The sequence below is a fragment of the Microbacterium sp. CGR1 genome (assembly GCF_001266755.1).
In the GTDB taxonomy this organism is placed as follows: Bacteria; Actinomycetota; Actinomycetes; order Actinomycetales; family Microbacteriaceae; genus Microbacterium.
The window spans coordinates 1,186,103-1,300,703 of record NZ_CP012299.1 but is presented as its reverse complement, the minus strand read 5'-3'; the positions used below and the strand labels follow the sequence as shown (position 1 = coordinate 1,300,703).

Annotated in this window: 110 protein-coding genes, 2 tRNA genes and 1 pseudogene (2 of these 113 cut by a window edge); 88 read left to right on the top strand and 25 right to left on the bottom strand. The window is 67.2% G+C overall.

What is annotated here, in order from left to right:
• A protein-coding gene (locus AKG07_RS06240; protein WP_053096800.1) for a copper resistance CopC family protein crosses the window boundary here: on the bottom strand, positions 1-147 show its start. The gene continues 513 nt to the left of window position 1, outside the view; 147 of the gene's 660 nt are visible here — the first part of the coding sequence; it begins with the start codon at positions 145-147; its stop codon lies off the left edge, out of view.
• Positions 148-246: 99 nt separating this feature from the next.
• On the opposite strand from AKG07_RS06240, the gene AKG07_RS06235 reads away from it, so the two are divergent.
• From AKG07_RS06235 to AKG07_RS06225, 3 genes are all read left to right on the top strand, one after another.
• The gene (locus AKG07_RS06235; protein ID WP_150115087.1) at positions 247-732 is read left to right on the top strand and encodes an FHA domain-containing protein; all 486 of its coding nucleotides are present in this window, start codon (positions 247-249) and stop codon (positions 730-732) included.
• On the top strand, positions 732-1,418 hold the full coding sequence (gene ftsR, locus AKG07_RS06230) for a transcriptional regulator FtsR (protein WP_053096798.1): 687 nt from the start codon (positions 732-734) through the stop codon (positions 1,416-1,418). The genes AKG07_RS06235 and ftsR overlap by 1 nt, the downstream gene beginning before the upstream one ends.
• Positions 1,419-1,517: 99 nt before the next feature.
• Positions 1,518-2,063: a MerR family transcriptional regulator gene (locus AKG07_RS06225; protein ID WP_053096796.1), complete on the top strand. Its 546-nt coding sequence runs from the start codon at positions 1,518-1,520 to the stop codon at positions 2,061-2,063.
• A 93-nt stretch (positions 2,064-2,156) separates the two neighbouring features.
• Here AKG07_RS06225 and AKG07_RS06220 read toward each other — a convergent pair whose 3' ends face one another.
• Positions 2,157-2,969 (bottom strand): ParA family protein, encoded by an 813-nt coding sequence (locus tag AKG07_RS06220; RefSeq protein WP_053099164.1) that lies wholly within the window; start codon positions 2,967-2,969, stop codon positions 2,157-2,159.
• Positions 2,970-3,063: 94 nt separating this feature from the next.
• Here AKG07_RS06220 and AKG07_RS06215 point away from each other — a divergent pair, with 94 nt between their 5' ends.
• From AKG07_RS06215 to def, 3 genes are all read left to right on the top strand, one after another.
• A complete protein-coding gene (locus AKG07_RS06215; protein ID WP_053096794.1) occupies positions 3,064-6,471 on the top strand; it encodes a pyruvate carboxylase in 3,408 nt (1,135 codons plus the stop codon).
• Positions 6,472-6,537: 66 nt separating this feature from the next.
• On the top strand, positions 6,538-8,442 hold the full coding sequence (locus AKG07_RS06210) for a MinD/ParA family ATP-binding protein (protein ID WP_053096792.1): 1,905 nt from the start codon (positions 6,538-6,540) through the stop codon (positions 8,440-8,442).
• Positions 8,442-8,933 carry a peptide deformylase gene (gene def, locus AKG07_RS06205; protein ID WP_053096790.1) on the top strand — a complete coding sequence of 164 codons (492 nt, stop codon included), beginning with the start codon at positions 8,442-8,444 and terminating at the stop codon, positions 8,931-8,933. The genes AKG07_RS06210 and def overlap by 1 nt, the downstream gene beginning before the upstream one ends.
• Positions 8,934-8,991: 58 nt before the next feature.
• On the opposite strand, the gene AKG07_RS06200 is transcribed toward def, so the two are convergent.
• Positions 8,992-10,824, bottom strand: coding sequence for an AMP-dependent synthetase/ligase (locus AKG07_RS06200; protein ID WP_053096788.1), 1,833 nt, complete (start codon positions 10,822-10,824; stop codon positions 8,992-8,994).
• Positions 10,825-10,975: 151 nt separating this feature from the next.
• Between AKG07_RS06200 and AKG07_RS06195 the strand changes: the two genes are divergently transcribed.
• Together AKG07_RS06195 and AKG07_RS06190 are read left to right on the top strand one after the other, a co-directional pair.
• Positions 10,976-11,674 (top strand): lysophospholipid acyltransferase family protein, encoded by a 699-nt coding sequence (locus AKG07_RS06195; protein ID WP_053099163.1) that lies wholly within the window; start codon positions 10,976-10,978, stop codon positions 11,672-11,674.
• Between the two features lie 37 nt (positions 11,675-11,711).
• Positions 11,712-13,052 carry a class II 3-deoxy-7-phosphoheptulonate synthase gene (locus AKG07_RS06190; RefSeq protein WP_053096786.1) on the top strand — a complete coding sequence of 447 codons (1,341 nt, stop codon included), beginning with the start codon at positions 11,712-11,714 and terminating at the stop codon, positions 13,050-13,052.
• A gap of 122 nt (positions 13,053-13,174) precedes the next feature.
• Here the strand turns inward: AKG07_RS06190 and pknB are convergent, their stop codons facing one another.
• Positions 13,175-15,121 (bottom strand): Stk1 family PASTA domain-containing Ser/Thr kinase, encoded by a 1,947-nt coding sequence (gene pknB / locus AKG07_RS06185; protein ID WP_053096784.1) that lies wholly within the window; start codon positions 15,119-15,121, stop codon positions 13,175-13,177.
• A 79-nt stretch (positions 15,122-15,200) separates the two neighbouring features.
• Positions 15,201-16,391: a muramidase family protein gene (locus AKG07_RS06180; RefSeq protein ID WP_053096782.1), complete on the bottom strand. Its 1,191-nt coding sequence runs from the start codon at positions 16,389-16,391 to the stop codon at positions 15,201-15,203.
• Positions 16,392-16,606: 215 nt separating this feature from the next.
• On the opposite strand from AKG07_RS06180, the gene AKG07_RS06175 reads away from it, so the two are divergent.
• Positions 16,607-16,951, top strand: coding sequence for an Rv2175c family DNA-binding protein (locus AKG07_RS06175; protein WP_332257703.1), 345 nt, complete (start codon positions 16,607-16,609; stop codon positions 16,949-16,951).
• A 26-nt stretch (positions 16,952-16,977) separates the two neighbouring features.
• Here the strand turns inward: AKG07_RS06175 and AKG07_RS06170 are convergent, their stop codons facing one another.
• Positions 16,978-18,078: a polyprenyl synthetase family protein gene (locus AKG07_RS06170; protein ID WP_053096780.1), complete on the bottom strand. Its 1,101-nt coding sequence runs from the start codon at positions 18,076-18,078 to the stop codon at positions 16,978-16,980.
• A gap of 86 nt (positions 18,079-18,164) precedes the next feature.
• Between AKG07_RS06170 and AKG07_RS06165 the strand changes: the two genes are divergently transcribed.
• The 27 genes from AKG07_RS06165 (at position 18,165) to AKG07_RS06035 (ending at position 46,953) form a co-directional block, all read left to right on the top strand.
• Entirely contained in the window at positions 18,165-18,536 is a 372-nt protein-coding gene (locus AKG07_RS06165) for a DUF3040 domain-containing protein (RefSeq protein WP_053096778.1), read from the top strand.
• 279 nt (positions 18,537-18,815) lie between these two features.
• Positions 18,816-19,247 carry a division/cell wall cluster transcriptional repressor MraZ gene (gene mraZ / locus AKG07_RS06160; RefSeq protein ID WP_053096776.1) on the top strand — a complete coding sequence of 144 codons (432 nt, stop codon included), beginning with the start codon at positions 18,816-18,818 and terminating at the stop codon, positions 19,245-19,247.
• A 117-nt stretch (positions 19,248-19,364) separates the two neighbouring features.
• On the top strand, positions 19,365-20,303 hold the full coding sequence (gene rsmH / locus AKG07_RS06155; RefSeq protein ID WP_053096775.1) for a 16S rRNA (cytosine(1402)-N(4))-methyltransferase RsmH: 939 nt from the start codon (positions 19,365-19,367) through the stop codon (positions 20,301-20,303).
• On the top strand, positions 20,300-20,875 hold the full coding sequence (locus AKG07_RS06150; protein WP_053096773.1) for a hypothetical protein: 576 nt from the start codon (positions 20,300-20,302) through the stop codon (positions 20,873-20,875). Before rsmH ends, AKG07_RS06150 begins: the two co-directional genes overlap by 4 nt.
• A 39-nt stretch (positions 20,876-20,914) precedes the next feature.
• Positions 20,915-22,696, top strand: coding sequence for a peptidoglycan D,D-transpeptidase FtsI family protein (locus AKG07_RS06145; protein WP_053096771.1), 1,782 nt, complete (start codon positions 20,915-20,917; stop codon positions 22,694-22,696).
• 28 nt (positions 22,697-22,724) lie between these two features.
• Positions 22,725-24,137 (top strand): UDP-N-acetylmuramoyl-tripeptide--D-alanyl-D-alanine ligase, encoded by a 1,413-nt coding sequence (locus tag AKG07_RS06140; RefSeq protein WP_053096769.1) that lies wholly within the window; start codon positions 22,725-22,727, stop codon positions 24,135-24,137.
• Complete coding sequence (gene mraY, locus AKG07_RS06135; RefSeq protein ID WP_053096767.1) at positions 24,134-25,246, top strand: phospho-N-acetylmuramoyl-pentapeptide-transferase; 1,113 nt, start codon at positions 24,134-24,136, stop codon at positions 25,244-25,246. Before AKG07_RS06140 ends, mraY begins: the two co-directional genes overlap by 4 nt.
• The gene (gene murD / locus AKG07_RS06130) at positions 25,236-26,774 is read left to right on the top strand and encodes a UDP-N-acetylmuramoyl-L-alanine--D-glutamate ligase (RefSeq protein ID WP_053096765.1); all 1,539 of its coding nucleotides are present in this window, start codon (positions 25,236-25,238) and stop codon (positions 26,772-26,774) included. The genes mraY and murD overlap by 11 nt, the downstream gene beginning before the upstream one ends.
• Positions 26,743-27,981, top strand: a complete 1,239-nt coding sequence (gene ftsW, locus AKG07_RS06125) for a putative lipid II flippase FtsW (protein ID WP_053096763.1) — start codon at positions 26,743-26,745, stop codon at positions 27,979-27,981. The genes murD and ftsW overlap by 32 nt, the downstream gene beginning before the upstream one ends.
• Positions 27,978-29,054 carry a UDP-N-acetylglucosamine--N-acetylmuramyl-(pentapeptide) pyrophosphoryl-undecaprenol N-acetylglucosamine transferase gene (locus AKG07_RS06120; RefSeq protein ID WP_053096761.1) on the top strand — a complete coding sequence of 359 codons (1,077 nt, stop codon included), beginning with the start codon at positions 27,978-27,980 and terminating at the stop codon, positions 29,052-29,054. Before ftsW ends, AKG07_RS06120 begins: the two co-directional genes overlap by 4 nt.
• Positions 29,055-29,118: 64 nt before the next feature.
• Positions 29,119-30,516, top strand: a complete 1,398-nt coding sequence (murC, locus tag AKG07_RS06115; protein WP_053096759.1) for a UDP-N-acetylmuramate--L-alanine ligase — start codon at positions 29,119-29,121, stop codon at positions 30,514-30,516.
• Between the two features lie 3 nt (positions 30,517-30,519).
• A complete protein-coding gene (locus AKG07_RS06110) occupies positions 30,520-31,467 on the top strand; it encodes an FtsQ-type POTRA domain-containing protein (protein ID WP_053096757.1) in 948 nt (315 codons plus the stop codon).
• A gap of 175 nt (positions 31,468-31,642) precedes the next feature.
• Positions 31,643-32,794 carry a cell division protein FtsZ gene (ftsZ, locus tag AKG07_RS06105; protein ID WP_053096755.1) on the top strand — a complete coding sequence of 384 codons (1,152 nt, stop codon included), beginning with the start codon at positions 31,643-31,645 and terminating at the stop codon, positions 32,792-32,794.
• Positions 32,791-33,495: a YggS family pyridoxal phosphate-dependent enzyme gene (locus tag AKG07_RS06100; protein WP_053096753.1), complete on the top strand. Its 705-nt coding sequence runs from the start codon at positions 32,791-32,793 to the stop codon at positions 33,493-33,495. Before ftsZ ends, AKG07_RS06100 begins: the two co-directional genes overlap by 4 nt.
• 43 nt (positions 33,496-33,538) lie before the next feature.
• Entirely contained in the window at positions 33,539-34,003 is a 465-nt protein-coding gene (locus tag AKG07_RS06095; protein ID WP_053096751.1) for a cell division protein SepF, read from the top strand.
• A gap of 3 nt (positions 34,004-34,006) precedes the next feature.
• Positions 34,007-34,306, top strand: coding sequence for a YggT family protein (locus tag AKG07_RS06090; protein ID WP_053096749.1), 300 nt, complete (start codon positions 34,007-34,009; stop codon positions 34,304-34,306).
• A 152-nt stretch (positions 34,307-34,458) separates the two neighbouring features.
• A complete protein-coding gene (locus AKG07_RS06085; protein ID WP_053096747.1) occupies positions 34,459-35,067 on the top strand; it encodes a DivIVA domain-containing protein in 609 nt (202 codons plus the stop codon).
• A 51-nt stretch (positions 35,068-35,118) separates the two neighbouring features.
• Positions 35,119-35,709 carry a signal peptidase II gene (gene lspA, locus AKG07_RS06080; RefSeq protein WP_072592313.1) on the top strand — a complete coding sequence of 197 codons (591 nt, stop codon included), beginning with the start codon at positions 35,119-35,121 and terminating at the stop codon, positions 35,707-35,709.
• A 2-nt stretch (positions 35,710-35,711) separates the two neighbouring features.
• A complete protein-coding gene (locus tag AKG07_RS06075; RefSeq protein WP_053096743.1) occupies positions 35,712-36,632 on the top strand; it encodes an RluA family pseudouridine synthase in 921 nt (306 codons plus the stop codon).
• A 42-nt stretch (positions 36,633-36,674) separates the two neighbouring features.
• Positions 36,675-37,274 (top strand): GNAT family N-acetyltransferase, encoded by a 600-nt coding sequence (locus AKG07_RS06070; protein WP_053096741.1) that lies wholly within the window; start codon positions 36,675-36,677, stop codon positions 37,272-37,274.
• A gap of 31 nt (positions 37,275-37,305) precedes the next feature.
• A complete protein-coding gene (locus AKG07_RS06065) occupies positions 37,306-37,890 on the top strand; it encodes an RNA polymerase sigma factor (RefSeq protein ID WP_053096739.1) in 585 nt (194 codons plus the stop codon).
• Positions 37,877-38,998: a hypothetical protein gene (locus AKG07_RS06060; RefSeq protein ID WP_053096737.1), complete on the top strand. Its 1,122-nt coding sequence runs from the start codon at positions 37,877-37,879 to the stop codon at positions 38,996-38,998. The genes AKG07_RS06065 and AKG07_RS06060 overlap by 14 nt, the downstream gene beginning before the upstream one ends.
• 71 nt (positions 38,999-39,069) lie before the next feature.
• Entirely contained in the window at positions 39,070-42,588 is a 3,519-nt protein-coding gene (dnaE, locus tag AKG07_RS06055; RefSeq protein WP_053096735.1) for a DNA polymerase III subunit alpha, read from the top strand.
• A gap of 113 nt (positions 42,589-42,701) precedes the next feature.
• Positions 42,702-44,132, top strand: a complete 1,431-nt coding sequence (locus AKG07_RS06050; RefSeq protein ID WP_053096732.1) for a hypothetical protein — start codon at positions 42,702-42,704, stop codon at positions 44,130-44,132.
• Positions 44,132-45,439 carry a histidinol dehydrogenase gene (hisD, locus tag AKG07_RS06045; RefSeq protein WP_053099161.1) on the top strand — a complete coding sequence of 436 codons (1,308 nt, stop codon included), beginning with the start codon at positions 44,132-44,134 and terminating at the stop codon, positions 45,437-45,439. Before AKG07_RS06050 ends, hisD begins: the two co-directional genes overlap by 1 nt.
• Before the next feature lie 10 nt (positions 45,440-45,449).
• The gene (nrdR, locus tag AKG07_RS06040; protein ID WP_053096729.1) at positions 45,450-45,920 is read left to right on the top strand and encodes a transcriptional regulator NrdR; all 471 of its coding nucleotides are present in this window, start codon (positions 45,450-45,452) and stop codon (positions 45,918-45,920) included.
• 10 nt (positions 45,921-45,930) lie between these two features.
• Positions 45,931-46,953: a quinone-dependent dihydroorotate dehydrogenase gene (locus AKG07_RS06035; RefSeq protein WP_053096727.1), complete on the top strand. Its 1,023-nt coding sequence runs from the start codon at positions 45,931-45,933 to the stop codon at positions 46,951-46,953.
• A gap of 75 nt (positions 46,954-47,028) precedes the next feature.
• Here AKG07_RS06035 and AKG07_RS06030 read toward each other — a convergent pair whose 3' ends face one another.
• Positions 47,029-47,616 (bottom strand): DUF3043 domain-containing protein, encoded by a 588-nt coding sequence (locus tag AKG07_RS06030; RefSeq protein WP_053096724.1) that lies wholly within the window; start codon positions 47,614-47,616, stop codon positions 47,029-47,031.
• 46 nt (positions 47,617-47,662) lie between these two features.
• Here AKG07_RS06030 and AKG07_RS06025 point away from each other — a divergent pair, with 46 nt between their 5' ends.
• The 5 genes from AKG07_RS06025 to AKG07_RS06005 all read left to right on the top strand — a co-directional run bounded on the left by AKG07_RS06025 (position 47,663) and on the right by AKG07_RS06005 (position 52,692).
• Positions 47,663-49,084 (top strand): dipeptidase, encoded by a 1,422-nt coding sequence (locus tag AKG07_RS06025; protein ID WP_053096722.1) that lies wholly within the window; start codon positions 47,663-47,665, stop codon positions 49,082-49,084.
• 71 nt (positions 49,085-49,155) lie between these two features.
• Positions 49,156-49,521, top strand: coding sequence for an iron-sulfur cluster insertion protein ErpA (gene erpA / locus AKG07_RS06020; protein WP_053096720.1), 366 nt, complete (start codon positions 49,156-49,158; stop codon positions 49,519-49,521).
• A gap of 96 nt (positions 49,522-49,617) precedes the next feature.
• Positions 49,618-50,517, top strand: a complete 900-nt coding sequence (ctaC, locus tag AKG07_RS06015) for an aa3-type cytochrome oxidase subunit II (protein WP_053096718.1) — start codon at positions 49,618-49,620, stop codon at positions 50,515-50,517.
• Between the two features lie 3 nt (positions 50,518-50,520).
• Positions 50,521-52,254, top strand: a complete 1,734-nt coding sequence (ctaD, locus tag AKG07_RS06010) for an aa3-type cytochrome oxidase subunit I (protein ID WP_053096716.1) — start codon at positions 50,521-50,523, stop codon at positions 52,252-52,254.
• Between the two features lie 3 nt (positions 52,255-52,257).
• A complete protein-coding gene (locus tag AKG07_RS06005) occupies positions 52,258-52,692 on the top strand; it encodes a cytochrome c oxidase subunit 4 (protein WP_053096714.1) in 435 nt (144 codons plus the stop codon).
• Positions 52,693-52,750: 58 nt separating this feature from the next.
• Here AKG07_RS06005 and AKG07_RS06000 read toward each other — a convergent pair whose 3' ends face one another.
• From AKG07_RS06000 to ctaE, 7 genes are all read right to left on the bottom strand, one after another.
• Entirely contained in the window at positions 52,751-53,170 is a 420-nt protein-coding gene (locus tag AKG07_RS06000; RefSeq protein ID WP_053096712.1) for a rhodanese-like domain-containing protein, read from the bottom strand.
• An 85-nt stretch (positions 53,171-53,255) separates the two neighbouring features.
• On the bottom strand, positions 53,256-53,759 hold the full coding sequence (locus AKG07_RS05995) for a GNAT family N-acetyltransferase (protein WP_053096710.1): 504 nt from the start codon (positions 53,757-53,759) through the stop codon (positions 53,256-53,258).
• Positions 53,756-54,169, bottom strand: coding sequence for a RidA family protein (locus AKG07_RS05990; protein WP_053096708.1), 414 nt, complete (start codon positions 54,167-54,169; stop codon positions 53,756-53,758). Before AKG07_RS05990 ends, AKG07_RS05995 begins: the two co-directional genes overlap by 4 nt.
• 94 nt (positions 54,170-54,263) lie before the next feature.
• Entirely contained in the window at positions 54,264-56,078 is a 1,815-nt protein-coding gene (qcrB, locus tag AKG07_RS05985; protein WP_053096706.1) for a cytochrome bc1 complex cytochrome b subunit, read from the bottom strand.
• On the bottom strand, positions 56,075-57,151 hold the full coding sequence (gene qcrA / locus AKG07_RS05980; protein ID WP_053096704.1) for a cytochrome bc1 complex Rieske iron-sulfur subunit: 1,077 nt from the start codon (positions 57,149-57,151) through the stop codon (positions 56,075-56,077). Before qcrA ends, qcrB begins: the two co-directional genes overlap by 4 nt.
• Before the next feature lie 36 nt (positions 57,152-57,187).
• On the bottom strand, positions 57,188-57,991 hold the full coding sequence (gene qcrC, locus AKG07_RS05975; RefSeq protein WP_053096702.1) for a cytochrome bc1 complex diheme cytochrome c subunit: 804 nt from the start codon (positions 57,989-57,991) through the stop codon (positions 57,188-57,190).
• Positions 57,992-58,011: 20 nt separating this feature from the next.
• Positions 58,012-58,668: an aa3-type cytochrome oxidase subunit III gene (gene ctaE, locus AKG07_RS05970; RefSeq protein WP_053096700.1), complete on the bottom strand. Its 657-nt coding sequence runs from the start codon at positions 58,666-58,668 to the stop codon at positions 58,012-58,014.
• 189 nt (positions 58,669-58,857) lie between these two features.
• Here ctaE and trpD point away from each other — a divergent pair, with 189 nt between their 5' ends.
• Positions 58,858-59,922 carry an anthranilate phosphoribosyltransferase gene (gene trpD, locus AKG07_RS05965; RefSeq protein ID WP_053096699.1) on the top strand — a complete coding sequence of 355 codons (1,065 nt, stop codon included), beginning with the start codon at positions 58,858-58,860 and terminating at the stop codon, positions 59,920-59,922.
• Between the two features lie 8 nt (positions 59,923-59,930).
• A complete protein-coding gene (locus AKG07_RS05960) occupies positions 59,931-60,917 on the top strand; it encodes a PHP domain-containing protein (RefSeq protein WP_053096696.1) in 987 nt (328 codons plus the stop codon).
• A 1-nt stretch (position 60,918) separates the two neighbouring features.
• Here AKG07_RS05960 and AKG07_RS05955 read toward each other — a convergent pair whose 3' ends face one another.
• The gene (locus AKG07_RS05955; protein ID WP_053096694.1) at positions 60,919-61,854 is read right to left on the bottom strand and encodes a 5'-3' exonuclease; all 936 of its coding nucleotides are present in this window, start codon (positions 61,852-61,854) and stop codon (positions 60,919-60,921) included.
• A gap of 203 nt (positions 61,855-62,057) precedes the next feature.
• Here AKG07_RS05955 and rpsA point away from each other — a divergent pair, with 203 nt between their 5' ends.
• From rpsA to AKG07_RS05895, 12 genes are all read left to right on the top strand, one after another.
• Positions 62,058-63,512 carry a 30S ribosomal protein S1 gene (gene rpsA / locus AKG07_RS05950; protein ID WP_053096692.1) on the top strand — a complete coding sequence of 485 codons (1,455 nt, stop codon included), beginning with the start codon at positions 62,058-62,060 and terminating at the stop codon, positions 63,510-63,512.
• Between the two features lie 133 nt (positions 63,513-63,645).
• Entirely contained in the window at positions 63,646-64,497 is an 852-nt protein-coding gene (locus tag AKG07_RS05945) for an ABC transporter ATP-binding protein (protein WP_053096690.1), read from the top strand.
• A complete protein-coding gene (locus tag AKG07_RS05940; protein ID WP_053096688.1) occupies positions 64,494-65,540 on the top strand; it encodes an aliphatic sulfonate ABC transporter substrate-binding protein in 1,047 nt (348 codons plus the stop codon). The genes AKG07_RS05945 and AKG07_RS05940 overlap by 4 nt, the downstream gene beginning before the upstream one ends.
• On the top strand, positions 65,537-66,397 hold the full coding sequence (locus AKG07_RS05935; RefSeq protein WP_150115086.1) for an ABC transporter permease: 861 nt from the start codon (positions 65,537-65,539) through the stop codon (positions 66,395-66,397). Before AKG07_RS05940 ends, AKG07_RS05935 begins: the two co-directional genes overlap by 4 nt.
• A gap of 2 nt (positions 66,398-66,399) precedes the next feature.
• Positions 66,400-68,400, top strand: coding sequence for an acetate--CoA ligase (acs, locus tag AKG07_RS05930; protein WP_053096686.1), 2,001 nt, complete (start codon positions 66,400-66,402; stop codon positions 68,398-68,400).
• Positions 68,397-69,701 carry an O-acetylhomoserine aminocarboxypropyltransferase/cysteine synthase family protein gene (locus AKG07_RS05925; protein WP_053096684.1) on the top strand — a complete coding sequence of 435 codons (1,305 nt, stop codon included), beginning with the start codon at positions 68,397-68,399 and terminating at the stop codon, positions 69,699-69,701. The genes acs and AKG07_RS05925 overlap by 4 nt, the downstream gene beginning before the upstream one ends.
• Entirely contained in the window at positions 69,698-70,282 is a 585-nt protein-coding gene (locus AKG07_RS05920) for a CoA-binding protein (protein WP_082297841.1), read from the top strand. The genes AKG07_RS05925 and AKG07_RS05920 overlap by 4 nt, the downstream gene beginning before the upstream one ends.
• A 32-nt stretch (positions 70,283-70,314) precedes the next feature.
• Positions 70,315-70,914 (top strand): dephospho-CoA kinase, encoded by a 600-nt coding sequence (coaE, locus tag AKG07_RS05915; RefSeq protein ID WP_053096682.1) that lies wholly within the window; start codon positions 70,315-70,317, stop codon positions 70,912-70,914.
• Positions 70,911-72,122, top strand: a complete 1,212-nt coding sequence (locus tag AKG07_RS05910) for an MFS transporter (protein WP_082298029.1) — start codon at positions 70,911-70,913, stop codon at positions 72,120-72,122. Before coaE ends, AKG07_RS05910 begins: the two co-directional genes overlap by 4 nt.
• A gap of 67 nt (positions 72,123-72,189) precedes the next feature.
• Positions 72,190-72,975, top strand: coding sequence for a GNAT family N-acetyltransferase (locus AKG07_RS05905; protein WP_053099158.1), 786 nt, complete (start codon positions 72,190-72,192; stop codon positions 72,973-72,975).
• Positions 72,976-73,040: 65 nt separating this feature from the next.
• The gene (gene uvrB, locus AKG07_RS05900; protein WP_053096678.1) at positions 73,041-75,113 is read left to right on the top strand and encodes an excinuclease ABC subunit UvrB; all 2,073 of its coding nucleotides are present in this window, start codon (positions 73,041-73,043) and stop codon (positions 75,111-75,113) included.
• 19 nt (positions 75,114-75,132) lie between these two features.
• Positions 75,133-75,483, top strand: a complete 351-nt coding sequence (locus AKG07_RS05895) for a TfoX/Sxy family protein (RefSeq protein WP_233277336.1) — start codon at positions 75,133-75,135, stop codon at positions 75,481-75,483.
• Positions 75,484-75,523: 40 nt separating this feature from the next.
• Here the strand turns inward: AKG07_RS05895 and AKG07_RS05890 are convergent, their stop codons facing one another.
• Positions 75,524-75,766: a hypothetical protein gene (locus tag AKG07_RS05890; RefSeq protein WP_053096676.1), complete on the bottom strand. Its 243-nt coding sequence runs from the start codon at positions 75,764-75,766 to the stop codon at positions 75,524-75,526.
• 45 nt (positions 75,767-75,811) lie between these two features.
• Here AKG07_RS05890 and AKG07_RS05885 point away from each other — a divergent pair, with 45 nt between their 5' ends.
• From AKG07_RS05885 to AKG07_RS05810, 16 genes are all read left to right on the top strand, one after another.
• On the top strand, positions 75,812-76,255 hold the full coding sequence (locus AKG07_RS05885; protein WP_053096674.1) for a MarR family winged helix-turn-helix transcriptional regulator: 444 nt from the start codon (positions 75,812-75,814) through the stop codon (positions 76,253-76,255).
• Positions 76,256-76,275: 20 nt separating this feature from the next.
• The gene (locus tag AKG07_RS05880; protein WP_072591434.1) at positions 76,276-77,007 is read left to right on the top strand and encodes a DUF4129 domain-containing protein; all 732 of its coding nucleotides are present in this window, start codon (positions 76,276-76,278) and stop codon (positions 77,005-77,007) included.
• The gene (locus AKG07_RS05875) at positions 77,004-77,531 is read left to right on the top strand and encodes a hypothetical protein (protein WP_150115085.1); all 528 of its coding nucleotides are present in this window, start codon (positions 77,004-77,006) and stop codon (positions 77,529-77,531) included. The genes AKG07_RS05880 and AKG07_RS05875 overlap by 4 nt, the downstream gene beginning before the upstream one ends.
• Positions 77,532-77,541: 10 nt before the next feature.
• Complete coding sequence (locus AKG07_RS05870) at positions 77,542-78,507, top strand: AAA family ATPase (RefSeq protein ID WP_053096669.1); 966 nt, start codon at positions 77,542-77,544, stop codon at positions 78,505-78,507.
• Positions 78,504-79,763, top strand: a complete 1,260-nt coding sequence (locus AKG07_RS05865; RefSeq protein WP_053096666.1) for a DUF58 domain-containing protein — start codon at positions 78,504-78,506, stop codon at positions 79,761-79,763. Before AKG07_RS05870 ends, AKG07_RS05865 begins: the two co-directional genes overlap by 4 nt.
• Before the next feature lie 47 nt (positions 79,764-79,810).
• The gene (locus AKG07_RS05860) at positions 79,811-80,290 is read left to right on the top strand and encodes a hypothetical protein (RefSeq protein ID WP_233277335.1); all 480 of its coding nucleotides are present in this window, start codon (positions 79,811-79,813) and stop codon (positions 80,288-80,290) included.
• Between the two features lie 58 nt (positions 80,291-80,348).
• Positions 80,349-83,237, top strand: coding sequence for an excinuclease ABC subunit UvrA (gene uvrA, locus AKG07_RS05855; RefSeq protein ID WP_053096663.1), 2,889 nt, complete (start codon positions 80,349-80,351; stop codon positions 83,235-83,237).
• Positions 83,237-85,150, top strand: a complete 1,914-nt coding sequence (uvrC, locus tag AKG07_RS05850; protein ID WP_053096661.1) for an excinuclease ABC subunit UvrC — start codon at positions 83,237-83,239, stop codon at positions 85,148-85,150. Before uvrA ends, uvrC begins: the two co-directional genes overlap by 1 nt.
• 30 nt (positions 85,151-85,180) lie before the next feature.
• Positions 85,181-86,053, top strand: coding sequence for an RNase adapter RapZ (rapZ, locus tag AKG07_RS05845; protein ID WP_053096659.1), 873 nt, complete (start codon positions 85,181-85,183; stop codon positions 86,051-86,053).
• Between the two features lie 68 nt (positions 86,054-86,121).
• Positions 86,122-87,099: a DNA-binding protein WhiA gene (gene whiA, locus AKG07_RS05840; RefSeq protein WP_042540784.1), complete on the top strand. Its 978-nt coding sequence runs from the start codon at positions 86,122-86,124 to the stop codon at positions 87,097-87,099.
• Positions 87,100-87,286: 187 nt separating this feature from the next.
• Positions 87,287-87,913, top strand: coding sequence for a superoxide dismutase (locus AKG07_RS05835; protein ID WP_042540783.1), 627 nt, complete (start codon positions 87,287-87,289; stop codon positions 87,911-87,913).
• A 115-nt stretch (positions 87,914-88,028) separates the two neighbouring features.
• Positions 88,029-89,039 carry a type I glyceraldehyde-3-phosphate dehydrogenase gene (gene gap / locus AKG07_RS05830; RefSeq protein ID WP_053096657.1) on the top strand — a complete coding sequence of 337 codons (1,011 nt, stop codon included), beginning with the start codon at positions 88,029-88,031 and terminating at the stop codon, positions 89,037-89,039.
• A 10-nt stretch (positions 89,040-89,049) separates the two neighbouring features.
• Entirely contained in the window at positions 89,050-90,264 is a 1,215-nt protein-coding gene (locus AKG07_RS05825; protein WP_053096655.1) for a phosphoglycerate kinase, read from the top strand.
• On the top strand, positions 90,255-91,046 hold the full coding sequence (gene tpiA, locus AKG07_RS05820; RefSeq protein ID WP_053096653.1) for a triose-phosphate isomerase: 792 nt from the start codon (positions 90,255-90,257) through the stop codon (positions 91,044-91,046). Before AKG07_RS05825 ends, tpiA begins: the two co-directional genes overlap by 10 nt.
• Before the next feature lie 81 nt (positions 91,047-91,127).
• A complete protein-coding gene (gene secG / locus AKG07_RS05815) occupies positions 91,128-91,376 on the top strand; it encodes a preprotein translocase subunit SecG (RefSeq protein ID WP_053096652.1) in 249 nt (82 codons plus the stop codon).
• Entirely contained in the window at positions 91,376-91,729 is a 354-nt protein-coding gene (locus AKG07_RS05810) for an RNA polymerase-binding protein RbpA (protein ID WP_042540778.1), read from the top strand. The genes secG and AKG07_RS05810 overlap by 1 nt, the downstream gene beginning before the upstream one ends.
• 73 nt (positions 91,730-91,802) lie before the next feature.
• Here AKG07_RS05810 and AKG07_RS05805 read toward each other — a convergent pair whose 3' ends face one another.
• Together AKG07_RS05805 and AKG07_RS05800 are read right to left on the bottom strand one after the other, a co-directional pair.
• Complete coding sequence (locus AKG07_RS05805) at positions 91,803-93,005, bottom strand: hypothetical protein (protein ID WP_053096650.1); 1,203 nt, start codon at positions 93,003-93,005, stop codon at positions 91,803-91,805.
• 112 nt (positions 93,006-93,117) lie between these two features.
• Positions 93,118-93,191: transfer RNA gene (locus tag AKG07_RS05800), tRNA-Gly, on the bottom strand.
• Between the two features lie 109 nt (positions 93,192-93,300).
• Between AKG07_RS05800 and AKG07_RS05795 the strand changes: the two genes are divergently transcribed.
• From AKG07_RS05795 to AKG07_RS18030, 11 genes and pseudogenes are all read left to right on the top strand, one after another.
• A tRNA-Pro gene (locus AKG07_RS05795) sits at positions 93,301-93,374 on the top strand.
• Positions 93,375-93,436: 62 nt separating this feature from the next.
• On the top strand, positions 93,437-94,957 hold the full coding sequence (tig, locus tag AKG07_RS05790) for a trigger factor (protein ID WP_053096648.1): 1,521 nt from the start codon (positions 93,437-93,439) through the stop codon (positions 94,955-94,957).
• Between the two features lie 67 nt (positions 94,958-95,024).
• Positions 95,025-95,534, top strand: coding sequence for a tetratricopeptide repeat protein (locus tag AKG07_RS05785; protein WP_308418037.1), 510 nt, complete (start codon positions 95,025-95,027; stop codon positions 95,532-95,534).
• An 81-nt stretch (positions 95,535-95,615) separates the two neighbouring features.
• Positions 95,616-96,212, top strand: coding sequence for an ATP-dependent Clp protease proteolytic subunit (locus AKG07_RS05780; RefSeq protein WP_053096644.1), 597 nt, complete (start codon positions 95,616-95,618; stop codon positions 96,210-96,212).
• A 20-nt stretch (positions 96,213-96,232) separates the two neighbouring features.
• Positions 96,233-96,874: an ATP-dependent Clp protease proteolytic subunit gene (locus AKG07_RS05775; protein WP_042540774.1), complete on the top strand. Its 642-nt coding sequence runs from the start codon at positions 96,233-96,235 to the stop codon at positions 96,872-96,874.
• Positions 96,875-97,031: 157 nt separating this feature from the next.
• Positions 97,032-97,967, top strand: a complete 936-nt coding sequence (locus tag AKG07_RS05770) for a sugar-binding transcriptional regulator (protein ID WP_053096642.1) — start codon at positions 97,032-97,034, stop codon at positions 97,965-97,967.
• Positions 97,964-98,965: a deoxyribose-phosphate aldolase gene (gene deoC / locus AKG07_RS05765; protein ID WP_053096640.1), complete on the top strand. Its 1,002-nt coding sequence runs from the start codon at positions 97,964-97,966 to the stop codon at positions 98,963-98,965. The genes AKG07_RS05770 and deoC overlap by 4 nt, the downstream gene beginning before the upstream one ends.
• A 10-nt stretch (positions 98,966-98,975) precedes the next feature.
• Complete coding sequence (locus AKG07_RS05760; protein WP_053096638.1) at positions 98,976-100,418, top strand: aldehyde dehydrogenase family protein; 1,443 nt, start codon at positions 98,976-98,978, stop codon at positions 100,416-100,418.
• The gene (locus AKG07_RS05755) at positions 100,415-101,266 is read left to right on the top strand and encodes an aldehyde dehydrogenase family protein (protein ID WP_053096636.1); all 852 of its coding nucleotides are present in this window, start codon (positions 100,415-100,417) and stop codon (positions 101,264-101,266) included. The genes AKG07_RS05760 and AKG07_RS05755 overlap by 4 nt, the downstream gene beginning before the upstream one ends.
• A 20-nt stretch (positions 101,267-101,286) precedes the next feature.
• Positions 101,287-101,514, top strand: a pseudogene (locus AKG07_RS18230) (DUF4304 domain-containing protein); the annotation flags it as partial.
• 64 nt (positions 101,515-101,578) lie between these two features.
• Positions 101,579-101,752, top strand: coding sequence for a hypothetical protein (locus AKG07_RS18030; protein WP_233277334.1), 174 nt, complete (start codon positions 101,579-101,581; stop codon positions 101,750-101,752).
• A gap of 414 nt (positions 101,753-102,166) precedes the next feature.
• Here the strand turns inward: AKG07_RS18030 and AKG07_RS17435 are convergent, their stop codons facing one another.
• The 4 genes from AKG07_RS17435 to AKG07_RS05720 form a co-directional block, all read right to left on the bottom strand.
• On the bottom strand, positions 102,167-104,077 hold the full coding sequence (locus AKG07_RS17435; protein WP_082297838.1) for an ABC transporter ATP-binding protein/permease: 1,911 nt from the start codon (positions 104,075-104,077) through the stop codon (positions 102,167-102,169).
• A complete protein-coding gene (locus AKG07_RS05730; protein WP_053096626.1) occupies positions 104,077-105,300 on the bottom strand; it encodes a peptidoglycan-binding domain-containing protein in 1,224 nt (407 codons plus the stop codon). The genes AKG07_RS17435 and AKG07_RS05730 overlap by 1 nt, the downstream gene beginning before the upstream one ends.
• A 113-nt stretch (positions 105,301-105,413) precedes the next feature.
• Positions 105,414-106,160, bottom strand: coding sequence for a hypothetical protein (locus AKG07_RS05725; RefSeq protein WP_053096624.1), 747 nt, complete (start codon positions 106,158-106,160; stop codon positions 105,414-105,416).
• A gap of 167 nt (positions 106,161-106,327) precedes the next feature.
• Positions 106,328-106,729 (bottom strand): peptidase inhibitor family I36 protein, encoded by a 402-nt coding sequence (locus tag AKG07_RS05720; RefSeq protein ID WP_053096622.1) that lies wholly within the window; start codon positions 106,727-106,729, stop codon positions 106,328-106,330.
• Between the two features lie 227 nt (positions 106,730-106,956).
• Between AKG07_RS05720 and AKG07_RS05715 the strand changes: the two genes are divergently transcribed.
• From AKG07_RS05715 to AKG07_RS05700, 4 genes are all read left to right on the top strand, one after another.
• Positions 106,957-107,472, top strand: coding sequence for an RNA polymerase sigma factor (locus AKG07_RS05715; RefSeq protein WP_053096621.1), 516 nt, complete (start codon positions 106,957-106,959; stop codon positions 107,470-107,472).
• Between the two features lie 181 nt (positions 107,473-107,653).
• Positions 107,654-108,502 carry a hypothetical protein gene (locus AKG07_RS05710; protein ID WP_150115080.1) on the top strand — a complete coding sequence of 283 codons (849 nt, stop codon included), beginning with the start codon at positions 107,654-107,656 and terminating at the stop codon, positions 108,500-108,502.
• A 155-nt stretch (positions 108,503-108,657) separates the two neighbouring features.
• Positions 108,658-109,926: an ATP-dependent Clp protease ATP-binding subunit ClpX gene (clpX, locus tag AKG07_RS05705; RefSeq protein ID WP_053096617.1), complete on the top strand. Its 1,269-nt coding sequence runs from the start codon at positions 108,658-108,660 to the stop codon at positions 109,924-109,926.
• Entirely contained in the window at positions 109,923-110,459 is a 537-nt protein-coding gene (locus AKG07_RS05700; protein ID WP_082297836.1) for an NUDIX hydrolase, read from the top strand. The genes clpX and AKG07_RS05700 overlap by 4 nt, the downstream gene beginning before the upstream one ends.
• 22 nt (positions 110,460-110,481) lie before the next feature.
• Here the strand turns inward: AKG07_RS05700 and AKG07_RS05695 are convergent, their stop codons facing one another.
• Positions 110,482-112,533, bottom strand: coding sequence for a M3 family metallopeptidase (locus AKG07_RS05695; protein ID WP_053096613.1), 2,052 nt, complete (start codon positions 112,531-112,533; stop codon positions 110,482-110,484).
• Between the two features lie 156 nt (positions 112,534-112,689).
• Between AKG07_RS05695 and AKG07_RS05690 the strand changes: the two genes are divergently transcribed.
• Positions 112,690-113,313, top strand: a complete 624-nt coding sequence (locus AKG07_RS05690) for an ArsR/SmtB family transcription factor (protein ID WP_053096611.1) — start codon at positions 112,690-112,692, stop codon at positions 113,311-113,313.
• Positions 113,310-113,528, top strand: coding sequence for a hypothetical protein (locus AKG07_RS05685; protein WP_053096609.1), 219 nt, complete (start codon positions 113,310-113,312; stop codon positions 113,526-113,528). The genes AKG07_RS05690 and AKG07_RS05685 overlap by 4 nt, the downstream gene beginning before the upstream one ends.
• A 66-nt stretch (positions 113,529-113,594) precedes the next feature.
• Here the strand turns inward: AKG07_RS05685 and AKG07_RS05680 are convergent, their stop codons facing one another.
• On the bottom strand, positions 113,595-113,813 hold the full coding sequence (locus tag AKG07_RS05680) for a hypothetical protein (RefSeq protein ID WP_445928300.1): 219 nt from the start codon (positions 113,811-113,813) through the stop codon (positions 113,595-113,597).
• A protein-coding gene (gene valS, locus AKG07_RS05675) for a valine--tRNA ligase (RefSeq protein WP_053096608.1) crosses the window boundary here: on the bottom strand, positions 113,810-114,601 show its 3' portion. 1,803 nt of this gene lie beyond the right edge of the window; 792 of the gene's 2,595 nt are visible here — the last part of the coding sequence; the start codon falls outside the window, past its right edge; it ends in the stop codon at positions 113,810-113,812. The genes AKG07_RS05680 and valS overlap by 4 nt, the downstream gene beginning before the upstream one ends.

Sequence of the window (114,601 nt, the reverse complement as noted above, 5' to 3'; positions counted from 1 at the left end):
GACCGTGCTGTCGGCCTCGGGGGAGGAGGCGAGCAGGCTGTCGTGGGCTGAGGCGGAGAGAGGTGCGAACAGCACGAGGAATGCGGTCAGGAGGGCGGCCGCAAGGGCGATCGGAGCTGCGGGGAGGCGACGGGCTGTGGTTTTCACGTGCTCAGCCTATGAAGTGTCGGTATGCGGTGCCTGATAGTGACGCGAGCTCCCGCGACCGCCGTCCGATCAGTTAGTCTGGAGGACTAGGAGGGCATAGTGACAGACAGCCAGAATCGATCGGGCGGAGACGCCGCGATCCACCGTCCCGGCGAGCAGAGGCACGACGTGACGCAGACGTTCGGGCATGACTCGGACCTCTCCTTCGTGCCTTTCGGCGTGGAGCTCACCGACGTGGAGCAGGGCGCCATCGCGGCCCTTCCCTCCGGTTCCGCACTGCTTCTCGTGCGCTCCGGAGCTCTTGCGGGGGCCCGCTACCTTCTCGACACCGATGTGACGACCGTGGGTCGCCACCCCGAAGCCGACATCTTCTTCGACGACGTGACCGTCTCGCGCCGCCATGCGGAAGTGACTCGCAACGGATCGACGTTCGAGATCATCGACCAGCGTTCGCTCAACGGCACGTATGTGAACGGTGAGCGCGTCGACCGCAGTCCGCTGGTCGACGGCACCGAGCTTCGCGTCGGCAAGTTCCGGTTGAACTTCTTCGCCTCTCCCGTCGATCGCGTCGCGGCGATCGACTGATGGCGGCTTCCCCCGCCCGCGAACGCTCAGCGTCCGCGGGCCTTCTGAGCATCGGGCAGGTGCTGGCCCGGCTCACGCCCGAGTTTCCCGAGCTCACCTCCAGCAAGCTCCGTTTCCTCGAGGTGCAGGGGATCGTCAGCCCGTCGCGCACGGAGTCCGGCTACCGCAAGTTCTCGCAGGCCGACATCGAGCGACTGCGTCTCGGTCTCACGCTGCAGCGCGACCACTACCTGCCGCTCAGCATCATCCGCGAGCAGCTCGACGAGGCAGAGGCGAACGGTGAAGCCGCGACCCTGGCTCCGCCGCCCTCGATCACGCCCACTCCCCGGCGCTACCGCCGAGGAGAGCTGCTGTCGGCAGCAGGCGCGGGCCCCCAGCTTCTCAATGACGCGATCAGCACCGGCGTGATCGTCGCGCAGGAGAGCTATCCCGAGTCGACCGTCACGCTGCTTCGCGGCCTGGTCGCCCTCGATCGCCACGGTATCGAGCCCCGCCACCTGCGCTCGCTGAGGCAGGGTGCCGAGCGAGAGGTCGCACTGATCGAGTCTGCGATGTCCTCTCTGCTGCGTCGTACGGACGCCGCGTCGAGGGCGAAGGCGAGCGAGATGGCACCGAGCCTCGCCTCGAAGATCGACGAGGTGCGCTCGCTCTTCGTCAAGGACGCGCTCACCAGGTTGCTTTCGTAACGAACTGATTGCGACACACCTTCGGTGTCCCACGGATGTCATTGCCGGTGCCGGAGGCCTGCTCTAGCGTGGAGGTAACAGCTCCAGGGAGGATTTCAAATGAATGCGGATGAGCGTGCAGGCGACCCGCGGTTCGTGCCGGAACTCCTCTTCACCGACGGTCTGCCGGCGATGGACGACGAGGTCGGCTACCGCGGCGCGGTAGCGGCGCGGGCGGCCGGCATCACCTACCGGCAGCTGGACTACTGGGCTCGCACCGAGCTGGTGGAGCCCACGGTGCGCGGCGCCAGCGGTTCCGGGTCGCAGCGTCTCTACGGCTTCCGCGACATCCTCGTGCTCAAGCTCGTGAAGAGCCTTCTCGACACCGGCATCTCGCTGCAGCAGATCCGCACGGCGGTCGATGAACTCCGCCGCGCCGGCATCCGCGATCTCGCAGGAACGACGCTGATGAGCGACGGAGCCTCTGTCTACCTGTGCACCTCGAACGACGAGGTCATCGACCTGGTCAGTCGCGGTCAGGGAGTGTTCGGCATCGCTGTGGGCAAGGTCCTGCGCGAGGTCGAGTCGACGCTCGTCGAGTTCGATGCGACAGTGCCCGACCCGGTCGACGAGCTGTCGGCACGGCGCTCGAAGCGTTCCGCCTGAGCATTCGCCACCGAAGTCCCGCGAGCAGAGTCGCGCGACACGAAGAAACGGCCACCCTCGCGAGAGGATGGCCGTTCTGCTGTCCGGGGTGAGTCAGGCCTGCACGCCCGAGTCGGCGACCTGGATCCGGCCGGTGCGGATGATCCGGTCGAGCAGCTGATCGAAGTCGGAAGCGAGCTCCTGGGCCGAGTCGCCCGGCCAGATGTGGAGCGGCTTGGCTGCTCCCTGAGCCTGCTGCAGCGAGGTGCGCTCGGGCAGCTGGGGGGAGAGCACGAGCGGACCGAACATGTCGCGCAGCTCTTTGATGCGGAACTGGTGCTCGATCGACTGGGGACGCACCCGGTTCACGACGATGCCGAGAGGCTGCAGTCGAGGGGAGAGGCCGCGACGGATCTCTTCGATCGCGCGCAGCGCGCGGTCGGCCGCAGCCACGGAGAAGAGCCCGGGCTCTGTGACGACCATCACCCGATCGCTCGCTGCCCACGCGGTGCGGGTGAGGGCGTTCAGCGACGGGGCGCAGTCGATGAGGACGAGGTCGTAATCTGCCTCGACGGCAGCGAGCGCCTCTTCGAGCTTCCAGACGTCGCGCACGCTCGGGTGCGGGCCGTCGAAGTTGATCGCGGACGGACTGCCGATCAGCACGTCGATGGTCCCGGGGTGCACCTTCGCCCAGCCGCTCGAGGTGATCGCCTGACGGACGACCTTCTCCTTCGGGTTCGCCAGGACATCGGCGATGTTGAGCCGACCTGCCACCTGGATGTCCATCCCGGTGGACACATCGGACTGTGGGTCGAGGTCGACGACGAGCGTTCGGACACCACGGGCGAAGGCTGCTGAGGCCAGGCCGAGTGTCACGGTCGTCTTGCCGACGCCTCCCTTGAGAGAGCTGACGCTGAGTACGTGCACGAACACCACGTTACCTTCCCCTAGGCTGGGTGCACACTCAGCCCCGCCCCATGCGCGCCGTATCCCGATGCGTATCGAGCTCCCAGAGGTGTGCATGTTCCAGAAGATCCTTGTGGCGAACCGCGGCGAGATCGCGATCCGTGCCTTCCGTGCGGCTTTCGAAGTCGGGGCCAGGACTGTGGCGGTGTTCCCGCACGAGGACCGTGGTTCGGTCCATCGGCTAAAGGCCGACGAGGCCTACGAGATCGGCGAACGCGGTCATCCGGTGCGCGCCTACCTCGACGTCGATGAGATCATCCGCGTCGCGAAGGATGCCGGGGCAGATGCGATCTACCCCGGATACGGCTTCCTCTCGGAGAACCCGGAGCTGGCCGAGAAGGCCGCCGCCAACGGCATCGTCTTCATCGGGCCCCCTGCGAAGGTCCTCGAGATGGCGGGCAACAAGGTCGAGGCCAAGCGTCATGCCATCGAGGCCGGCGTTCCGGTGCTCCGTTCGACGGAGGCGTCCGATGACATCGATGCACTCGTCGCCCAGGCCGCTGAGATCGGCTTCCCGCTGTTCGCGAAGGCCGTCGCCGGCGGTGGCGGACGCGGCATGCGACGCGTCGAGTCCGCAGGTGAGCTCGCTCCGGCACTCGCAGAGGCCATGCGCGAGGCCGCCAGCGCGTTCGGCGATCCGAGGATGTTCCTCGAGCAGGCTGTCCTTCGTCCCCGGCACATCGAAGTCCAGATCCTCGCCGACAAGACGGGCGAGACCGTGCACCTCTTCGAGCGGGACTGCTCCGTGCAGCGCCGTCACCAGAAGGTGGTGGAGATCGCCCCGGCACCGAACCTCGACGACGGCATCCGCACCGCGCTGCACGGCTACGCCGTCGCGTTCGCCCGTTCCATCGGATACGAGAACGCGGGAACGGTCGAGTTCCTGCTCGAGACCGCGGGGGAGCGCACCGGCGAGGTCGTCTTCATCGAGATGAATCCGCGCATCCAGGTCGAGCACACGGTCACCGAGGAGGTGACCGACGTCGATCTCGTGCAGAGTCAGATGCGCATCGCGGCGGGACAGACGCTCGTGGAGCTCGGTCTCGAACAGAAGGATCTCCATGTGCGGGGAGCTGCGCTGCAGTGCCGCATCACGACGGAGGATCCCACTCAGGGGTTCCGTCCGGACACCGGCAAGATCACCACATACCGCTCACCGGGTGGCGCAGGGATCCGGCTCGACGGCGGCACCGTCCATCAGGGCGCGCAGATCAGCCCGCACTTCGACTCGATGCTCGCGAAGCTGACCTGCCGTGGTCGCGACTACCCTGCTGCGGTGGCGCGCGCGCGGCGCGCGTTGGCGGAGTTCCGCATCCGCGGCGTCTCGACGAACATCCCGTTCCTGCAGGCGCTGCTCGAGGATGACGCGTTCATCGCCGGCGACGTGAGCACGTCCTTCATCGACGAGCGTCCAGACCTGCTGCGCGGACGCGAGTCGAAGGATCGCGGTACCCGGATCCTGAACTGGCTGGTGGACGTGACGGTCAACAAGCCCCACGGCATCCACCCCGGCTCGTTGGATCCGCGGGCCAAGCTTCCGGCCGCGGACCTGTCCGCCACCCCGGCATCCGGTTCACGGCAGCGCCTGCTCGAGTTGGGACCGGAGGGCTTCGCGAAGAGCCTCCGCGCGCAGAGTGCCCTCGCCATCACGGACACGACCTTCCGTGATGCGCACCAGTCGCTCCTGGCCACCCGGGTGCGCACGAGGGATCTCGTCGCGGTCGCACCGCACATCGCCAGGCTGACGCCGGACCTGTTCTCGGTCGAGGCCTGGGGAGGTGCCACCTACGACGTCGCTCTGCGCTTCCTGGGCGAAGACCCCTGGGAGCGTCTCGACAAGCTGCGGGCCGCCCTTCCGAACGTCGCGATCCAGATGCTTCTCCGGGGACGCAACACCGTGGGCTACACGCCCTACCCGACGGCGGTCACCGAAGCGTTCGTAAAGGAGGCGGCGGCGAGCGGGGTCGACATCTTCCGGATCTTCGATGCCCTCAACGACATCGAGCAGATGCGCCCAGCGATCGACGCGGTGCGGAACACGGGTACGGCCATAGCCGAGGTGGCGCTCTGCTACACCGGCGACCTGCTGAACCCGGCCGAGGACCTGTACACCCTCGACTACTACCTGAATCTCGCCGAGCAGATCGTCGGGGCCGGGGCGCACATCCTGGCGATCAAGGACATGGCGGGCCTTCTGCGTCCCGCGGCGGCGGCGAAACTCGTCACCGCGCTGCGCGAGCGCTTCGATCTGCCCGTGCATCTGCACACGCACGACACCCCCGGCGGACAGCTCGCCACCCTGCTCGCCGCCAGCGCGGCGGGAGTGGATGCGGTCGACGCGGCATCCGCTCCGCTGTCCGGCACGACCAGCCAGCCCTCGCTCTCTTCTCTCGTCGCCGCGCTCGCGCACACGGATCGGGACAGCGGCATCTCGCTCGACAGCGTCTCGAACCTCGAGCCGTACTGGGAGGCGGTCCGTCGAATGTACGCGCCGTTCGAATCCGGACTTCCGGGCCCCACAGGCCGGGTCTACCACCACGAGATCCCGGGCGGTCAGCTGTCGAACCTGCGTCAGCAGGCGAAGGCGCTCGGCCTCGCAGAGGACTTCGAGCTGATCGAGGACATGTACGCCGCCGCCGATCGGATCCTCGGCCGGGTTCCCAAGGTGACCCCCTCGTCGAAGGTGGTCGGCGATCTCGCGCTGCACCTGGCAGCGGTGAAGGCGGATCCCGCCGATTTCGAGGCGAACCCCGAGAAGTACGACGTGCCCGACTCCGTCGTCGGGTTCATGGCGGGTGAACTCGGCGACCTCCCGGGCGGATGGCCCGAGCCCTTCCGCACCAAGGTTCTGGCGGGACGGTCGGTGCGCACAGGCATGACGGAGATCTCGGCCGACGATGAGGCGGCCCTCGCAGGTGACGGTGCGACCCGTCGGGCGAGACTGAACACGCTGCTGTTCCCCGCGCCGATGCGCGAGTTCACCGAGCGACGCGACGTGTTCGGCGATCTCTCGGTGCTCGACACGGCCGACTACCTCTACGGTCTCGTCCAGGGGCAGGAGCACGTCGTCGAGATCGATCGCGGCGTCCAGCTGTACGTGGGGCTCGAAGCCATCGGCGATGCGGACGACAAGGGCATGCGCACCGTCATGACGACGCTCAACGGTCAGCTGCGACCGGTGTTCGTGCGCGACAGATCGGTGGCAGTGGACGTGCACGAGATCGAGAAGGCCGACACCTCGGTGCCCGGTCAGGTGGCCGCACCGTTCTCGGGCGTCGTGACGCTCAAATCGGAAGTCGGTGACTCGGTGCGCGCCGGTGAACCGGTCGCATCCATCGAGGCGATGAAGATGGAGGCCGCCATCACGGCCCCCGTCGACGGTGTGGTCGAGCGCCTCGCGATCGGTGCGACGCAACAGGTCGAGGCCGGCGATCTTTTGGTCGTGATCCGCCCGGCGCACTAATCTTGTGCGGGCGAGGCCGCGTTCGACGCAACGCACCCGAGGCCCGCACAAGCTTGGAGTGACACAGTGACCCCGAAGAACGTGGCAGACAACCCGGACGATGAGTCCAGAGGGGTCCTCGACGACGCGACGTCGTTGGACACCTCGGCGATCGGGATCCTCGGCACCGCGCAGGTGAGCGTGGTGTTGCCGACGGACGATGACGACGACCTGGAAGACGACGGCGTCATCGAGGGCGAGGTCGTCGCGGATCTGATCGTCGACGAGCCCGTCGCCGCGGCTAAGGCTGCGGCGGAGATCGCACCGGCACCGCTCGGTGCGGCGCCGATGATCATCGAGCTGCCGCCGGAGCCCGCGAAGGAAGAGATCCAGCGCCCCGAAGTCGAGGCGGAAGCAGAGTCCCAGGCGGAGCCTGAGCCTGCGGTCGAGCCTGAGTCTGAGGTCGAGCCTGAGTCCGCAGTCGAGCTTGAGCCTGAGCCTGAGCTCGAAGTTGAGCCTGAGGTCGAGCCCGAGCCCGAGCCTGAGGTCGAGTCTGAGTCTGAGTCTGAGGTCGAGTCTGAGGTCGAGTCTGAGGTCGAGCCTGAGCCTGAGCCTGAGGTCGAGTCTGAGTCTGAGATCGAGCTTGAAATCGAGCCCGAGCCCGCGGTCGCTCCCGCGACCGAATCGCAGTCGGAGACCGAACCGGACGCTCAGCCCGAGCCCCCGCGCACACGTGAGCGCACTCCGGTGACTGCATCAGCCACGGATGCCGGCGCCATTCCGTCCGCGAAGCCGGCTGCAGCGCCTGCTGATGCCGTCGCCGCGGAGGAGGCCGCTGCCGCCGCGGCGTTCATCGCCAAGGCGAAGGCGGACTTCGACGCCGCGCCGACCTCGAGGAGAGCGTCGGCGGCATCATCTCTCGCCAAGAAGGAGACTTCGGCAATGGACGCACAGAAGCCCAGGACCGCCGTAGCACCCGCGACTCGATCAACCCGGGCCGACGTGCAGCTCTCGTCGAAGCGTCTGGACGACCTCGGCGACTCCTCTCGCGAGAGCGCCGACCTCCTCACCGCCGACCGACTGCTTGACCCGCACCGTCTCACCAAGCCCGAACCCGAAGGGGCGTGGAGCCACTTCCTCTACGCCATCTCGGGGCGCCGGATCAACATCGGTGACGGACGCCGCGCCCGCGAGCGGAAGGCTCTGAGCGCGCGGATCGCCGCTCCGATCGTCGGGGGAGCCCGGTTCGTCCCCGTGCTGTCGCGGAAGGGCGGAGTCGGCAAGACGACGATCACCGCTCTGCTGGGCATGGCCCTCGCCGACGCCAGGGACGATCGCGTCATCGCGGTCGACGCCAACCCCGACCGCGGCACCCTCGCCGAGCGGGTGGTGCGGCCGCACCACAACAAGTCGGTGCGCGACCTCGTCCGCATCCATGACGAGGTCAGGGGGTATCACGACATCTCTGCGATCGTCGCGCGAGACGCCACCCGCCTCGACGTGCTCGCGTCCGACTCGGATCCTCGGATCGCCGAGGCGTTCAGCGACAGCGACTATCGCGACGTGGCAGGCGTCGCCGCGCACTACTACTCGCTCGTGCTCACGGACACCGGAACGGGCATCGTGCACTCGGTCATGTCGGCCACGCTCGATCTGGCCGATCAGATCGTGATCGTGTCGGGGCTGAGCGTCGATGAGGCGCGGCTGGCGTCGGAGACGCTGACGTGGCTCGAGAGCAACGGGTACGCCGAGCAGGCCCGCGAGGCGGTCGTGGTGCTGAACCAGTCGACGCCCGGCGCCCCGCTGGTGCGCCTCAACGAGCTCGAAGCGCATTTCGGCACGAGGGCGAAGCATGTGGTGCGGATGCCGTACGACTCGCAGATCGCCGGGGGCGGGACCATCGTCTTCACCAATCTCCAGCCTGAGACACGGGTGGCGGCACGGGAACTGGCTGCGCTGCTCGTCGAAGGTCTGCGGGCGAAGGGCGCCTGATGGCGGTCCGTGAGATCCGGGTCTTCGGAGACCCCGTGCTTCGCACCGTCTGCGCACCGATCGACCCTATCGACGAGGGGGTGCGCGCGCTCGTCGCCGATCTGATCGACACCGTCGAGCTGCCTGGCCGTGCCGGTGTCGCGGCTCCGCAGATCGGCGTCGCGCTCCGCGCCTTCAGCTACAACATCGACGGTGACATCGGTTACGTGCTCAATCCCGTCCTGACCGAGGTTCGGGGTGAGCCGGTGCCCACGGGGGAGGGGTGCCTGTCGGTCCCCGGCCTGTGGCACGACGCCCTGCGACACCCGTGGGCCCGCGTCGAGGGCATCGACCTCGACGGTGAGCCGGTGGTGCTCGAAGGAAGCGGTCTGCTGGCGCAGGCGCTCCAGCACGAGACCGATCACCTCGATGGGAAGCTCTACCTCACGAGGCTGGATGCCGAGACCCGCAAGCGTGCGATGCGCGAGGTCAGAGAGAGCGCCTGGTTCTGATCCCCGGACACTGAGAAAGGCCCCGCCGGAGCGGGGCCTTTCTGCTGTCTCGCGAGCCTCAGCCGCCGATCGCGACGTTGGTCGTCGAGACGGGTTCGTCGTAGATGGCAGCGATCTCGTCGGCGAAGTCGCTCATGATCACGTTGCGCTTGATCGACAGCTTCGGAGTGAGGTGACCGGAGGCCTCGGTCCACTCGCTGTCGAGAACGGTGAACTTGCGGATGGACTCCGCGCGCGACACGCGGGCGTTGGCGGCATCGACCGCCTTCTGGATCTCGGCACGGACGGCATCGTTCGTGGCGGCCTCGGCGAGCGACATCTCCTTCGGGAGGCCTGCGTTGCCGAGCCAGGTCGGAAGCATCTCGGGATCCAGCGTGACGAGCGCGGAGATGAACGGACGCTGGTCGCCGACGACGACGACCTGTCCGATGATCGGATTCGCGCGGATCGGGTCTTCCAGCGCGGCCGGCGCGACGTTCTTTCCGCCGGCCGTGACGATGATCTCCTTCTTGCGACCGGTGATGGTCAGGAAGCCCTCGGAGTCGAAGCTGCCGATGTCGCCCGTGTGGAACCAGCCGCCGTCGCTGAACGCCTCTGCGGTCGCCTCGGGGTTGTTCCAGTACTCCTTGAAGACGTTGATGCCGCGGACCTGGATCTCACCGTCGTCCGCGAGTCGCACACCCACACCGGGGAGCGCGGGGCCGACGGTGCCGATCTTCGACTTGTCGGCCAGGTTCACGGTCGCCGGAGCAGTCGTCTCGGTGAGACCGTATCCCTCGAGGATCACGACGCCGAGGCTGTGGAAGAAGTGGCCCAGACGCGAACCGAGGGGAGCGGAGCCCGACACCGCGTAGACGACTCTGCCGCCCATGGCTTCACGCAGCTTGCTGTAGACGAGCTTGTTGAAGAGCGCGAACTTGAGCTTCGTCCCGATCGGGATGCTCTTGCCCTCCTCGACGAGCTTCGAGTGCTGGATGGCGACGTCGGCGGCGGCGCGGAAGATCTTCCCCTTCCCACCGGCCTCGGCCTTCTGCTCAGCAGAGTTGTAGACCTTCTCGAAGACGCGCGGCACGGCGAGGAGGTAGGTCGGCTTGAACGACCCGAGCGCCGGCAGCAGCTGTCGAGTGTCGGGCTGGTGTCCGGTGCGCACGCCGGCGTGGATGTTGAGGATCGAGATGAAGCGCGCGAACACGTGCGCTGTCGTGATGAAGAGCAGCGTGGAGGAACCCGGTGTCTGAACCACTGCGTCGAGTGCCGTCGCGGAATTGCGGCACAGCTCGACGAAGTTGCTGTGTGTGAGGACGCAGCCCTTGGGGCGGCCGGTCGACCCCGAGGTGTAGATGAGGGTGGCGATGTCAGAACCGACGGCGATGTTGCGGAGACGCTCGATCTCGGCATCGGTGACGGATGCCCCCTGGGCGGTCAGCGAATCGATCGCTCCGAGGTGCAGCTGCCATACCTCGCGGAGCAGCGGGAGGTCGCCGCGCACCTCGTCGAGCCGAGCGAAGTGCTCCGGCGACTCGACCACGAGGGCGATGGCACCGGAATCCTCGAGGATCCACTGGATCTGCGAAGGAGAGCTGGTCTCGTAGATCGGGACCATCACGGCGCCGGCGTAGAACAGCGCGAAGTCGACGAGAGTCCACTCGTAGGTCGTGCGTGCGAGGAAGCCCACCTTCTCACCCGGCTGGATGCCCGCGGCGACGAAGCCCTTGGCCAGCGCGATGACCGCAGTCTCGAAGTCGGCTGCGGTGATGTCGCGCCATCCGTCGCCATCGGGCACTGCGAAGAGGGGGCGATCGGGAGTCGCCTGGACGCGCTTCGCCAGCAGGTCGGCGATGTTCGCGTCTGGGTCGGCGGGGACGACGGCGGGGACTTCAAACTGGACCACGGCAGCTCCTTCGGTACCGGTCGGGCACTGGGTTGCACACGAGTCTAGAGCATGACACTCGGTCGCATATCAGGTGACACTCAGTCGCCGATCGGGTCTCGCGAGACCGCGGCTGTGGCGGATGCCGAGCACGACGCTAGACTTCACCTCGATGTTCTACTGGCTGATGAAGTACGTGGCGATCGGTCCCGTGGTCAAAGCGATATTCCGACCATGGGTGGTCGGGCGCGCGAACATCCCGGCGAACGGCGCGGCGATCCTCGCCAGCAACCACCTCTCCTTCGCCGATTCCATCTTCCTGCCGCTGATGATCGACCGACCGATGTCGTTCCTCGCCAAGAGCGACTACTTCACCGGGCGCGGGATCAAGGGCTGGGCAACCAAGTTCTTCATGAAGGCGACGGGGCAGATCCCGATCGACCGCTCCGGCGGCAAGGCGTCCGAAGCCTCTCTCAACACCGGCCTGCAGGTACTCGGACGCGGCGACCTGCTCGGCATCTATCCGGAGGGCACGCGGAGCCCCGACGGCCGGCTCTACCGTGGCCGCACGGGCATCGCCCGGATGGCGATGGAGGCGAAGGTCCCGGTGATCCCGGTGATCATGGTCGACACCGACACCGCGATGCCCATCGGGCAGCGCCTGCCGCGCGTGGTGCGGGTCGGGATCGTCATCGGAGAGCCCCTGGACTTCTCCCGCTACGCGGGCATGGAGAACGATCGCTACATCCTCCGCTCGGTCACTGACGAGATCATGGTCGCCCTCCAGCGACTGGGCGAGCAGCAGTACGACGACGTGTACGCGTCGACCGTGAAGGACCGGCTCCCGGCCCGCGTCACACAGCGCTCCTGAGGCGTCCCGGCTTCGTCGCGAGCACTAGGCTGGACACATGCTCCAGCACCACATCGACGCGCTTGATGCGTGGCGCTCGCTCCCGATCAAACAGCAGCCTCAGTGGCTCGACGCAGAGCGTGTCTCCGAGGTCTCCACGCAGATCTCGACGCTCCCGCCCCTGGTGTTCGCCGGCGAGGTCGACAACCTCCGCGATCGTCTTGCGCGAGCAGCGTCCGGCAAGGCGTTCCTGCTGCAGGGCGGCGACTGCGCAGAGACCTTCGCGGGTGCCACCGCCGACCAGATCCGCAACAGGATCAAGACGGTCCTGCAGATGGCCGTGGTGCTGACGTACGGCGCATCGATGCCCGTGGTGAAGATGGGTCGCATGGCCGGCCAGTTCGCCAAGCCGCGGTCGAGCGACACCGAGACCCGTGGCGATGTCACGCTTCCCGCCTACCGCGGCGACATCGTGAACGGCTACGACTTCACCGAGGCGTCCCGCCGCGCCGATCCCGGCCGCCTGCTGCAGGGATACCACACGGCCGCGTCGACGCTGAACCTCATCCGCGCGTTCACGCAAGGTGGCTTCGCCGATCTGCGCGAGGTGCACTCGTGGAACAAGGGCTTCGCGCAGAACCCGGCGAACCAGCGCTACGAGCGCATGGCGGCCGAGATCGACCGGGCCATCAAGTTCATGGAGGCGGCCGGCGCCGACTTCGACGAGCTCACCCGCGTCGAGTTCTTCACCGGGCACGAGGGCCTGCTGATGGACTACGAGCGCCCGATGACCCGCATCGACTCCCGCACGGACACGCCGTTCAACACCTCGGCGCACTTCCTGTGGATCGGGGAGCGCACGCGTGAACTCGACGGTGCGCACGTCGACTACTTCTCGAAGATCCGCAACCCCATCGGCGTGAAGCTCGGTCCGACCACGTCACCCGATACGGCGCTCGCGCTGATCGACAAGCTCGACCCCGACCGCGAGCCCGGCCGTCTGACGTTCATCACGCGCATGGGCGCGGGCAAGATCCGCGACGCGCTGCCGCCGCTGCTCGAGGCCGTCCGCGACTCGGGCGCGCAGCCGCTGTGGGTCACCGACCCCATGCACGGCAACGGCATCACGACGCCCACGGGGTACAAGACGCGTCGCTTCGATGACGTCGTCGACGAGGTCCGCGGCTTCTTCGAGGCACACCGGGCCGTGGGCACGTTCCCCGGCGGCATCCACGTCGAGCTCACCGGTGACGACGTCACCGAGTGCCTGGGCGGATCCGAGCACATCGACGAGGCCGCCCTCGCGACCCGCTACGAGAGCCTGTGCGACCCGCGTCTCAACCACATGCAGTCGCTCGAACTCGCCTTCCTCGTGGCCGAAGAGCTCGAGAAGCGCTGACCACGATCCATCAGACAGAAGGGTCCTCTCCGTAGTCGGAGAGGACCCTTTCTGTGTGGTGGCGGCGGCGACGGGCGGCCGGCGTGCAGCCGCGGGCGATAAGCGCGGGGACCGCCCGCCTCCTAGAACGCGCTGCTGCGGATCTGGAGGGTGATCTCGGTGCCCTTCGGGCGCTGCGCGCCGGCACCCGGATCGGACCCGCTGACCTCGGTGAAGTCGTTGGGGAAAGCGTTCCAGATGCCGTTCCAGGTCGGTTCGAAACCGGCATTCCGGATCACCTGGGCGGCCTCGTCGCGGCTCATCCCCTCGACCTCGGGCACGGGGAACAGTTCGGGTCCCTTCGAGACGATCAGCTGAACGGTATCGCCGGGGCGCCGATTGCCCTCTTCGGCGCGGTCGGTGACGCCGATGACGACATCCTTCGCGACCGAGTCGCTGAAGACGAACTGCGACTCCGGGTTGACCTCGACGCCCTTGTCGCGCAGCGTGTTCGTCGCCTGATCGACGCTCATTCCCGCGACATCGGGGAACGCGCCGGCGGAGACGTACAGCTCGACCGTGTCGTCCTCGCGCAGCTCGCAGCCCTCGGCGCACGCATAGACCTCGCCGCCGTCGCGAGGCGTCACGAAGGCGTTGATCACGCGCCCGGCCTCGGCGTCGGAGAAGAGCTGCAGGGAGGTCTCTGTGACGTTGATCCTGATGTCCGCGAGGTAGTCGCGAGCTTCCTGCTCGGTCTTGCCGTTGAGGGTCTCCACTGTGTGCGACGCCGGACCCGAGGACACGAAGACGGTGATCTCGGTGCCCTTGTCGAGGCGTTCGCCCTCGCCGGGGTCCGTACGGATCGTCTCACCGGCGGCGATGTCGATGGAGCTCTCCTCGCCGCGCACCGGCACGAAGCCCTCTGCGGTCAACGCCGATGCGGCGTCGTCGTACGACAGACCGGCCACCCCCGGGACGGCGACGAGTGAACCAGGACCGGACCCGAACCACCAGCCGACACCACCGGCGACGGTCGCGAGAAGCAGCACCAGCGTCAGAAGGAACGCTCCGCGCGCGCGACGTCGTGATGAGCGGCGACGCAGGAGCGTCGCGTTGTCGACGGCGGCCGTGACCGGGGCGGTCGGGTCGGCGATGACCATCGTGCTCGGCATGACCTTGGTGAGGTCCGCGGAGTCGGCCTGCGAGCGCTGCGATGTCGTCGCAGCGGCGACGGCGGGTGCGATCCCGAGTCCACGCTCGATCTCGCGCAGTCGCTCCAGCATCTGCTGCGCATCGTCGGGACGCTCATCCGGCGATTTCTCCGTGGCCCAGAGCACGAGTTCGTCGAGCTCCTCCGGCACGCCGGGATTGCGCACGCTCGGACGCGGCACGGACTCGGTGGCGTGCTGGAAGGCGATCTGCATGGGCTGCTCGCCCTTGTACGGCTGTTCGCCGACGAGCATCTCGTACAGCATGATGCCCAGCGCGTAGATGTCGCTTCTGGCGTCGGCAGTGCCGCGAGTGACGAGCTCGGGTGCGAGATAGGCGATGGTTCCGAGCAGCTGCTGTCCGGTGGCCGTGTTCGCGGTGGTCGCACGGGCGAGACCGAAGTCGCCGATCTTGATGCGTCCGTCTTCGGCCAGCAGCACGTTCTCGGGCTTCACGTCACGGTGCACGATCCCGGCGCGGTGCGCTGCGGAGAGGCCGGCGAGCACGGCATCCATGATGGTGATCGTCTGCGGGATCGTGAGCCGCTTCTGCTCGCGCAGCAGTTCGCGCAGCGTGATGCCGGGAAGGTACTCCATCACCAGGTATGCGAGTTCGCCGTCCTGGCCCTGGTCGAACACGTTGACGACGTGGGGATCGGCCAGCCGCGCGGCAGCTCGTGCCTCTTGGATGAACCGGCTCTGGAAGGCGGAGTCGTCGCTCAGGTGCGCGTGCATGACCTTCAGAGCGATGCGCCGCTCGAGGCGAAGATCGGTGGCGACATAGACGGTCGCCATGCCTCCACGGGCGATTCGGGCGCGCACGCGGTACCGACCGTCGACAAGCCGCCCGATGAGGGGGTCGGCCTGCTGATTGGTCGTCACGTCAAGATTCTATGGAGAACTGCCTGAAAGCCCCGGGAGCGGCTCGCCCCTTGCACCTGCGGGTTTGCCCGGAAGCGCGTCACCCGTGGACACCGAGCCACTGGTGGGCCTGGGTCTCCCACTGGCCGTAACGATCGGGATACGCGGAGATCTGGACGGCCTGCGCGGCATCCGTGAATGACATGCTCTCCCAGCCTGAGATGTCGAAGAGCCCCCGGGAGGCCTGCCCGTTCGGATCCGACGAGCCGCCGAAGAAGACACGGGTGCTCCGGTCGGCGTCGACCGCCTGCTCGGGCGAACCCCAGCCCATGCTGGGGCGCTGCTGGAAGAGGCCGAGGGAGTCGCGGTCACCCCACGACAGATTGCGCATGCTGGATTCGACCATGGCGGTGGCGAGAGCGATCGCGATGGCGCGGTCGGGCGCGCCGAGCTCGCGTCCGACGCGGATGATGAGCGAGGCGTTCGCGGCCTGTTCGGCGTCGAGGTTCGCGAACAGCTGGGGAGGGGGCGTGGCCGCCGCCGGGGCGGGCGTCGGAGCCGGAGCCGGCGCGACGGTCAGCGACTGGCCGGGGTAGATGATGGCTCCGGAACCCAGGCCGTTCAGCGCGAGGAGCTGCGCGACGGTCGTGCCGTACTTCTTCGCGATGGCGAACAGGGTGTCTCCTGCGGCGACAGCGTGCGCCTGGCCACCGGTCGCGGTCGGAACGGGGGCGGCTGTCTGCGCGGGGGATGCCGGTGGTGCGGCCGACGGAGCTGACGCGCCGCTGAGCGCGAGCTGCTGGCCGGGGTAGATCACGGACGACCGGTCGAGGCCGTTCGCGGCGAGAACAGCGTCGACGCTCGTCCCGTGCTTCTGCGCGATGCCGAACACGGTCTCGCCGGCGACGACGGTGTGCGTCGCCGTCGGTGCCGCCTGAACCGGGGCCGGGGCCGGCGAGGGGGCGCTCGCTCCTGCCAACGACAGCGTCTGCCCCGGGTAGATCACCGAACGCCAACTGAGTCCGTTCCAAGCGAGGACGTCGACGGTGCGCAGACCGAACCGGTTCGCGATCGACGAAATCGTGTCGCCCGGCCGCACCGTGTACACGGCAGGAGGCGCCTCGGTCGGCGCGATCCGCGTCGGCGTCGCCTGCAGTCGTTCGATCGGAGACGAGACCGCGTCGGCGGATGCGGGGGTGGCAGCGATCCCCGCAGACAGTGTGCCCAAGAGGGCGGCGGGCACCCCGAGCTGAAGAGTGCGCGTTCGTCGCGCGACGGCAGGCGTTCTCACGGGGATCCCCCTTGTTCGGCGTCCGCCCACGCTGACATGGATGTAAACGGATGTCAACAGGAGTGACGGATGGTGCGGATGGTGCCGATGTGAACCGAAGCCCCGATGCGGAAAGTGCGATCGGCGCTCAGAGGTGAGATAGTTGCAACGTGTCTGTGCCGTCTGGAAGCAACCCGTCTGAAACCTCGCAGCCCGAGGCTGCGTCCGCGAACGCCGTGAGCGCCGCCGGCGTCACCGCCACCGAGTGGCTCACGATGCCCGACCTCGTGGAGGTCCTCGACGAGGCCCTCGGTCGTGTGCGCAGGCTCATCGACGAGCACTACCTCGTCGGCTCGCGCCGCTCGGGCGTGTTCGCGGTTCCGTCGGTGTTCATCGTCGACAACCACCCGCTGCCCTCGCTGCGCGGCACGATCATCGTGCTTCAGGATGCAGGCTTCTCCGACGACGAGGTCATCGACTGGCTCCTCGCTCCCGAGGAGGAACTGGGTCGCTCGCCGATCGATGCGCTCCTGGCCGGACACAAGAGTGCTGTCCGCAGGGTCGCGCGCACCCTCGCCTGAACCGAGGTCTCTGAAGCGGTTCGCGCTCAGGCCGAGCGCACCGTCGCAGCGCGTGCGAGGTCGCGCAGGTCTCCGACAGCGGTGTTGTCGAGCCGCGCTCCGGAGAGAGCGCGATCTGCTTCCCGCGCATAGTCGTCGATCATCCGCTCCACGCGCTCCAGGGCGCCGGAGGCCGTGATCGTCGCCTGGAGGAATGCGACCTGCTCGCTGGTGAGGTCGGGATCGCCGAGCATCTCATCGAACAGGGTGCGAGCGGACGCGTCGAGAGTCTGCCTCGTCAGAGCGACCAGCACGGTGCGCTTGCCCTCGCGCAGGTCGTCACCGGCAGGTTTGCCGGTCACGGCGGCGTCGCCGTAGACGCCGAGCAGGTCGTCGCGCAGCTGGAAGGCCATCCCGACCGGATGGCCGAACTCGCGAAGCGCCAGAAGCTGGTCCTCGTCGGCATCCGCGATCGCTGCACCGAGCACGAGGGGCTGCTCGATGCTGTACCTCGCAGATTTGAGGGAGACGACGCGAAGCGCACGCTCGACGTGCGAGTCCGTGGCGTGGACGCTCCAGGCGGACTCCTCCGCGATGTCGAGGAATTGGCCCACGGTGACGTCCCGTCGCATCCGTCCGTATTCGCGGCGGACCGCCGAGGCATGGGGGAGCGGCTCGATCGCCTCCTCGAGGAGGTCGTCGCTCCAGGCCACCAGCAGGTCACCGAGCAGGATCGCCGACGAGCGGCCGAAGGCGGCGGGGTCGCCTCGCCATCCGGCTGCGACGTGCGCGCCTTCGAGTGCGCGGTGGGCCGCCGGACGTCCCCGCCTCGTGTCGGAGTTGTCGATCAGGTCGTCGTGCACCAGTGCGGCCGACTGGAAGATCTCCAGAGCCGCGCAGACGTCCCAGAGGCCCGTCGATTCTTCGGCGTCGCGGTCGCGGAAACGTGCGACCGACTGCCATCCCGCGTGGCAGAAACGGGCCCGCAGGCGCTTGCCACCCACCAGGGTGTCGGCTGCCGAGTCGATCAGGCCTTCGGCATCCGGGCCGTATTCGGCCGACTCGCCTCGCATCCGGTCGAGGAAGAGGCGCAGGCGTGCGGCGACGGCGTCGGAGACAAATGAGGGGGACGGCACGACTCCCAGCATACGTAAAGCCAACGGAGGCCCTTGAAGCTAGCCCGCAGCGGCATACCGCGCGTAGAATGGACGGACGAATACCCGAGGGGGACGAAATGCCACTCTCCGAACAGGAGCAGCGTCTGCTCGACGAGATGGAACGCCATCTCCTCCACAACGACGCCGATGTCGTCACTGCGCCGTCTGGTGACCGCGCTCTCAGCTACCGCAACCTCGTGTACGGAGCCCTTCTGCTCCTCGCCGGTGTGGGCGGGCTGATCGTCGGAGTCGTCCTCGGGGACGTCTGGGGAGTCGTGGTCGGAGTGATCGGATTCGCCGCCATGCTCGGCGGCGTCATGATCGCTGTGACCCCCGTCCGCAAGCCCCTCTCCGCTGCACCCCGCGAACGCGCGGCGAAGCAGCAGAGCTCAGCGTCCTTCATGGATCGCATGAACGATCGATGGGACCGCCGCCAAGACGGCAACTGACCCACACACCTTCACGAAGGCCCGGATGCTCTGAGCATCCGGGCCTTCGTGCGTTCGGACCCGTATGCCGGCCCGGGGCTGCGTCGTGATGCCGGGCTCCGTCCTCCACTCACGCTCCACCGTCCTCCACCGCCCTTGAGCCGCGGAATTCCGCGGCTCTTTGTCGTACGCGAACTCACAGGAGCGGTCTGGACAGGGATTGACCGTAGGTTTGTGGAGGAAAGTGGAGTAAAGTGGGGCTCACCTCGAGTTGGCCGGACGGAGAGGGGGTGATGGCTGATGTTGCTGGGAACGCATTCTCCGAAGTTGGACGACAAAGGACGGGTCATCCTTCCTGCGAAGTTCCGCGAAGACCTCGGTGGCGGCATCGTCGTCACCCGAGGGCAGGAACGCTGCCTCTACGTCTTCAGCACGGCCGAGTTCGAGACGATGCACGAGCGGATCCGCCAGGCGCCGCTCGCGAACAAGCAGGCGCGTGACTTCATGCGCCTGTTCCTCTCCGGTGCGAGTGCGGAGATGCCCGACAGTCAGAACCGCATCACCATCCCCGTGCACCTCCGTCAATACGCGGGGCTGCAGAAGGAGCTCATCGTCACCGGAGTCGGCGCCCACGCCGAGATCTGGGATGCGGAGAGCTGGAACACCTACCTCGCAGCAGGCGAGGAGACCTACGCAGATCTCGAGCAGGAGGTGATTCCGGGCCTCTTCTGACCACGGCTGTGATGCCCCGCCGCTCCTGCCCCGACACACTTCCCCGGTGCCGGGTCGTGAAGCGGAGGGGGATCAGGGCCCTGGTCACCGAGATACAGAGATCACCCGAGAAAGATCATGAACCTCCGCGACATCCACACCCCCGTACTCCTCGAACGCTGCGTCGAGCTTCTCGCCCCTGCGCTGCAGGCGGACGGAGCGGTGCTCGTCGATGCCACCCTCGGCATGGGCGGTCACTCCGAAGCGCTGCTCGAGCGGTTCCCGAACATCCGCCTCGTCGGCCTCGATCGCGACACCGACGCTCTGCGCATCGCGGGGGAGCGTCTCGCTCGTTTCCGTGATCGGGTGACGCTGGTGCACACGGTCTATGACGAGATCGGACTTCACGCTCAGGGCGCCTCGGGCATCCTCTTCGACCTGGGCGTCTCGTCGCTGCAGCTCGATGAAGCCGAGCGCGGCTTCGCCTACTCGAAGGATGCGCCGCTGGACATGCGGATGGATCAGACGAAGGGCGTGACGGCCGCCGAGGTGATCGCGACCTACACCGAAGGCAACCTGCGTCGCATCTTCGAGCGCTATGGCGAGGAGAAGCTCGCGGGACGCTATGCGCGCTTCATCATCGCCGCACGCGAGAAGAAGCCGATCACGCGCTCCGGCGAACTCGTCGAGATCCTCCAGGCGGCGACGCCCGCAGCTGCTCAGCGGGCCGGGCACCCGGCCAAGCGCGTCTTCCAGGCTCTGCGGATCGAAGTGAACACCGAGCTCAACGTACTCGCGGATGCGATTCCCGCAGCCATGGATGCGCTCGCGGTCGGCGGACGCATCGTGGTGATGTCGTACCAGTCTCTCGAGGACCGACTCGTGAAGCAGGCCTTCGCCGCCGGTGCGGCCTCCACCGCACCGCGGGGACTCCCCGTCGAGCTGCCGGAGCACGCGCCGCGTTTCCGCATCATCACCAAGGGTGCGGAGCTCGCCGACGACGCCGAACGGGCTCGCAACCCCCGCGCCATCCCCGTCCGACTGCGTGCCGCAGAGAAAGTGCGTGAGAGCTCATGAGTCTGAACGTCGCAGCGCCGAGACCGAGGGCGCTCCCCGAGGCACCCGAACGCGCACCTCGTCGGCGTCTCGAGCCGGTGACGGGAACCCCCGTCCGCCGCAAGCCGAAGCTCGCCTACGCGCTGGTGGCGCTCGCAGGAGCCATGGCCATCGGAGGCGTGCAAATCGGCCTCTCGCTGGCGATCACCCAGGACTCCTTCGTGCTGGCAGGGCTCACGTCGCAGCAGCACGAACTGGATCTGCGGACGAACGCCCTGCAGGAGGATCTCACCGGGATGAGCTCACCCCAGTCGCTCGCCGCCAGTGCCGCATCCCTGGGCATGGTCGTGGCAGGGGCCCCGTCCTACCTCCGCCTGAGCGATGGAGCCGTCTTCGGCCAGGGAACCGGCGCGACCGGCTCGTCGACCATCGATCCGAACGGCGCCGGCGCGGTGAGCAACTCCCTGCTGAACGACGTGCCGGTGAACGCCTCCACGGCAGACGACCCCGCGCCCGACGGAGCGGCCGGGCACTCTGCGCAGGAGCTTCCGCCGGCGATCACCGACGGACTCCCGAGCCCCAGCACTCGCTAGACGACCACACCCACCATCGAGACCTGACGGAGAGAGTCCATGACGACACGAGCCACCCGGACACCCCGGCGACGCACGGTCGTCGCTCTCGCGGTGATCCTGGCGATCCTGGCCGCCTTCGTCGTGCGGCTCGTCGACATCCAGGTGGTGAAGGCCGACGAGCACGTCGCACAGTCGCTCGAGTTCATCGCGCACCGCACCGCGATTCCCGGTGAACGCGGCTCGGTGGTCGACAGCGACGGATCCGTGCTGGCCGAGAGCGTCATGGTCTACGACGCGCAGCTCAGCCCCCAGGTCATCCGCCTTCTGGAGGAGGACGAGAAGAACCCGCCGCCACTGCCCTGGGTTGAGGCGTCGACGCGCATCGCCGAGATCATGGGGCTGGATGCGGACGAGCTGCGTGCCGATGTCGCCGCTGCCCTCGCCGAGAACCCCGATTCGCAGTACCTGCCGCTGGTCAAGGGCCTCAGCACCGAGAAGTACATCGAGCTGCGCGACCTCAAGGTCGGCTCGTATCTCGTGATGAAGCCGCGCGAGGTCAGGGTCTACCCGAACGGCGCCGTGGCGGGAAACCTGCTCGGATACCTCGACGGGACCGGCACTGCGCAGGCCGGCATCGAGAAGATGGACGAGAAGTGCCTCGCCCCCACGGACGGCGAGGAGTCGTACCGCACCGGCAAGAACTCGGTCGTCATCCCCGGCAGTGAGAGCAGGGTGGACGCGGTCGACGGCGGCACCGTGCAGCTCACGATCAACAGCGACCTGCAGTGGTACATGCAGCAGATGATCGCCGAAGAGGCGCAGGCCCAGGGCGCCAAGGGCGGCACCGTCACCGTCGTCGAGGTGGGCACCGGAAAGATCCGCGCCGCGGCCGAATGGCCGACCATGGACCCGAACGATCTCGACGCCTCAGCGCCCGAGACGTGGGTGAGCAAGCTCTTCACCTACCCGTTCGAGCCGGGATCGACGTTCAAGGCCGTGACGGCCGCTGCGGTGATGGAGAACGGCGGTGTGACGATGACGAGTCCCACGGTGTCGGCCTCCTCGCACGAGAAGTTCGACAACGGCGCCGTGATCAACGACGCGTTCGTGCACCCGACCTTCCAGTACACCCTCGCCGGCGCGCTCATCGATTCGTCGAACGTCGCGCTGTCGAAGTTCGGCACGATGGTGAGCCCGGACGTCCGTCACGACTACCTCGAGCGCTTCGGCGTCGGCGAGACGACGATCGGCTTCCCCAGTGAGACCTCGGGGGAGATCCACCCCACGAGCGAGTGGGACAACCAGTCGCTCTACACCACCACGTTCGGTCAGTACTTCACGGTCACGGCGCCGCAGCTCGCCGGTGCCTACCAGGCGATCGCCAACGGCGGCGAGAAGATCGGTCTCTCGCTGATCGAGTCCTGCACGGCCGCTGACGGCACGGTGGTCACACCGGGTGCTCCCGAGTCCGAGCAGATCATCAAGCCCCAGACCGCGGCCGACCTCACGCGGATGCTCGAGAACGTGGCCGTCCAGGGCGGCAACGCCGACCGCATCCAGGTTCCCGGCTACCGGGTGACCAGCAAGACGGGTACCGCGCAGATCCCGGACGGCAAGGGCGGCTACAAGTCGGGCGTCTACTACACGAGCATGGTGGGCTTCGCGCCGGTCGACGATCCGCAGTACGTCGTGGTGGTGACTCTCGACGAGCCGACTAGAGTTACATCGTCTGCTGCTACCGCTTCTGCCTTCCAGAAGGCGATGACCCAGACCATGAAGACCTACCGCGTGATGCCGTCCTCCAGCCCGATGGACGCACTGCTTCCGAAGTTCGAATAGACGGCGCCCCGCCGCGCCTGGAGACGTCATGATCGCCCTGTCGCTTGCTGAGATCGCCGCCGTCCTCGGGGGTGATCTCCGCCTCGCCGGTTCTGCCACCGCCGACACCGTCATCGACGGTGTCGTCGACACGGACTCGCGCACCATGGCCCCCGGCTCCGTGTTCGTCGCGAAGCCGGGCGCGGAGACGGACGGACACCGGTTCGTCGGCGCTGCGCTCGCTGCGGGGGCAGCGCTCGCGATCGTCGAGCACCCGGTCGACGAGGAGATCACCCAGATCGTCGTCCCTGACGTCATCGTCGCCCTCGCCGATCTCGCCCGCGAGGTCGTCGCCCGCGTTCGCGCAGCCGGAGACCTCAAGATCGTCGGGATCACGGGGTCGAACGGCAAGACGACGACGAAGAACTTCCTTGCCCGCATCCTCTCCGACGAAGGCGAGACGGTCGCCCCCATCAACTCGTACAACAACGAGGTGGGCGCGCCCGTCACCATGCTGCGCATCACGTACGGCACGCGGTTCCTGGTCAGCGAGTTCGGAGCCGACGGGCCCGGCAGCATCGCCCGCCTCGCCGGACTCGTCGAGCCGGACGTCGCTGTGGTGCTGATGGTCGGCATGGCGCACGCGGGCGGCTTCGGCGGCATCGAGGCGACGGCCAAGGCCAAGTCCGAGCTCGTCGCCGCCGCGAGGCCCACGGGTACGGCGGTGCTCAACGTCGACGACTCACGCGTCGCGGCGATGGGCGCGCTCGCGACGTCCCGCGGGATGCGGGTCGTCGGCTTCGGTCAGAGCGACGCGGCCGATGTCCAGGCGCACGACCTCGAGGTCACGGCATCCGGCACCTCGTGCATCATCGAAGCGGCGGGGGAGCGTCTTCCCCTCCGCCTGCAGGTGCTCGGCGCCCACCACGTCGGCAACGCCCTGGCGGCCATCGCCGCCGCAGGCGTTCTCGGGGTGTCGACGGCCGACGCGATCGACCGTCTCGAGACGGTCGAGATCGCGGAGCGCTGGCGTATGCAGCCCATGGGCAACGACCGCGTGCGCATCATCAACGACGCCTACAACGCCAGCCCGGACTCGATGGCCGCAGCGCTGCGGACTCTCGCGCAGATCACCGGTCCCGGCGAGCGGACGGTCGCCGTGCTCGGCGCCATGAGCGAGCTCGGCGAGACCGCGGGCGAGGAGCACGACCGGATCGGTCTGCTCGCCGTGCGTCTGAACATCCAGCGCATCGTCGTCGTCGGCCCCGAGGCCCGCCGCCTCTTCATCTCCGCGATCGGCGAAGGATCCTGGGACAGCGAGGCCGTGTTCTTCGCCGACCAGGATGCCGCGTTCGAGTACCTGCGCTCCGAACTCCGCGACGGCGACCGGGTGCTCGTGAAGTCCTCCAATTCCGTAGGGCTCCGGCACCTCGGCGATCGTCTGGGAGAATTGTTCTCGTGAGATCTCTCATCATGGCGGCGGCCATATCGCTCGCCTTCACTCTTTTTCTTACTCCCGTCTTCCTCCGGCTGTTCCGGAAGTGGGGCTGGGGCCAGGTCATCCGCACCCCGGAGGCCATCGAGAACCCGAACCACGAAGCCAAACGCGGCACGCCGACCATGGGCGGCGTCATCTTCATCGTCGGCACGATGGTCGGCTACTTCACGGCCACGTACGTCGGAGGCGGAACTCCCGCGCTGTCCGCGCTTCTCGTGATCTGGCTCATGGTCGGTTTCGGCGCAGTGGGCTTCATCGACGACTACATGAAGGTGCGCAGTCAGCGCAGCCTCGGGCTCTCGGGGTGGCGCAAGATCATCGGGCAGCTCGTCGTGATGATCCCGTTCGGCATCGTCGCGCTGAACTTCCCGAACGCCTTCGATCAGACTCCGGCATCCGGCTCGATCTCGCTCTTCCGCGACATCCCGTGGTTGAACCTGTTCGCGTTCACCGCGATCCTCGGCTGGGCGCTCTATCTGCTGTGGATCTCGATCATCGGCGTCGCGACCTCGAACAGCGTCAACCTCACCGACGGGCTCGACGGTCTCGCAGCCGGCGCCGGGGTCATCGTCGTGGGGGCGTACAGCCTGATCGCGTTCTGGCAGTTCAAGCAGTCGTGCGTGGGCGAGGGGGTCGAGACCGCCGCGCTCGGCGGATGCTACGAGGTCCGCGACCCGTTCAGCCTGGCGATCATCGCGGCCTCCTTCGCCTCGAGCCTGATCGGCTTCCTGTGGTGGAACGCTCCCAAGGCGAAGGTCTTCATGGGCGATGTCGGCTCGATGGCGATCGGAGGCGTCATCACCGCGATGGCGATCCTCACCCGCACCGAGCTGCTGCTGTTCGTGATCGCCGGCGTCTTCGTCCTGGCCTCCGGATCGGTGATCCTGCAGCGCGCCTACTTCAAGATCACGCGCGGAAAGCGACTCTTCCTGATGAGTCCGTTCCACCATCATCTCGAGATGCGCGGATGGTCCGAGGTCACGATCGTGGTCCGCATGTGGATCATCGCGGGCCTGCTCGCGATCTCGGCAGTCGGACTCTTCTACGTGGAGTGGCTGACTCGTGTCGACTGACGAGAGGCTCGCGACTCTGACGAGCTGGAACGCCGACTGGTCGGGCCTGCGCGTCGCCGTTCTCGGGCTGTCCATGACCGGCTTCTCGGTGGCGGACACGCTCACCGAACTCGGTGCGGACGTCCTGGTGTTGACCGAGTCGGCGGAGGAGGAGTATGCCAAGCTCCTGCCCGTGATCGGTGCTCGTCTGGAGCTGGGAACGCTGGACAGGGTCCCTGAAGCTCTGACCGAGTTCGCGCCGGAGGTCATCATCGCCTCGCCGGGATTCCCTCCCTCGCACACCGTGATCCGCTGGGCGCAAGATGCCGGCATCGCGCTCTGGGGCGATGTCGAACTCGCCTGGCGTCTGCGCGACAAGGTGACCCGCGCCGACGGCTCCCCGGCCGACTGGGTGCTCATCACGGGCACCAACGGCAAGACGACGACGACGCAGCTGACCGCGTCGCTCCTCGTCGAGGGAGGTCTGCGTGCGGCGCCGTGCGGCAACATCGGCGTGCCCGTTCTCGACGCGGTCCGCGACCCCGCCGGTTTCGACGTGCTCGTCGTCGAGCTCTCCAGCCACCAGCTCTGGTACCTCGGACTCTCCGAGACCGAAGGCGAGCTGTATCCGCACGCCTCGGTGTGCCTGAACCTCGCGGACGACCACCTGGTGTGGCACGGCAGTGCGCAGGCGTACCGCGATGCGAAGGCCCTGGTGTACCGCAACACGAGAGTCGCCTGCGTCTATAACAAGGCCGACGAGGCGACCAGGCTCATGGTCGAGGACGCCGAGGTGGTCGAGGGTGCCCGCGCGATCGGATTCGATCTCGGCATCCCCGGCCCCAGCGATGTCGGCGTGGTGGAGGGGCTGCTCGTCGATCGTGCGTTCTTGGACGACCGGGCCAGCAGCGCACTCGAGCTCACGACCGTCGCCGACCTGCGAGACGCCGGCCTGGCCGCCCCGCACATCGTGCAGAACATCCTGGCGGCGAGTGCGCTCGCTCGTTCTCTCGGCGTCGAGCCGCGCGCCATCCACTCGGCTCTGCAGTCGTTCCGTCTCGACGAGCATCGGATCCAGGTCATCGCCCGCCATCGCGGCATCACCTGGGTCGACGACTCCAAGGCCACCAACCCCCACGCTGCCGCGTCATCGCTCCGCGCATACCCCGGTGCGGTCTGGGTGGTCGGCGGCGACCTGAAGGGCGTCGACATCGGCGAGCTGGTCGCCACGGCCGGGACCACCGCCCGGGCGGCGGTCGTCATCGGAGTCCAGCGCTCAGCCGTCGTCGCCGCATTCGAGCGACACGCGCCGGGGGTTCCGGTGTTCGAGGTGGATGCTGGCGAGACTGGTCAGGTCATGAATCGCGTCGTGGAGATCGCCGCGGGAATCGTCGATGGCGAGGGAACAGTCCTGCTGGCCCCCGCCGCCGCGTCCTTCGATCAGTTCTCCAGTTACGCGGATCGAGGACACCGCTTCGCCGAAGCGGTGCGGGACTGGATAGACCGGGGGAGCACCGATGACGCAGGTCGAACGCCCCCCGCGCTCTGATCCCGGCAGCACCGGCTCCCGCGGTCTCGCGGCGAGAGTGTCGCTCGGGCGTCGTTTCACCCCCGTGTCGACCGAGTTCCTGATGATCGCATCGGCTGCGCTGATGCTGACGATCTTCGGCCTCGTGATGGTGCTCTCGGCGACGAGCGCGACCGCGGTCTCGAAGGGTGAGAATCCGATGGACGGCGCGCTTCGGCAGGGCATCTTCGCCGTGCTCGGCGTGCCGCTGATGTTCCTGATCTCCCGACTCCCGATCACGTTCCTCAAGCGCATGGCGTGGCCGGCACTGTTCGGATCCATCGCGCTCCAGCTGCTGGTCTTCACCCCGCTCGGCATCGAGGACGGCGGAAACCGCAACTGGATCATGATCGCCGGGTTCACCCTGCAGCCGTCGGAGTTCCTCAAGCTCGCCCTCGCGCTGTGGATCGGCTACGTCCTGATGCGCAAGCAGACCATGCTCGGCACCTGGCATCAGGTCTTCATCCCCGTGGTGCCCGTGGGAGCCCTGGCGATCGGGACGGTGATCGCCGGCAAGGACCTCGGCACCGCGATGGTGCTGGTCATCATCCTGCTCGGCTGCCTCTTCTTCTCGGGGGTGAAGCTCCGGCTGTTCATCCTGCCGGTGCTGCTCGGCGTCGTCGCCGTCATCGCGCTGGCCGTCACGAGCCCTGACCGCATGCGTCGCATCACGGCGACGTGCTCCGACATGTCGGCGTACACCGGCGACTGCTACCAGTCGATCCACGGGATCTGGGGAATGGCGTCGGGAGGAATCTTCGGCGTGGGGCTGGGCAACTCGCAGGAGAAGTACGGCTGGCTGCCCGCCGCCGGCAACGACTTCATCTTCGCCATCGTCGGCGAAGAGCTCGGCCTGATCGGCTGCATCGTCGTGCTGGCCCTCTTCACGCTGTTCACCATCGGTGCCTTCCACATCATCCGCAAGACCGCCGATCCGTTCATCCGGGTCGCAGCCGGCGGGATCACCGTCTGGATCACCGGTCAGGCCGTGTTCAACATCGGCGTCGTGATCGGACTGTTCCCCGTCATGGGAGTGCCGCTGCCGTTCATGTCGCAGGGAGGCACGGCTCTCCTCGCCGTCCTCATCGCGTGCGGAGTGCTGCTGTCGTTCGCGCGCACGATCCCCGTCGCCGAGGGTCGTTCGGCGGCACGGACCCCTTCAGCAGGGCGGGGTAAGGTCACACGGTGACCACGTACCTTCTCGCCGGCGGTGGAACCGCCGGTCACGTCAACCCTCTGCTCGCCGTCGCCGATGCGCTGCGCGCCAGGGACGCCGATGCCTCGATCCTGGTGCTCGGAACGGCCGAGGGGCTCGAGTCCCGACTCGTGCCGGCTCGAGGGTATGAGCTCCTCATCGTCGACAAGGTGCCGTTCCCGCGTCGGCCCGACAAGCAGGCCGCGTTGTTCCCCGCCAGGTTCCGCCGCGCCGTCGCCCAGGTGCGCGATCACATCCGCGCTCACCGCGTCGACGTCGTCGTGGGCTTCGGCGGCTATGCCTCCGCCCCGGCATACGTGGCAGCAGGCCGTGAGCGCGTGCCGTTCGTCGTGCACGAGGCCAACGCGAAGCCGGGCCTCGCGAACGTGCTGGGTGCTCGACGCGCCGCGGCCACGGGAGTCGCATTCGCCGGAACCCCCCTGCGCGGCGGCGAGGTGGTCGGCATGCCGCTGCGTCGAGAGGTCATCGAGCTCGACCGCGCGGCCTCCCGCGATGAGGCCGCCGCGCACTTCGGGCTCGACCCGGCGCGCCCGGTCCTTCTCGTCTTCGGCGGGTCGCTGGGGGCCCAGAGGCTGAACGAGGCCATCGCAGACTCCTGGGGCGACATCCTGGCCGCCGACTGGCAGCTGCTGCACGTCACGGGCGAACGCAGTGATCTGGCCGACCCCGAGGTGCCGGGATACACCATGCGCCGATACGTCGACCGGATGGACCTCGCCTTCGCGCTCGCCGACCTCATCGTGTCCCGTTCCGGCGCAGCCACCGTGAGCGAGATCAGCGCCCTGGGGATCCCCGCGCTGTACGTGCCGTACTCCGTCGGCAACGGGGAGCAGCGACTGAACGCGGCGTCCGCCGTGGCAGCCGGGGCCGCTCGTCTTCTCGACGACGCCACCTTCGACGGCGACGCGGTGCGCCGCCTCGTGATCCCCGTCATGAACGATCCGCAGCAGCTCACGGCCATGCAGTCCGCCGCCGAGCAGGTGGGCACCCGCACCGGCACGGAGAACGTCGTCGCACTCGTGGATCGCGCCCTCCGGTCCTCCTGATCTCACCGTCGACACGGCTCCTCGACGCCGAATCGTCCTCACCGAAAAGTAGACTGAAACCGACATGATCAGACCTGACCTCTCCCTCCCGATCCCCGAGTCGATCTCCTCCGCGCACTTCATCGGCATCGGCGGATCCGGCATGAGCGGCCTCGCCAAGATGTTCCTCGACGCGGGGATCCGCGTCTCGGGAAGCGATCGAGCCGACAGCGACAACCTGCGCGCACTCGCGGCCGCCGGAGCGGATGTGCACGTCGGGCACGACGCGGCGCATCTCGGCGATGCCGACACGGTCGTCCACACCGGAGCGATCTGGCCGGAGAACCCCGAGTTCGTCACGGCGAAGCAGCGCGGGCTGCACGTGATCCACCGCTCGCAGGCCTTGCACTGGCTGATCGGATCGCGTCGACTGGTCTCCGTGGCCGGCGCGCACGGCAAGACGACGTCGACGGGCATGATCGTGACCGCGCTGCAGCAGCTCGGAGCCGACCCGAACTTCGTCAACGGCGGCGTGATCGAGCAGCTCGGCGTCTCGAGCGCCACCGGATCGGGTGAGCTCTTCGTGATCGAGGCGGATGAGTCCGACGGCACGTTCCTGCTCTACGACACGGCTGTCGCGCTGATCACCAATGTCGACCCCGATCACCTCGACCACTACGGGTCCGACGACGCGTTCCACGACGCGTTCGTGCGGTTCGCCGACGCGGCCACGGAGGCGGTCGTGATCTCCAGCGACGACGCCGGCGCCCTGCGAGTGGGAGCGGGGCTCTCGCACCCGAACGTCGTGACGTTCGGGCAGGCGGAGGATGCCGATGTCAGGGTGACCGACATCGTGGCGGCCGGGCCCGTCTCGGCCACCGTCAGCTCCGGAGCCGAGAGCGTGCGCCTCCAGCTCGCCGTGCCCGGCGTGCACAACGCCATCAACGCGGCAGGCGCCATCGCGGTCCTCCTCTCGGTGGGCTTCGGCCTGACCGAGTCCGCCAAGGCCGTCGAGGGCTTCGCCGGCACGGTCCGCCGCCTCGAGCAGCACGGCGTCGAGCGCGGCGTCACCGTCTACGACGACTACTCCCACCACCCGACCGAGGTGCGGGCGGCTCTCGAGGCGATGCGATCGATCGCCGGCACGGGCAGGATCATCGCGATCCAGCAGCCCCACACCTACTCGCGAACGCAGCACATGTTCCGCGAGTTCGCGGACGTGCTGGAGACGTATGCAGACCACACGGTCGTGCTCGACGTCTACGGTGCTCGCGAGGATCCGGTCCCGGGCGTCACGGGAGAGCTCGTGAGCGGGGCGTTCCACGACCCGTCGCACGTCCATTTCGTCGCCGACTGGCAGCAGGCAGCCGATTACACGGCGTCCGTCGCTCGCGACGGCGATTTCGTCGTCACGCTCGGCTGCGGCAACGTCTACCAGATCATCCCGCAGGTGCTCGAGTCTCTGCGGACCACCGAGGTCTGACGCATGCGTCGTCCGCCTCCGCTTCCCACGCCTCCCGCGGGCACCGCGGAGGACACGCCCAGGCGACGGGAGGGTCCGGCGACGCGAGGGCGCGCGCGGGACGTCGAGCAGGACGAACGCACAGGTCCGCAGGCCGCGGCGGTCGGCCTCGACTCCGACGTCCGTGCGGACATCGACGGGGATGCCGGGGTGCGGCCGACATCGACGCGGGACGTCTGGCGGGCGGCGCGAGCGAGACGCAAGGCGCTGCGGGCCGAGATCCGACGGTTCACGCAGCGCTCCCGACGGCGTCGCATCGTCTGGCTGAGCGCGGTCGGTGCTGTCGTCCTGCTGATCGGTGGCACCACCGCCGCGGCGTACAGCCCGCTGTTCGCCGTGGAGAAGATCACGGTCGTGGGCGCGACGACGCTGGATGCCGCGGCGGTGGAGGCCGCCCTCGGCGAGCAGGTGGGCACCCCCTTGGCGCTGGTCGACTCGAGCGAGGTCAAGGCCGCGCTGCTGGGATTCCCGCTGATCGAGACCTATGCGCTCGAGGCGAAGCCGCCGCACGATCTCACGGTGCGGATCGTCGAGCGCACGCCGGTCGGCGTGATCCGCTCGGATGCGGGCTATACGCTCGTCGACGCCGCGGGCGTCGCGCTGGCGACGACCTCCGATCAGCCGGCGGGACAGCCGGTGCTCGACATCGACGGCGGCACCGACTCGGTCGCGTTCGAGAGTGCGGGTCTCGTGGTGCGCTCGGTGCCCGCTGATCTCCGAGCGCTGCTGACCGGAGTGCAGGCCACGACAGCTGATGACGTGACGTTGACGCTCAGCAGCGGGCTGACGGTCGTCTGGGGCAGCTCGGATGACTCCCCGATGAAGAGCGAAGTGCTCACGAAGACGCTGCTCAGCAATCCTGAGGCGTCGACGATCGATGTCACATCGCCGCATGCGGTGGTCGTGGGCTGAGGTTTCGACGGCAAACGGGCGACACGCCCGTGTCGCTGCGTGTGCGCGGGGACGTGACGCTTACCTTCGAACAAGAGAAACCAATACCGGGAAATACTTTACACCTCTAGTTGAGGTTTAAGGTTCGGCCCGCGGAATCTCACCCCAGACAGGCTCGACTATTCGGAGGCCGGCCATGAGCCAGAACCAGAACTACCTCGCCGTGATCAAGGTCGTCGGCGTCGGCGGTGGCGGCGTCAACGCCGTCAACCGCATGATCGATCTCGGGCTCCGCGGAGTCGAGTTCATCGCAGTGAACACCGACGCGCAGGCGCTGCTCATGAGCGATGCCGACGTCAAGCTCGATGTCGGTCGCGAGCTCACTCGCGGACTCGGCGCCGGCGCTGACCCCGAGGTCGGCCGTCGCGCCGCCGAGGATCACGCCGAGGAGATCGAGCAGGCGCTCACCGGTGCCGACATGGTCTTCGTGACCGCAGGCGAGGGCGGTGGAACGGGAACGGGTGGAGCCCCCGTCGTCGCGCGCATCGCGAAGTCGATCGGCGCACTGACCATCGGCGTCGTGACGAAGCCCTTCTCGTTCGAAGGCCGTCGTCGTCAGAGCCAGGCTGAAGCCGGTGTGGTGAAGCTGAAGGAAGAAGTCGACACCCTCATCGTGGTGCCGAACGACCGTCTGCTCGAGATCAGCGATCGCGGCATCTCGATGATCGAGGCCTTCGCGACCGCAGACCAGGTGCTCCTCGCCGGCGTCCAGGGCATCACCGACCTCATCACGACTCCCGGTCTCATCAACCTCGACTTCGCCGACGTCAAGTCGGTCATGCAGGGCGCCGGTTCGGCACTGATGGGAATCGGATCGGCACGCGGTGCCGACCGTGCCATCAAGGCCGCCGAACTCGCGGTCGAGTCGCCGCTCCTCGAGGCCAGCATCGAGGGTGCTCACGGAGTCCTGCTCTCGATCCAGGGTGGTTCGAACCTCGGCATCTTCGAGATCCACGACGCTGCGGACCTCGTGAAGGAAGCCGCGCACCCCGAGGCCAACATCATCTTCGGTACGGTCATCGACGACACGCTCGGCGACGAGGTGCGTGTCACCGTGATCGCGGCCGGCTTCGACAGCGGTGAGCCTTCGCTGCGCCTCGACCCCATGGTCGTCTCGCGGCCCGCCGCGGCCAGCACGCTGCCCGAGGTGGCGCTCTCGAACGACGAGGAGAGCAAGCCCGCTGCCGAGGCGCCCGCGCCCGAGAAGCCGCAGCAGCGCGTCCCGGCGACGAGCATCGAGCCTGCTTTCGCGGACGACGACATCGACATCCCCGAATTCCTGAAGTGACGCAGGCGCAGGGCCAGGCCGGGTCCGGTCTGGCAGCGCGGCTGTCGGCGATCGATCATCGGATCGCCGACGCCGCGCGCCTGGCCGGCAGGGACCCGGCGGAGATCTCCCGCATCGTCGTGACCAAGTTCCACCCGTCGTCGCTCGTTCGCGAGCTGCACGCGCTGGGTGTGCGCGACGTGGGGGAGAACCGCCAGCAGGAGCTCTCGTCGAAGACCGCCGAGCTGACGGACCTCGACCTCCGGTGGCACTTCATCGGGCAGGCTCAGACCAAAAAGGCCGGTGCGATCCGCCGCAGCGCGGATGCCGTGCACTCGGTAGACCGCGACCGGCTGGCCGACGCACTGCATCGGGCGGCCGACGGGGATGACCTTCTCGACGTGCTCGTGCAGGTCAATCTCACCGATGATCACGGACGCGGCGGCGTCGCGCCCGCCGAGGCGGCCTCTCTCGCCGAGCACATCATGACGCTGCCCTCGCTGCGGCTTCGCGGTGTGATGGCGGTCGCGCCGCTCGATGAGGAACCCGCTTCCGCGTTCGCGCGCCTGCACTCGATCGCAGAGAGCGTGCGCGCCGTCGAGCCGTCGGCGACCTGGATGTCCGCAGGGATGACGGGCGATTTCGTCGAGGCCATCGAGGCCGGCGCGACACACCTGCGGATCGGCTCCGCAATCACGGGACCCCGCCCCGACCGGGGTTAACCTGTGAACAGACCAACCCGACACGTTCGAACCGGAGGACACGATGGGTAACCCGCTGAAGAAGACCATGGTGTATCTCGGCCTCGCTGACGAGGAAGAGGTCTACGAGGAGGAGCCGACCCCGGCCCGCTCGCACCGCGAGCGCGAACGCGAGGAGCCCGCTCCCGCGCCCGTGACCCCGCTACGGCGCCCCGTCGCCGTGCGCCAGCCCGCAGGAGGGGCAGTGAACGAGATCCTCACCGTGCACCCGAAGCAGTATCGCGATGCTCAGCTCATCGCGGAGAGCTTCCGCGAGGGTGTGCCGGTCATCATCAATCTCTCGCAGATGAGCGACGCAGACGCCCGCCGTCTGATCGATTTCGCCTCCGGACTCTCGCTCGGCCTGTACGGCCGCATCGAGCGGGTCACGTCGAAGGTCTTCCTCCTGTCGCCGGAGAACATCGCGGTCTCGGGTCACGGGGGAATCGCGCACGCGGACGCCGAGTCCGCGGGCTTCGACCAGTCGTAGACCGTGGGGTTCGTCGTCTCCATCGTCGCCAGCATCGTACATCTGGCTTTGCTGCTGTACCTGCTGGTGCTCTTCGCCCGACTCATTCTCAGCTACATCCCGATGTTCAATCGGGAGTGGCGACCGAAGGGCGCCGGACTCGTCGCGGCTGAGCTCGTCTACACGGTGACCGATCCGCCCGTCCGGTTCTTCCGGCGGATCATCCCTCCTCTGCGAATCGGCTCGCTCTCCCTGGATTTCGGCTTCTCGATCACCATCCTGATCGTGCTGATCCTGATGAGTGTCGTCCGAAGCTTCATCTGAGACCCCTGGGACTTCGGCGCTCTGGAGTGTCGCGGGATCGCGACTGACAGGCTCGGGGACTATGCTTGGCTCCCAGGTGCGCGCCCCGGGTTCGCGCCGAATCTCGACCACGCCATTCCAAACTGGCAACCGAACTCATCGAAGGAGCCACCATGGCACTTACCCCGGATGACGTCGTCACCAAGCAGTTCCAGCACGTCCGCTTCAAGGACGGCTTCGACCCGGACGAGGTCGACGACTTCCTCGACGAGATCGTCATCGAGTGGCGCAAGGCCCTCGAAGAAAACGTCGAACTCAAGGCCAAGCTGGCCGCGTACGAGTCCGGCGATGCACCGGCCGCTCCCGCAGCCGCTGCAGAGGCACCCGCCGCCGTGGTCGAAGAGGCTCCTGCGCCTGCTGCTGCCGCTCCCGCGGAGCCCGCTCCGTCGGGTTCGGCGACTGCGACCGCCGGCATCATCGAGCTCGCTCAGCGCCTTCACGACGAGCACGTCGCCGAGGGTGAGGCCAAGCGCGCCCAGCTCATCGCCGAGGCCGAAGGCGAGGTCAACCGCATCCGCACGGAGGCCGAGGCCAAGCAGCGCGAAGAGTCGGCTCGTCTCGAGCGCGAGCGCAACGCCCTCGAGGCCCGGATCACCGAGCTCCGCAACTTCGAGCGCGATTACCGCTCGCAGCTGCGCGGCTACATCGAGGGTCAGCTCCGCGATCTCGACGAGAAGTCGGCGTCGACGGACTCGACTCCGGTTTCCGCGATCGGACTGTAGGTCGTCCTTTTGCCAGGACGCCGTCCCCTTCGTCGGTCGGCGGCCGGCGCGATAGTTGCGGTTCTCGCAGCGATCGTGCTGGCCGCCGATCAGTTTGTGAAGTACCTCACGACCGAGAACCTGCCGCTCCAGCAGCCGGTGCCGGTGCTCGGTGAGTTCCTTCAGCTGTACTACGTGCGCAACCCCGGCGCAGCGTTCTCGCTCGGATCCGATGTCACATGGATCTTCACCATCGCTCTGGCGGTGGTGGCCGGTGTGATCGTGTGGAAGGCCCTGGGTCTTCAGTCACGCCTCTGGGCCGTCGTCCTAGGCTGCCTGCTCGGTGGAGTGCTCGGAAACCTCACCGATCGTCTCTTCCGCGATCCTGGTTTCCCCATGGGGCACGTGGTCGACATGATCTCGATGCCGTGGATGATGCCGGCGATCTTCAACGTCGCCGACATCTTCATCGTCACCGGGATGATCTCGGTCGCGCTCCTCGTCGTGCTGGGACTCCGCTTCGACGGCACCCGGGAGCGTGACCACGCTCCTGTGGAGACCGATGACGAAGCCGAGGCTGCCGCGTTGGCCGAGGAGACCGGAGGCGAGACCTCTCGCCCGGGTACCGCCTCTCCGGATGCCGCCGCCGCGGACGGACGCTGAGCATGGAATTCCGCACCCTCCCCGTTCCTGACGGGCTGGACGGGACGCGCGTCGACGCGGCACTCGCGAAGATGCTGGGCTTCTCGCGCACCTTCGCCGCCGAGGTCGCCTCGGCGGGCGGCGTGCGCGTCGACGGGGTGACGCTCGACAAGTCCGATCGCCTGCGCGGCGGAGGGTGGCTCGAGGTGGAGTGGCAGCCGAAGGAGGAGCCGCGGATCATCCCGATCGCGGTTCCGGAGCTCGGAATCGTCTACGACGACGACGACATCGTCGTGGTCGACAAGCCCACGGGCGTCGCCGCTCATCCCTCGCTCGGATGGGAGGGGCCGACCGTCGTCGGCGCTCTCGCAGCGGCGGGGTTCCGGGTCGCCACGAGTGGCGCTCCGGAGCGGCAGGGGATCGTGCATCGTCTGGATGTCGGCACCAGCGGGCTCATGGTCGTCGCCAAGAGCGAGACGGCGTACTCGTCGCTGAAGCACGCGTTCAAGGAGCGCACGGTGGAGAAGATCTATCACGCCGTCGTCCAGGGGCACCCCGACCCGCTGACGGGGACGATCGATGCTCCGATCGGCCGGCATCCGAATCACTCCTGGAAGTTCGCCGTCGTTCCCGACGGCAAACCGTCGGTGACCCACTATGAGACCCTCGAGGCCTTCCCGGGAGCCTCGCTGCTCGAGATCCATCTCGAGACCGGACGCACGCACCAGATCCGCGTGCACATGGCGGCCCTACGGCACCCGTGCGCGGGCGACCCGCTCTACGGAGCGGATCCGACGCTGTCGGCACGGCTCGGACTCACCCGACAGTGGCTGCACGCGCACAAGCTCGCCTTCACCCACCCGGCGACGGGGGAGTGGGTGCAGTTCGAGTCGGGGTACCCCGCGGATTTCGAACGTGCCCTGGAGATCCTGCGCGGCGAGTGAATCGACGCCGTCGATGTCGGCGGTGTGGGTCAGACTGAGCCCATGAGCATCGAGGTGGGACCCGCTACCGACTTCGACGACGTGGCCGCTCTCGTCGGCCCCAAGAAGCCGACGTCGAACGTGTGCTTCTGCCTGAGCTACCGCATCGGCAGCGCCGAGAACAGGGCGCTGCGAGGCGATAAGCGAGCGGAGCGCGTGCGTGAGCTCTGCCACCAGGATCCGCCTCCAGGCGTGATCGCGTACCTCGACGATGAACCGGTGGGCTGGGCGGCGGTGCATCCGCGCAGGGAGACGAGCTTCGCGCGCAACAGACTGATCCCGCATGTCGACGATCTCGATGTGTGGTCGCTCTGGTGCATCCGCGTCCGTCCAGGCCATCGGAAACAGGGCATCTCGCACGCTCTGATCGACGGAGCGGTGGCTCATGCGAAGAAGAGCGGCGCCCCCGCGATCGAGGGGTATCCGGTCGACAACCGTGGCGAGACGGTGAATCTCACAATGGCCTACGTCGGCACGATGGGGCTCTTCGAGAGTGCCGGATTCGCGAAGGCGGCCGATACCGGCTCGACGCTCGACGGCTTCCCGCGGGTGCTCATGCGACTCGATCTGCGAGATCCGCGGAAGAGAGCGAAGAAAGCGTGAACCCGACTGTACGTCAGAGGCAATACATAGTGTGAGCACAGACAGTGAGATCATCCGGCGGTCGCTGAGTCGGCCTGAGGCGTTCGCCGAGCTGTTCGACCGACATGCACGTGCGGTGAACGCGTTCGCGACATATCGGGTGGGTGCCCATGCCGCCGAGGACGTGCTCAGCGAGACCTTTCTCGTCGCCTTCCGCCGTCGAGGGGACTTCGACCTGAGCAAGCACTCAGCCTCTCCCTGGCTGCTCGGAATCGCCTCGCGGCTCATCCGTCGGCACAGAGCCGTCGAGGCACGGCATTGGCGCTCGTTCGCCGCGGTCGTCGGGGAAAACCATACGTCGCTCGGTGGACTCGATGACGCGATGCGGCGCGTGGACGCCGAGCGCGAAGTGCGTGCCCTGCGGCAGAAGATCGCGGCGTTGTCCCCGAAGGATCGGGAGACGCTTCTGCTCTACGCCTGGCAGGGGCTGAGCTACGAAGACATCGCGGAGACTCTCGGTGTGCCTGTGGGCACCGTGCGCTCCCGGTTGAATCGCGTTCGCACGCGACTCGATCCGGCGCGAAAGGCCCGTTCGTTCGAGATGCAGCAGGAAGGAGAAGTCCGTGGACGTGTTTGAGAAGGTTCAGAAGACCAAGCCGGATGTCGACGGTGTGGACTCGCATCTCGACTCGGCCCGCGCTCGACTGATGAGCGAGATCGCCGCGGGGAAGACCTCGGTGTCCGCTCGCCCTGCCGCACCGAAGCGGCTCGTGGCCGGCGTGCTCGTGGGCGCCGCACTGGCGGCCACGGCGGGCGTGCTGGTGATCACGGGACTCACCGAACAGCCGAAGCCCGTGATCGAGGCCGTTCCGACGCGGGAGCCAGGACAGACGCTGAAGCCGTCGCCGACGCCCGCGCCGACACAGGAGCCGATGACGGCTGCGGGGGCCTTCGGCGCCGCCGCGACTGCGGCTCGGTCCTTCACCGGCCTGACGCTGGCACCGGGACAGTACCTGCGCGTGCACACGCAGTCGGAGCAGATCGTCTATCACCAGCCCGATCCGAACGGCGGGCAGTATCAGGCTGATCGGTCGAACGCTCAGAACGCCTGGCGCGGAAGCTCCTCCTGGAACTCCTATGCGCCGGCCGACCCGACGCAGCAGTGGTTCTTCGCCACCGATCAGCCCTGGACGGTGAGCGACACCTTCGGGCCGGACGCCGCGGCGCTCGCCCAGGCGCACAAGGAGGCGATGGCCTCGGGCGGCGATCCGTACTTCTCGAACGGGCCGTCAGCACCCTGGGCCACCCCGGACGGGTACGGGCTCGTGGCGTTCTTCTCGGCGATGCCCACGGACCCGGCGGCGCTCATCGCGTGGATCCGAGAGAATCAGGGGATCGTCGCGGGCGATCAGGACTACAAGGTCGGGTGGGTCCTCATCGAGCTTCTGTCGTACAACATGGGGTCGGGGGCTGAGCGGGCGACGATGTACGACGCCCTCAGCATGCTTCCCGGGCCTGAGATCGTGTCCGCCGATGCGACCTCGGCGACGCTGCGGTTCTCGGCGTCGACAGAGGCTCTGTCGGGTCAGCCAGCGGTTCAGCGGCGCTCGATCACGATCGACATGACCACGGGGCTCGTCACGGAGACGACCGCGGTGCTCGACGTCGCCTCTTCGCTGATCCCCGCATCCCTGGCAGACGAGAGGCATGTCTTCACCGTGAGCGTCGTGGACTCGCTCCCCTGAAGCGACGCAGGACCCCGGAGCGGCAGGTGCGGCGACGCTCGATGTCGGATGCCGAAAGTAGACTCGAAGGCATGGCATCCGACTCCTTCGTCCACCTGCACGTGCACAGCGAGTACTCGATGCTCGACGGGGCGGCGAAGATCGCGGCGATGACGCAGGCGGCGGCAGATTACGACATGCCGGCCATCGCCGTGACCGATCACGGCAACACCTTCGCGGCGTTCGAGTTCTACAAGGCGGCGAACGCCGCGGGCGTCAAGCCGATCATCGGTCTCGAGGCCTATGTGACTCCCGGCACGCATCGCAGCGACAAGACGCGTGTGCAATGGGGCTCCCCGGATCAGAAGAGCGACGATGTCTCCGGCTCCGGTGCCTACACCCACATGACGATGTGGAGCGAGAGCACGCAGGGGATGCACAACCTGTTCCGTCTCAGCTCGCTGTCGAGCATGGAGGGCTACTACTTCAAGCCCCGCATGGACCGGGAGCTCCTGCAGACATACGGCAAGGGCCTGATCGCCACCACAGGATGCCCCTCGGGTGAGATCCAGACGCGACTGCGCCTCGGCCAGTACGACGCCGCACGTGCGGCGGCCGCCGAGTTCCAGGACCTGTTCGGCAAGGAGAACTACTTCGCCGAGATCATGGATCACGGTCTCTCCATCGAGCGCAGGGTCATGACCGATCTGATCCGGCTCGCCAAGGATCTGAACATCCCGCTCGTCGGCACCAACGACTCGCACTACACGCACCAGCATGAGGCCGATGCCCATGAGGCGCTGCTGTGCGTGCAGTCCGGTTCGACGCTCGACGATCCCAACCGGTTCAAGTTCGACGGCGACGGGTACTACATCAAGACCGCCGCAGAGATGCGTCAGCTGTTCCGCGACCACCCCGAGGCCTGCGACAACACGCTGCTCATCGCCGAGCGGTGCGAGGTCGAATTCAACACCGCGGCCAACTACATGCCGCGCTTCCCCGTGCCGGACGGCGAGACGGAGGACAGCTGGCTCATCAAGGAGGTCGAAGCGGGCCTCCACTACCGATACCCGAGCGGCATCCCCGACAAGGTGCGCAAGCAGGCCGAGTACGAGACCGGAATCATCCTGCAGATGGGGTTCCCCGGCTACTTCCTCGTCGTCGCCGACTTCATCAACTGGGCGAAGGACAACGGAATCCGCGTCGGTCCGGGCCGTGGCTCGGGCGCCGGGTCGATGGTCGCCTATGCCATGAAGATCACCGACCTCGACCCGCTCGAGCACGGTCTCATCTTCGAGCGCTTCCTCAACCCCGACCGCGTCTCGATGCCCGACTTCGACGTCGACTTCGATGACCGTCGCCGCGGCGAGGTCATCGACTACGTGACGAGGAAGTACGGCTCCGAGCGCGTCGCTCAGATCGTCACCTACGGCACGATCAAGTCGAAGCAGGCTCTGAAGGATGCGGGGCGTGTGCTGGGATTCCCGTTCAGCATGGGCGAGCGGCTGACGAAGGCGATGCCGCCGCCCGTCATGGGCAAGGACATGCCTCTCGACGGCATGTTCGACTCGGCGCACCCCCGCTACAAGGAGGCGAGCGAGTTCCGTGCGCTCATCGAGACCGATCCCGAGGCGAAGACGGTCTTCGACCGCGCCCTCGGTCTCGAAGGTCTGAAGCGCCAGTGGGGCGTGCACGCCGCCGGTGTGATCATGTCGTCCGAGCCCCTGCTCGACATCATCCCAATCATGCGCCGCGAGCAGGACGGCCAGATCGTCACCCAGTTCGACTACCCGTCCTGCGAGTCGCTCGGGCTGATCAAGATGGACTTCCTGGGGCTCCGCAACCTCACGATCATCTCGGACGCTCTCGACAACATCCGCACCAACCGCGGGGAGGAGCTCGACCTCGAACACCTCGCCCTGGATGACCGCGGCGCCTACGAGCTGCTCGGTCGCGGCGAATCGCTCGGCGTCTTCCAGCTCGACGGCGGGCCGATGCGATCGCTGATGCGCCTGATGCGTCCGGACAACTTCGGCGACATCTCCGCGCTCATCGCGCTGTACCGCCCGGGTCCGATGGGTGCGAACTCGCACACGAATTATGCGCTGCGCAAGAACGGCCAGCAGCCGATCACACCGATCCACCCGGAGTTCACCGAATCGCTCGCCGACATCCTCGACGAGTCCTACGGCCTGATCATCTACCAGGAGCAGGTGATGGCCATCGCCCAGCGCGTGGCCGGGTTCTCGCTCGGCCAGGCCGACATCCTGCGCCGAGCGATGGGCAAGAAGAAGAAGTCCGAGCTCGACAAGCAGTTCGAGGGCTTCCAAGCCGGCATGCACGCGAACGGGTACTCCGACGGTGCCGTCAACGCGATCTGGGAGATCCTCCTCCCGTTCTCGGACTACGCCTTCAACAAAGCGCACTCGGCGGCATATGGGGTCGTCTCGTACTGGACGGCCTACCTCAAGGCGCACTATCCCGCCGAGTACATGGCCGCGCTGCTCACCAGCGTCGGCGACTCGAAAGACAAGATGGCGCTCTATCTCAACGAGTGCCGTCGAATGGGCATCAAGGTGCTGCCGCCCGATGTCTCAGAGTCGATCAAGTATTTCGCCGCTGTCGGCGACGACATCCGATTCGGGCTCGGTGCCGTCCGCAACGTCGGCAGCAACGTGGTCGAGGGCATCATCGCGGCCCGCAAGGATGAGCGATTCTCCTCGTTCCATCACTTCCTCGAGAAGGTCCCGCTGCACGTCTCGAACAAGCGCACGGTCGAATCTCTGATCAAGGCCGGCGCGTTCGACTCGATGGGCGACTCGCGCCGTGCGCTGCTCGAAGTCCACGAGGATGCCGTCGAGGCGGCTGTGGATCGCAAGCGGAACGAAGCACAGGGTGCGATCGGCTTCGACTTCGACAGTCTGTACGACGGAATGGAAGAGGCGCCGCCTGCCAAGGTGCCCGCCCGCCCCGAATGGATCAAGAAGGACAAGCTCGCCTTCGAGCGCGAGATGCTCGGGCTCTACGTGTCGGACCACCCCCTGGCCGGGCTCGAGGTGCCTCTGGCGAAGCACGCGTCGATCTCGATCCACAACCTCATCAACTCGGAGGACATGCAGGACGGTGAGCAGGTCACCGTCGCCGGTCTCGTCACGAGCGTGCAGCATCGCGTCGCGAAGGCCAGTGGCAATCCGTACGGAATGATCACCGTCGAGGACTTCAACGGCGAGGTGACGGTCATGTTCATGGGCAAGACGTACACCGAGTTCCAGCACATCCTGCAGCAGGACTCGATCCTCGCCGTGCGCGGCCGGGTGTCGAAGCGTGATGACGGACTCAACCTGCATGCGCAGTCGGCGTTCGCGCCGGATGTCGGTTCCTTCGACGCCGCGGGTCCGCTCTCGCTCGTGCTCGCCGAGCAGAGGGCGACGGAGCGGGTGATGCACGAGCTCGCCGACGTGCTGCGCCGTCACAACGGGGACACCGAGGTCGTGCTGCGGGTGCACCGCGGCGGCACGGCGAAGGTCTTCGACGTGCCGATGCCGGTCAAGGTCTCGGCCGATCTGTTCGGAGATCTCAAATCGCTGCTCGGGCCGACCTGCCTGGGCTGAGCACCAGCGGACGCTGCCGCTCGATGGGTCCTCACGGACGCACCGGGTAGTATCGGGACGCGTTCGGGTGCACGACGACTAAGGCTCTGCACCGTGGCGAAAGGACCCTCCCCATGAGCACGGAATCACCCTTCCTGAACAGTGACGACTCAGCTGCAGACCGGTCGTCGGTGTCAGACGAGTCACCTCTCGACGAGGACTTCTCCGATGACGACGGCGTGCTCTATGACGATGAGGTGACGCCGGAGTACGGCATCCTCGGATTCACCCTGCGGGAGCTGCTCATCGTCGGCGTGTGGCTGATCGCCTTCATCGCGTCGTTCTTCCCGTACGTCGGAGACTCGTCCATCTGGGGTGCCGGAATCCAGTGGGTCCTCCCGATCGGCGTGCCGACGGTCGCCGTGTTCCTGCTGGTCCTCCGCCGTTTCTCACCCGACGGCATCCGCCGGGTCGGCTCGCTGGGGATCGACCAGTTCGCTTCCGTGGCGTTCTCCGTCTCAGCGGTCTTCTGGCTCGGCGCACTCTGGAACGCCGTCGCGTTCGCGATCCAGTTCGGTGTCTTCGGGCTGCCCTGGAACGGCGTCGTTCAGCTGCTCGCAGCGCTCGCGCTCGTCGTCCTCACGGTCTTCGCTCCGCTGGTGCCCGGCCTCAAGGAGGACTTCCAGGGCCGACTCGTCACGCTCGCGCACCGCAACGCCAATCCGGTCCGACCGGTCATCGCGCGTCCTCGCCCCGAGCCTGCCGCCCCGGGCGCCGACGCTCCCGTCGCCGTCGAGGCCGATGCTTCTGCCGACACGGACCTGCGACCTGCGTCGTACGCATCGCCCGCCTCGTCGAGCGATGTCGCTCCTGAGGCCCACACCGCCGCGACGGATGCCGCGCCGACGGCCTACGCGACGGACGCTGCACCGACGGCCTACGTGACGGACGCCTACGGGACGGACGCCGCGCCGACGGCCTACGGGACGGACGCCGCACCGACGGCCTACGCGACGGACGCTGCCCCGACCGCCTACACGACACCCTCGGCGGAGGGGATCGACGTCGAACTGTCCCGTGAGCAGGCGACCGATGAGGTCGCCCGTCTCGATATCGCCGAGCAGGTGCCACTGTCCTCCCACGCGTCGGGCGGGGGGACCGGGACCGAGGAGACGACCTCCGATGAGGAGTACACCCCGGCGTACTCGCGCCGGTCGCGCGGCCAGGAACCCGAGATCGTGTCCGACACCGGAAGCATCGAGTCGCTTCTCGGTGCGACCGCGCGCGATGTCTCGTCGCCCGAGACGACCGCGTTCCCCGCCGTCGAACACGACTCGGACTTCGCCGCGACGAGCCCTCAGGACGCCTACTCAACCCCGCAGCCCTTCTGGATCCTCGCGCCGACCGAGCGGGACGTGCATGACGAACGCGGCGAGGTCATCTTCCGAATCGGACCGAATGCGTGGGCGCTCGTCATCGAGGACCGCGGTGGCGCCTATGTCATCCGACACGACGACGGTCGCATCGGCTACCTGCACGACATCTCAGACATCACGAAGGGCTGATCTTGCGCACGATCGATCTGCGAGGGCGCACGCTCTCGCCGGCTGACATGCTCGCGGCCGTGCCGCGAGCCACCCAGGCACGGGCCGAGGCTCTCGACACCGCCACGCGCATCGTCGAGGACGTGCGCGAGCGCGGCGAAGAGGCGCTGCGCGAGCAGGCTGAACGCTTCGATCGTGTCACGGGTCATGAGATCCGCGTGCCCGCGCAGCACATCGCCGATGCTCTCGAGACCCTCGCGCCTGCTGTCCGCGATGCCCTCGACGAGGCGATTCGCCGGGTGCGCATCGCCTCCGAAGCCCAGGTTCCCGAACGTCGGATCACCCGGATCGGCGCCGGCGCGACGATCACCCAACGCTGGCAGCCTGTGCACCGCGCGGGCGTGTACATCCCCGGCGGCAAGGCGGTGTATCCCTCCAGCGTCATCATGAACGTCGTCCCCGCCCAGGTCGCGGGCGTCGAGCAGATCGCGCTCGCTTCACCGCCCCAGGCGGATCAGGGAGGTCGCGTCCACCCCACGATCCTCGCCGCGGCAGGCCTCCTCGGCATCACGGAGGTGTACGCCATCGGCGGCGCCGGCGCCATCGGTTCCTTCGCGCACGGCGTCGCCGGCATCGGACTCGACCCGGTCGACGTGCTGTCAGGGCCCGGCAACAACTACGTCGCCTCCGCCAAGCGGGCGGTGGCCGGGGTCGTCGGCACGGACTCCGAGGCGGGGGCCACCGAGATCCTCGTCGTCGCAGATGCCGCCGCCGACCCGCGTCTCATCGCCGCCGACCTCGTCAGTCAGGCCGAGCACGACGAGCAGGCTTCGGCCGTCCTCGTCACCGACTCGCCTCAGCTCGCCGATCGTGTCGCCGAAGAGGTGGCGCGGCAGGCCGGCGCGACCCGTCACGCGACCCGGGTGGCCGCAGCTCTCGACGGACCGCAGTCCGCGATCGTGCTCGTCGACGACCGTGCCATGGCCACGGCGTTCAGCAATGCGTACGCTCCCGAGCACCTCGAACTTCACCTCGAGGATGCCGAGGACGCCGCCGACAGCTTCACGAGCGCAGGTGCGGTGTTCGTCGGCGACCACACGCCGGTGAGTCTGGGCGACTACATGGCGGGCAGCAACCACGTTCTGCCGACCGGGGGACAGGCGCGCTATGCGCCGGGACTCGGCGCCTACACGTTCCTTCGTCCGCAGCAGGTGATCTCCTACGATCGGGCCGCCCTGGCCGAGGTCCGTGAGGGGGTCGTCGCCCTCGCCGAGACCGAAGTGCTCCCCGCGCACGGCGAGGCGATCGAGGCGCGTTTCACCGCGTAGGATCGGTCAAATGCACTGCCCCTTCTGCCGTCACTCGGACTCTCGCGTCATCGACTCCCGCACCAGCGACGACGGTCTCTCGATCAGGCGCCGTCGTCAGTGCCCTGAGTGCGGCGGGCGTTTCACGACCACCGAGACGGCCAGCCTCAACGTCATCAAGCGTTCGGGCGTCATGGAGCCGTTCAGTCGCGAGAAGGTGATCTCCGGCGTGCGCAAGGCGTGTCAGGGGCGCCCCGTGACCGAGGCCGATCTGGCGGTCCTCGCTCAGCGTGTCGAGGAGGCCGTGCGGCAGACAGGTGTCTCGCAGCTCGATACGAACGAGATCGGCTTGGCCATCCTCGGACCCCTCCGCGACCTCGATGAGGTCGCATACCTGCGGTTCGCGAGCGTGTACCAGGCTTTCGACTCGCTCGAGGATTTCGAGAGCGCCATCACGGATCTGCGTGCCGACCACGTCAAGCCGGAGCCTGCCGACCGGTAATCTGGCAGGGATGTATCCGCTGCTCTTTCGCGCTGTCCTGTCGCGCTTCGACCCCGAGTTCGCCCATCACGCCGGTATGGCGGTGATCCGCGTGCTCGGAGTGCCGCCGCTCTCCTGGGCGACGCGGGCACTGACGAAGCCGGATCCGTCGCTGCGTGTGGACGCACTCGGACTGAGCTTCTCCTCGCCCTTCGGCATCGCCGCCGGGTTCGACAAGAACGCGATCGGTGTCCGCGGTCTTGCAGCGCTCGGCTTCGGCCACGTCGAGGTCGGCACCGTCACCGCGATCCCGCAGGAGGGCAACCCGAAGCCCCGACTGTTCCGGCTGATCGCCGATCGTGCGGTCATCAACCGCATGGGATTCAACAACGAGGGCGCGGATGCTGCGGCCCGGCGCCTCGCGCGGTTGCGTCGCGGCGCCCCTGACACGGTCATCGGAGTCAACATCGGCAAGAGCCGTGTCGTCGACGTCGAGGACGCCACCGCCGACTACGTCGCTTCGGCGACGCGGCTGGCCCCGCTGGCCGACTACCTGGCCGTCAACGTCTCGTCCCCGAACACCCCGGGTCTTCGGGGACTGCAGGCGGTGGAGACGCTGGCTCCGCTGCTCAGGGCGGTGCGCGCGGCATCCGGAAAGACTCCGCTGCTCGTCAAGATCGCCCCCGATCTGGCTGACGACGAGATCGCCGCGATCGCGAAGCTCGCCGTCGGCGAGGGCCTCGCCGGCATCATCGCGCACAACACCACGATCAGCAGGGATGGACTCACGACGGACGCGGCGACGGTCGCGGGCATCGGAGCGGGCGGCCTCTCCGGCGCGCCCCTCAAGGAGCGCTCGCTTCAGGTGCTGCGTCTGGTTCGCTCGACCGTGCCCGCAGAGTTCTGCGTCATCGCCGTCGGGGGAGTGGAGACGCCCGCGGACGTTCAGGAGCGACTCGAAGCGGGCGCGACGCTCGTGCAGGGCTACACGGCGTTCCTGTACCGCGGTCCGTTCTGGGGACGCGAGATCAACCGGGGCCTGGTCGCACGCTGAGAAGCTGCGCGTGCGAACGAGAGAGGCGCCTCGTGCTCATAGAGCACGAGGCGCCTCTCTCGATGATTCAGGGGATCAGGCGGGGCGGTCGCCGCGCTTGACCTGCGGCTTGGGCAGACGCATGAACCGCATCTGCAGCGACCGCATCGCGGCGTACCAGCCGAGACCGCGCTCCATGCGGTCCTTGCCGAACTTCGCGGCGACCTTGCGCTTGACGCGCATCCCCAGCAGGATCATGCCGCCGATCGCGAGGATCAGGTACGCCATCATGACCAGGTACGCCCAGCCGGCGATCGCGAAGCCGCCGATGGCGAGGTTGGCCGGAAGGAGCGAGATGAGGATGACGAGCACCATGACGCCCATCACGAACTCGGCGGGGTGCCATCCGGCGTCCACGTAGTCGCGGACCCAGCGGCGCTGCGGGCCCTTGTCGCGAGCCGGGAGGTACTTCTCCTCGCCGGCCGCCAGACCGGCCTGCGCGCGGTTGCGTCGCTCGCTGAGCTCGGCGCGCGCTGCGGCCTTGGCCTCCTTGGTGTTCGCGACCAGAGGACGGCGGCGGGCCGCTTCCTGCTCGGCCCGGGTCGGCGTCGCGCGTCCCTTGCCCGACGCGGTCGTCTCGGCGGCGTCGTCGTTCGTCGAAGGGGGGACAGGGGTAGTGGCCACGAGGTTCCTCGGTTCAGTGAAGGCGGATCACCTTAAGATTACTCGCATGACATCTCCTGCCCAGCCCGGTGACCAGAATCTGTCCAGCGAACGCGAGCCGGCCGTCCTCGAGGCCGCAGCCACAGGGTTCCCGGCCGCGCTGAGCGACCTGGGCGCACTCGTCCGCATCCCCGGCATGGCCTGGCCCGCGTTCGACCAGACGCAACTCGAACGCAGCTCGGAGGCGGTCGCCGCGCTCGCGACGGCGACGGGGGTCTTCGACGACGTGCGAGTGCTGCGCGCCGCGATCCCCGGCACCGACGAGCACGGGCAGCCTGCCGTGCTCGCGACGCGTGCTGCGCGCAACGGCAAGCCGACGATCCTGCTCTACGCGCACCACGACGTGCAGCCTCCGGGAGACGACGCGCTGTGGGAGACGCCGCCGTTCGAACCAACGGTGCGCGACGGACGCCTGTACGGGCGCGGAGCCGCCGATGACAAAGCGGGCATCATGGCGCACATCGCCGCGATCCGCGCTGTGGCCGAGGTCGTCGGCGACGACCTCGAGCTCGGGATCGCGATGTTCATCGAGGGGGAGGAGGAGTACGGATCGCGCTCCTTCGCTCAGTTCCTCGCGGACAACAAGGAAGCGCTCCGGGCGGATGCGATCGTGGTCGCCGACTCGGGCAACTGGGATTCGGTCACCCCCGGCCTCACCGTCTCGCTCCGTGGCAATGCGCGCTTCACCGTGCGCGTGCGCACCCTCGACCACGCGTCCCACTCGGGCATGTTCGGCGGAGCGGTTCCGGACGCCATGATGGCCACGGTGAGGATGCTCGCCACGCTCTGGAACGAGGACGGCTCCGTCGCCGTCGAGGGGATGACCGAGCGCGACGCGCCGACGCCGGAGTACACCGAGGAGACGCTCCGCGATGAAGCGGGTCTTCTTCCTGGCACGTCTCCGGTCGGCGGCGGGAGCATTCTCAGCCGGATCTGGAACAAGCCGGCGGTCACGGTCATCGGGATCGATGCGACGAGCGTCGCCGCGGCGTCGAACACCCTCCTTCCCGAGGTGACGGTGGTCGTGAGCGCGCGCGTCGCGCCAGGGCAGACGGGGGAGGAGGCGTATGCCGCCCTCGAGGCGCATCTGCGCGCGAACGCGCCGTTCGGTGCGGAGCTGACCTTCACCGACGTCGACCTGGGAAACGGCTTCCTCGTCGACACCAGCGGCTGGGCGGTCGCCCTCACCCGCGATGCGATGCGCGACGGGTACGGTGTGCCGCCGGTCGACCTCGGCGTCGGCGGTTCGATCCCGTTCATCGCTGATCTGGTGCGGGAGTTCCCCGATGCGCAGATTCTCGTGACCGGCGTCGAGGACCCGCACTCGCGTGCCCACAGCCCGAATGAATCGCTGCACCTCGACACGTTCCGCCATGCGGTCGCGACCGAGGCTCTGCTGCTCTCGCGCATGAACGACATCATCATCTGAGCCGTATCCGCGAGCCTGAGGGTAAAATCGAGATACCAGCCGTGCGAGCGCGGCCCGTCACAAGGAGCGACATGAGCGACACCACACTGACTTCGGCAGAGACCACCCAGGCGCACGGCGTGAAGCTGACCGATGCCGCGGCCACGAAGGTCAAGAACCTTCTCGAGCAGGAGGGCCGCGATGACCTGCGTCTGCGCGTAGCCGTTCAGCCCGGCGGATGCTCCGGCCTGATCTACCAGCTGTACTTCGACGAGCGATTCCTCGAGGGCGACGAGACCGTCGACTTCGACGGCGTCGAGGTCATCATCGACAACATGAGCGTCCCGTACCTCGACGGCGCCTCCATCGACTTCAAGGACACGATCTCGGAGCAGGGCTTCACGATCGACAACCCCAACGCCGCAGGCAGCTGCGCCTGCGGAGACAGCTTCCACTGATCCGAACCCCTCCGCCAACCTGCGTGGTTGGCATGAATCAGGTGTGAGGTTGCCCTAGACTTGGGTGTGCCCTGTCCGCAATCTGAAAGGTGCATCGTGCCCTCGAAACGCCGCCTTCGTTGGGCCGCTCTCCCCCTGGGAGTAGCGGCAGCCGTGGCCCTGGCGGGATGTACTGCCACTGAGCTGAACGGTTACCTCCCGGGCTTCGTGGAGGGTGAGCCTGCGGCCACCAACCAGACCGAGCGCGTCTCGTCGCTCTGGGTCAACTCCTGGATCGTCCTCCTCGCCGTCGGCGTGATCACCTGGGGCCTGATGGCCTGGGCCGCGATCGCCTACCGTCGCCGGAAGGGTCAGACCGGACTGCCCGTGCAGATGCGGTACAACATGCCGATCGAGATCTTCTACACGGTCGTGCCGCTGATCCTCGTGCTGGGCATGTTCTTCTTCACCGCGCGTGACCAGTCGGCGATCGAGACGAAGTGGGACGAACCCGACGTCGAGATCACGGCCATCGCCAAGCAGTGGGCGTGGGACTTCCAGTATGACGGTGAAGAAGAGGACAACTCCGACGCCGTCTGGACGATGGGAATCCAGGCCCAGCCGGACGCGGACGGCACCATCGATCAGGCGCAGCTCCCGACGCTGGTGCTGCCGGTCGACCAGAAGGTCACGATCAACCTGCAGTCCCGCGATGTCATCCACTCGTTCTGGATCATCGACTTCCTGTACAAGAAGGACATGTACATCGGGAAGGACAACTCCTGGTCCTTCATCCCGACCCGAGTCGGCGAGTACGCCGGCAAGTGCGCCGAGCTCTGCGGCGAGTACCACTCGATGATGCTCTTCAACGTCAAGGTCGTCGAGCAGGACGAGTACGACGCCTACCTCCAGACTCTCGAGGAGGAAGGCAACACGGGAGACATCACGGACGCGTACGACCGTCTGTCGAACTACCCGGGGACCACCGCCCCGACCTCCGAGGAAGGAGAGGAGTAAGCCATGTCGACCACTGAAGCCCCCCGCACCGACGAGGCCCCTCGCTCTCGACCCACCACCCTGCCCGCACGTCAGGCTGCTCTCATGAGCTCGTCGCGTGTCGAGCAGAAGGGCAACATCGTCGTCAAGTGGATCACCTCCACCGACCACAAGACGATCGGGTACATGTACCTCATCGCCTCGGTGCTGTTCTTCCTCCTCGGCGGCGTGATGGCACTCGTCATCCGTGCTGAGCTCTTCGCTCCGGGAATGCAGATCATCCCGACCAAGGAGCAGTACAACCAGCTCTTCACGATGCACGGCACGATCATGCTGCTGATGTTCGCGACACCGCTGTTCGCCGGATTCGCCAACGCGATCCTGCCGCTGCAGCTCGGCGCCCCGGACGTCGCCTTCCCGCGTCTGAACGCGTTCGCGTTCTGGCTGTTCCTCTTCGGCTCGACGATCGCCGTCGCCGGCTTCCTCACCCCGCAGGGTGCGGCCTCGTTCGGATGGTTCGCCTATCAGCCGCTCGCCAGTGCGTCCTTCTCTCCGGGTGCCGGTGGAAACCTCTGGATGCTGGGTCTCGGCATCTCGGGCTTCGGAACCATCCTCGGCGCCGTGAACTTCATCACCACGGTGATCACGATGCGCGCACCGGGTATGACGATGTGGCGCATGCCGATCTTCTCGTGGAACACGCTCATCACGAGCCTCCTCATCCTGATGGCCTTCCCGGTGCTCGCCGCCGCGATCTTCGCCGCAGGTGCGGACCGCGTGCTCGGCGCTCACATCTACGACCCGGCCAACGGCGGTGTCCTGCTCTGGCAGCACCTGTTCTGGTTCTTCGGTCACCCTGAGGTCTACATCATCGCTCTGCCGTTCTTCGGCATCGTCTCCGAGATCTTCCCGGTCTTCAGCCGCAAGCCGATCTTCGGATACAAGACGCTCGTGTACGCGACGATCGCGATCGCCGCACTGTCCGTCGCCGTGTGGGCTCACCACATGTACGTGACCGGCTCTGTGCTGCTGCCGTTCTTCGCCCTCATGACGATGCTCATCGCAGTGCCGACGGGTGTGAAGATCTTCAACTGGATCGGCACGCTGTGGCGTGGATCGGTGACCTTCGAGACCCCGATGGTGTTCGCACTCGGCTTCCTGGTGTCGTTCGTCTTCGGTGGCCTGACCGGTGTCATCCTCGCGGCTCCGCCGCTGGACTTCCACCTGTCCGACTCGTACTTCGTGGTCGCGCACTTCCACTACGTCGTCTTCGGCACCGTCGTGTTCGCCATGTTCGCCGGGTTCTACTTCTGGTGGCCGAAGTGGACCGGACGCATGCTCAACGAACGCCTGGGCTACGTGCACTTCTGGATGCTGTTCATCGGCTTCCACATGACGTTCCTCATCCAGCACTGGCTGGGCGTCGACGGCATGGTGCGTCGCTACGCCGACTACTCGCCGGAAGACGGATGGACGTGGGGCAACCAGGTCTCGACCATCGGCGCGATCATCCTCGGCGCCTCGATGCTGCCCTTCTTCCTGAACGTGTGGATCACGGCTCGCAAGGCTCCGAAGGTCACGGTCAACGACCCGTGGGGCTACGGCGCTTCGCTCGAGTGGGCGACGTCCTGCCCGCCGCCGCGTCACAACTTCACGTCGATCCCGCGTATCCGCAGCGAGCGTCCCGCGTTCGACCTGAACCACCCCGAGGCTGCGGAGTTCACGCCCGCTGCGCCCGGCGAGCGAGAGGGCCACTGAGCCATGCGCGACAATGTCATCCTCTGGTGGGTCCTGACCGCCTTCTTCGCCCTGGTCGGCGTCGTCTACACCGGCTGGCACATCCTCGCCACGCCGTCGGACAACTTCGCCGCGCGGATCGAATGGGTCGGCACCGTGGCGCTGTTCTTCGCCGCGTTCATGGGCGCGATGATCGCGTTCTACCTCGACCGCACGCACAAGGCTCAGAACGGCGAATTGCCTGAGGACATCCTCACGAGCGACATCGACGACGGAGACCCCGAGCTCGGCGAGTTCAGCCCCTGGTCCTGGTGGCCGATCGTCCTCGCGGGTTCCGCTGCCGTCTTCGTCGTGGGACTGGCCGTCGGACACTTCCTGCTTCCGATCGGCCTGGCGATCTTCGTCGTCGCGATCGTCGGCTGGGTCTACGAGTACTACCGCGGGAACTTCGCCCGCTGATCTGCATGCAGAAAGCCCCTGGGATCTCCATCCCAGGGGCTTTCTGCATGTCCTGTCGCTACGCGCGGCTGCGGACACGGGAGATGCCCGTCAGCGGGTCGACAGGCCGACGGTGGACGCCGTCGGCGTCCTCCACGGGATAGCCCTCCCTGACCCAATACTCGAACCCGCCGATCATCTCGCGAACGGCGTAGCCGAGCTTCGCGAACTCCAGAGCGCCCTTCGCGCCGGCGTTGCACCCCGGGCTCCAGCAGTAGACGACGACGGCGGCGTCGAGGGGGATCTCGGCAGGAGCGCGGCTCGCGATCTCGCTGTAGTGCATCTGTGTCGCTCCAGCGACGCGTCCCTGCGCCCACGCTTCCTCTGAGCGGACATCGATGATGACGATGTCGTCTTCGGAGCGGAGAGCGGCATACACATCGCTCGCATCGGTCTCGTAGGCGAGCTTGGCGGCGTAGTAGTCAGCGCGATCGATCATGCGCTCAGCCTAGGCAACGGCGCGAGGTCCCGCCGTCATCATCCGGACGGCGGCGCACTGGAATCCGCCAATGTGGAGTGCAGGCTCAGAGCTCCACTGTCATCTGGACGCGGCGTCCGTATCGGTCGAGGCCGAGGGAGGCCTCGGTCTCCACCAGGCCGCGCTGGAACGGCGTCTCGGGGATGCTCTCGAGGAACCCGCACGACGCGTAGAAGGGCGCGTTCCACGGGATCTCGGCATAGGTCCGCAAGGTCATGCGCGTGTAGCCGCGATCCCGCGCCTCATCGAGTGCAGCGCTCACAAGGCGGCGTCCGAATCCCTGTCGTCCCACGGTGGGGAGGACAGACAGCTGTTCGAGGTGCGCATGACCGTCGGAGTCCAGGACATGGACGATACCCACAGGGGAGGAGCCCTCTGACTCTTCCAGAACGAGAACGAATCCCGGCTCGGCGAGGCGTTCGGCACCGTTCGCAGCGGGAGGCCATACTGGCGCCCCCAGACTGTCGATCAGGAGAGCGTCAGCCTGGGCCTCGATGGCGGTCAGGAGCTCCGCATCCTCGGACGTGGCGGGCCTGATCGCAGCGCTCATCGGTTCGTCTCCGCGATCGCAGCGACCGCTTCGATCTCCACCAGCTGGTCGTCGTACCCCAGCACGGTGACGCCCATGAGGGTGCTCGGTACGTCGTGCTCCGCGAAGGCCTCGTGAACGACGTTCCATGCCGTGACCAGATCAGCCTGAGACGACGACGCCACGAGGACCCGCGTGCTGATGACGTCGGCGATCGTGGCGCCACTGGCGCGAAGCGCGAGATCGAGGGTCTCCAGGCAACGTGACGCTTGCGCGGCGTAGTCGCCGGGGGCCGTGGTGGTTCCGTCGTCCTCGAGCGGGCAGGCGCCCGCGAGGAAGATGAGTCGGGAGCCCGCCGGAGCAGTGGCGGCGTAGGCATAGGGGGCGGCAGCGAGATCGGCGGATCGGATGAGTTGGACTGCGGAGCTCATGGCACGATCCTTCCACGTTCACTTGAGAGCCTCCCGGACATGAAGGAGGCCCTGTCCGAAACGGACAGGGCCTCCTTGCGGGGGAGCGGCGATGTTACTCGTCGTCCTCGGACTTCTTCTTGCGAGGCTTCTTCACCGGCTCGGTCGCGATGACCGTGCTGGGAGTGTTCGCCGTCTCGTCGACGTGCGTCTCGCTGACGGTGATCGGAGCGTCGGGGACGCCGGCGCGCTCATGGGCGCCCTGGATCTCCGCCGCCTCGGTCTCATCGTTCTGAGCCGTGACGTGGTGCTGGTGAGCGTCCGCAGCTTCGATCTCCGCCTGCGTGAGCGGCGCGAGCCGGTCCTCGAAGAACCACCGTGAGATGGAAGAACGGAGGTTCTCCGTCCACGAGATTCGTCCCTTCGCGTTCGGACGCACGACCAGAGGCTCGTAGTTGTCCACATCGATGAGCTTCCAGCGGTCGTACGTGTCGACCGGCTGGTGCACCTCGATGAACTCGCCGCCGGGAAGGCGGACGATGCGTCCGGACTCGAAACCGTGCAGCACGATCTCGCGGTCCTTCTTCTGCAGCGCGAGGGCGATCCGCTTGGCGATGAAGTAGCCGAGGACCGGTCCGACGAACAGCAGCGCCTGGAGCGCGTGGATCACGCCCTCCATGGTCAGCATGAAGTGCGTCGCGATGAGGTCGGAGGATGCTGCAGCCCACAGGACGGCGTAGAAGATCACGCCGGCGACGCCGATCGCGGTGCGGGTCGCCGCGTTGCGCGGACGCTGAGCGATGTGGTGCTCGCGCTTGTCTCCCGTGATCCACGCCTCGATGAAGGGGTAGATCGCGACGAGCACGATGAAGAGCCCGAGGACGACCAGCGGCAGCAGGATCCCGAACGACCAGGTGCGATCGAGGAAGACCACGTCGAGGTTGGACGGAGCGAGGCGCAGGGCGCCGTCCGCGAATCCGATGTACCAGTCAGGCTGAGTACCGGCGGAGACGGGGGAGGGGTCGTACGGGCCGTAGTTCCAGATCGGGTTGATCTGGAAGAACGTCGCGATCAGCACGATCGTGCCGAAGACGATGAACAGGTAGCCGCCCATCTTCGACATGTACACCGGCATCATCGGGTAGCCGACGACGTTGTCGTTCGTACGGCCGGGGCCGGCGAACTGCGTGTGCTTGTTGACGATCATCAGCATGAGGTGCACGGCGATGAGGCCGATCACCAGCAACGGCAGCAGCAGGATGTGCAGCGTGTACAGGCGACCGACGATGTCCGTACCCGGGAACTCGCCGCCGAAGAGGAGGAACGAGGTCCAGGTTCCGATCAGCGGGATGCCCTTGATCATGCCGTCGATGATGCGGAGACCGTTGCCCGAGAGCAGGTCGTCGGGAAGCGAGTATCCGGTGAAGCCCTCGGCCATCGCCAGGACGAACAGCACGAAGCCGATCACCCAGTTGAGCTCGCGGGGCTTGCGGAATGCGCCGGTGAAGAACACGCGCAGCATGTGCACGCCGATTCCCGCGACGAAGACGAGTGCGGCCCAGTGGTGGATCTGGCGAACCAGGAGACCACCGCGGAGGTCGAACGAGATGTGCAGCGACGACTCGAGTGCCGCCGACATCTCGATGCCGCGCATCGGAGCATAGGCGCCCGTGTAGTGCGTCTCGACCATGGAGGCCTGGAAGAAGAACGTCAGGAAGGTTCCGGACAGGAACACGACCACGAAGCTCCACAGCGCGATCTCACCGAGCATGAACGACCAGTGGTCGGGGAAGATCTTGCGTCCGAGCTCCTTGACGAAGCCGGAGATGCTGGTGCGCTCATCGATGTAGTTCGACGCGGCGCCGACGAATCGGCCGCCGAGAGGCGCCTTGTTGTCCTTGTCCTCTTTGGACAGCGTTGCGGTGCTCAATGGCGCTCCCAGAAGCTCGGGCCGACGGGCTCGGTGAAGTCACTGCGTGCGACGAGGTAGCCCTCGTCGTCGACGGTGATGGGCAGCTGCGGCAGCGGACGCGCGGCAGGTCCGAAGATGACCTTTGCGTGATCCGTGACGTCGAACTGCGACTGGTGGCAGGGGCAGAGGAGGTGGTGCGTCTGCTGCTCGTAGAGTGCCACCGGGCATCCGACGTGCGTGCAGACCTTCGAGTACGCGACGATGCCGTCGTACGACCAGTCCTTGCGGTCTTCGGCCTCGATGAGCTGCTCGGGGCGCAGGCGCATCATCAGCACGATGGCCTTGGCCTTCTCCTCGAGGTAGCCGTCGTGGTGGCTGAGCTCTGCGAGATCCTCGGGGATCACGTGGAATGCGGATCCGAGGGTCACATCCGCTGCGCGGATCGGGGTGCCGTCGGGGTCGCGCACGAGACGCTGGCCCTTCTCCCACATGGTGTGCTTCAGCAGCGTGACCGGATCGCCCGCGGTGGGGTCGTCGGGTGTGCTGTGCGGAGCGAGACCGCGGAAGAGCGTGACACCGGGGATGATCGAGGCCACGATCGCCGCGAACAGCGAGTTGCGGATCATCGTGCGTCGTCCGAAACCGGACTCCTCGTTGGCCGTGGCGAACGCCTCGACGACGGCCTCTCGCGTCGAGTCCTTGCCCCGGGTGGGGTGACGGTGCTCGATGTGCTCCTTGTCGCTCATCAGCGCCTTGGACCAGTGGATCGCGCCGATGCCGATCGAGAGCAGCGCGAGTGCGATGCCCAGACCGATGAAGAGGTTGTTCTGACGGATGTCGATGAGCGCGCCGCTCTCGATGGGGAAGAGCATGTAGGCGGCGACCGCCCAGATGCTTCCTGCCAGCGAGAGATAGAACAGCGTGTAGACCGTGCGCTCTGCAGCCTTCTCAGCGCGCGGGTCCTTGTCGGTCATCCGCGCGCGGTGCGGCGGCAGCCCCGGGTTCTGCACGGGATCGCTGACTGCGACACCCAGCCCCAGAGAGGGCTGGTAGGCCCTGTCAAGAGCCTGCGAGTCGTCGTCGTGTGCCATGGTGCTCCTCGTACGTTCCTCTTCGATGAATAAGCGTCAGTTGGACTTCGCCGTGATCCACACGGTGATGGCGACGAGCGCGCCGATGCCGAAGATCCAGACGAACAGGCCCTCGGAGACGGGACCGAGCGAACCGAGCGAGAAACCGCCGATCTGCACGGACTGCTGCTGGTAGAGCAGAGCCGAGATGATGTCGCGCTTGTCTTCGTCCGACAGGTTCATGTCGCCGAAGACGGGCATGTTCTGGGGGCCGGTGACCATGGCCGCGTACATGTGCAGCGCGCTGGTCTCGGTCAGTGCGGGGGCGTACTTGCCCTCGGTGAGTGCTCCTCCGGCGGCCGCCACGTTGTGGCACATCGCGCAGTTGACGCGGAACAGCTCCGCGCCGTTGGCGACGTCGCCTTCACCGTCGAGGATGTGGTCCTCGGGAAAGGTGGGGCCGGGAGCCGACTCCTGCACGAAGGAGGAGATCGCGAGGATCTGCTCCTCGGTGAACTGCGGCTCCTTCTGCGGAGCCTGGGGCCCCTGCATCTGCAGCGGCATGCGGCCGGTCGACATCTGGAACTCGACTGCGAGCTCGCCGACGCCGTAGAGGCTCGGTCCGTTCGCCGTGCCCTGCAGATCGAGACCGTGGCAGGTGGCGCAGTTGGCCGTGAACAGCTTCTCGCCGTCCTCGACGGTGAGCGTGCTCGCCGCGGTGGTCTGGGTGTCGGTCGCAGCGAAGGCTGCTGACGTTCCGGCGTACACGGCGCCGGTGATCATGAGGCCTGCTCCGATGAGGGCTGCCGCAGCCAGGGGACTGCGACGGCCATTCGAACGGCGCTTCTTCTCTCGTGCCATCTCGGGGATCAGCTCCGCTCTTATTTCAGGAAGTAAATGACGACGAACAGCACGATCCAGACGACGTCGACGAAGTGCCAGTAGTAGGACACCACGATCGAGGAGGTCGCCTCCTTGTGCCGGAAATTCTTGACGGCGTACGCACGGCCGATGACGAGGAGGAAGGCGATCAGACCGCCGGTGACGTGCAGGGCGTGGAAGCCGGTCGTCAGGTAGAACGCGGATGCGTAGGAGTCAGCGCTGATCGGCATGCCTTCTGCGACGAGCTGCGCGTACTCCCAGACCTGCCCGGAGACGAAGATCGCGCCGAGGGCGAAGGTGAGGAAGAACCACTCGACCATGCCCCAGCCGAACAGGCGACGGCGGCCGGCGCCGTTCTTCTGTCCCTTGGCGATGCGGTACGGCTGCAGGTCCTCGGCCGCGAACACGCCCATCTGGCACGTGAACGAGGAGAGCACGAGGATCGCCGTGTTCACGAACGCGAACGGGACGTTCAGCAGTTCGGTGCGGTCGGCCCAGAGCTCGGGGGAGGTGCTGCGGAGCGTGAAGTAGATCGCGAAGAGTCCCGCGAAGAACATCACCTCGCTGCCGAGCCACACAATGGTGCCGACAGCTACCGGGTTGGGGCGCTTGATCGTTCTTGCCGCCGGGGCATACGTCGCTGAGGTCGTCACCATTCCATTATGGCCGATCTCCGGGCGTGATTCTCGCACCGGAGGCCCTCGTTTCGCCCGCGAACGACTTAGGGGACCCTAAGAAAACGCTGCGAATCCTCGGTGAATACGCGGGAAACGAGGGATGATCGACGCCCGGCGCCCGTTCTGCAAGAGTCTGCACGTTTTCCCTGCGCCGATAGGATCGCACACATGGCTGATTCCCTGACCTGGTCCGACGTGCTCACCACTCTTCTGGAGCGTCGCGACCTCAGCGTCTGGGAATCGACGTGGGCGATGCGTCAGATCATGCGCGGCGACGTCACACAGGCGCAGCTCGCCGGTTTCCTCGTCGCCCTCCGCGCCAAGGGAGAGACGATCGATGAGATCGTCGGATTCCGTGATGCGATCCTCGAGGCGGCGGTCCCGCTGCCCGTGTCGCCCGACGTCCTCGACATCGTCGGCACCGGCGGTGACCGTGTCGGCACGGTCAACGTGTCGACCACCGCGGCGGTCATCATCGGGGCGACCGGCATCCCGGTGGTCAAGCACGGCAACCGCGCAGCCAGCTCCGCCTCCGGCTCATCCGACGTGCTGAGCGCGCTCGGGCTGGAGCTCACCCTCGATCCCGCGGCGGTGTCGTCGATCCTCGACCGCACGGGCATCACGTTCGCCTGGGCGGGCGCCTTCCACCCCGGGTTCAAGCACGCGGGCGCCGTCCGTGCCGAACTCGGCGTCCCCACCGTCTTCAACATGCTCGGCCCCCTCTGCAACCCGGCTCGGGCCGAGGCGAACGCCGTCGGGGTGGCGCAGCTCGAGCGCGTCCCCCTCATCACGGGAGTGTTCCGGACGCGGGGCGCCACGGCCCTGGTGTTCCGCGGAGACGACGGCCTCGACGAGCTGACGACCACGGGGCACAGCCGCATCTGGGAGGTCACGCGCGGTGACATCCACGAGCACGACCTCGATCCTCGAGATCTCGGGATCCCGATCGCGGACCTCGCGGATCTGATCGGCGGAACGCCCGACCACAACGCGGCGGTGCTGCGCCGGACGCTCGAGGGGGAGACGGGCGCGGTGCGAGACATCGTGCTCCTCAACGCGGCGGCCGGGATCGTCGCGTTCGAGCTGTCCCAGGACGCGACTCAGGTACAGCGACCGATCCTCGAGCGTCTCCGCGAGGGCTACGAGCGGGCAGCCGCGGCGGTCGACGACGGTCGCGCCATAGCGAAGCTCGACGAATGGATCGGCGTCAGCCGCGAGCTGGCATCCGCATAGGGGATGTGATGGACCCGATCGCCGCCCTGCTCGAGATCGCCTCGCTGCTGGAGCGGGAACGCGCGTCGCGGTACCGGGCGAAGGCCTTCCGTCAGGCAGCTGCGACCCTGCAGCAGCTGCCGGAGGACGTGCGCTCGGATCCGACGAGGCTGCGCGCGGCGAAAGGGATCGGCGAATCGACCTTCGGAGTCATCCGACAGGCGCAGAGCGGAGAGGTTCCCGACTATCTCGTGGAGCTCCGAGGCGACGTGGAGCCCGAGCGCGTGTCGGCCCTGAGAGCGAAGCTCCGAGGGGACCTGCACGCGCACACCGACTGGTCGGACGGAACCACGCCTATCGGCGTGATGGCGTCAGCGGCGCGGGCTCTCGGTCACGAGTATCAGGCGATCACAGATCATTCCCCGCGTCTGCGGGTCGCCCGCGGACTCTCCGCGGAGCGGCTGCGCGAGCAGATGCCGCTCGTGAGGGCGGAATCGGGTGACGGGTTCACGCTGCTGGCGGGGATCGAGGTCGACATCCTCGAAGACGGCGCGCTGGATCAGGAGGACGCCCTCCTCGGGGAGCTCGACATCGTGGTCGCATCCGTCCATTCGAAGCTGCGGATGGACGCCCGGCCCATGACCGCACGGATGATCGCCGCCGTGAGCCACCCGCGCGTGAACGTGCTCGGGCATTGCACCGGACGGCTGGTGCAGGGGGACCGAGGCACTCGTCCGGAATCGCAGTTCGATGCCCGTGCCGTCTTCTCCGCATGCGCCGAGAACGGCGTCGCGGTCGAGATCAACTCCCGGCCGGAGCGTCAGGACCCGCCCGACGATCTGATCGCGATCGCCCTCGAGGCCGGCTGCCTCTTCTCGATCAACTCGGATGCGCACGCACCGGGTCAGCTCTCGCTCCTCGATCACGGTGCGGAGCGTGCCGAGAAGGCGGGGGTGCCTGCCTCCCGCATCATCACGACCTGGGGTCTCGACCGACTGCTGGCCTGGGCGAGCTGAGTCAGGCGTCGATCGTCGCGATCGCGGCGACGGCCCTGGTCATCGAGCCGCCCAGGTTCCACCGCTCAGCCACTGCGGTCGCAGCATCAGCCTCGGACGGGTCGAGCGGACGCAGCGGGTCGCTCGGCGAGGTGATCGGGAGGTCGGTCGCGACGGCGACGACGGTGGGGGCGACCTCGAGGTACGTCGCGGCGGCGAGCACCTTCGCCCGGACCCCGGCGCTCATCCCCTCACCCGCCTCGGCAGCCGCGCGGATGCCGGCGAGATCGCCATGGGCCTGCAGGAGCGTGGCCGCGGTCTTCTCGCCGACGCCGGCCACGCCGGGAAGTCCGTCCGATGCGTCGCCGCGCATCGTCGCGAAGTCGGCGTACTGGCTCGGCAGCACGCCGTACTTCGCGACGACCACGGCATCCGTGACGATCTCGAGATTGCTCATGCCTCGTGCGGTATAGATGACGCGCACGTTCCTCGCGTCGTCGACGAGCTGGAACAGGTCTCGATCGCCCGTGACGATGTCGACCGGCATGGTGGCGTGCGTCGCCAGCGTGCCGATCACGTCGTCCGCTTCGTGCTCCGCGACGCCGATGATCGGGATGCCGAGCAGGGCGAGAGTCTCGCGGATGAGGGGGATCTGCGCCTCGAGGGGGTCGGGGACCTCCTCGACGTCGGGCCCCGCGGGCACGACCTCGACGACACGGTGCGCCTTGTAGCTGGGAATCAGGTCGACTCGCCACTGGGGTCGCCAGTCGTCGTCCCAGCACGCGACCACATGGGTCGGCTCGTACAGCGTCACCAGCTTCGCGATGATGTCGAGGAGTCCTCGTGCGGCGTTGATCGGGGAGCCATCCGGCGCCGTGACCTTGTCGGGCACCCCGTAGAACGCACGGAAGTAGAGGCTTGCGGTGTCGAGCAGGAGGAGCTTGTCGGCGCGGGGCATGCAGACAGTCTGTCAGCGCGCCGAACGCGGATGGTATCGAGTCCGTCATATCGTCTCGGGATCTGATAACCTTGACTGTCACTCGTGGCGTGCCTATGCATGCCCGGGAGGCAGAAACCAATCAATCGCTGCAGAGCTCATGATCGGCCGTGCGCGGCCGGAGCCCTCAGCCCGAGTCTCCATTCACAAGGACAACCCACTACATGACTACCGCAACGACCGCCCCGGCCACCAAGCAGGTCGCCATCAACGACATCGGATCTGCTGAGGACTTCCTGGCCGCGGTCGAGAAGACCCTGAAGTTCTTCAACGACGGCGACATCATCGAAGGCACGATCGTCAAGATCGACCGCGATGAGGTCCTCCTCGATGTCGGATACAAGACCGAGGGCGTCATCCCCTCGCGCGAGCTCTCGATCAAGCACGACGTCGACCCGAACGAGGTCGTCAAGGTCGGCGACGAGGTCGAGGCCCTGGTTCTCCAGAAGGAGGACAAGGAAGGCCGTCTGATCCTCTCCAAGAAGCGTGCTCAGTACGAGCGTGCCTGGGGAGACGTCGAGAAGATCAAGGAGAACGACGGCGTCGTCACCGGTACGGTCATCGAGGTCGTCAAGGGTGGACTCATCGTCGACATCGGCCTCCGCGGCTTCCTGCCGGCCTCGCTCATCGAGCTGCGCCGCGTCCGCGACCTCACGCCGTACCTCGGCCAGGAGATCGAGGCCAAGATCCTCGAGCTCGACAAGAACCGCAACAACGTCGTACTCAGCCGCCGTGCGCTGCTCGAGCAGACGCAGTCGGAGTCGCGCACCACGTTCCTGAACAACCTGCACAAGGGTCAGGTCCGCAAGGGTGTCGTGTCGTCGATCGTCAACTTCGGTGCATTCGTCGACCTGGGCGGCGTGGACGGCCTCGTGCACGTCTCCGAGCTGTCCTGGAAGCACATCGAGCACGCCTCCGAGGTCGTCGAGGTTGGCCAGGAGGTCACCGTCGAGATCCTCGAGGTCGACCTCGACCGCGAGCGCGTCTCCCTGTCGCTGAAGGCTACGCAGGAGGACCCGTGGCAGGTCTTCGCCCGTACCCACGCGATCGGACAGGTCACGCCGGGTAAGGTCACCAAGCTCGTTCCGTTCGGTGCGTTCGTTCGCGTCGCAGACGGCATCGAGGGCCTCGTCCACATCTCCGAGCTCTCCAGCAAGCACGTCGAGCTGGCCGAGCAGGTCGTGTCGGTCGGCGAAGAGGTCTTCGTCAAGGTCATCGACATCGACCTCGAGCGTCGTCGCATCTCGCTCTCGCTGAAGCAGGCGAACGAGGCAGTTGACGTCAACGGCACCGAGTTCGACCCGGCGCTCTACGGAATGCTCGCCGAGTACGACGAGGCCGGCGAGTACAAGTACCCGGAGGGCTTCGACCCCGAGACCGGTGCGTGGAAGGAAGGCTTCGACACCCAGCGCGAGGCATGGGAGCAGGAGTACGCTGCAGCCCAGGCTCGCTGGGAGGCGCACAAGGCTCAGGTTGCCAAGGCAGCCGAGGCCGAGGCGGCCGCTGGCGACGACTTCGGTGGTCAGGTCTTCTCGAGCGAGGCCGCAGGCGCGGGCACGCTCGCGGATGACGAGGCTCTCGCGGCTCTCCGCGAGAAGCTCTCGGGCGGCAACGCTTAAGCATCACGCTCTGAACGGGCCGTCATCCTTCGGGATGGCGGCCCGTTCTGCGTCTCGACGCGTCCTCGGATCTCCATGACCGATCATTACGCTCGCATTCGTCACATTCCGGCGGGTTGGACAGCATGGGGACATGACCTCTCTGCTCTCGGCGCCCTCGACGGCCGGCGCGTCGGCGATCGCCGGCACCGCACAGCCGGTGCGCCTGCAGGGGGTGGAGCGCAGCTTCACGCTCTCCCGCGGCCGGCGCGACGTCCTCCGCGCGGTCGACGTCGACGTCGCCGCCGGTGAGATCGTCGCCATCGTCGGTCCCTCCGGGTGCGGCAAGTCGACGTTGCTGCGGCTCGTCGGGGGACTGGATGCGCCGACCGGCGGCAGCATCCGCATCCAGGACACGCGCGTGGCCGACGTCGACGAGCGCACCGCCGTCGCGTTCCAGGAGCCCCGCCTGCTGCCATGGCGGACCATCGCCCAGAACATCGAGCTCGGTCTGCCCCGTGGCACCGCGCGCCGCGAAGGCAGGGAACGTGTTCGGGAGCTCATCGAGCTCGTCGGCCTCGAGAAGGCCGCTGATCAGCGGCCACGCGAAGTGTCGGGTGGCATGGCGCAGCGCGCCTCGCTCGCACGCGCCCTCGCTCGCAATCCCGGCGTGCTGCTGCTCGACGAGCCGTTCGGTGCGCTCGATGCGCTCACCCGGCTGCGGATGCATGATCTGCTCCTCAAGATCCATGCGGCTGAGCCGACCACCGTCCTCCTCGTCACGCACGATGTCGAAGAAGCCCTCTATCTCGCCGATCGTGTGCTGCTGCTGCGCACGCTCGGCGACGCCGACACGGAAGCGCCGTCCATCGTGCGCGCGATCACCGTCCCCGGCATCCGACCCCGGGACCGCGCCGATCGCGGTCTCGCCGACCTCCGCGCAGAGCTCCTCGAAGGACTCGGCGTGGACACCCACCACCGCACCGCCACCGAGGAGACCCGATGAGCACCATCACCCGACGAATCATCCCCGCGATCGCTATCGCAGGGACGATGATGCTCGTCGCCACCGGCTGCGTCGCCGGTGAGAACGCCACCGCCTCGGACTCGTCGTCCGACGACGCGGCAGCCTCGGGGGAGTGGTCGGCGGACACTCTGTCCATCGACTTCGCGACCTACAACCCGCTCAGCCTCGTGATCCGCGACCAGGGGATCCTCGAGGAGATCCTCGGCGACGACGTCGAGGTCGAGTGGGTGCAGTCCGCGGGATCCAACAAGGCGAACGAGCTGCTGCGCTCCGGCTCGATCGATGTCGGCTCCACGGCCGGCTCGGCGGCCCTGTTCGCCCGATCGAACGGCTCGCCGATCCAGGTCATCGACATCTTCTCGCAGCCCGAATGGTCGGCGATCGTCGTCGGCCCCGACAGCGACATCACCTCGGTCGAGGATCTCGCGGGCAAGTCGGTCGCCGCGACGAAGGGAACGGACCCCTATTTCTTCCTGCTCCAGTCTCTTGAGGAAGCAGGCCTCTCGGTCGACGACGTCGAGGTCCAGAACCTCCAGCACGCCGACGGCCGTGCCGCTCTCGACAGCGGCTCGGTAGACGCCTGGGCGGGCCTCGATCCCATCATGGCCGCGGCCGAGGTGGAATCGGGCGATGAGCTCATCTACCGCAACGTGGACTTCAACACCTACGGCTTCCTCAACGCCACCGAGGACTTCATCGAGAACCACGCGGACCTCGCGCAGGCGGTCGTCGACGCATACGAGCAGGCGCGCGAGTGGGCCCTCGAGAACCCCGACGAGACCGCGGCGCTGCTCGCCGAGGTCGCAGGGATCGACCCCGCGGTCGCGACGACCGTCATCGAGGAGCGGTCGAACCTCGACGTCAGCGGCATCCCCGGTGAGGCGCAGATCGCCGTGCTCGAGAAGATCGCGCCGGTGCTGGTCGAATCCGGAGATGTCCAGGGTGGCGAGGCTTCGGTCGAGAAGGCTCTCGACTCCCTCATCAACGCCACTTTCGCCGAGAAGGCGGTCGGCGGCGAGTGATCACTCCCGACCAGCGCGTGGTGGTGCCCGCGGATGCGCAGGACGCGATCGACGCGGCGCGCGGAGTCCGGCGTCGCGACGAGGCCGGTGCCCGTCACGCCTGGGATCGACCTGCGGTGCGACTCGTCGGCGGGCTGCTGCTTCCGCTCATCATCGTCGGTGCCTGGCAGCTGGTCACGACCACCGGGCTCGTCGCGCCCTACCTGCTCCCTTCGCCGGCATCCGTCTTCACCGCGGGGGTCGAGCTGGCCGAGCGCGGCACGCTGTGGACGCACGTCGCCATCTCGGTGCAACGGGTCCTGCTCGGGTTCGCGGTCGGTTCTGTCATCGGACTCGCGGTGGCCGGCATCGTCGGTCTGTCACGGGTCGGCGACGTGCTGCTCAGTCCGACGCTCTCCGCGATCCGAGCGGTGCCGTCGCTCGCCTGGGTGCCGCTGCTGATCCTGTGGATGCAGATCGGCGAGGAGTCCAAGGTGACGCTGATCGCCATCGGCGCCTTCTTCCCGGTCTACACGACTGTCGCGTCCGCACTCCGCCACGTCGACCCGCAGCTGGTAGAGGCGGGACGCTCGTTCAGTCTTCGCGGATGGTCTCTCTTCCGCACGGTGCAGCTGCCGGCCGTCGTGCCGTCGGTCGCCGCGGGGCTCCGGCTGGCGCTCGCGCAGGCGTGGCTGTTCCTCGTCGCCGCCGAGCTGATCGCGTCGTCGATGGGACTCGGCTTCCTGCTGACCGACTCGCAGAACAGCGGCCGCGTCGATCGGATCATCCTCTCGATCGTCCTGCTGGCGCTGCTCGGCACGATCACCAACGCGATCCTCGTGGTGGTCGAGAAGTACCTGCTCCGCCGGTGGATGTGACGATGGCCGAGGCGCGCCTGCACGAGACCCGTTCGTACCCGGCCCCTGCTGCGTTCGCCGCTCAGGCGAACGTCGCCGACGAGGCGTATGCGAGGGCCGCCGCGGATCCCACGGCCTTCTGGGAGCAGGCCGCGTCCCGACTCGACTGGGCAGAGCACTGGCACACGGCCCACGAGTGGGATCCGCCTGCGGGCGATGCCGTCCCGGCGGCGCGCTGGTTCGTGGGCGGGCGCCTCAACGTGGCATATAACTGCGTCGACCGTCATGTCGATGCCGGGCGCGGGGACAAGATCGCCCTCCACTTCGAAGGAGAGCCGGGGGACAGGGCTTCGGTCACGTACGCGGACCTCCAGCGTCGCGTCTCGCAGGCGGCGAACGCGCTGACCGCGCTCGGCATCGAACCGGGCGACCGGGTGGTCGTCTACCTGCCCGTGCTGATCGAGACGGTCGTGATCACGCTCGCATGCGCACGGATCGGCGCCGTGCACTCACTGGTGTTCGGCGGCTTCTCGGCCGAAGCGGTGCGCTTCCGTCTGATCGACACCGGCGCCAAACTGCTCGTCACGAGCGACGGGCAGTTCCGGCGCGGCACCGCGACCGAGGTGAAGTCGACGGCCGACATCGCCGCAGCAGATCTGCCGGACCTCGAGCATGTGCTGGTCCTGCGGCGCACCGGCCAGGACGTGCCGTGGACAGACGGCAGAGACGTCTGGTGGCACGACACGGTCGGCACAGCCTCGTCCGACCACATCGCGCAGGCGTTCGACTCCGAGCATCCGCTGTTCATCATCTACACATCGGGGACCACCGGAAAGCCCAAGGGCCTCGTGCACACCTCCGGTGGCTACCTGACGCATGCGAGCTGGGCACACTGGGCGCACTTCGACGCGAAGCCCGACGACGTGCACTGGTGCACGGCGGATCTCGCGTGGGTGACCGCTCACACCTACGAGATCTACGGGCCTCTCTCCAACGGGCTGACCCAGGTGATCTACGAGGGAACGCCGGACACCCCCGATCGCGAACGTCATCTCGAGATCATCGAGCGGTACGGCGTGACGGTGTACTACACGGCGCCGACGCTGATCCGCACCTTCATGACCTGGTTCGGGCCCGAACTCCCGTCGGGTCACGATCTCTCGACCCTCCGTCTGCTCGGGACCGTCGGCGAGGCGATCAATCCGGAGGCCTGGATCTGGTTCCGCCGGAACTTCGGGCGCGATGAGCTGCCGGTCATCGACACCTGGTGGCAATCCGAGACCGGGGCGGCGATGATCGCGCCGCTGCCCGGAGTCACGACCCTCAAGCCGGGGTCCGCGTCTGTGCCGCTGCCCGGCATCGATGCGACGGTCGTCGACGCGGACGGCCACGAGGTCGCTCCCGGCCGGTCGGGCACGCTCGTGGTGCGCCGCCCGTGGCCGGGTATGGCGAGGACGGTGTGGGGCGACCCTCAGCGCTACCGCGATGCGTATTGGTCCGCCTACGCCGGGCACGGCGAACACGGCGGCTACTACGTGGCGGGCGACGGTGCGACGAGAGACGCCGACGGCTACATCTGGATCCTGGGGCGGCTCGATGACGTGGTGAACGTGTCGGGCCACCGGCTGTCCACGATCGAGATCGAGTCGGCGCTGGTGGCGCACGAGACAGTGGGCGAAGCGGGAACGGCCGGCGTCGCAGACCTCATCACAGGCCAGGCGGTGGTCGCCTTCGTGACTCCCTCCGGACGATCCGAGGTGTCGGTCGCCGCGCTGCGGTCGCAGGTGGCGGCTGCCATCGGTCCTGTCGCCAAGCCGAAGCACATTGTCGTGGTCGCCGACCTGCCGAAGACCCGCTCGGGAAAGATCATGCGCCGACTTCTCGCCCAGCTGTGGGAGGCCGAGCAGGATCGTCGCTCGGGACGGGCCCCAGCTCCGCTGGGAGACACGACATCGCTGCAGAATCCGTGGGCCGTCGGCGAGATCGCCGCCGTGCTCGAGAACGCTGAACTGAGGACATCATGACGGAAGAACATCGCTTCGGGTTTCGCACGAGGGCGCTGCATGCCGGCGGGACTCCCGACGCAGCGACCGGCGCCAGGGCCGTGCCGATCTACCAGACGACGTCGTTCGTGTTCGACGACGCGGCGGACGCCGGCAACCTCTTCGCCCTCCAGAAGTACGGGAACATCTACTCGCGCATCGGCAACCCCACCGTCGCCGCGCTCGAGGAACGTCTGGCCTCGCTCGAGGGCGGCATCGGCGCGGTCGCGACCGCCTCGGGGATGAGCGCGGAGTTCATCACGTTCGCGGCGCTCGTCGGAGCGGGCGACCATGTGGTCGCCGCGGCGCAGCTGTACGGGGGCACGGTGACCCAGCTCGACGTGACCCTGCGTCGTTTCGGCGTGGAGACGACGTTCGTCGCGTCGACCGATCCCGCCGACTACGCCGCCGCCATCCGTCCGGAGACCAAGGTCGTCTACGTGGAGATGATCGGTAATCCCTCGGGTGAGATCGCCGACATCGAGGGGCTGGCCGAGGTCGCTCATGCCGCAGGTGTGCCGCTGGTCGTGGACGCCACGCTCGCCACCCCGTACCTCGCGCGCCCTCTGGAGCACGGCGCGGACATCGTCATCCATTCGGTCACCAAGTTCCTGGGCGGACACGGGACGACGCTCGGCGGCGTCGTCATCGAGAAGGGCACCTTCGACTGGGGCAATGGCCGCTTCCCGCAGATGACAGAGCCGGTCGAGTCGTACGGCGGCATCAAGTGGTGGGACAACTTCGGCGAGTACGGCTTCCTCACCAAGCTCCGCACCGAGCAGCTGCGTGACATCGGCCCGGCGCTGAGCGCGCAGTCGGCGTTCAACCTCCTGCAGGGAGTCGAGACGCTGCCGCAGCGGATCGATGCGCACCTTGCGAACGCGCGGATCGTGGCCGAATGGCTCGACTCCGACCCCCGGGTCGAGTATGTGACGTGGGCGGGTCTCGAGCATCACCCGCACCACGAGCGCGCAGCGAAGTATCTGCCGCTCGGTCCTGGTTCGGTGTTCGCGTTCGGGGTCAAGGCCGACGACGGTCGCTCGGCGGGCGAGACGCTCATCGAGAATCTTCAGCTGGCATCGCACCTCGCGAACATCGGGGACGCGCGCACGCTCGTCATCCACCCGGCATCGACGACCCACCGTCAGCTCACGGAATCGCAGCTCGTCGCGGCGGGCGTGCGACCTGACCTCATCCGCATCTCGGTGGGCCTCGAGGACACAGAAGACATCATCTGGGATCTTGACCAGGCCCTCACGACAGCGACAGGAGCCACTCGATGAGCGGAATCGAGACCACCGGCGCCGACGCCTGCGCGCTGCCGACCGCCCAGGATTCTGCGGCCTGCGCCCTGCCCGCACCCGCGCCGGCGCGCCCGGATCGGACCTGGGAAGGCCCCAGCCAGCAGCAGCGCTTCGGCATATTGCGACGCGCGAAGTCGGTCGCCATCGTCGGCGCGTCGAACAATCCCGCGCGCGCCTCGTATTTCGTCGCGACGTACCTGCTCTCCAGCACCGCATACGACGTCTATCTCGTCAACCCGCGGGAATCGGAGATCCTCGGTCAGCCGGTCTACGCCTCGCTGTCCGACCTGCCGGTGGTCCCGGACGTCGTCGACGTCTTCCGCCGCCATGACGACCTGCCCGGCGTCGCCCAGGAGGCGATCGAAGCCGGGGCGCAGACCCTGTGGCTGCAGCTGGGATCGTGGAACGAGGATGCCGCGGCGATCGCCGAGGGCGCGGGGCTCTCCGTGGTGATGGATCGGTGCATCAAGATCGAGCACGCCCGGTTCCACGGAGGCCTCCACCTGGCCGGTTTCGACACCGGCGTCATCAGCTCGCGACGGCAGCTGCTGGCCCGCTGATCCGCGATCTCAGCCCCGTTTAGACTGGCGAGATGCCTCTCATCGCGCTCACCGGCGGCATCGCCTCGGGCAAGTCGACCATCGCACGACGACTTGGAGAGCTCGGCGCCGTGGTCGTCGACGCCGATCAGATCGTCCGCGACGTGCAGTCGCCCGGCTCCGAGGTTCTGGCTCGGATCGAGGATGCCTTCGGCGCTGACGTCATCTCGGCGGACGGCGCACTCGACCGTGCCGCCCTGGGGGCCAAGGTCTTCGGCGATCCGGAGCAGCTGGCGCGGCTGAACGCGATCGTGCATCCGGCCGTCCGTGCCGAGTCGCAGCGACGATTCGAGGCGGCAGCGGCCGCCGATCCGGACGGTGTGGTCGTGTACGACGTGCCCCTTCTGGTCGAGGCGCGCGTCGATGACCCCTGGGACCTGATCGTCGTCGCCCATGCGCCTGCCCAGGAGCGCAGACGGAGGCTCGTGGAATTGCGCGGCATGGCGGAACAGGCTGCGCAGGAGCGGATCAATGCGCAGGTCTCGGACGAGCGTCGGCTGGCGATCGCCGACGAGGTCGTCGACACATCCGGATCCCTGGAGCAGACGATGCTGCAGACCGATGCCCTGTGGGAGCGGATCCGCTCGTCGTGACCTTCACCGGTCACGCACCCGGATCCCCTGCCTATCGGCGTCTCATCGTCGGGCTCTTCTTCGCCGGCATCGCGACATTCGCCCAGCTCTATTCGCCGCAGGCCGTTCTGCCGCAGCTCTCGTCCGATCTCGGGATCACGCCTGCCACCGCGGCACTCGCTGTATCGGCCGCGACGCTCGGTCTCGCGGCGGCGGTGATCCCGTGGTCGATGGTCGCGGATCGCATCGGCCGAGTGCCGGCGATGGGGACCGGCATCCTCGCCGCTACCGTTCTGGGGCTGGTCGCTCCGCTCAGCACCGGCATGGAGATGCTGCTGGCGCTGCGCCTGCTCGAGGGCATCGCACTGGGCGCCGTGCCGGCCGTAGCGCTCGCGTACCTCAGCGAGGAGGTGAGTGCGCGGCATGCCGCGGCGGCCGCGGGGAGCTACATCGCCGGGACGACCGTGGGTGGTCTGCTCGGTCGCGTCGTGTCCGGATTGGCGGGCGAGCAGTGGGGGTGGCGTGCGGGAATCTGGGTCGTGGCCGGTGTCTGCGCGATGGCGGCCGCTCTCTTCCTCTGGCTGACGCCGAAGGCCCGGGGGTTCGTGCCCGGTCGGCTTCGCCAGGGTGCGACAAGTGGGATGCTCGCGCGTCTCGTGTCGCCGATGCGCTCCGCACCGCAACTCGCCCTCTACGCGCAGGGCTTCCTTCTCATGGGGGCGTTCGTCGCGGTGTACAACTACCTCGGATTCCACCTCATCGACGCGCCGTTCTCTCTTCCGAGCTGGCTGGTGACCCTGCTCTTCCTCGCCTACCTCGCGGGCACCGTCTCGTCACCGACCGCCGGTGCTCTCGCATCTCGCTTCGGTCGGTACCCGGTGCTGCTGTGCTCGATCGCGGTGATGGGCATCGGAGCGCTCGCCATGCTCAGCCAGGCCGCGCTGCCGGTGGTCCTCGGACTGCTGCTCTTCACGGGCGGCTTCTTCGGCGCACATGCGGTTGCGTCGGGGTGGGCTCCGGCCGCTGCCACGCCGGACAGTCGTGCGCAGGCATCGTCGCTCTACTACTTCGGCTACTACGCGGGCTCGAGCCTGTTCGGATGGGCGCTGGGAATCGTGTTCGGCAGGGCGGACTGGGCGTGGTTCGTGGGCGCGATCATCACGATGTGCGCGGTGTCGGCGGCACTCGCGGCGCGCGCGCTCCGGTCGTCGCCGACAGGACGCATATGATCGCGAGGCGGCACCGCCGCGCAGCCGCTCGCCGGCGCGACCGACCCGAAGGACCAGCACCATGCGCATGAGGCATCTTGCAGCGTACGACCACGAGCTGCGCACGGATGCGGAAGTGGTGCATGCCCTCGATGTGGCGACGCACGGACCGCTGCGTCTCGCCGCCTTTCCGGGCGGGCGCGGGTTCGTGTCCTACGCCGATCTCGGCGGGGTCGATCAGGGCGGCATCGAGGCGCTCGTCGATGCCGCGCTCGCGCACTTCGGGAGGCGGAGCGAGATCGACTCGATCGAGTGGAAGACGCGCGGGCATGACCGGGCGCCGGGGCTCGGCGGGACTCTCGAAAGCCGAGGCTTCGTGCCGGAGGAGACGGAGTCGGTGATGATCGGCGAGGCGGAGCTGCTCGCCCAGCCGGTGTCGCTCCCCGCCGGAGTCGAGCTTCGGCGCGCGCGAACGGAGACCGAGGTGTTCGCGATGGAGGAGATGCAGGGCAGGGTGTTCGGCGATCCCCGGTGGCGGGTGCGGGTGGAGACGACGCTGCAGCGCATCCGCGAGGACGACACGGTGGAGCTGTGGACCGCCGTCGCCGGAGACGAGGTGATCAGCGCTGGACGGCTCGAACCGGTCACGGGCACGCGATTCGCCGGTCTGTGGGGAGGTGCGACGCTGCCCGAGTGGCGGGGCCGCGGCGTCTATCGGGCTCTGACGGCCCAGCGGGCGCGATCCGCCCTCGCCCTCGGCAAGGTGTATCTGCACTCGGATTCCACGGAGTTCTCGCGGCCGATCCTCGAGCGGGCCGGGCTCGTCACGGTCACGACCACCACTCCCTACGTGTGGACGCGGTCGACTGACTGACGGGCAGGGATTCCGCTGGGGGCTCTCGTGGCCCCGATGTCGGTGGCCCGGCATACGCTGGAGGTATGCAAACCACGCGCAGCGTCCGTCCTTTCGAGGTCATCAGCGAATACGCGCCCGCCGGCGACCAGCCGAAGGCCATCGCCGAGCTCGCGTCGCGCATCAATGCCGGCGAGACAGACATCGTCCTGCTCGGTGCCACGGGTACCGGAAAGTCCGCGACGACCGCCTGGCTGGTCGAGCAGGTGCAGCGTCCGACGCTCGTCCTCGCGCACAACAAGACTCTCGCCGCGCAGCTCGCCAACGAGTTCCGCGAGCTGATGCCGAACAACGCCGTCGAGTACTTCGTCTCCTACTACGACTACTACCAGCCGGAGGCGTACGTCCCGCAGACGGACACCTTCATCGAGAAGGACTCGTCGATCAACTCCGAGGTCGAGCGTCTCCGCCACTCGACGACCAACTCGCTGCTGAGCCGTCGGGATGTGATCGTGGTCTCGACGGTCTCCTGCATCTACGGTCTCGGTGCGCCGGAGGAGTACCTCCGGGCGATGGTCGCGCTCCAGGTGGGGGAGCGCTACGACCGGGACGCGCTGATCCGACAGTTCATCTCGATGCAGTACAACCGGAATGACGTCGACTTCTCCCGAGGCAACTTCCGCGTGCGGGGAGACACCATCGAGATCATCCCCGTATACGAGGAGCACGCGATCCGCATCGAGCTGTTCGGCGATGAGATCGAAGCGCTCTATTCGCTGCATCCGCTCACCGGAGAGGTGATCGAGAAGCTCGACTCCGTGCCGATCTTCCCCGCCTCGCACTACGTCGCCGGCACCGACGTGATCCAGCGCTCCATCGGCACGATCGAGCACGAGCTCGAAGAGCGGCTCAAGGAGTTCGAGCGTCAGGGAAAGCTCCTCGAGGCCCAGCGCCTGAGGATGCGCACCACGTTCGACCTCGAGATGCTGCAGCAGCTCGGGTTCTGCTCGGGCATCGAGAACTACTCCCGGCACATGGACGGGCGCCAGCCGGGCGAGCCGCCGCACACGCTGCTCGACTTCTTCCCTGACGATTTCATGCTCGTGATCGACGAGTCGCACGTGACGGTGCCGCAGATCGGTGCGATGTACGAGGGCGACGCCTCTCGCAAGCGCACGCTCGTCGAGCACGGCTTCCGGCTTCCGAGCGCGATGGACAACCGGCCGCTGCGCTGGGACGAGTTCAAGAACCGAATCGGACAGACCGTCTATCTCTCTGCGACACCGGGCAAGTACGAGATGGGGATCGCCGACGGCGTGGTCGAGCAGATCATCCGCCCGACCGGACTCGTCGACCCGCACATCATCGTGAAGCCGTCGAAGGGGCAGATCGACGACCTCCTCGAGGAGATCCGGCTTCGGGTCGAACGCGACGAGCGTGTGCTCGTCACGACACTCACGAAGAAGATGTCCGAGGAGCTCACGGACTTCCTCGGCGAGCACGGCGTACGCGTGCGATACCTGCACTCGGACGTGGACACTCTGCGACGGGTCGAGCTGCTCAGTGAACTGCGTGCCGGGGTGTACGACGTCCTCGTGGGAATCAACCTGCTCCGAGAGGGGCTCGACCTGCCTGAGGTGTCCCTCGTCGCGATCCTCGACGCCGACAAGGAAGGCTTCCTCCGGTCAGGCACCTCGCTCATCCAGACGATCGGTCGCGCGGCGCGAAACGTCTCCGGCGAAGTGCACATGTACGCCGACAAGATCACCGACTCGATGGCGAAGGCGATCGAAGAGACCGATCGCCGCCGCGAGAAGCAGGTCGCGTACAACCTCGAGAACGGTATCGACCCTCAGCCGCTGCGCAAACGGATCGCCGACATCACCGAGGTGCTCGCGCGTGAGGGCGCCGACACCGCTGAGATGATGTCCGGGCGCGGGAGAGCGACCGGCAAGGGCAAGTCGCCGACGCCGAACCTGCGGCGCACCGGCATCGCCGCAGAAGGAGCTCAGCAGCTCGAAGCGGTGATCCAGGACCTCTCGGATCAGATGCTCGCGGCTGCCGCCGAGCTCAAGTTCGAGCTCGCCGGGCGGTTGCGCGACGAGGTGCAGGACATGAAGAAGGAACTGCGCGCGATGGAGAAGGCCGGCCACGCCTGAGAAGCTCGGAGGCACCAGGATGGATGCAGCGGGCGAGGAGCTCGCCGATCGAGTGCGAGCGCTCCTCACACTCGATGAGAACGTCGAGGAGAAGCGCATGTTCGGCACGCGCGCCTTCCTCCTCGATGGACACATCCTCGTCGGAGCGCGCGCGGGCGGGGTTCTGCTCGTCCGGGTCGATGGCGAGCACGGTGACTCGCTGATCACCCGCCCCGGGGTGGCGGTCGCGGTCATGGGTGCGCGGACGATGGGCACCAGCTGGCTCGATGTGTCGCCGAGCGTCTCGTCGACGACGACGATCTCGCCTCGTGGCTCGACGTCGCACGCCAGGACGCGCAGCGCGACGACTGAGAGCGAGAGTCTCAGCTGACGCGCGAGAGCGAGTCTCAGCCGACGGGTGAGAGCCTGTGTCAGGGGCAGTGAACGAGGGTCTTCGGACCTGAACGGTCGATCTCGTGCTCGCTCATCGGTGCACCGCACAACGGGCAGGCGCGCTCTGCCCGCTCGGACGGGCTCGGCGGGGGAGTCTTCTCGTAGGGGCCGACGGAGGCGGGGCCCGCGAAGCGGATCAGATTCGAGTTGATCCACGCGTACAGTCCTCCGGCCTCGCGAATCCGAGTGCGGAGCGGAGGTCGATCGTCAGAACTGGCCATGTTGCTTAGTGTACTAACTATTAGGGTCAATGTATATTCGAAGCCGTGACCGCATCGGACGACCTGCTCAAACTCGACAATCAGCTCTGCTTCGCCCTGGTGACCGCAGCGCGCAACGTCGTGGCGATCTACCGGCCGATCCTCGAGCCGCTCGGGCTCACGCATCCGCAGTATCTCGTGATGCTGGCGCTCTGGGAGCGTGCTCCGCGTCCCTTGAACGATCTTGCGGCTGATCTCGCTCTCGAGCCGGCGACGGCGTCTCCCCTGGTGAAGCGTCTGGAAGCCGACGGGCTGGTCGCCAGACAACGCAGCGTCGAGGACGAGCGCCGTCTCGACATCACCCTCACGGACACGGGTCGAGCTCTGCGAGATCGCGCTCTCGACGTTCCTCGACAGGTGATGGCCGCCGTGGGGATGGATCTCGAGCAGGTAGCCACACTGCGCGACGGGTTGTCGGCATTCGCGGGTCGCCGCCCCGCCATGGAGTGACCGCACCGTAGGGTGTGGGCATGCCGAGCGAACCCCAGACGCGTCTTGCGCGCCGGAGCGTCGATCGCATGGTCCTCTCGACTCTCGTCGTGGGACTCTTCGTCGTGGCCATGATCGCTGCGGCGATCCAGGGCGCGCCGACGTTCCGCCCCGCCGCGCCGATTCCTCGGGGGACAGCGGAGCCGCTGCCGTCCAGTGATCCGGGTGCCACCGGGGTTCCCGAGCCGATGGAGATCGACTCCACCGCCGCCGCGGTCGTTCAGACGCTCGCCGTGATCCTCATGGCGCTGGTCGCTGCGGGGCTCATCGCGCTCCTCGTGATCGCCGCGAGAGCCCTGCTGCGAGCGTGGCGGGATCGCCCGCTGGGCCGTCGTGACGCGGCGGCGGTCGCATCCGAGGTCGATCACCTCACCTCGGCGCCGGAACCCGAGATCGCCGTCGCTGTGATGCAGCGCGGGATCGCCGGGGCGCTCATGCAGATAGACGAGCGCGCCCGAGCGTCTGATGCCATCGTCGCCGCGTGGATCGGCCTCGAAGAGAGTGCCGCAGACGCAGGGGTGAAGCGAGCGGCGACCGAGACTCCCGGCGAGTTCGTGGTGCGGATCATCACTCTGCGGCCCGGGGTGGCCGGGGACGCCGCGTCGCTGCTGCGTCTCTACGAGAGCGTCCGATTCGGAGCCGGGTCGGCCGACGAGGGCGACCGGGCCTCGGCGAGAGAGGCCCTGCGACGCATCGAGGAGGTGTGGCGGTGACTGTCCGCAGAACGCTGGTCGCAGCGGGGGCGGCGGTCCTCGTCGCTCTGGCGCTCCTCGGCTTCGGCTTCACCTGGCCGTTCGTGATCGCATGGGGTCTCCTGATCGGTGCGGTCGGTCTGCTCGCGCAGCTCGCGATGCCGCTCGAGCCGGGGTTCGACGCGCCGCGCATAGACGTGGAGCCGGATCGACGACCTACCGAGATCTCTCGCATGGCGTGGGCACTGAACACACACACCGGCATCGCGGGAGCGCAGATCACGCGCCGTGTCGGGGTGATCCTGCGTCAGCGGCTGATGCGCCACGGAGTGGATCCGGATGACCCTGCCCACCGCGACCGACTCCCGCGGCTGATCGACCCGGGAGTCTGGGAGCGCCTGACGGGACCGGAGACGACGATCGTCGACGTCGAGAGGGCGCTGGACGCGATCGATCGACTGGATCCCACCTCGCCGGACGAACCGTCACCCCGGTTGCACGTACCGACCCCCGACCACGGGCGGCCCTCGCCGCCGCGTCCATGAAGGAGATGCCATGACGAGCCCCGCAGAGATCGCCGCCACCGGAGCCCGGATCCTGGCCGCCGTGCGAACAGTCGTCGTGGGCATGGACGACCCGGTCGAGATCGCTCTCGCCTCGATCCTCGCCGGCGGTCACGTGCTGTTCGAGGATGTGCCGGGCCTGGGGAAGACGCTCGCCGCGCGCAGCCTCGCCTCGGCGCTGGGGCTGGGGTTCCGGCGCTTGCAGTGCACTCCGGACATGCTGCCCGGCGATGTCACGGGGTCGTACGTCTACGCACCGGACTCGGGGGACTTCGTCTTCCGGCCGGGGCCGATCTTCACCGGACTGCTGCTCGCCGACGAGATCAACAGAACCACGCCGAAGACGCAGTCCGCGATGCTCGAGGCGATGGCGGAGCGCCAGGTGACCGTCGAGGGCAACAGCTTCGCGCTGCCCGCGCCGTTCCATGTGATCGCGACGTCGAATCCGATCGAGTACGAGGGCACGTACGCGCTGCCCGAGGCACAGCTCGACAGGTTCATGGTGCGGCTGTCCGTCGGCTATCCGGCGGCGGAGAGCGAGGCCCGCATCCTGGAGAACCGCGTGAGCAGGCGCCAGGAGGCTGCTCACATCGCTCCGGTCATCGACGCCGCTCAGCTCATCTCCCTGCAGGAGGCCGTCGAGGCCATCCACGTCGACCCGGACATCTCGCGCTACTGCGTCGAGATCGCACGCGCCACCCGGACCGCGGCCAACGTCGAGGTCGGTGCGTCGCCGCGCGGTTCTCTGGGGCTGCTGCTGCTGGGACGAGCGCTCGCGGCTCTGGATGGCCGCGACTTCGTCCGTCCGGACGACATCAAGCGGATCGCCGTGCCCGTGCTGGCGCATCGTCTCACGCTCACACCCCAGGCGTGGGCTCAGGGCGCGTCGGCATCCGATGTGGTGCGCTCGGTCGTCGGACAGGTGGCTGTTCCGCCGACCGTCGGAGTGCTCGGATGACGGACGGACCCGACGCGGGGCGTCGCGGTCCTGTGTTGTCCGTGGCGATCGGAGGCGCTGCCCTGCTCGCCGCGGTCGGCCTTCTCGCGGGAAGACCCGACGTGGTGGCGATGGGGCTTCCTCTGGCCATCTGGAGCGGTCTCGCGATCGCGCGGGGCACATCCGGCGCGGTGGCGAAGATCGCGATCGACCCGGTGCCCGGGCGCGATGGCGAGCTGCTCACATCGATCGCGGTGGACAGCGGTGCGGATGCCGTCGAGGTGGTGGTCGTACAGTCGGAGCGTCGCAGCAGACGCGTGATCGTGCCCGGCGGTGGCTTCACATTCACTGCGCGGAGCAAGGTCCTGCACTCCGGTCCGACGATCCCGGTCCAGGCGGCAGCGAGGGGGTTCTCCTTCGAGGGAGCGGCGCTCTCGTCGACGTCGGACCTCGCCGCCATCAGGCGTCAGGTGGCCCCGCCCCGCCGATCACTCGACGCGCTCCCGCTGCCGCGACGACTGACGGAGTCGCACGGCGCGCACGAGGGGCGCCGGGCTGGTCAGGGCGGCGACTTCCGGGACATCCACCCCTTCGCGCCCGGCGACGAACTCCGCCGCGTGGACTGGCGGGCGACGGCGCGGATGTCCCGCCGGCCAGGTGATCTGCTGGTCCGTCGGACCAATACGCTCAGCGACTCGTCGGTCGTGGTCGCCATGGACACGTCTGAGGATCTGGGTGAGGTCGTCGCCTCGTGGGGGAGCGGCGACCGCGAACGCAGCGGCGTGACCTCCCTCGACCTCGCGAGGGAGGCTGCGCGAGCCATCGCCGACTCGGCCATAGGCGAGGGCGACCGCGTCGCACTTCACGTGCTCGTGCACGGCGGCCGGTCGTTGAGGAGCGGCGGCGGCTCGAGGCACCTGGCACGGGTCGTGGCGGCCATCGCCGCGACGGGCCAGGCGAGAGACGACGCGACTTTCCGTCGCACTCCTCCCGTGCCGCACGGCTCGGTGGTCTTCGTGCTGTCGACCTTCTTCGAGGGTGCCGCCGCTCGGACCGCGCTGATGTGGAGGGCCAGCGGCCACAGAGTCGTCGCCGTCGATGTCCTCCCTCCGCTCGACCGTGCTCGGCTCACCCGTGCGCAGCTGATCGGCTTGCGCACCGTGCTCGCAGAGAGGGGGAACGTGTTCGCGGATCTCCACGGCGCCGGAGTCGACGTGGTCTCGTGGGCCTCGGACCCGTCCTCGGCGATGCGTGCGATCGCGAGGGCCAGGCGATGAGAGCGAACGACACGCTACGGACGGGTCCTTCCGTCCCGGGACTCGTCGTGAGGGGCGCGCTCGTCGTCGCCGTCGCCGCGGGTGCTGCGATGCTGTGCCCGTTGCTCGGATGGCAGGTGGCGGCAGTCGTCCTGGCGATCATCGCCGCCGCTCTTCCGCAGACTTTCGCGGCCTGGGGGTCGATCGGATGCCTCGTGATCGGGATGCTGATCTCGGAGCCCGACGTCGGGCGCGCGATGATCGCTGTGCTCGCGGTGCAGGTGATCCATGTCCTCATGTCGCTCTCCCTCGTGATCCCGGCCGGCTCCCGCGTGATCGTGACCGCCCTCCGTCCGAGCCTGGTGAGGCTGATCGTCGTGCAGGTGATCGCCCAGCCGATCACCGTGGCCGTCATGGTGGTCATGCGCATCGACACCCCCGCGTCGCTGCCGACAGTGCCCTGGGCCGCTGTCGCCGGGGCCGGAGCCGTGGTCGCACTCGTCGCGACCCTGCTCACGCGGGCGAACCGCGGCACTCGAGAGCACTGATCGCTTCCCTGTGAGCCCTCACGGAGCCAATGTCGGTGGCCACTCGTAGACTTGATCAGTGCCTATCGTCCCGGTTGCAACCCCAGGAAAACTCAGTGTCCGCGGTGCCCGCGTACACAATCTCAAGAACGTCGACATCGACATCCCACGCGACTCCCTCGTCGTGTTCACCGGCCTGTCCGGATCGGGAAAGTCCAGTCTGGCCTTCGACACGATCTTCGCTGAAGGACAGCGTCGCTACGTCGAGTCGCTGAGCGCCTACGCGCGTCAGTTCCTCGGTCAGGTCGACCGACCGGACGTCGACTTCATCGAGGGCCTCAGCCCTGCGGTGTCGATCGACCAGAAGTCGACCAACCGCAACCCGCGGTCCACGGTCGGAACCATCACCGAGATCTACGATTACATGCGTCTGCTGTGGGCGCGGATCGGGATTCCGCACTGCCCCGAGTGCGGTGCGCGCATCCAACGTCAGACCGTCCAGCAGATCGCCGACCAGCTCATGGAGCTGCCCGAGCGCACCCGCTACCAGATCGTCGCGCCCATCGTCTCGCAGAAGAAGGGCGAGTTCGTCGACCTGTTCCGCGAGCTGGGGGCCAAGGGCTATTCGCGCGCGATCGTCGACGGCGACCTCATCCAGCTCGCCGAGCCGCCCACGCTCAAGAAGAGCTACAAGCATGACATCGCCGTCGTCGTCGACCGCCTCGTCGCGGCAGACGACATCCTCGGCCGAGTCACGGACTCGGTCGAGACCGCGCTCGGGCTCGCCGGCGGCGTGGTGCAGATCAACTACGTCGACGCAGAGGGCGACGACGCGTGGCAGTCCTTCTCCGAGAAGCTCGCCTGCCCGAACGGCCACGCGCTCACCCTCACCGAGATCGAACCACGCACGTTCTCGTTCAACGCGCCCTTCGGTGCCTGTCCGGCCTGCTCGGGTCTCGGCACCCGCATGTCCGTCGACATCGACCTGATGCTCGGCGACGAGGAGCTCTCCATCCGCGAGGGCGCGATCATCCCGTGGACCACTCAGGGCAAGGGACTCTTCCAGTACTACGAGCGGCTGCTCGAGGGATTGGCCGACGACCTCAACTTCTCTCTCGACACCCCGTGGCAGGATCTGCGCGTCGACGTTCAGGACGCGATCCTGCGCGGCGACAACTACAAGGTCACCGTCAAGTTCAAGAACCGCTATGGGCGCGAGATGCGCTATGCATCGGGGTTCGAAGGCGTCGTGCCGTACATCGAGCGGCAGTACGCCCAGGCCGAGTCCGACACGCAGCGCTCGCGCTGGGGCGAGTACCTCCGCGAGGTCCCCTGCCCGGTGTGCGACGGCAACCGACTCAAGCCCGAGGTGCTCGCGGTGCAGGTGCACGGGCATTCGATCGCCGAGGTGTCGCACCTGAGCCTTGCCGACGCGCGCTCGTTCATGGAGACCCTCACCCTCACCGATCGTGAGGCGAAGATCGCGGCTCAGGTGCTGCGTGAGATCCGCCTGCGACTCGACTTCCTCCTGCAGGTCGGGCTCTCCTACCTCAACCTCAGCCGGTCCGCCGGGTCGCTCTCCGGTGGAGAAGCGCAGCGCATCCGGCTGGCGACGCAGATCGGCTCCGGGCTCACCGGCGTCCTCTACGTCCTCGACGAGCCGTCGATCGGTCTGCACCAGCGTGACAACCGTCGTTTGATCGACACCCTTCTGAAACTTCGCGACCTCGGGAACACGCTCATCGTCGTCGAGCACGACGAAGAGACGATCGAAGCCGCTGACTGGGTCGTCGACATCGGACCGGGTGCCGGCGTGAACGGTGGAGAGGTCGTGCATTCCGGTCCGTATTCGGCTCTGTTGAACGAGCCGAACTCGATGACGGGCGAATACCTCTCGGGTGCGCGCGAGATCCCCACTCCGGCGAAGCGTCGCAAGCTCGACAAGAAACGCATGCTGAGCGTGGTCGGCGCCCGCGAGAACAACCTCAAGAACGTCAGCGTGAACTTCCCGCTGGGTGTTCTCACGGCGGTGACCGGCGTGTCGGGTTCGGGCAAGTCGTCGCTCGTCAACGACATCCTGTACCAGGTGCTGGCCTCGCGGCTCAACGGCGCCCGCACGGTTCCCGGAAAGCACACGCGTGTGTCAGGGCTCGACAACCTCGACAAGGTCGTGCACGTCGATCAGGCACCGATCGGCCGCACGCCGCGGTCCAACCCGGCCACCTACACCGGCGTGTTCGACCGCATCCGCTCGCTGTTCAGCGAGACCCCCGAGGCGAAGGTCCGTGGCTATCAGCCAGGGCGATTCAGCTTCAACGTCAAGGGCGGTCGCTGCGAGGCGTGCTCGGGCGACGGCACGATCAAGATCGAGATGAACTTCCTGCCCGACGTGTACGTCGACTGCGAGGTCTGCCACGGCAAGCGCTACAACCGCGACACGCTGTCGGTGCACTACAAGGGCAAGAACATCGCCGAGGTCCTCGAGATGCCGATCGCGGAAGCGGCCGAGTTCTTCGAGCCCATTCAGGCGATCCACCGCTACATGAAGACCCTCGTCGACGTCGGGCTCGGGTATGTGCGCCTCGGTCAGTCGGCGACGACTCTCTCCGGCGGCGAGGCGCAGCGCGTCAAGTTGGCCACCGAGCTCCAGCGGCGCAGCAACGGTCGCAGCATCTACGTCCTCGACGAGCCGACCACCGGTCTGCACTTCGAAGACGTGCGCAAGCTCCTCGAGGTCCTGAACGGACTCGTCGACAAGGGCAACACGGTGATCGTCATTGAGCACAACCTCGATGTGATCAAGTCCGCGGACTGGGTGATCGATCTCGGGCCCGAGGGCGGCTCGGGCGGCGGCGAGATCCTGGCGACCGGCACGCCCGAGCAGATCGCGCGAGTCGAGGACAGCCACACGGGTCAGTTCCTCGCCGAGATCCTGGGTGAGGGGCGCTCTGCGCGGAAGGCCAGCTGATGGCCGACGTCCTGCCGTACAAGCCGCGGGCTGGTGAGATCCCTACCAACCCCGGCGTGTACCGCTTCCGCGATGCTGATGGACGCGTGCTGTACGTCGGCAAGGCCAAGAACCTGCGCCAGCGACTGTCGAACTACTTCGCTCCGCTGCGCACGCTCCACGAACGCACGCGGCGGATGGTCACCACGGCGTCGTCCGTCGAGTGGACCGTCGTCTCGACGGACGTGGACTCGCTTCAGCTGGAGTACATGTGGATCAAGGAGTTCGATCCGCCCTTCAACGTCCGCTACAAGGACGACAAGTCCTACCCGTTCATGGCCGTGACCCTGGGTGATGAGGCGCCGCGCGTGATCGTGACCAGGAACCGCAAGATTCCCGGTGCCCGATACTTCGGTCCTTATCCCAAGGTCTGGGCGGTGCACGAGACGATCGACCTGATGGTCAAGGCATTCCCGATCCGCACCTGCAGCGACTCCAGCTACAAACGCGCGATGCAGACCGGCCGGCCGTGCTTTCCCGGGCAGATCGGCAAGTGCGGCGGGCCGTGCTCGATGACGGTGACGATCGAGGAGCACCGTGCCATGGTCGATGACTTCGTCGCCTTCATGGCGGGCGGCGATGAGCGCTTCACCCGAGAGCTGACCAAGCGGATGCTGGCGGCGTCGGCCGCGATGGATTACGAGGCCGCCGCCAGATACCGTGACAAGCTCACCGCGATCGAGGCCGTGCTCGGCAAGAGCGCGCTCGTGCTCGCGACCGACGAGGATGCCGACCTCTTCGGCATCGCGGAAGACGAGCTGGCTGCCGCCGTGCAGCACTTCGTGATCCGCGGCGGGCGCGTCCGCGGTGTTCGCGCGATGACGATCGAGAAGGAGATCGACATCTCGACAGCCGATCTCGTCGACCAGGTGCTGCAGCGCGCGTACGGCGATGCGCAGGATGTGCCCCGGCGGATCATCGTGCCGACCCTTCCCGACGACGCGGCCGAGCTCGAGGTCTGGCTGCGCGAGCGGCGAGGCAAGAAGGTCGAGATCGCCATCGCCCAACGGGGGCAACGCGCTGATCTCATGCGCACGGCGACCCTCAACGCGCAGCAGGCCCTGATCAGGTACAAGACCCGTCGTACGAGCGACTACGTCGCACGAACCCAGGCTCTGACCGATCTGCAGGAGGCGTTGGGGATGTCGGAGGCGCCGCTTCGCATCGAGTGCTTCGACATCTCGCACCTCGGTGGCACGAACGTCGTCGCCTCGATGGTGGTCTTCGAAGACGGACTTCCCCGCAAAGACCAGTACCGGTCGTTCAACATCGCCGAGACCACCGACGATACGGACTCGATGTACCAGGTGCTGCGTCGTCGACTCGCCTACCTCGATCGTCCGGAAGAGATCGATGAGCCCGCATCCGCAGCGGTCCCCGTGGAGGCGGGAGACGAGTCCGAGGACGTCGTCGTGGAGGTCAAGCGCAAACCGCGCTTCGCCTATCCGCCTCAGCTGCTGCTGGTCGACGGCGGACAGCCCCAGGTCGAAGCGGCGGCACGTGCACTGCGAGACGCCGGGCACACCGAGATCGCCGTGTGCGGCATCGCCAAACGGCTCGAGGAGATCTGGCTCCCGGGGGAGGACTTCCCGGTGATCCTGCCGCGCACCAGCGAGTCGCTCTACCTGCTGCAGCGGCTGAGAGACGAGGCCCACCGGTTCGCGATCACGCACCAGCGCAAACGACGCAAGAACGACATCACGTCGATCCTGGCCGAGGTGCCAGGCCTCGGCTCCTCGAGGATCAAGGTCCTCCTGAAGCACTTCGGCTCCGTCACCGCGCTGCGCTCCGCGCCTCTGGAGGCGATCCAGGAGGTGCAGGGGATCGGTCCTGTCCTCGCACAGAACATCCATACGCATCTCTCCACTCGCTAGGCTGGAGCCAGCGGGGGAGAAGGAGTAACCATGACTGACGGGGACAAAGGCGAGTTCCTCATCGTCACGGGCATGTCGGGCGCAGGGCGCACGACGGTAGCCAACGCACTCGAGGACCTCGGCTGGTACGTGGTCGACAACCTGCCGCCGCAGATCCTCCGACCGCTGCTCGACCTCACGGACATGGGCGGTGACGCTCTGCCGAAGGTCGCAGCGGTGGTCGACGTTCGCGGGCGCAACCTCTTCGACGACTTCCCGGGCGTCGCGAGGGCGCTGAGATCGCGTGGTTCCGTCCGCGTGCTGTTCCTGGACGCGTCGGACGATGTGCTCGTGCGTCGGTTCGAGGCGGTTCGCCGACCCCACCCGCTGCAGGGGGACGGCACTCTGCTCGACGGCATCCGCGTCGAGCGCCAGCGACTGGCGCCGATCCGCGAATCGGCCGATCTCGTGGTCGACACCTCCGCACTCAACATCCATCAGCTCGCCACCCAGGTCTCCGACCTTTTCTCGGAAGCGGGCGCAGCGAGGCATCGTGTGACGCTCATGAGCTTCGGTTTCAAGTACGGTCTCCCGACCGACGTCGACCTGGTCGCGGACATGCGCTTCCTCCCGAACCCGTTCTGGAACGAAGAGCTGCGGGGCCTGACCGGTCAGGACGAGTCCGTCAGGGACTACGTGCTGTCACGCGAGGGCGCCGCCGAGTTCCTCGATTCGTATTCGGCGGCACTCACTCCGGTGCTCGAGGGGTATCAGCGCGAGAACAAGAGCCATTCGACCGTCGCGATCGGCTGCACCGGCGGAAAGCACCGCTCCGTGGCCATGGCGGAGGAGCTGGCCCGTCGGCTCGCCTCCGTGCCGGGAGTGGCCGTCAACGTGCGCCACCGGGACCTCGGCAGGGAATAGCAAGAGCCTCCGTCAGAGTAGGCTGGAGGTTTGCGCCGCGATCCGGCGCGTGAGCGTAGAGGAGTGTCGTGGCACTAACGACCGACGTCAAGGCTGAGCTGGTCAGCATCCGTAATGCACCCCCGACGGTGCGTGTCGCGGAGGTCACCTCGATCCTCCGGTTCGCCGGCGGACTGCACTCCATCGCCGGGCGGGTCGCCGTCGAGGCGGAGGTGGATGCCGAGATCCTCGCGCAGCGTGTCGCGCGCGACCTTGCCGAGATCTACGGGGTCCGACCGGAGATAGCACAGGTGCAGTCGAGCACGGCGAATGACGGCGCGCGATGGGCTGTCCGGGTCATCGCCTCGGGGGAGACCCTCGCACGCCAGACCGGTCTGCTCGACCAGCGTCGGCGTCCGGTCCGCGGACTCCCCAACCGTCTCACCACTGGCTCTCGCGCTGAAGTGGCCGGTCTGTGGCGGGGTGCGTTCCTCGCCGCGGGAACGCTGAGCGAACCCGGCCGATCGGCCATGCTCGAGGTCGCCTGCCCGTCATCCGAGGCCGCCATGGCACTCGTGGGCGCGGCGCATCGCCTGGGTGTCGCCGCCAAGGCGCGCGAGGTGCGAGGCATGCCGCGCGTCGTCGTGCGTGAGGGCGAGGCGATCCGCACCATCCTCAGCGAGATGGGTGCTCAGAAGACCGCGGTCGCCTGGGAGGAGATGCGCCAGCGTCGCGAGGTGCGTGCGGGCGTCAACCGTCTCGTCAACTTCGACGATGCCAACCTCCGTCGCTCCGCGCAGGCCGCCGTCGCCGCCTGCGCGCGCGTCGAGCGGGCTCTGGAGATCCTCGCCGACGAGGTGCCCGACCACCTCAAGGTCGCGGGCGAGCTGCGTCTCGCGCACCGCGACGCGAGCCTCGACGAGCTGGGTCACCACGCCGATCCGCCCATGACCAAGGACGCCGTCGCCGGCCGCATCCGCCGTCTTCTGGCGATGGCGGATAAGCGTGCCCAGCAGGAGGGCATCCCGGGAACGGAAGCAGCCGTGCCCGCGGGTCTCGACGTCTGACCACAGCGAACGACATCAGCGAGGCGATCCCTGTCAAGGGGTCGCCTCGCTTCGTCATATGGGGGAAGGATCAGGGTCGGCGACGCGTTGTCGTCACTAGGATGAGTTACGTCCGCTCTACGTCGCACATCGGCGGCGCAGAGGATCGGCAAGCGCCGCGGCGCGGCGCGGATTGGATGAAAGCGACATGGCGACCTACACGCTCCCCGACCTTCCCTACGACTTCGCAGCCCTCGAGCCGCACATCAGCGGCAAGATCATGGAGCTGCACCATGACAAGCACCATGCGACCTACGTCGCCGGCGCCAACACCGCCCTCGAGCAGCTCGCCGAGGCGCGCGACAGCGGCAACCTGGCGAACGTGAACAAGCTCGAGAAGGACCTCGCGTTCAACCTCGGCGGTCACGTCAACCACTCCATCTTCTGGACCAACCTCTCGCCGACCGGCGGCGGACAGCCCGAGGGCGAGCTCAAGGCAGCCATCGACGAGTTCTTCGGTTCCTTCGAGAAGTTCCAGGCGCACTTCACCGCGAACGCCCTCGGAATCCAGGGCTCCGGATGGTCCGTCCTCAGCTGGGACTCGATCGGCCAGCGCCTGATCATCCAGCAGCTGTTCGACCAGCAGTCGAACACGGCACAGGGCACCGTGCCGCTGTTCCAGCTCGACATGTGGGAGCACGCCTTCTACCTCGACTACCTCAACGTCAAGGCCGACTACGTGAAGGCCGCGTGGAACATCGCCAACTGGGAGAACGTCGCCCAGCGCTTCGAGGTCGCCCGCGAGAAGACGAACGGCCTGCTGGTACTGTCGTAATCGGGTCGCGTCCCGACGGGCCAAGTCTCGTCGGGACGCCATCTCAGCCAAAAACCCCCGCGCACCGCGCACGCACGATTGCTGCGCACAGCGCACGAGAAACAGGGAGACCTGAGTGTCTGTCAAGATCGGTATCAACGGCTTCGGCCGTATCGGACGCAACTACTTCCGCGCGGCTCTCGCGCAGGGAGCGGACATCGAGATCGTCGCTGTCAACGACCTCACCGACAACAAGACCCTTGCCCACCTTCTGAAGTACGACTCCGTGGGCGGCGTCCTCGATGCTGACATCAGCTACGACGACGAGAGCATCACGGTCAACGGCAAGGCCATCAAGGCGTTCGCCGAGCGCGACCCCGCCGGCCTCCCGTGGGGCGAGCTGGGCGTCGACATCGTCATCGAGTCGACCGGCTTCTTCACCAAGGCCGAGCTGGCCAAGAAGCACATCGAGGCAGGGGCCAAGAAGGTCCTCATCTCGGCTCCCGGCACCGGCGTCGACGGCACGTTCGTCATGGGCGTGAACGAGGACACGTACAACCCGGAGACGGATCACATCATCTCCAACGCCTCCTGCACGACCAACTGCCTCGCCCCGCTGGCACAGGTCTTCAACGACGCCTTCGGCATCGACCGTGGCTTCATGATGACGGCTCACGCCTACACGGCAGACCAGAACCTGCAGGACGGTCCGCACAGCGACCTGCGTCGTGCACGCGCCGCAGCGATCAACATCACCCCGGCGTCGACCGGTGCCGCGAAGGCGATCGGCGAGGTTCTGCCCGAGCTCCAGGGCAAGCTGAGCGGCTCGTCGTACCGCGTTCCGGTTCCCACCGGCTCGATCGTCGACCTCACGCTGATCACCGACCGCGAGAACCTCACGGTCGAAGAGGTCAACGAGGCGTACAAGAAGGCTGCTGCCGACGGACGCCTCGCCGGTTTCCTGCAGTACAACGAAGACCAGATCGTGTCGAGCGACATCGTGCACAACCCGCACTCGTCGATCTTCGACGCCACGCTGACCAACGTCAGCGGCAACCTGGTCAAGGTCTCCAGCTGGTACGACAACGAGTGGGGCTACTCCAACCGTCTCGTCGACCTGACCGAGTACGTGGCAGAGCGTCTCTGAGACATCTCCCATGACTCTGCGCACCCTGGATTCACTGGGTTCGCTCGAGGGCAAGCGCGTCATCGTCCGTTGTGATCTCAACGTCCCCCTGCGGGATGGGATCATCACGGACGATGGCCGTGTCCGCGCCTCGTTGCCTACCCTCAACGCACTGATCAACGCGGGCGCCCGCGTCATCGTGTGCTCGCACCTCGGCCGCCCCGACGGTGCGCCCGACCCGCAGTACAGTCTCGCGCCGGTCGCCCAGCGGCTGTCCGAGCTGCTCGGCAAGCCGGTGGCGTTCGCTCGCGACACCGTCGGCGAGTCGGCGCAGGAGGCCGTGGCCTCGCTCGAGGACGGCGGCATCGTCGTCATCGAGAACCTGCGGTTCAACCCGGGGGAGACCTCGAAGGACGACGCCGAGCGCGGCGCCTTCGCGGCTCAGCTGGCAGAGCTCGGAGACGTCCTCGTCTCCGACGGCTTCGGTGTCGTGCACCGCAAGCAGGCGAGCGTCTACGACCTCGCCGAGCTGCTGCCGTCGGCCGCCGGTCTACTCATCGCAGCCGAGCTGGACGTGCTCGACCGTCTCACCGAGAACCCCGAGCGCCCGTACGCGGTCGTCCTCGGCGGGTCGAAGGTCAGCGACAAGCTCGGAGTCATCTCGCACCTGCTGCCGCGCGTGGATCGCATCCTCGTGGGCGGCGGCATGCTGTTCACCTTCCTGAAGGCGCAGGGCCACGCGGTGGCGTCCAGCCTCCTCGAAGAGGACCAGCTCGAGACGGTCCGCGGCTATATCGCCGAGGCCGAGAAGCGCGGTGTGGAGCTGGTGCTCCCGACCGATGTCGTCGTCGCATCCTCGTTCTCCGCTGATGCGGAGCACGAGGTCACGGCCGCCGACGCCATCGAGAGCACCGCGTTCGGCTCCTCCGGCATCGGCCTGGACATCGGCCCGGAGACGGCTGCGCGGTTCGCGGAGGTCATCCGTGGGTCGAAGACGGTGTTCTGGAACGGCCCGATGGGCGTGTTCGAGTTCCCGGCCTTCGCCGGCGGCACCAAGGCCGTTGCGCAGGCGCTCACCGAGGTCGACGGCCTCGGCGTCGTAGGCGGCGGAGACTCGGCCGCGGCCGTGCGTCAGCTCGGCTTCACCGACGACCAGTTCGGTCACATCTCGACCGGCGGCGGCGCAAGCCTCGAGTTCCTCGAGGGCAAGAAACTACCCGGCCTGGAGGTGCTCGGATGGGTGTGAACACCCGTACCCCGCTGATCGCGGGAAACTGGAAGATGAATCTCGACCACCTGCAGGCGGTCGCCTTCGTGCAGAAGCTGCACTGGACGCTCAAGGACGCCAAGCACGAGGACGGCTCGGTCGAGGTTGCGGTCTTCCCGCCCTTCACCGACATCCGCAGCGTGCAGACGCTCATCGACGCCGACAAGATCCCGTTCGCCCTCGGCGCGCAGGACCTCTCGGCTCACGACTCCGGCGCCTACACCGGGGAGATCTCGGGAGCCTTCCTGGCGAAGCTCGATGCGAAGTACGTGATCATCGGTCACTCGGAGCGCCGTGAATACCACGCGGAGTCCGATGACGTCGTCGCGGCCAAGACGAAGGCCGCGTTGAAGCACGGTCTGTCGCCCGTCATCTGCGTCGGGGAGACGGCTGAGGACCTCGAGAAGTTCGGGGCCAGCGCAGTGCCCGCGGGGCAGCTCGAGGCCGCTCTCCAGGGTCTGTCGAAGGATGCGGACATCGTCGTGGCGTACGAGCCGGTCTGGGCCATCGGCTCCGGGCAGGCAGCGACGCCGCAGCAGGCGCAGGATGTCTGCGCTGCGCTGCGCACGGTGATCGCCAAGGTTCTCGGTGACGACGCTGCGGCGCGCACCCGGATCCTGTACGGCGGATCGGTCAAGGCGGCCAACATCGCCAGCTTCATGCGCGAGCCTGATGTCGATGGCGCACTCGTCGGAGGCGCGAGCCTCGTGGTCGACGAGTTCGCGGCGATCATCCGCTTCGAGAAGCACGTCGGCGTGTGAGTGTGGCGGGGCTCCGGCCCCGCCGCACCGTATACTTGACCGTTACCGGGGCAATCCTGCCCCAGCGAAAGGCTCTTCCTCGTGGAAATTCTCGAGTTCGTCCTGCAGGTGGTGCTGGGCATAACCAGCGTCCTGCTGACTCTCCTCATCCTCCTCCACAAGGGTCGCGGTGGCGGCCTCTCCGACATGTTCGGTGGAGGCATGACGTCAGCTGTCGGCTCGTCGGGTCTCGCTGAGCGCAATCTCAATCGCTTCACGGTCATCCTCGCTCTGGCGTGGTTCGTGTCGATCGTGGCGCTCGGTCTCATCACGAAGTTCGAGGTGATCTGATGGCTACCGGCGGCAACGCGATCCGAGGGACCCGAGTGGGTTCCGGCCCCATGGGCGAGCAGGACCACGGCTACCACGCCGACCGCATCGCGGTCTCGTACTGGGACGGTCTCGGCAACGAGACGGTCCGCTACTTCGCCGCGGGGCTCCCTGAAGAGGAGATCCCCGAGACGATCGACCACCCGCAGTCCGGTCTTCCGGCGGGTCGCGACAAGGCCAACCCGCCTGCCCTCGCGAAGCCGGAGCCCTACAAGACGCATCTCGCGTATGTGAAGGAGCGTCGCACCGACGCAGAAGCCGTCCAGCTTCTCGAAGATGCGCTCACCCAGCTGCGTGAGCGTCGGGGTCAGTGACCTCGATCTGATCTCCTGACAGAAGCCGCCGCGATCCGATCGCGGCGGCTTCTCTCGTACCAGCCGGACATGCTCACCGGCACCCGTACGCGGCGTCGATGTAGGACTGAGGCGGGTAGCCGTACGCCCAGACGCCGTTGGCATCGTCGGTGAAGCCCATGCTGATCGCCCACGCCGTGGCCCACTTCTCGATGCTGTCCTGCGTCGACGAGTCGTACATGTCCTCGCACTTCACGCTGATCGCGTGGCCGACCTCGTGGGCGATCAGAGCCTTGCTCCGGTCTGCCGGCCACTGCTCGGCGACCGAGTTCGACAGCTCGATGACGGCGCGGTCGGGATCGTCCCACCACCAGGTCGTGAGGCCTCCCATGCTGCCGTTGGAACCGGCGTTGTTGACGATCTGGTTCCAGTCGAACTCGAGCAGCACCCCGGGTGCGAGCGACCGGGCGAACGCCTCGATCTCGAGGCGATCGCCCTGCAGCGGTCCCGACTTGTCGGCGAGTTCGGCCTGTTCGGTCGCCACGACCTGTCCTGCGGCGTCCTGCATGGACACCAGTGATTCGACCGCCGTCACATCGAGGAGCATGGTGTCGGGTACTCGCGACGCCGCATCGCGCAGGGCGATGACGGCGTCGTTCTTGGCCGAGAGGTGTGCCGACTCGAAAGCCGGGGCTGCGTCGGCCGCCGAGCGCAGGAGGGCCACGCCGGCCTCGGTCACTTCGGCACTGGCGGCGGTCATCGCAGGTGTCGCCGCGTCGAGGTCGGCAGCCAGCTCGTCCAGGTCGCCGGCGTCGACGGCGAGCTGATCGGATGCTGCGAAGAGCTCCCAGAACGCCGACGGCTTGGAATCCGCCGAAGGCAGCGGTTCGGTGAGCAGTTCCTCCGCCGGGCCGGCGGCTTCTTCGGCATCCGTCGACGCCGTCGTGAGCGCGTCCCTCGCGGAGGGCCCGGTGAGAACGCCGGTATCGGCCGTCTTCAGCAGATCAGCGACATCGATGACGGACGTGAGCGTGTCGAGCTCCTGCTGGACCGTCGTCGCGCTGTCGCGAGCCGAGGCCGCTGCTGCGTCGAACTCGGCGCGTGCTCCGTCGTATCCGAGGTTGGCGGTGACCTGGAGCACGCCGACGGCCGCCGCGACCAGGACTCCCGCAGCGCCCAGCATGAACCCGATGCGCCGTCCTCGGCGATTCGGTGCTGCGCCGTCGGTGCTGGCGAAGTGCGGGGGGAGTGCGTGGCCTCCGGCGGGGGAGGTGGCCACGTCGACGGATGCAGTCATGCGGGGGACCTCCGTGGGGAACCGGCTCATGATGACTCTAATCAGTGAGCCGTCCGGTGCGAGAACCCCCGGGGACGAGAAAGGCCCCCGCATCGCGGGGGCCTTTCTCGAGTGGAGGGGCTGACGAGAATCGAACTCGCATCATCTGTTTGGAAGACAGAGGCTTTACCACTAAGCTACAGCCCCGTTGTCAGCTGCATCCGGGAGGACTGTGCCGACTCATCGATCATAGCGGACTGACGGAGGTGCTCGTGTCCGTTAGACTCGGTGGGGCTGAATCTGCATGCGGATTCCCCGGGGCGTAGCTCAGTTTGGTAGAGCGCCCGCTTTGGGAGCGGGAGGTCGCAGGTTCAACTCCTGTCGCCCCGACATGGCTTCAACGGCCTGACAGCCGCGATTCAGCGCGGAAATCACAAGGAGAGCACACCAGAATGGCGAACAGCACCGTCGAGAAGCTGACCCCGACCCGGGTCAAGCTCAGCATCACGGTCACCCCTGACGACCTCAAGCCCAGCATCGCGCACGCCTACGAGCACATCGCTCAGGACGTCCAGATCCCCGGCTTCCGCAAGGGCAAGGTCCCCGCTCCGATCATCGATCAGCGCATCGGTCGTGGCGCGGTCATCGAGCACGCGGTCAACGAGGGCCTCGACAAGTTCTTCCGCGACGCGACCGTCGAGCACAAGCTCCGCGTCGTCGGACGTCCGGCCGCCGACATCACCCAGTGGCCGAACGAGAAGGACTTCTCGGGCGACCTCCTGGTCGACATCGAGGTGGACGTGCGTCCCGAGATCGAGGTCCCGGCATTCGACGGCATCACCCTGACGGTCGACGCCGTCGAGGCCGACGACGCCGCGCTCGACGCAGAGCTCGAGAACCTGCGCGCGCGCTTCGGAACGCTCGTTCCCGTCGACCGTCCCGCCGCGAAGGGCGACTTCGTCGAGCTCGACCTGGTCGCCACGATCGACGGTGCGGAGATCGACCGCGCCGAGGGCGTCTCCTACGAGGTCGGCTCGGGTGAGCTGCTCGAGGGCATCGACGACGCGATCGAATCCCTCACCGCCGGTGAGGACACCACGTTCCGCTCTGCGCTCGTGGGCGGCGACCACGCCGGGTCCGAGGCTGAGGTCTCCGTCACCGTCAAGGCGGTCAAGGAGCGCGAGCTCCCCGAGGCCGATGACGACTTCGCGCAGATCGCGAGCGAGTTCGACACGATCGCCGAGCTCCGCGCGAGCCTCGCCGAGCGCGTCTCGCAGCAGGGCGTCTTCACTCAGGGTTCCGCGGCTCGCGACAAGCTCGTCGAGACGCTGCTCGAGCAGATCGAGATCCCCGTGCCGCCGAAGCTCATCGAGGACGAGGTGCACAACCACCTCGAGGGTGAGAACCGCCTCGAGGACGACGTTCACCGCGCCGAGGTCACCGAGGCCAGCGAGAAGCAGTTCCGCACGCAGGTTCTGCTCGACACGATCGCCGAGCAGGCTGACGTGCAGGTCTCGCAGGAGGAGCTCTCGCAGTACCTCATCCAGTCCGCCTCGCAGTACGGCATGGCTCCCCAGGAGTTCGTCGAGGCTCTGCAGTCGTCGAACCAGCTTCCGGCGCTCGTCGGAGAGGTCGCCCGCAACAAGGCCCTCGCGATCGCCCTGGGCAAGGTCAAGGTCGTCGACACGAACGGCAAGCCCGTCGATCTGTCCGACTTCGTCGTGACCGACGACGAGGCCGAGTCCGAGACGGCTGCCGACGAGAAGCCGGCCAAGAAGGCTCCCGCGAAGAAGGCTGCCGCGAAGAAGGCCGACGACGCCGACGCCGCTGAGAAGCCGGCCGCGAAGAAGCCCGCTGCGAAGAAGGCGCCCGCGAAGAAGGCCGACGACGCGGAGGCCGCTGAGAAGCCCGTCGCGAAGAAGCCCGCAGCCAAGAAGGCTCCGGCCAAGAAGGCTGCCGACAAGGCGGAGTGATCGGACACGATCTCATGAGGGGCGGATGCTGCGGCATCCGCCCCTTTCGCGTCAGCGGGGAGAGCAGATGAACGAGGAGACCATGAAGACCTGGGACGAACGCATCGACGAGGTGTGGGACGACGCGTCCGGCGAAGAGGTCGGAGACCAGACGATCGCCCGGATCGACGCGCTGGCCGCCGAGCGCGGCGTCGATGACGCCCGCGCGGAGTTCGAGCGCGCCGGGGCACGTGATTCGGCCGGCCGCCCCGCCGAGGCAGTCGAACTCTACCTGCGTGCGCTCGCACTGGGTCTCGACGACGAGCACCGCCCGCAGTGCGTGATCCAGCTGGCGAGTTCACTGCGCAATCTGGGCGAGTACGACGATGCCCTCGCCGTCATCCGTGCGGAGGAGGAGCTCTCGGCGGACGGCCCCTACCGGGATGCCGTGGCGACGGTCCACGCGCTGATCCTGGCGAGTTCCGGACGCCCGGCGCGGGGCCTGTCGGTCGCTCTCCTCGCACTCGTGCCGCACCTGCCGCGGTACCACCGCTCGATGACCGCGTACGCACACGAGATCGCGGAACTCGACGCCTGATATGCCGACGGCGAACACGGCCTGAGCGCTGCGTTGTCGCCGGTAGATTCGAATCACTGAAACACGGAATCAGGAGCTGACATGGCTGCAGAACCCCTCCTCGCTACGAGCGTCTTCGACCGACTGTTGAAAGACCGCATCATCTGGCTGGGATCGGAGGTGCGCGACGACAATGCGAACGAGATCTGCGCGAAGATCCTCCTTCTCGCCGCAGAGGACTCCGAGAAGGACATCTACCTCTACATCAACTCGCCCGGTGGATCGATCACCGCGGGCATGGCGATCTACGACACGATGCAGTTCGTCCCGAACGACATCGTCACCGTCGGAATCGGCATGGCCGCATCGATGGGTCAGCTTCTGCTGACCGCGGGCACGAAGGGCAAGCGCTACATCACGCCCAACGCCCGCGTGCTGCTGCACCAGCCGCACGGTGGCTTCGGCGGAACGTCGAGCGACATCCAGACGCAGGCGCAGCTGATCACCTCGATGAAGAACCGCCTCGCCGAGATCACCGCGGCGCAGACCGGCAAGTCGGTCGAGCAGATCAACGAAGACGGTGACCGCGACCGCTGGTTCACCGCCGACGAGGCGCTCGAGTACGGCTTCGTCGATCACATCCGCGACTCGGCCACCGACGTCATCGGTGGCGGCGGAACCGACCAGGACATCAAGTAACGGAAAGCGAAAGGACTCTCATGTACGCACCCACCTTCCGCTCTGCCGGCGATCTGCCCTCCAGCCGCTACGTGCTTCCTCAGTTCGAGGAGCGCACGGCATACGGCTTCAAGCGCCAGGACCCCTACAACAAGCTGTTCGAAGATCGAGTGATCTTCCTCGGCGTCCAGGTCGACGATGCGTCGGCCGACGACGTGATGGCGCAGCTGCTCGTTCTCGAGAGCCAGGACTCCGAGCGTGACATCACCATGTACATCAACTCGCCCGGTGGTTCGTTCACCGCGATGACGGCGATCTACGACACGATGCAGTACGTCGCGCCGCAGATCCAGACCGTGGTGCTCGGCCAGGCGGCTTCGGCCGCATCGGTGCTGCTCGCAGGCGGTCACCCCGGCAAGCGCCTGGCTCTGCCCAACGCCCGTGTGCTCATGCACCAGCCGGCGATGGGCGAGGCGGGGCACGGCCAGGCATCCGACATCGAGATCCAGGCGGCCGAGATCCTGCGCATGCGCACCTGGCTCGAGGAGACCATGGCTCGTCACACGGGCAAGTCGGTCGAGCAGGTCAACCGCGACATCGACCGTGACAAGATCCTGTCCGCCGCTGAGGCGCTGGACTACGGCATCGTCGACCAGGTGCTCACCTCGCGCAAGCGCATGTGATGGCATATCCATGGTGAGAGGACGTCGGCCCTTCAGGGTCGGCGTCCTTTCGTCGTCTCCGGCGAATGTGCGACCACTGGAAGCGTCAATGCTCATATGAGCATCAAGGTGCGCGAACGGTGCTACGGACGTATGCTGGAGACGGAAGGAGGATGCCATGGAAGAAGAACTGATCATGGTCCGCGTCGCCGAGCTGTACTACGACGAGGACAAGACGCAGGACGAGATCGGCGCCCTCCTCAAGCTGTCCCGCTGGAAGGTGGGGCGCCTTCTCACACAGGCCAGAGAGCGTGGCATCGTCCGCATCGAGATCGTGCACCCGCGTGCGCGCCGACTCGGACTCGAGCGCCAGCTCGTCGAACGCCATGCCCTCACGGCTGCCGTCGTCGTTCCCTCCCCGGACGGCGATGACGGGACCCTCGAGCGGGTCGCCCAGGCCGCGGCCGACTACCTCACTGCGATGCGGCCGGTGCCCCGCACGCTCGGCGTCAGCTGGGGGCGTACGTTGCGCGCCGTCGCAGAGTCGCTGCCCGAAGGATGGGCGACCGGCGTCACCGTCGTGCAGCTCAACGGGGGAGTGAGCCTCAACCGCCGTTCGGGCGGAGCCGCGGGCCTCGCCGTCACCATCGCCCAGCGTGCATCCGGACACGTGTCCCTCCTGCCGAGCCCGGCGATCCTCGAACGCGTCGAGACCAAGCAGGCGATCGAAGCCGACCGCACCGTCGCGGCCGTCCTCGTCGAAGCGGCCGAAGCGCAGGCGTTCCTGTTCACCGCGGGGCCCTGCGATGCGACCTCCGCGCATGTCGAGAACGGCTACCTCTCGGCATCCGATGTCGAAGAGCTCGCGCGCCGTGGTGCCGTGGGCGACGTCCTCGGGCGGTACATCGACGCCGACGGCAACATCGTCGACCCGCAGCTCGACGCCCGGACGGTCGGAGTCGACCTCGGGCGCCTGCGCGCCGCGAAGCGCTCGATCTTCGTCACCGCCGGTGACGCCAAGCATGACATCGCGCGCACAGTCGTGACCAGCGGCCTGTGCAGCGTTCTGGTGACAGATGAGACCACAGCACGAGCATTGTTGGAGGAACGATGACGACCCAAGAACTCAGCCGCAGATCGGCGGTGGACGTTCTCGGCGGTGAGCCGGATGACGCCACGCTCCGCCGGTTCCTGCACGGACTCCCGGGTGTCGACGCCGTCGGCCTGGAGCAGCGCGCGGCCGCACTCGGCACGCGTTCGATCAAGACCACGTCGAAGGCCTGGGCACTCGACACGATCATCAAGCTGATCGACCTCACCACCCTCGAAGGCTCCGACACCCCGGGCAAGGTGCGCTCGTTGGTCGCCAAGGCGAAGAATCCGGATGCCGCCGACCCGACGAGCCCCCGGGTCGCCGCCGTCTGCGTGTACGGCGACATGGTCGGCGACGCCGTCGAGGCGCTCGGAGCTCTGCACGGCGATCCGGACGACGGACTCATCTCGGTCGCCGCGGTCGCCACCGCGTTCCCCAGCGGACGTTCTTCGCTGGCCATCAAGCTGGCCGACACCGCCGAAGCGGTCGCGGCCGGCGCCGACGAGATCGACATGGTCATCGACCGAGGAGCGTTCCTCTCGGGCCGATACGGACTCGTGTACGACCAGATCGCCCAGGTGAAAGAGGCATGCCGTCGTGCCGACGGTTCATACGCCTCGCTCAAGGTGATCCTCGAGACCGGCGAGCTCAACACCTACGACAACATCAAGCGCGCATCGTGGCTCGGCATCCTCGCCGGGGGCGACTTCATCAAGACCTCCACCGGGAAGGTGCAGCCGGCGGCGACGCTGCCGACGACGCTGCTCATGCTCGAAACGGTGCGCGACTGGCACCGGGGTACGGGAGAGCGCATCGGCGTCAAGCCCGCCGGCGGGATCCGCGCGTCGAAGGATGCGGTGAAGTACCTCGTGACGGTCGCCGAGACCGTGGGGGAGGAATGGCTCCAGCCGCACCTGTTCCGCTTCGGTGCCTCGAGCCTGCTGAACGACGTGCTGTTGCAGCGCCAGAAGCTCACCACCGGCCACTACTCCGGCCCCGACTACGTCACGATCGACTAGGAGCCCGCATATGTCATTCCTGGAATACGCTCCGGCACCGGAGTCGAAAGCAGTACTCAACCTCAAGGACAGCTACGGACTGTTCATCGACGGCGAGTTCGTCGACGGATCGGGCTCGAGCTTCGCGACGATCTCGCCGGCTGACGAGAGCCACATCGCCGAGATCGCCTCGGCGAGCGACGCGGACGTCGACCGGGCGGTCGCCGCCGCGCGTCGCGCCTACGAGAAGACCTGGTCGAAGATGAGCGGCCGCGATCGCGGCAAGTACCTCTTCCGCATCGCACGTCTCGTGCAGGAGCGGGCTCGCGAGCTCGCGGTCGCCGAGAGCCTCGACAACGGGAAGCCGATCAAGGAGAGCCGCGATGTCGACGTGCCTCTCGTCGCCTCCTGGTTCTTCTACTACGCGGGGTGGGCTGACAAGCTCGACTACGCCGGACTCGGCGCCAACCCGCGTGCGCTCGGCGTGGCCGGGCAGATCATCCCCTGGAACTTCCCGCTGCTGATGCTCGCGTGGAAGCTCGCTCCTGCTCTGGCGGCAGGCAACACCGTGGTGCTCAAGCCTGCGGAGACCACGCCGCTGACGGCGCTGATCTTCGCAGAGATCCTGCAGCAGGCGGATCTGCCGGCCGGTGTCGTCAACATCATCACGGGTGCCGGTTCCACGGGGGCCACGCTCGTGCGTCACCCCGACGTCGACAAGGTCGCCTTCACGGGTTCGACCGGTGTCGGCCGCGACATCGCACGGGCCGTCGCGGGGACCGACAAGAAGGTCACGCTCGAGCTCGGCGGCAAGGCCGCCAACATCGTGTTCGATGACGCGCCGATCGACCAGGCCGTCGAGGGCATCGTGAACGGCATCTTCTTCAATCAGGGGCATGTGTGCTGCGCCGGAAGCCGACTGCTCGTGCAGGAGTCGATCCATGACGAGGTCATCGATCGCCTGAAGAGCCGCCTGTCGACGCTGCGCCTCGGCGACCCGCTCGACAAGAACACCGACATCGGCGCGATCAACTCGGCGGCACAGCTCGCCCGCATCCGTGAGCTGAGCGACATCGGCGAGGCCGAGGGCGCAGAGCGCTGGACCGCGGACTGCGCGATCCCCGACAAGGGGTTCTGGTTCGCTCCGACGATCTTCACCGGTGTCGAGGCGTCGCATCGCATCGCCCGCGACGAGGTCTTCGGGCCCGTCCTGTCGGTGCTGACGTTCCGTACGCCGGCCGAGGCGATCGCCAAGGCGAACAACACGCCGTACGGCCTCTCCGCCGGCATCTGGTCGGACAAGGGCTCGCGCATCCTCGCGGTCGCCGACCGTCTGCGTGCCGGTGTCATCTGGGCGAACACGTTCAACCGATTCGACCCGTCGAGTCCGTTCGGCGGCTACAAGGAGTCCGGATACGGCCGTGAAGGCGGACGTCAGGGTCTCACCGCATACCTGAAGGGGGCCTCCGCATGAGCAAGCGATTGACCGTTCCGAAGACTTACAAGCTGGCGATCGGCGGCGCCTTCCCGCGCAGCGAGTCCGGCCGCACCTACGAGGTGCTGTCGGCGAAGGGGGCATTCCTCGCGAACGCCGCCCAGGGCTCGCGCAAGGACGCACGGGACGCCGTCGTGGCCGCACGTGCCGCCGTGAAGGGGTGGTCCGGCGCCACCGCATACAACCGCGGGCAGGTGCTGTACCGGGTCGCCGAGGTCCTCGAGGGTCGCCGCGCGCAGTTCATCGACGAGATCGCCGCGCAGGAGGGCGTCTCCACGTCCGCCGCCGCCGCGCAGGTCGACGAGGCGATCGACCTCTGGGTCTGGTACGCCGGCTGGTGCGACAAGTACGCGCAGGTCGCGGGCAACGCGAACCCGGTCTCGGGTCCGTACTTCAACATCTCGGTGCCGGAGCCGACCGGCGTGGTCGCGATCGTCGCACCGCAGGACTCCGCGCTGCTCGGTCTTGTCTCGGTCGTGGCTCCTGCGCTCGTCGCAGGCAACACGGTCGTCGTGATCGCGAGCGAGCGGTTCCCGCTGTCGGCCATCAGCCTCGCTGAGGTGCTCGCCACGAGCGATGTGCCCGGGGGCGTCGTCAACGTGCTCACCGGGTCTCCCGCCGAGATGGCGCCCTGGCTCGCCTCGCACCAGGACGTCAATGCGCTCGATCTGGCCGGTGCCGGCGATCTCGAGTGGATCGACATGCAGATCGCCGCCGCCGAGACGCTCAAGCGCGTGCTGACTCCCGGCGCGGTCACCGCGTCTCCGGAGCGCATCGGCGCCTTCACCGAGGTCAAGACCGTCTGGCACACCAAGAGCCTCGTCTGATTTGAGTCGTGACCTCAGCGATGGTTACTGCGCAAGAGCAGCTGCGTTCGATGCTGCGAGAAGATGTCGCGCCGATTCTGCGGGCGGCGGGATTTCGAGGTACGGAGCGGACGTTCGTGTTCCCCGATGCCGACTGGTTCGCTCAGGTCGGTATTCAGACATCGACTGCGAGTACGAGCAGTCGGTCGAGGTTGACGATCAACGCGCAGGTGATCCCGAAAGCCTTCTGGAACCAGGTGCGCGCGGAGCGACACTATCCGGCGAAGCCGTCGCCGAACGTCGGATACGGGCGCATAGGAGTGTTCTGGGGAGGTGCGAGCAGGGCAACTCATCGACGGCCAGGACCGTTGGTGGTCGCTCGATGCGAGCGGGAGGGGGCGCCGAGAGCTCGCGGTCGAGATCGCTGACCTGATCGTCGACGTCGTGCTTCCGGCGATGCAGCTCTGCATGGCCACGGGTGACCTGACCGAGCCTGGAAACACGTAGACCGTCTGGCACACCAAGAGCCTGGTCTAGCGTCGGCGGAATCCGCCCCCCGCGCGCACGAGAGCCCCGCAGCATCAGCTACGGGGCTCTCAGCATTCGGCATCGTTCGAGTGGACCGGCACTGCCGATCAGAGACCCGGCAACTCCTGATCGTGCGATGACGGCATGGTGCGGGAACCCCTGCGAGCTGGCCGCCAAGCCGCTGGCGACGTCGCGTTCTCTCTCGAGACCGATGATTTCGAGCAGCAGCACGCGCGCATGCTGGCCCACGGCATTCGGTTCCGGGAGGACCCGCGCCAACGAGGCCTACGGCACCGTCGCCATCTTCGAGGATCATTGAGGCGCCGTGGGATCTCATTCGACGGTCGGAGACGCCGATCGGATCGTTCACGTATGTCCAGCTCGCCGTCGCGATCACGACCGCAGTGCGTCTGCGGGAACAATGCGGTTGGCGCGAACTGCTCCAGCGATCGCGCCGAGAGCGGCGATGGCGATTCCAGCTCCGAGGGCGGCGAGAGCGAGGACGGGGTCGAAGACCGGTGTCCATCTCTGCGCGATCGTCACAGCGAGTACTGCGGCCATCCCAGTGACGATGCCGAGGAGACTGCCGAACAATCCGATAAGCAAGGATTCGAGCAGCAGCATCGTCGCGATGTGGCTCTTGCGCGCTCCGATCGCACGCCGTAGTCCGATCTCGTTGCGTCGTTCGGCGACGGCCGAGAGGGTGGCGATCGTCACTGAGGCCGCAGCAGCGAGTCCGGTCACGATCGTAAGCAACGCCAGACTCAGCGCGACGCTCGCCTCCACGTTCGCGCGCAGTGAGTCCGCTGGCGGGGGAGATGCGACATCGACGCGTTCCGGCTGAACAGGGTCGAGCACCAGCGGCGCTTCCTCCGCAATGCTTGCAGCGGCACCAAGTTCGGTGACGACATAGGCCGTAACCGTGCTCGTCGGAAGGTTCGCGCTCTCAGGGCTCTCGCCGCCTCCGATCACGGCCTTGCCGAGCAGATCGGGCGCGCGAGGAGAATCAGTGATAACTCCCACGACGACGAGGGTCCGGCCGGCGATCTCGATGGTCGGAGCCAGATCGACCGGGGCCATCCCGATGCCCTCGGCCAGATACTCACCGACGAGCACCTGGTTCGAAGCGAGCGACGCCACTGGCGCATCCGTCCAGTCGATGTCGAGGCGTAGCGCAGTCCTGATGTCTCCGTAGCTCGCGTATGTGGATGTGTCCACCGCATCGCGTGGGGCGCCCACGCGCACGCTCGCCGTGCCGAGATCCTCGAGGATGGCCACGGAGGCTGAGCCATTCAGTTCCGCCAAGGACCTAGCAGCATCCGGGATGCCGGTTTCGATCGTCGCTGAGACGCCATCGCCGGAGACGGTAGCGGTGACGTCGCGACTCTTGACGGCATCGAAGCTCTCGGAGACCTGCTGCTGTGCTGTGGCTGAAAGTCCCAGGGTCGCCACGAACAGGGTCGCAGCGACCGCGATCGCTGCGATGAGTCCGGCAGCGCGCCCGGGGCGGCTCAGCATGTTCGCAGCGGCGTCTCTGACTGCAGCTGCTGGCCGCACAGTGGACGCCTTCCCCGGCGTTTTGGGTTCTTCGCGGGGCCTGATGAGAGGAAGTCTCTCGGTGCAGCCATCTTCGGTGCGCTCCTGAACTTTGCCGTCCACGACATGGATCTGTCGGTCAGCATGCTGGGCGATCTGTTCCGAGTGGGTTACGAGGACCAGCGTCGCGCCATGATGACGGAGGTTCTCGAAGCTCGTCATGACCGCTTCAGTGGTGCTCGAGTCAAGGTTGCCTGTGGGCTCATCTGCCACGACGATGGGCGCCCCGGACGCGAGCGCCCGAGCGATCGCTACGCGTTGACGTTGTCCGCCGGACAGCTGGCGTGGCTTCGCATCGGCAAGGTCTGGGATTCCCACGTCAGCGAGCGCCGCAAGGGCTCGCGTCCTCATCCTGTTGGGGTCTACACCGCGATAGTGCATCGACAGTTCCACGTTCTCGACGACTGATCGGCGGTCGAGGAGGTGGAAGGCCTGGAAGACGAAAGCGAATGTCTCAGAGCGGTGGGCGCATGCTGCGCGTTCTTTCAGTGCGGCAACGTCCTGACTATCGATCAGGTAATTTCCTGTCGACGGAGCATCGAGCAGCCCAAGGATGTTGAGCAGTGTCGACTTGCCACTACCCGATTCACCCAGGATGGCGATGTAGCTGCCTTGAGGGATCTCCAGGTCGACGCCGCGCAGCGCGTCTACTGAGGACTGGCGGGTGCCGTAGCGCTTGGTGATATCTCGAAGGGTCAGCCCGGGCACTACTGGACTCTCACTTGTTCGCCTGGCTTCAGCTTCTCGTCGTTCAGGATCTCAATGGCGCTGAGGCCGTTCAGCTCGCCGATCTCCTTTACCGGCACCTCCTGGAAATCACCGTCGGAGTTTTGGCGCAGAACGTATCGACTCGAGCCGCGGGAGGCGACAGCACGACTCGGCACGAGGAGAGCATCCCTCGCGACCACGCTGCGGGTCACCACGAGTACGGGCTTCTCTCCGACGGACGAGTCCGGGATGGGTGCAGTGCCAGGGTCGCCAGAGTCGGCTGTCACGAAGGTGATCGGAACCAGACCTTCCTCGTCGGCCACTCCGATGTTCTGCAGGACGAGGTGGACTTCGGTCCCTGCGATCGTTGCTTTCGCCTCGAAGCCGACTTCGAGCTGGGCCGCGGTGGCTGCGATCACGGTAGCTGAGGCGATGGGAGATCCTTTGGCGAAGACGACCGCTGCATCATCGGGCAGCGAACCGACACCTGGCGCCGCGACGACAGCAGCTGGTAGAGCCGAGGTCACCACGAACGCGCTCGACCTGGCGACGGCTTGCATCTTCGGCACTGTTGGAGCGACAGGCACCGACGGGGCTACTGGGACCGGCTGGACTCCCGGGGTGGCGGAGTCCGAGGGAGTAGCGGGCTCTTGCGAGGGCGCCGGGGCTTCCTTGGCCACAACAGAGCTGTCCTCGGCTGCGATTGCCGCTTCTAGGGGGACCTTGTAGCCCTGGTCGGCGTAGAGGCTGGTGAGTGAACGCTCTGTTCCCGGGCCGAAGATCCCATCTGCCGTCGTGGAGTATCCGGCGGCGGTCAACGCGTGCTGCAGCTGCTCGACGTCGCGCCCGGTGTCGCCGGTGCGCAGATCTCGGAAGAACGGAAACGCGCCAGGTAGGGCGAAGGTCGGCTGGGCGTTGATCTCGAGGAGCACCTGGCCGGCCGAGACCTGAGAGCCGATCGCAACAGGCGCGTCGGTCACGACTGCAACACCGCCCTCTCCAGGGGCAGCCAGACTGGTCGACGTCTGATCACCTGCCCGCACCTCACCCTGCACCGTCAGGGTCTCGGCGAGGATTCCTTGTTCCACGGGCGCTGTGATCCCTGAAGGCGGCGGCGCTGCGGCGTCACTGGCGATCTGGCTGGGGGAGCGGAACGCCGACGCGACCGCCCATCCGCCAGCAAGCAGAGCCGCAATGGTAACCGCGACAACCATCACCAGCATCGCGCGTCGGCCAGGTGCCCTTCGACCAAGAGTGCGCCCACCTGGCCGAAGGGGGTCTGTGGGCCCGGCAGGGCTGAGGAGATCCTCCAAGGACGTACTCTCACCGACGCGCGTCATCGTGCTCGCGACTCCGCGATGATGTCGTCGATCTCCGACGTTATGCTCTCGATCTCGGCGCCGGCGTCCACGAGTGCCGCTTCGTTGTCTTCAAGCATCGAGCTCTCCCGGGTCCACAGAGCGTCGTAGAACGCTTTGGTGAAGCCCGACGAGTCTCGGCACTCGGCGTCGGTGGTCGCCAGGTCGATCTCTTCACCGGTGGGCTCCGTGATGGGGCCGTCGATGCTCGCGCCCAGCCCAAGGCGCTGACGAACGGACTCGCTGGGCATCTCGATCGGGGTCAACGGGAGGTCTTCGATGCCCACATCGGCCATGCAGGCGTTCCACGCGGCAGCGGACTCGAGAACAGCGGGGTCCTTGCTCGCTCCGGAATACGCCGCGGCGGCCAGACCCGATGTGAAGTTCATCAGGGTGTTGCTGTATCCAGGGCTGACGGTGGCAGGGTCGTCACGACACGCCAAGAACGCCTCGTCCTCGGACGGCGTCGACGCTTGACGCTGGAAGTCGTCCCACGCCTTGAGGCCGGCGGGGCGCTGCTGCGAAGGCTCGTGGTAGCCGTGCGTCTGAGCGATCTTCAGATCGAACCATTTCCGAACTGTGACGTCGGAGCCATACGCGGCGTCGATGTCCACGTATGGAACGGGATCGTCGATCCCTTTGTCGGCGAGGCAGTCATTGACGGTGAGCGCTGCGGCGTATGCCGCCTTCGTTAACTGCAGATCTGAGAGGAGATAGGGATCCAAGGGGAGCCTCCATCGAGCGATGTCCTTGCCCTCTGTATACAAGGCGTTTGGGTGCTGATCCGTGGCAGCGGGCGCACACGCGGCCGCCACGCTGACGGTGGCGGCCACGACGATGGTGCCGACGGCCCGGCGAGCGAGTATGACCTGCCTGGGTCGCCTCATGATGGTCAGACGAACTTTGCGGCGTTGGGGTCCCAGGCAAGACCCTGGACGATTCCGGAGCTGTTCTCAATGTTGCCGTCGCCCTGGTTCGTGTTGAGGCAGACCGAGGACCCGCCGTAACCGCCGGTGGCGGTGTCGTAGAAACACGCGACCGAGTACCGACCGTTGTTGAACCATGAGTCTGCTGTGTTGCCAGCGTTCACTGAGGTTCCGGCGTAGTTGTAGCTCGACATCGGCGTGACGTAGTACTCGAACCACAGCACGCCCGCATAGCTGCCGTTCGTGTTGAAGTCCGGATCGTCCCAGACGCAGGCCCTGCCGAGACTGCAGTAGCTCGGAGCGGCGCTGGCAGGCGCCGCGAACCCGAACAATGCGATCAGCGGAGCTGCCAGTGCGATCAGAGTCATGGCGATTCTTCTGCGACCTCTTCTGACTTCAAGTGATGTCTTCATTGTCATTCCTTCCGAACCAGAACGCGGAGTTCCCCGCTACATGGGTTGTTTCCGAAGTGATGGCGTTCGTTTCCAAGAAACGGATATATTCCACCCGCCCGAAGATCCGTAACAGAATGTGAAACACATCGGCCGTGTGCGGAAATAGATGGTTCAGGAGAGCTGCGGAAGGGGGCACGCGGTTGGATCAGTTCCCGGATTTCTATCGGAAGCACTATCGGTTGATCTTGACCGTGGCTCAGCAGCGTCTCGGCGGGACTGCCGACGCCGAAGACGTGACGGCCGAGGTGTTCCGCGTCGCTTGGGCTCGGCATGACGATGGCGCAGCGATAACCCTGCCGTGGTTGTATACGACTCTTCGCAACGTGATCGGCAACGAGTACCGGCGTCAAGGACGCCTCGGCTCTTTCGTCTCCGACGCCGGTCCGATCCTCACCGTGGATGACAGTTTCGGGTCAGCGGCGGACGACGCCATCGAGGTGCGACGAGCTCTTCGCAGGTTGCCGGAGGCCGACCGCGAGCTCTTGTACATGGCCTATTGGGAGGAACTCTCGCGAGTCGAGATCGCAGCGATTCTCGGCATCAGTGCGATCGCAGTGCGGATTCGTCTGATGCGTGCTCGCGAGCGATTCAGACATCTGCTTCCACGCGAACAAGACATTCATGACGAGGAGGCGATCAGCGATGGACGAGTTTGAACGAAGAATTCGTGCAGCGCGCCCCGAGAGCGGGCATCGAACTCTGCCGCTCACTGCTCGGGCGGAGAAAGAGCTGGCTGAGCTGCTTTCCGCAGGACAGCTCACCGCCCAGGATCTCCGCCGGACTAGACGCGCCAGGCACGCCAGACACGCCAGGCCAGCTAGACGTACGGCGCGACCAGTGAGCGGCAGGCTGATGTCGCTGTTGGCCGCCACTGCCGCGGCCGGGGCTGTCGTCGCCCTCGGGCTGACGCTGTTCTTTCCGACTGCTCCGACATATGCAGCGACTCCGCCTCTGCTCGATGTATCTCCGGTTCCCCAGCCGCGCGAGGAACTGCTCATGGACCTGAGTCAGAAGGTGATGCTCGGTGCCGAGAGTCCGACACCCGACCCCGAGGTCACGAAGATCTCGGCTCTGGCGTGGTCGCTCGTCGTGATGTCAGACGGCGAGCGCCAGAGCGCGAATGTGGTGAACCTGGATTACGACATCACCGTTCAGCCCGACGGCGCAGTGCACCAGGTCGTCAAGGCAGGTCCGTCCGTCGACGCCGACGGCCAACCGGTGACCGAGGGCGTCCCTGCTGTCGGTGAGCTCATGTCCGAGGAAGAGTGGCCAGCGGGCAGCCCGGAACTGCGGTTCACAGAACCACTGCCATCAGAGAGCGACCAGATCCCCGCATACTTCGCCAAGGCGTATGAGACCACCGAGCTTCCGGATGCTGCCCTGATCATCAACTCGGTCGCGGATCTCATGCGGCAGCGTCAGCTCTCGTCGGCAGAGGAAGCCACGGTGCTCGAGTACTTCGCGCATGAGGAGAATCTCAAAGTCGTCGGGGCCGTGACTGACCGACTGGGCCGTGATGCGATCGCGTTCTCGGCTGCACACGAAGAGGACCCCTCGTACGAGGAGTACCTGCTCGTCGCCACGGACAGTGGCCAGGTCCTTGCCGTCGAGACGCACTACATCGCACAGGGTCGCACTGATATCCCTTCGCCTTCGGTGACGGGCTATTTCGCCTGGCGCAGATAACGTGCCCTCCGATGCTCTGCGCGGAGTCTGGGCGGAGCAGACGCGGACGGGCGATACGGACTCGAGATGTACGACGCCGCGCCAATGCGTCCCGGTGTCGGATGCAGCGGTTAGGCTCAGTAGACGATCTCAGGATCCCCCCTAGGAGGACGCGCATGGCCCGTATCGGCGAAAGCGCTGACCTGTTCAAGTGCTCATTCTGCGGAAAGAGCCAGAAGCAGGTGCAGCAGCTCATCGCAGGACCCGGTGTGTACATCTGCGACGAGTGCGTCGAGCTGTGCAACGAGATCATCGAGGAGCGGATGGCCGAGTCCTCCGCCGACGGCACGGCGGACTTCGAACTCCCCAAGCCGCGCGAGATCTTCTCTTTCCTCGAGGAGTACGTCGTCGGACAGGAGCCAGCCAAGAAGGCACTGGCCGTCGCGGTGTACAACCACTACAAGCGGATCCGCGCGCACGGCACCCTCCAGACGGCCGAGCAGAAGGCCGAGAGCGTCGAGATCGCGAAGAGCAACATCCTGCTCATCGGGCCGACCGGATGCGGCAAGACCTACCTCGCCCAGACCCTCGCGAAGAAGCTCAACGTGCCGTTCGCTGTCGCGGACGCCACGGCGCTCACCGAGGCCGGCTACGTCGGCGAGGATGTCGAGAACATCCTGCTCAAGCTCATCCAGGCGGCGGACTACGACGTCAAGCGCGCAGAGCAGGGCATCATCTACATCGACGAAGTCGACAAGATCGCCCGCAAGGCGGAGAACCCCTCGATCACCCGCGATGTCTCAGGTGAGGGCGTCCAGCAGGCCCTGCTGAAGATCATCGAGGGAACGGTCGCATCGGTGCCCCCGCAGGGTGGGCGCAAGCACCCGCACCAGGAGTTCCTCCAAATCGACACGTCCAACGTGCTGTTCATCGTCGCGGGCGCGTTCGCGGGCCTCGAGGACATCGTGTCGGCACGCGTCGGCAAGCACGGAATCGGCTTCGGTGCTCCGCTGCACGACAAGGGCAAGGACCTCGACCTGTTCAGCGAGGTGCTTCCGGAGGACCTGCACAAGTTCGGTCTGATCCCCGAGTTCATCGGTCGTCTTCCGGTCGTGACATCGGTGTCTCCGCTCGACCAGGATGCGCTCATCGACATCCTCACTGGTCCGCGCAACGCACTCGTCAAGCAGTACCAGCGCATGTTCGAACTCGACGGCGTTCAGCTCGAATTCGAAGAGGGCGCGCTCCGTTCGATCGCCGACCTCGCCGTCGAGCGCAAGACCGGCGCTCGCGGACTGCGGGCCATCCTCGAAGACGTGCTCGGTCCGATCATGTTCGAGATCCCCTCGGCCGAAGACGTCGCCAAGGTCATCGTCACCCAGGCGGCCGTCGACGAGGGCGCTCCGCCGACGATCGTGATGGAGCGCAAGCGCAAGAGCGCGTGAGTTCCGCTCCCTCGCCCTGGCGGGTGGTCGACAGCAAGCTGGTGCATGCAGACCGCTGGATCCGCGTGCGCGCGGATGACTGCGTCGACGAGCGAGGACACTCGATCGCTCCGTACTACGTGCTCGAATACGGCGACTGGATCTCGGTGCTCGCCGTCGATCGGGATGGCCACGCGATCGTCGTCGACGAGTATCGCCATGGTGCAGGAATCGTCGCGGTCGGGACGATCGGTGGCGGTCTGGAGGCCGGCGAGTCACCGGAAGCGGCCGCCATCCGCGAGCTGCGCGAGGAGACCGGGTACGAGCCCGACGAGATGATCGACCTCGGTCCCACCTGGGCCAACTTCGGCAGCCACACCAACCGGGTGCATCACTTCCTCGCGCGGGGCTGCGTGCGAGTCGCCGAGCAGTCGCTCGATGAGAGCGAGGCGATCGCCGTGCACGTCGTGTCTCTCGACGGCCTCGGCGATCACCTCGCGCAGAGCTACCACCAGCTCACCTGGTACAAGGCGATGGAGCTGCTCGACCGCTGAGGTCACGCGGCGTGCGACCTGATCACGCCTCGAGTCCGCGCCGCTTCAGGAGCGGTGCGATCTCTGCATCGCGCCCGCGGAAATCGCGGTAGGCGTCGAGCGGATCCTTGGACCCTCCGACGCCGAGGAGACGGAAGCGGAACCGGTCGCCGTTCTCGCGGGTGAGTCCGCCGTTCTCACGGAACCACTCGACGGTGTCCGCGTCGAGAACCTCACTCCAGATGTAGGAGTAGTAGCCGGCGCTGTATCCGCCCGAGAAGACGTGTGCGAAATAGGTCGACGAGTAGCGGGTCGGCACGGCAGGATCGTCGAGTCCGATGTCGGCGAGGGCGGCGGCCTCGAAGCCGGCCACGTCGAGGATCTCCGTCTGCGTGCTCACGCGATGCCATGCCTGGTCAAGCCAGGCGGCTGCGAGGTATTCGCTCGTGTCGTGGCCCTGGTTGAACGTCTCCGTCGCGCGCAGTCGTTCGACGATCGCGGGGTCGAGCGGCTCTCCCGTCTCATGATGCCGGGCATAGTTGTCGAGGACCTCGGGCCACAGGATCCACATCTCGTTCACCTGACTCGGGAACTCCACGAAGTCGCGGAAGACGTTCGTTCCGGCGAAGTGCGGGTAGGTGACGACGGCGAAAAGGCCATGCAGAGCGTGGCCGAACTCGTGGAAGAGCGTCGTGACCTCGTCGAGGGTGAGCAGCGTGGGCTCTCCCTCTCCGGGGAGCGCCACGTTGAGGTTGTTGACCACCACGGGCAGCGTCCCGCGCAGGCGCGACTGGCTCACGATCGGATTCATCCAGGCGCCACCGCGCTTCGAGTCGCGGGTATAGAGATCGAGCACGTACAGTCCGACCGCGCTCCCGTCCGCGTCCCTCACCTCGAACACACGCGCACCCGGGTGGTAGGCCCGGAGGTCCCGGCGCTCTGCGAACGTCACCCCGTAGAGCTTCGTCGCAGCGAAGAACACGCCGTCCTTCAGGACCCGCTCGGCCTCGAACCACGGACGGAGCGCGCTCGTGTCGATCGCGTATCGGGCGGTCCGCACCTTCTCCGTGTAGAAAGCCCAGTCGTGCGCCTCGACCGCGAAGGGCGTCGCCTCGGTCTCGTCGACGATCGCCTGCAGGGCTTCCTTCTCGGTTCGTGCGTTGCGTGCAGATGGCGCCGCGAGATCGCGCAGCATCCGCTCGACCGCCTCCGGCGTGCCGGCCGTCTCATCTGCCGTCACGTACGCGGCGTGCGAGGCATAGCCGAGCAGTGCCGCGCGCTCGGCGCGGAGGCGCACGATCTCGGCGAGCACGGGACGATTGTCGTTCCCGTTGTTACGCGACGCGCGCGACTGCGAGGCCGCCAGGATGCGGCGACGCGACTCGCGATCGCGGAGCTGCGCCAGGTACGGATGCCCGGTGAACAGCGGGAGGGAGATGACGAAGCGTCCGTCGAGGCCGCGATCCGCCGCCGAGCGAGCCGCTGCGGAGAGCTCACCGCTGCTGAGGCCCGCGAGCTCCTCGGGCGAGTCGAACACCACCGCGAGGTCGTTCGTGTCGTTGAGGAGGTTGCGCTCGAAGGTGTTGTTCAGCGTCGACAGCTGCTGGTTCAGGGCGGTGAGTCTGCTCTTCGCCTCGTCGCCGAGGGCCGCGCCCGCGTGGGTCATCTCGCGGTGGTGCCGTTCGACGAGGTACCGCTGCTCATCATCGAGCTCGAGATCGTCGAGGTGCGAGTGCACCTGCTGGACGCGCCAGTACAGCGCAGCGTCGAGAGTGATGGCATCCTGATGGGCCGCCATGAGAGGAGCGAGCTGTTCGTCGATCTCCTGGATCTCCGGCGTCGCATCGGCCGAGGTTACGGTGTAGAACGCGTGCGCGACGCGGTCGAGCAGCTCTCCTGAGCGCTCCAGCGCCTCGATCGTGTTCTCGAAGGTGGGCATCGAGCGCACCATCGTGATCCGGGCGATCTCTCGGAGGTGCTCGTCGAACGCGGCCTGGAATGCCGGCAGGTAGTGCTCGGGCCCGATGGCAGCGAAGTCGGGAAGACCGTAGGGGAGCGTGGACGGCTGAAGCAGGGGATTCGCGACGTCGGTCATCCTCTGAGCCTAGCCATCACCCGCTACAGGGACTCGCTTCCCGGCGGCGGCGTCCGTGACGACACGGGCTCTGGCCGTGTGCCGTAGAACACGTGCAAAGGTTCATTTGCAAACGTTAGCTTGCAAAGAAGGCTTTGCAAGAGTATCGTCGACGGTATGGAAGACGAACTGCAGTTGCGACGCCTCGACGCGGGGGCGCTCAAAGCCCTCGCTCACCCGCTGCGTGTGAGGATCTTCGACCTGCTCAGCACTCACGGGCCGCAGACGGCGAGTTCGCTCGCCTCGATGCTGGGTGAGACGTCCGGGTCGACCAGCTATCACCTGCGAACGCTCTCGGCGCACGACCTCATCCACGAGGTCGAGGGCCGCGGCACGGCCCGAGAGCGCTGGTGGGAGCTTCCCGAAGGACGCATCGACATCCCCGGTCCCAGTCAGAGCATGTCACCGGCGAATCGAGCCGCGGCGCAGATCGTCTCGTCCGAGTTCTTCCGACTTCGCCACGAGACCCTGATGTCCTACGTGAATCGGCCGGACACGGACGTGCCCGAGGGCTGGAAGGACACCGGGTTGATCGCCACGACTCTGCTCGAGATGACCCCCTCGCAGATGGCGGGTCTCAAGGATGAGCTCATGGCCGTGGTCGACAGCGCGGTCGAGCGATTCCGCGGCCAGACCGGGCCGGATGTGCGCCGGGTGTCGCTGCGCACCGAGCTCTTCGACCTGCCGGCCTCCGGTGCTGTGCTCGCGGATGCCGCCGACTCGAAGACGGAGGAATCATGACCAGCGCGACCATCCGACTCGTCGCCCCGACGCGCACTGAGCGCAGGCTGCTCGGCCTCGCCGGTCTGCTCACGGCCTTCGTGGAACATCGCATCGAACGTCGGGCCGAGAAGCGGACGCTCGCGCTGGATCTCCTGCGCGAGCAGCAGACCAGACGCCACGATCCCCACGCCGTCGACCACATGCTCGCGCAGCTCGGCCTGCCGCGTCGATGACATCGCCACACGCAGCGAAGCCCCCTGTCTGGAGTTCCGGACAGGGGGCTTTCTGATCAGAGTTCGTCAGTCCTCGAAGGGGCGGGCGATCACGTCGCCGGCCCCGGTCTGCACGACCTCCCAGCCCGCATCGAGCTCGGCGATCGCACGGCCCTCGAGCCATGTGAGCGTCCAGCGTCCGGTGAGGCCGCGGGATTCGACCTCGGCGATCGCCGGCCGGAGCGCGGCGGGAACGGATGCCGGCGGCTCCGAGCCGGTGGCCCACCGCGTACCCAGCTGCATCATGCCCCCTCGACCGGAGCGAGCTCGATCGCGGTGACCGCGAACTCGTCGGCCTCGGTGAACTCGAGGTCGGCGATGCGGCCGACGGCCTTGAGATCTTCGGCTGCGGCGCGGAGTGCGTCGAGCTTGGCGGCGGGCGCCGCGATCGCGGCACGAGATACCGGAGTCTTCTGCGATGCCTTCGCCTCGGTCTTGGCGCGGCGGATGCCGATCAGTGCCTCACTCGCGGCCGACAGCACCGCCGTGTCACCGTCGATGCCGAGAGGTTCCGGCCACGCGGCGGTGTGGACCGAGCCTTCTTCGAACCACGACCACACCTCTTCGGTCGCGAACGAGAGGATCGGCGCGAGAAGGCGCAGCAGCGTGGACAGCGCCAGGCGCAGTGCGAGTGCCGCGGAGGCCTGGCCCACGTCGTTCTGGTTGTAGGCGCGCTCCTTGACGAGCTCGAGGTAGTCGTCGCAGAACGTCCAGAAGAACGCCTCGGTGACCTCCAGCGCCTTGGCCTGGTCGTAGTTCTCGAACGCCTTGGTCGCCTCGGCGATCACGGCGTCGAGGCCTGTCAGCATCGAGGCGTCGAGGGCGTGCGTCACCTGGGCGCCTTCGGGCACCGGGAACGACAGCACGAACTTCGCCGCGTTGAGCACCTTGATCGACAGTCGGCGGCCGATCTTGACCTGCGTCGGGTTCTGCGGGTCGAAGGCGGCATCCATTCCCAGGCGGCTGGAGGCGGCCCAGTAGCGCACGGCATCCGATCCGTGGGTCTCGAGGATGTCCGCCGGCGTGACGACGTT

Excerpts from the sequence above, each read along its gene's own strand:
- ftsR (WP_053096798.1), top strand. The coding sequence starts at position 732 with ATGGCGGCTTCCCCCGCCCGCGAACGCTCAGCGTCCGCGGGCCTTCTG.
- AKG07_RS06225 (WP_053096796.1), top strand. The coding sequence starts at position 1,518 with ATGAATGCGGATGAGCGTGCAGGCGACCCGCGGTTCGTGCCGGAACTC.
- AKG07_RS06215 (WP_053096794.1), top strand. The coding sequence starts at position 3,064 with ATGTTCCAGAAGATCCTTGTGGCGAACCGCGGCGAGATCGCGATCCGT.
- def (WP_053096790.1), top strand. The coding sequence starts at position 8,442 with ATGGCGGTCCGTGAGATCCGGGTCTTCGGAGACCCCGTGCTTCGCACC.
- AKG07_RS06195 (WP_053099163.1), top strand. The coding sequence starts at position 10,976 with ATGTTCTACTGGCTGATGAAGTACGTGGCGATCGGTCCCGTGGTCAAA.
- AKG07_RS06190 (WP_053096786.1), top strand. The coding sequence starts at position 11,712 with ATGCTCCAGCACCACATCGACGCGCTTGATGCGTGGCGCTCGCTCCCG.
- AKG07_RS06170 (WP_053096780.1), bottom strand. The coding sequence starts at position 18,078 with ATGCTGGGAGTCGTGCCGTCCCCCTCATTTGTCTCCGACGCCGTCGCC.
- AKG07_RS06165 (WP_053096778.1), top strand. The coding sequence starts at position 18,165 with ATGCCACTCTCCGAACAGGAGCAGCGTCTGCTCGACGAGATGGAACGC.
- mraZ (WP_053096776.1), top strand. The coding sequence starts at position 18,816 with ATGTTGCTGGGAACGCATTCTCCGAAGTTGGACGACAAAGGACGGGTC.
- rsmH (WP_053096775.1), top strand. The coding sequence starts at position 19,365 with ATGAACCTCCGCGACATCCACACCCCCGTACTCCTCGAACGCTGCGTC.
- AKG07_RS06150 (WP_053096773.1), top strand. The coding sequence starts at position 20,300 with ATGAGTCTGAACGTCGCAGCGCCGAGACCGAGGGCGCTCCCCGAGGCA.
- AKG07_RS06145 (WP_053096771.1), top strand. The coding sequence starts at position 20,915 with ATGACGACACGAGCCACCCGGACACCCCGGCGACGCACGGTCGTCGCT.
- AKG07_RS06140 (WP_053096769.1), top strand. The coding sequence starts at position 22,725 with ATGATCGCCCTGTCGCTTGCTGAGATCGCCGCCGTCCTCGGGGGTGAT.
- ftsW (WP_053096763.1), top strand. The coding sequence starts at position 26,743 with ATGACGCAGGTCGAACGCCCCCCGCGCTCTGATCCCGGCAGCACCGGC.
- murC (WP_053096759.1), top strand. The coding sequence starts at position 29,119 with ATGATCAGACCTGACCTCTCCCTCCCGATCCCCGAGTCGATCTCCTCC.
- AKG07_RS06110 (WP_053096757.1), top strand. The coding sequence starts at position 30,520 with ATGCGTCGTCCGCCTCCGCTTCCCACGCCTCCCGCGGGCACCGCGGAG.
- ftsZ (WP_053096755.1), top strand. The coding sequence starts at position 31,643 with ATGAGCCAGAACCAGAACTACCTCGCCGTGATCAAGGTCGTCGGCGTC.
- AKG07_RS06095 (WP_053096751.1), top strand. The coding sequence starts at position 33,539 with ATGGGTAACCCGCTGAAGAAGACCATGGTGTATCTCGGCCTCGCTGAC.
- AKG07_RS06085 (WP_053096747.1), top strand. The coding sequence starts at position 34,459 with ATGGCACTTACCCCGGATGACGTCGTCACCAAGCAGTTCCAGCACGTC.
- AKG07_RS06075 (WP_053096743.1), top strand. The coding sequence starts at position 35,712 with ATGGAATTCCGCACCCTCCCCGTTCCTGACGGGCTGGACGGGACGCGC.
- AKG07_RS06070 (WP_053096741.1), top strand. The coding sequence starts at position 36,675 with ATGAGCATCGAGGTGGGACCCGCTACCGACTTCGACGACGTGGCCGCT.
- dnaE (WP_053096735.1), top strand. The coding sequence starts at position 39,070 with ATGGCATCCGACTCCTTCGTCCACCTGCACGTGCACAGCGAGTACTCG.
- AKG07_RS06050 (WP_053096732.1), top strand. The coding sequence starts at position 42,702 with ATGAGCACGGAATCACCCTTCCTGAACAGTGACGACTCAGCTGCAGAC.
- nrdR (WP_053096729.1), top strand. The coding sequence starts at position 45,450 with ATGCACTGCCCCTTCTGCCGTCACTCGGACTCTCGCGTCATCGACTCC.
- AKG07_RS06035 (WP_053096727.1), top strand. The coding sequence starts at position 45,931 with ATGTATCCGCTGCTCTTTCGCGCTGTCCTGTCGCGCTTCGACCCCGAG.
- AKG07_RS06025 (WP_053096722.1), top strand. The coding sequence starts at position 47,663 with ATGACATCTCCTGCCCAGCCCGGTGACCAGAATCTGTCCAGCGAACGC.
- erpA (WP_053096720.1), top strand. The coding sequence starts at position 49,156 with ATGAGCGACACCACACTGACTTCGGCAGAGACCACCCAGGCGCACGGC.
- ctaD (WP_053096716.1), top strand. The coding sequence starts at position 50,521 with ATGTCGACCACTGAAGCCCCCCGCACCGACGAGGCCCCTCGCTCTCGA.
- AKG07_RS06005 (WP_053096714.1), top strand. The coding sequence starts at position 52,258 with ATGCGCGACAATGTCATCCTCTGGTGGGTCCTGACCGCCTTCTTCGCC.
- AKG07_RS06000 (WP_053096712.1), bottom strand. The coding sequence starts at position 53,170 with ATGATCGATCGCGCTGACTACTACGCCGCCAAGCTCGCCTACGAGACC.
- AKG07_RS05995 (WP_053096710.1), bottom strand. The coding sequence starts at position 53,759 with ATGAGCGCTGCGATCAGGCCCGCCACGTCCGAGGATGCGGAGCTCCTG.
- AKG07_RS05990 (WP_053096708.1), bottom strand. The coding sequence starts at position 54,169 with ATGAGCTCCGCAGTCCAACTCATCCGATCCGCCGATCTCGCTGCCGCC.
- qcrA (WP_053096704.1), bottom strand. The coding sequence starts at position 57,151 with ATGGCACACGACGACGACTCGCAGGCTCTTGACAGGGCCTACCAGCCC.
- qcrC (WP_053096702.1), bottom strand. The coding sequence starts at position 57,991 with ATGGCACGAGAGAAGAAGCGCCGTTCGAATGGCCGTCGCAGTCCCCTG.
- ctaE (WP_053096700.1), bottom strand. The coding sequence starts at position 58,668 with ATGGTGACGACCTCAGCGACGTATGCCCCGGCGGCAAGAACGATCAAG.
- trpD (WP_053096699.1), top strand. The coding sequence starts at position 58,858 with ATGGCTGATTCCCTGACCTGGTCCGACGTGCTCACCACTCTTCTGGAG.
- AKG07_RS05960 (WP_053096696.1), top strand. The coding sequence starts at position 59,931 with ATGGACCCGATCGCCGCCCTGCTCGAGATCGCCTCGCTGCTGGAGCGG.
- AKG07_RS05955 (WP_053096694.1), bottom strand. The coding sequence starts at position 61,854 with ATGCCCCGCGCCGACAAGCTCCTCCTGCTCGACACCGCAAGCCTCTAC.
- rpsA (WP_053096692.1), top strand. The coding sequence starts at position 62,058 with ATGACTACCGCAACGACCGCCCCGGCCACCAAGCAGGTCGCCATCAAC.
- AKG07_RS05945 (WP_053096690.1), top strand. The coding sequence starts at position 63,646 with ATGACCTCTCTGCTCTCGGCGCCCTCGACGGCCGGCGCGTCGGCGATC.
- AKG07_RS05940 (WP_053096688.1), top strand. The coding sequence starts at position 64,494 with ATGAGCACCATCACCCGACGAATCATCCCCGCGATCGCTATCGCAGGG.
- acs (WP_053096686.1), top strand. The coding sequence starts at position 66,400 with ATGGCCGAGGCGCGCCTGCACGAGACCCGTTCGTACCCGGCCCCTGCT.
- AKG07_RS05925 (WP_053096684.1), top strand. The coding sequence starts at position 68,397 with ATGACGGAAGAACATCGCTTCGGGTTTCGCACGAGGGCGCTGCATGCC.
- AKG07_RS05920 (WP_082297841.1), top strand. The coding sequence starts at position 69,698 with ATGAGCGGAATCGAGACCACCGGCGCCGACGCCTGCGCGCTGCCGACC.
- coaE (WP_053096682.1), top strand. The coding sequence starts at position 70,315 with ATGCCTCTCATCGCGCTCACCGGCGGCATCGCCTCGGGCAAGTCGACC.
- AKG07_RS05905 (WP_053099158.1), top strand. The coding sequence starts at position 72,190 with ATGAGGCATCTTGCAGCGTACGACCACGAGCTGCGCACGGATGCGGAA.
- uvrB (WP_053096678.1), top strand. The coding sequence starts at position 73,041 with ATGCAAACCACGCGCAGCGTCCGTCCTTTCGAGGTCATCAGCGAATAC.
- AKG07_RS05895 (WP_233277336.1), top strand. The coding sequence starts at position 75,133 with ATGGATGCAGCGGGCGAGGAGCTCGCCGATCGAGTGCGAGCGCTCCTC.
- AKG07_RS05890 (WP_053096676.1), bottom strand. The coding sequence starts at position 75,766 with ATGGCCAGTTCTGACGATCGACCTCCGCTCCGCACTCGGATTCGCGAG.
- AKG07_RS05880 (WP_072591434.1), top strand. The coding sequence starts at position 76,276 with ATGCCGAGCGAACCCCAGACGCGTCTTGCGCGCCGGAGCGTCGATCGC.
- AKG07_RS05870 (WP_053096669.1), top strand. The coding sequence starts at position 77,542 with ATGACGAGCCCCGCAGAGATCGCCGCCACCGGAGCCCGGATCCTGGCC.
- AKG07_RS05865 (WP_053096666.1), top strand. The coding sequence starts at position 78,504 with ATGACGGACGGACCCGACGCGGGGCGTCGCGGTCCTGTGTTGTCCGTG.
- uvrC (WP_053096661.1), top strand. The coding sequence starts at position 83,237 with ATGGCCGACGTCCTGCCGTACAAGCCGCGGGCTGGTGAGATCCCTACC.
- rapZ (WP_053096659.1), top strand. The coding sequence starts at position 85,181 with ATGACTGACGGGGACAAAGGCGAGTTCCTCATCGTCACGGGCATGTCG.
- AKG07_RS05835 (WP_042540783.1), top strand. The coding sequence starts at position 87,287 with ATGGCGACCTACACGCTCCCCGACCTTCCCTACGACTTCGCAGCCCTC.
- AKG07_RS05825 (WP_053096655.1), top strand. The coding sequence starts at position 89,050 with ATGACTCTGCGCACCCTGGATTCACTGGGTTCGCTCGAGGGCAAGCGC.
- tpiA (WP_053096653.1), top strand. The coding sequence starts at position 90,255 with ATGGGTGTGAACACCCGTACCCCGCTGATCGCGGGAAACTGGAAGATG.
- AKG07_RS05810 (WP_042540778.1), top strand. The coding sequence starts at position 91,376 with ATGGCTACCGGCGGCAACGCGATCCGAGGGACCCGAGTGGGTTCCGGC.
- AKG07_RS05805 (WP_053096650.1), bottom strand. The coding sequence starts at position 93,005 with ATGACTGCATCCGTCGACGTGGCCACCTCCCCCGCCGGAGGCCACGCA.
- tig (WP_053096648.1), top strand. The coding sequence starts at position 93,437 with ATGGCGAACAGCACCGTCGAGAAGCTGACCCCGACCCGGGTCAAGCTC.
- AKG07_RS05785 (WP_308418037.1), top strand. The coding sequence starts at position 95,025 with ATGAACGAGGAGACCATGAAGACCTGGGACGAACGCATCGACGAGGTG.
- AKG07_RS05780 (WP_053096644.1), top strand. The coding sequence starts at position 95,616 with ATGGCTGCAGAACCCCTCCTCGCTACGAGCGTCTTCGACCGACTGTTG.
- AKG07_RS05775 (WP_042540774.1), top strand. The coding sequence starts at position 96,233 with ATGTACGCACCCACCTTCCGCTCTGCCGGCGATCTGCCCTCCAGCCGC.
- AKG07_RS05770 (WP_053096642.1), top strand. The coding sequence starts at position 97,032 with ATGGAAGAAGAACTGATCATGGTCCGCGTCGCCGAGCTGTACTACGAC.
- deoC (WP_053096640.1), top strand. The coding sequence starts at position 97,964 with ATGACGACCCAAGAACTCAGCCGCAGATCGGCGGTGGACGTTCTCGGC.
- AKG07_RS05760 (WP_053096638.1), top strand. The coding sequence starts at position 98,976 with ATGTCATTCCTGGAATACGCTCCGGCACCGGAGTCGAAAGCAGTACTC.
- AKG07_RS05755 (WP_053096636.1), top strand. The coding sequence starts at position 100,415 with ATGAGCAAGCGATTGACCGTTCCGAAGACTTACAAGCTGGCGATCGGC.
- AKG07_RS05730 (WP_053096626.1), bottom strand. The coding sequence starts at position 105,300 with ATGCTGGTGATGGTTGTCGCGGTTACCATTGCGGCTCTGCTTGCTGGC.
- AKG07_RS05720 (WP_053096622.1), bottom strand. The coding sequence starts at position 106,729 with ATGACTCTGATCGCACTGGCAGCTCCGCTGATCGCATTGTTCGGGTTC.
- clpX (WP_053096617.1), top strand. The coding sequence starts at position 108,658 with ATGGCCCGTATCGGCGAAAGCGCTGACCTGTTCAAGTGCTCATTCTGC.
- AKG07_RS05695 (WP_053096613.1), bottom strand. The coding sequence starts at position 112,533 with ATGACCGACGTCGCGAATCCCCTGCTTCAGCCGTCCACGCTCCCCTAC.
- AKG07_RS05690 (WP_053096611.1), top strand. The coding sequence starts at position 112,690 with ATGGAAGACGAACTGCAGTTGCGACGCCTCGACGCGGGGGCGCTCAAA.
- AKG07_RS05685 (WP_053096609.1), top strand. The coding sequence starts at position 113,310 with ATGACCAGCGCGACCATCCGACTCGTCGCCCCGACGCGCACTGAGCGC.
- AKG07_RS05680 (WP_445928300.1), bottom strand. The coding sequence starts at position 113,813 with ATGATGCAGCTGGGTACGCGGTGGGCCACCGGCTCGGAGCCGCCGGCA.